Origin of the sequence: Citrobacter sp. Cpo030, from assembly GCF_030333005.1 — a bacterium.
GTDB classification, from domain to species: domain Bacteria; phylum Pseudomonadota; class Gammaproteobacteria; order Enterobacterales; family Enterobacteriaceae; genus Citrobacter; species Citrobacter portucalensis.
Map to the genome: position 1 here is coordinate 1 of NZ_JAOWGT010000043.1, position 115,343 is coordinate 115,343.

The following is a 115,343-nucleotide window of genomic DNA, read 5'->3' on the forward strand; positions in this document are numbered from 1 at the left end:
GGAATCTATGGTCACTCCCGTTTTTGCAACACCGATTTTGACGACAAGTTGGCTTGCTTGAATCTATCCGGCGTCTGAATGGGATTTTATTCCCGCGCCTCGATGAGTTCCGCGCCTGATGAACCTCCAGAAAATATACGGCTTCAATGAGCCTTTCCGTTTTACAGGTTCCTCAACAGGCCGGTGGGCCGTTAGTATCATCAATATCAGTATTCGCAAAACCAGATGAATGATTGTTTAAACTGGTGTATTTCTGCCTTTATGCTTCGTAAGTTTGCTGTCGCGCCGTCAGTGCCCAGGCTATTCTGGCCAGCTTGTTTGCCAGAGCACAGGTGACGACAAAGTTGCTTTTCCGACACAACAACTCCCTGACCCAGTCGGCCAACTTGCCAGACTGGTGTTCCAGTTTTTGTATGAATACCCTGGCACACTGAACCAACAAAGTTCGGATCTTTTTGTTGCCCCGCTTGCTAATCCCTAACAATGTCGTCCGACCTCCCGTGCTGTACTGTCGGGGTACCAGCCCTGTTGCCGCCGCAAAGTCACGGCTGCTGGCGTACTGCTTCCCGTCGCCAATCTCAGTTGAAATAGTACTGGCAGTCAGCGTTCCAACGCAGGGAATACTCAGCAAGCGCTGTCCAACCTCATCTTCGTCCAACTTTCGTTTCAACTGAGATTCCAGATCTTTAATCTGCTCAACAAGATAGTGATAATGCTGTTGTAATTTCAGCAGTAACTGGCTGAGATAAAGAGGCAAACTACTGTCCTCAAGAAGGGTACTCAGTCGACTAATAACGGCAGCACCTCGCGGAACGCTGATACCAAATTCCAGCAGAAAAGCATGCATCTGATTAGTTGTTTTCACCTTATCCTGAACCAGGGATTCACGGACACGATGCAGAGCTCGCATTGCCTGCTGAGATTCGGTTCTGGGCTGCACGAAACGCATAGATGGACGTGATGCTGCTTCACAGATAGCTTCAGCATCAACGAAGTCATTTTTGTTGCTTTTAACGAATGGGCGGACAAATTGCGGTGATATCAGCTTTGGAAAATGCCCTAACTCTGCCAGCTTGCGTGCCATAAAGTGAGAACCGCCACAGGCTTCCATCGCGATGGTTGTTGCCGGGCATGTCGCCAGAAATTCGATTAGCTTTGGTCGGGTGAATTTTTTACGGTAAACGGCCTTCCCACGATGATCCTGACAATGAATATGGAAAGAGTTCTTACCCAGATCGATACCAATAAGCGCAATGTTTTCCATGATGGTTCTCCGAATGAAAGCCTGTCCTCAGCATAGTACCGGGAAGGAGGGAGTGACCATCTCATTAAATATCCGGTAACGCAGCTCGCATCTGATAATCCCCGCGCTGCTCAGCAGGCTATTTTAATGAACCAGCCTCCGCTTAATTATCGACTGATCCTTAAGCGGCAACAGTTAGTGCAGCGGATGTTTGATACCGCCATCAGTTTTCGTCTTGCGCAACTGAAGGATGCATGGCGGGCGCTATACAGTGCGGAAGCGCGCCTGAAGCGCCCGCTACCCGAAATCAGAGCCTTACTGACCAGCGTTCCGATAGATGCCAAAAGTAGTGAAGATGAAGCCTGGCTTGCGCAGTTTGATAATAAAAGCGTTGCCGAACAGCAGATGATGGAGTGGCAGCTCTGGTTTCTTAAAAATCAGCGTCAGGCGATATCAAAACTGGAAGAATTAAAATGAAAGGTGGATCGATACTGCAACGCCTTCGCCAACTCAGCATCAGCAGCAGCCTGCGGGGAGCCTTTCTAACGGGCGCATTACTGACGTTGAGCGTCAGCTGCGTCAGTTTGTACTCCTGGCATGAGCAGAGCTCGCAGATACGCTATTCGCTTGATGATTACTTCCCGCGCGTGCATTCCGCTTTCTTGATTGAAGGAAATCTTAACCTGGTTGTGGACCAGCTAAATGAATTCCTGCTGGCTCCCAATACGACGGTAAGACTGCAACTGCGCAATCAGATAATCTCGCATCTGGATAAAATCGAAGTGCTGAGCAGGGGGTTGCAATCAGCAGAGCAGCAGCAACTGGCGGTGATTTTGCAGGACAGCCGGGCGCTGATGGCGGAACTGGACCGGGTGCTCTACAACATGTTCCTTGTACGCGAAAAAGTGAGCGAACTTTCCGCGCGCATTGATTGGCTACATGATGATTTTACTACTGAGCTGAATTCACTGGTGCAGGATTTTACCTGGCAGCAGGGGACGTTGCTGGATCAAATCGAGGCCAAAAATGGTGATGCGGCGCTGTATCTCAAACGTGCCCGAGAGGTGCAAAACGAGCAGCAGCAGGTCTACACCCTGGCAAGAATTGAAAACCAGATCGTTGATGATTTACGCGACAGGCTCAATGAACTGAAATCGGGTAGCGACGATGGCATGCTGGTGGAGAATCACATCCGCTACCTGGAAAATCTGAAGAAAACGGCGGATGAAAATATTCGTACCCTCGATGACTGGCCCAGCACTATCACACTGCGACAAACTATCGATGAGCTGCTGGAAATCGGGATGATGAAAAATAAAATGCCCGATACGATGCGCGATTATGTCGCAGCGCAAAAAGCGCTGGTTGATGCCAGCCATGCCAGAGAGGCCACGCTTGGGCGCTTTCGAACACTGCTGGAAGCGCAACTGGGGAGTAGCCATCAGCAAATGCAGACGTTTAACCAGCGGCTGGAACAAATTGTTCGCGTCAGCGGTGGGCTTATCCTGCTGGCGACGTTGCTGGCGCTACTTCTCGCCTGGGGGCTTAACCACTACTTCATTCGCTCGCGTCTGGTGAAGCGTTTTACTGCGCTCAACCAGGCCGTGGTGCAAATTGGTCTTGGCAGAACGGATGCCTCTATCCCGGTGTATGGACGCGATGAACTGGGGCGTATCGCAGGCTTGCTGCGCCATACTCTGGGGCAATTGAGCGCGCAAAAAAATCAGCTGGAACAGGAAGTGACCGAGCGCAAGGAGATTGAATCCGATCTTCGCGCAACGCAGGATGAGCTGATCCAGACGGCAAAACTGGCTGTGGTCGGCCAGACTATGACCACGCTGGCGCACGAGATTAATCAACCGCTGAATGCGCTGTCGATGTACCTGTTTACGGCGGGGAGGGCAATCGAACAGGGGCAACCCGCTCAGGCCAGAAGCACATTAACCAAAGCGGAGGGGCTGATTACTCGCATCGATGCCATTATCCGTTCACTGCGTCAGTTTGCGCGCCGGGCCGAGCCTGGCACGCCTCTGCATCCGGTCGATCTACGACAAACGTTCAACGCTGCCTGGGAACTGTTGGCCATGCGACACAAGCCACAGCAGGGTACGCTGACGCTCCCAGACCGGGGCGTGTGGGTGGTTGGTGATGAAGTGCGTATTCAGCAGGTGCTGGTAAACGTCCTGGCAAATGCGCTGGATGCCTGTCCGGTTGCGGCGAAAATAGAGGTTCACTGGCAGACCGAAGGCAGCCGGTTGTGCGTATTTATCAGCGATAACGGCCCCGGCTGGCCTGGGGCATTATTACCATCACTGTTAAAACCGTTTACCACCAGTAAGGATGTTGGCCTCGGTATTGGCTTATCGATTTGTGTATCGTTAATGATGCAAATGAGCGGCGAACTGCGCCTGGCGTCGACCCCGGGGCGCAATGCCTGCGTCGTTCTGCAATTTAATCTGACGGATGTAAACGATGTTGAGTGATGAATATTCTGTTCTGCTTATTGATGATGATGCCGATGTTCTTGACGCTTACACCTTGTTGCTTGAACAGGAGGGATATCATGTATTCGCATGCAGTAACCCTTTTGATGCCCGAAATTGGCTGCAGGCCGACTGGCCAGGGATTGTCCTGAGCGACGTGTGTATGCCTGGCTGTAATGGAATTGACCTGATGACGTTGTTTCATCAGGATGACAATCAGCTTCCGATCCTGTTGATCACCGGACATGGCGATGTTCCGATGGCGGTGGAGGCAGTAAAGAAAGGTGCGTGGGATTTTCTGCAAAAACCGGTTGATCCTGGCAAACTGCTGGTGTTGGTAGAGGACGCGTTGCGGCAGAGAAAATCTGTGATTGCACGTCGTCACTATTGCCAGCAAAAGCTCCAGGTTGAACTGGTCGGCCACAGTGACTGGGTTAATCAGTACCGCCAGCGCTTACGGCAACTGGCTGAAACGGATATTGCCGTCTGGTTTTATGGCGAGCCGGGAACCGGACGTATGACCGGTGCCCGTTATTTGCATCAGCTTGGGCGCAGCGCTGAAGGACCGTTTATTCGTGGGGAGTTGACGTTAGAGAATGCGGGGCAACTCAATGACCTTATTGCCCAGGCGCAAGGGGGAACGCTGGTCCTGAGCCATATTGAGTGCCTGACGCGCGAACAGCAGCACCAGCTGGTGCATTTGCAAAGTCAGGAGCGGCGTCCGTTTCGCTTAATTGGCATTGGCGCCACTTCGTTGGTGGAACTGGCGGCAACCAACCAGATTGTGGCTGAACTATATTACTGTTTCGCGATGACGCAAATTGGTTGCCAGCCGTTGTCTCAGCGCCCGGATGATATTGAGCCGCTGTTTCGTCATTATCTGCACAAAGCCTGTCTGCGTCTGAACCATCCGGTGCCTGAAGTTGAAGTGGATTTACTGAAAGGCATGCGGCGTCGCGTGTGGTTAAGCAATGTCCGGGAACTGGCCAATGCCGCCGAGCTTTTTGCTGTTGGGCTACTGCCACTGGCTGAAACCGCGAATCCGCAACTGCATTTGCCCGAACCGACACCGCTCGATCGTCGGGTCGACGAGTACGAGCGACAGATCATTACCGAAGCGCTCAATATTCATCAGGGACGCATTAATGAAGTGGCGGAGTATTTACAAATTCCGCGTAAGAAACTGTATTTGCGCATGAGAAAATACGGACTGAGCAAGGAACACTATAAGTTTTAGCAGATGGCATGTGGGGAAGAAGAGCGGGTGACGGTATTTCGGTGGTGGCACTAGCGTTCACCGAAATACGCGACGAAACTCTGGGTGATTATCGGGGTGTTTTTCTTACCACATCAAATCGTCAGGAATGACAAAATCAGCATACGGATCGTCTTCGTCCTTCGCTTCCTGGCTCAGTTCGCAATTTAGAACAATATAGCTTGCATCGCGCTGGGCAATCTTGTCGGCGACAACAGCCGGGATAATGGCGTATTCGCTCTCGCTGCTGCTTTCAGCCGTCAGGCGGGCAATGGCCAGACGGCCCTTGATCAACTGAGACTGGGTTACCTTATCAACATAAACTTTTTTGATCAGGTTATTGTCAGTAAAGTTGTAACCAATATCGCCACGGGAAATGGTGATTTTGTTCATTTCAATCAGTTGCTTGATCTGCGCTTTGTATTCTTTAGACAATGCGGCCTGCTTCTGCTGTTCGCTGAGCTGCTTATCACGCTCGACCTGTGCTTTTTTATTTTCTTCAACCGCTTCTCTGGCTTCACGAGCCTGAACGCGCGATTTTTTCGCCGTTCTCTGCACTTTCGCCATTTTTTTGCTGCTGACCAGACCTGCTTTAAGCATCTGTTCTTGTAGGGTAAGTTTTGTCATTGTCGCTTCTAATCCAAAAAATCGTTGCAAGGATTATAACCTTAACGTTCGGCGGGACGCCAGAATGACGGCCGCGCCATGGCTGTTATCTCGGGCTGCTGTCACTGTCCTGTATCTCTCTCCCTTTCTGAATCAGTTGATGATTACCTGATTCTTTAATAAAAAATAATATGCCAAATAAGTTAATGAAATGGAGTATAGATTCGCATGTGTTAATTATTTAGAGTTTTATTCTAATTGAAGTAATTAAATAGAGTTATACTGGCAAAAATTTAATCTAAAAAACAAACAGTTGCCCATTGTTCAAATTTAAAGAGCCGCTTCTTTACGCCGATAACCATAGTGAAAATATGGATAATGGAGGGAAGTGGCATGTGGTGGGTTTATCGAATGCCGATGAAAATGAAGTTAATAATTGCGCTACAACCATTATTACTGGCGTTATGTTGGTTTGCTGGTTCAGGAATATTAACGCGCATTGAGACAGAACGGCAGATGGAGAATATTGCCCAACTGACAGCGCTCGCACACAGTGCCGGAAATGTAGTGCATGAATTGCAAAAAGAACGCGGTATGAGTGTCGGGTTTCTGGGGGCTGCAGGGAAGACGTTCAAAGATGAGTTAAATGCACAGCGGGCTTTGACCGATCGCGAGATCGAGGTATTTGTGCGGTCACTGTCCGATACTGCATTACCGGAAGGGGATGTCGCCACCTCTGTCGCCACGTTTAAGAAAAACATTCTTTCTCTCTCCACTATACGGGAGAACGTCACGCAATTAGGGCTTCCGGCTTCAGATGTTGTTAAGTTTTATACCAACGTCATTGCTGATGTGCTGAATTTTGTGGGTAGATTGGGGCAGTTGACGGATTCTGGCGAGATGGCAAACGCATTCGCCGCCTACTACAACCTGCTGAATTTAAAAGAACAGGCGGGTATTGAACGAGCTCTGCTGTCAAATATCTTTTCCTCCGGCCATTTCGCCGACGGACAGTTACATCAGCTCAGTGATGTCGTCAGTAAACAGAACGTTTGGTTGGCAGAATCGTTACGCCTGAGTTCACCGGAACAGGCAGCCATGTTGAAAAGCCGCTTACAGTCAGCAGAAGCGTCAAAAGCCCTCGCATTTCGTGAAACCGCGTTTAGCCATGCCGCCAACGGTGGATTTGGTGTCGATCCTACTACCTGGTTTAAAGTACAAACCCAGCGTATTGAAGTGATGCGGCAGATAGAAAATGTGACGGCGAATCGTCTGTTGGTGAATGCAGAAAAACTCGCGCAGGATGCACGAAAAAACTGGCAAATATATATGGCTGTTAGCCTGTTAGCGCTCCTGGCATCATTGACGTTCGCTGGGGCCATCGCAATTAATATGCACCGTCAGTTTAGTGACACGCTACGCAAGATTGCGGGTATGAATGGCGATCTGACTCAACGTCTGGCGACCCCGGGCAAAGATGAGCTTTCCTCACTTAATCGTGCCTATAACACGATGCTGGAAAGTATTCAGCATATCGTACAGGAGATTAAGCAAGGCTCCGTGGTTTTGTCCGATGCCAGTAGCAGTATTACGGCGGGAAATCAGGATCTGGCTCAACGTACAGATGAACAGGCTGCATCAATAGTAGAAGCTGTGGCCAGTATGGAGCAGCTATCAACTGCGATTACGCAAACGGCGGATAATGCCCGCGAAGCGGAGCATCTGACAATCAGGCTGGAAAAAGAGGTCCGACAGGCCAGTAACGTTGCCAGTGCGGCAAATCAGAGCATGGGGGATATTCGCGCTTCCAGTGAAAAAATCTCGAATATTGTGACCTCGATTGACGATATTTCGTTTCAGACTAACTTACTGGCGCTGAATGCGGCAGTGGAAGCTGCTCGGGCAGGAGAGATGGGCAGGGGGTTTGCTGTCGTAGCCAGTGAAGTGAGAAATCTTTCGCAGCGTTGCGCCAAAGAGGCTAACCAAATCCGTGAGTTGGTCGCGCAGAATATGGTCAAAATTAGTGAAGGTGTTGAGCGGGTTACGGCATCTGCTACCGCGCTGGAAGCCGCAGCGGATAATACCACCAGTATGAAGCAATATATTGCGGATATCGCTCGTGTGGCGACGGAGCAGTCACAAGGGGTAACCCAGATAAACCTGGCATTGCGACCGATGGAGCAGGTTACACAGCAAAATGCGGCGTTGGTATCTCAGGCGGCGAGCGACAGCCAGAGGCTGGACAATCTGTCGGCAACCATGAAGGATCTGGTTAACCGTTTTGTTGTCTGACGTGGCGCCGTTTAACCGACCCGGAAAACATACCGGGTCGGTTAGTTATCGTATCCTCATGGTGAGGATACGAAGGAGCATTGGTCAGGTACTTTCAGTGGGTTAGAAAAAGATTTCTGACACAGGGATGTCGTCGCTGGTAAAGTGAGCAACCAATACCAAGATGTGGCCAGAAGGGAATTCAGTGTGACCGAACATATTGATTATCAGGCTGAAAAGTACAGCTTTACTGAGGCGACTGAGAGTTCTCGTCTTACTGGCCAATGGGCTGATGTTATTGCTGAATGTCGGGTATTGAAGGCAGGACCAGAAGAACGTCTGCGTATTGCTTTATTGAATGTGGACTACGTGACCAGTTTTGAGTTGCCTTTCCGCCTGTTATTACTCCGTACCCCGCAACTGATTGCCAGCGTGCGTGAAGAGCTGCAGCTTAGTCAGAAAAACGTCATCTTTAACGGCAAACGCTTTGGTTGTGTTTACAGTCTGAAAGCGAGTCTCGGTGGAATACCGGATGAATTTCAGTACCGCCTGTCACATCGCATCCGGCGCATTAGTCCTGCAGGTTCAGGCGAAGCGCCATATCAGCAGATTGCTAAAACAGTAAAAGCGCCACGCGAACGTCTGAAGCTGGCACTGGAATCGGGCCTTGATGTCACTGCGCTGGACGGGCTTTTCTGGTTTGGCAGCCAGCGTATTGCCGCTGATGTGTTGAGGCTGAGAAAAACAGGGATGCGGATAGCGACAAAGCAGACAATGGTGTCCGACAATCTTACTGCAACAGTGAGGAATGTGCCGTTTTACCGCCTGGCCCAGGGATGAACTGACTGGTAAATGAAAGGATTATAACGGGGAGCACAAGAATTCATGGTGTCCCCTGCAGGAATCGAACCTGCAACTAGCCCTTAGGAGGGGCTCGTTATATCCATTTAACTAAGGGGACGAAGCGGCACGAGTATAGCGTTTTTTACTCACAACGGTAAGTCTCAGGCCGCCCGACTGCTCAAACAGTCACCATTCAGGCCTGTTTTTTCTGGTTTTTCTGCTTTTGCTCATCACGCTTTGCTTGCAACCTGGCTTCTTCCTTGCGTTTGTTGCTCATATCATTGCGGATCTGCGCATGGCTCATCAGCGCGAAAATAAACGTTCCGCCACAGATATTCCCGGCGAGCGTTGGTAGCGCAAAGGGCCAGAAAAAATCACTCCAGTGCAGCGTGCCATTAAAGACCAAATAGAGAATTTCCACCGAGCCGACGACGATATGCGTGGTATCACCTAACGCAATCAGCCAGGTCATCAGAATAATGACCACAATTTTTGCCGCCCCGGCAGCCGGAAACATCCACACCATGGTGGCAATTAACCAGCCGGAAATGATGGCGTTGGAAAACATCTCTGTTGGCGTATTTTTCATCACATCCATACCAATTTTGACAAAAGCATCGCGGGTCTCTTCATCAAAAATCGGCATATGTTCAAACGCCCATGCGGCAACCCCGGTGCCAATAATATTACCCAGCAGAACCACGCTCCACAGGCGCATCAACAGGCCAAAATTGCCGAGGGTAGGGTTTTGCATCACCGGCAGTACAGCGGTGACGGTATTTTCGGTAAAGAGTTGCTGGCGGGCCATAATGACAATAATAAAGCCGAAGGTATAACCGAGGTTCTCGAGTAAAAATCCCCCTGGCACGCCTTCCAGTTGTACGTGAAAAATCCCTTTAGCCAGCAATGAGGCGCCCATCGACAGTCCTGCTGCGATGGCTGACCACAGTAGCGCCATCGCGTCACGCTCCATCTCTTTCTCCCCATCCTGGCGAATATGTTCATGGATTGCCATGGCGCGGGAGGGGAGTCTGTCCTCATCAAGCTCTATCTTTGTCCCTGTTAGCTTTTCATCGCTTTCCACCTCGAGTTCGTCGCTGTGTCGATCGATCTTATCTTTCTTGATGTCATTCATAGCCGAATCCTGAATAAGCACGTATTGCTAAAGCGTAGCGGCTTTTGTCCGAAAACCAGCGGGAGAAAGTCTGAGATAGCAAAAATAGTAACGTTTGTTTTTATCGGGTTAGTTAGAATAGAACCGCCGCGGAGTGCGCATTACCAGGCTATGATCAAATCAGTAAGACAGGGTATATAGACATCATTTGACGTGCTGTTACAATCGCTCACATCTAAACAGGCGGATACGTCATCGTTCCGTCATGGATGGCAATCAGCGATAGCCATAAAACACAGGGAGACACTTATGAAGCTTCGCCTGTCGGCGCTTGCGCTGGGAACCACACTTTTGGTGGGGTGTGCGAGCTCCGGTACTGAACAGCAGGGGCGTTCGGATCCATTTGAAGGGTTCAACCGCACCATGTACAACTTCAACTTTAATGTTTTAGATCCATACGTTGTTAGACCCGTAGCTGTTGCCTGGCGAGATTATGTTCCGCAGCCAGCGCGTAATGGTTTAAGCAACTTTACGGGGAACCTTGAAGAGCCGGCCGTCATGGTCAACTATTTCCTGCAAGGCGATCCTTATCAGGGGATGGTGCACTTTACCCGTTTCTTCCTGAATACCCTGTTAGGTATGGGCGGCTTTATCGATGTGGCAGGTATGGCTAATCCGAAGTTGCAGCGCGTTGAACCACACCGCTTTGGCAGTACGTTAGGCCACTATGATGTTGGTTACGGACCGTATATGCAGCTTCCATTCTACGGTAGTTTCACGCTGCGTGATGACGGCGGCGATATGGTCGATACCCTGTATCCGGTACTGTCCTGGCTGACCTGGCCGTTGTCGATAGGCAAATGGACGGTTGAAGGGATTGAAACTCGCGCGCAATTGCTCGACTCTGATGGTCTGCTGCGTCAGTCTTCTGATCCTTACATCATGGTGCGTGAAGCTTACTTCCAGCGTCATGACTTTATTGCGAACGGCGGGAAACTCAAACCAGAAGAAAACCCGAACGCGAAAGATATTCAGGATGATTTAAAAGAGATCGATTCTGAGTAAGGAATTGGGCAAATAAAAAGGTGAGCTAAAAAGCTCACCTTTTTTACGTCTGAAGAAAATCAGAATGCGTAGTTGAAGTTTGTACCAAACAGCCAGGCTTTACCTTCAGAGTCGAAAGTATAGTTGCCTTCTTGCACTGTTACTTTTTGTCCGTGCATGTAAGACACACCGACGTCGATAGAGGCATCGTCATTGAACGCATAAGTTGTACCTGCACTCAACCACAGGCGATCCTGATCCGGAATCGAGATGGAACGCTTACTTGCTGGAACCGGGCTATCGTCATAAGCAATACCGGTACGGAACGTCCAGCTTTTATCCATATAGTAAGTCGTACCCAATGCAATGCGGTAAGAATCTTTGAAGCCTTCTTCTTTATAGAACAGTGTCTGTCCATTGGAACCTGTGGCTTTCAGCTCCTGGAACTGACTCCAGCTGGTATAGGCCATGCTGTAGTGGATAGCCCACTGTGGTGCAATACGGTTATAACCTGACAATTCCCACATTTCAGGAAGGTTAAGTGTCAGAGAACCCGGGACGGTGGCATTGGTCGTTCCCCATGGGAATGTAGTGCCAGCGCCAGGTATAGCGTTCGCTTGGGTACGGATGCCACTCTTATAATCGCCATCAAAATCAATTTTAACTTCAGAACGGTACGTTAAACCATAACGGTTATTTTTATCCAGTTCGTACAGAATCCCGGCGTTCCAACCGTAGCCCCATTCGTCCCCTTTCAGGCTGGCAATTTTGTTGCTGACCTTCGGTAATGCAGCCGTCTGCTCGCCAGAATAACGTTCAATTTTTGCATCAGCATAAACGGCGTTAAAACCGAGACCGAAGCTCCAGCTATCATTCAGACGGTAGGCGCCGCTCAGGTTAAGGTTGACTGTTTTAAGGTCGGTCTTACCGCCGTATTCACCGACGATGTAGCTGTCGTTAAATTCGGTAGCCAGGCCATAGTTTGAGGTAACGGAAGCACCCCAACCAAACTGTTCGTTGATAGGCATCACGAAGTGAGCATTGGGAACCCACGCCGTAGGCGCGATGTTGTCCGCATCAGTGCTGCGTCCGGTGTATGGCGATTTACCGGAAATATTAACGTCTGGATCGATATACACCGCACCTGCTGAGAAAGTAGGGCGATCAAACATCATAATCAGTGCCGGGTTACGACTGGCGTTACCTGCATCATCTGCAATTGCGCCTTCACCCGAATATGCCCGGCCAAGGCCAGAGGAAGAAAATTCGTTTAACTGAAAGCCTGCAGACCAGGCCTGTGTGGAGATAATTGCCACTGCGACTGCGAGAGCAGACTTTGTAAACAGGGTTTTCTGGCTCATGACCATAACCTCATAGATTTATTTTTATACAAACAATGTTACATGCCGTAACAGGAGCGCGAAGTGTAGGGTCTGAGGTACGACTTAGAAATCAGACCAGTGGCGTGAGTATAGGTCGGACCAGCTGGAGTGTTGCAAGTATGTTTATAAATATTTTCAAATTTGATCAGAGAAACGCGATCCAGCTGGCAAAATTGCGGGGGGGCGCACTCACCTGTTTGGGCGATTTTTGTTTTAGATCATTTTTAAGTGTGATTTCGGTCACTTATCGCATTTCATACAATTAACGACTGGAGAGGCGAATAATGGGAGCGTAAAATATCCCTATCGTTTATCTGGCACCTCAGGTGCGAATACAGAGGAAATCTACAATGAGTAAATGCAGTGCTGATGAAACCCCGGTTTGCTGCTGTATGGATGTTGGCACCATCATGGACAACTCCGATTGCACCGCGTCCTACAGCCGTGTGTTCGCGAACCGCGCAGAGGCAGAAGAAACGCTGGCCGCTCTGACTGAAAAGGCGCGTGGCGTGGAATCTGAGCCTTGCCAAATCACCTCGACCTTTACTGAAGAGTCAGAAGGTGTGCGTCTGGATATCGACTTTGTTTTTGCCTGTGAAGCTGAAACGCTGATCTTCCAGCTGGGCCTGCGTTAATCCCCCTCTGCAAAAGCCCTTGCTATCTGATAGCAAGGGCTTTTTCGTAACTGTCAGTGATTATTCACTGTGTCTTAGCTCCCACTTTCTTTTCTCTCCGCTTGGCTAAATGTAAAAAATTGGTTAAGACTATGATCAGGTCAGACCACTTATTTTATTTTTTTACAGGGGAGTGTTATGAGTCAGGCTTTACCGCTGGTTACCCGCCTGGGCGACCGTATTGCCATTGTAAGTGGATTGCGTACGCCATTTGCTCGTCAGGCTACCGCGTTTCATGGCATTCCCGCCGTTGATTTAGGAAAAATGGTCGTCGGTGAGCTGCTGGCGCGCAGCGAAATACCTGCTGATGTGATTGAGCAACTGGTTTTTGGTCAGGTGGTGCAAATGCCTGAAGCGCCAAATATTGCTCGTGAAATCGTGCTGGGAACCGGCATGAATGTGCATACGGATGCCTATAGCGTAAGCCGAGCCTGCGCGACCAGTTTTCAGGCAGTGGCGAATGTCGCGGAAAGCCTGATGGCGGGGTCTATTCGTGCGGGAATTGCGGGTGGTGCGGACTCCTCATCAGTCTTGCCTATTGGCGTCAGTAAAAAGCTGGCGCGGGTGCTGGTGGATGTCAATAAGGCCCGGACAACCGGTCAACGCCTTAAACTCTTTTCCCGACTGCGTTTACGTGACCTGATGCCTGTGCCGCCAGCCGTCGCCGAGTATTCCACTGGTTTGCGTATGGGGGATACGGCTGAGCAAATGGCCAAAACCTATGGTATTACCCGAGAACAGCAGGATGCTCTGGCGCACCGCTCTCATCAGCGTGCCGCTCAGGCGTGGGCTGAAGGAAAGCTGGTAGATGAGGTAATGACTACCTACGCGCCACCGTTTAAAGATCCTTTTTCAGAAGATAACAATATTCGCGGTAACTCTACGCTGGCCGATTACGCCAAACTACGTCCGGCGTTTGACCGCAAGCACGGCACTGTCACCGCAGCAAACAGTACCCCGCTAACGGACGGCGCAGCCGCCGTGATCATGATGACGGAGTCGCGTGCGAAAGAGTTGGGGCTGGTGCCGCTGGGATACCTGCGTAGTTTTGCTTTTACCGCCATCGATGTCTGGCAGGACATGCTGCTGGGACCAGCGTGGTCAACGCCGCTAGCCCTGGAGAGAGCCGGTCTGACCATGGCAGATTTAACCCTGATCGACATGCATGAAGCTTTTGCCGCACAAACGCTGGCGAATCTTCAGTTGTTGGGTAGCGAACGTTTTGCCCGCGACGTGCTGGGCAGAGCACATGCCACTGGCGAAGTTGATGACAGTAAATTTAACGTGCTGGGTGGATCGATTGCCTATGGACACCCTTTCGCCGCTACCGGTGCGCGCATGATCACCCAAACCCTACATGAGTTACGACGTCGTGGCGGTGGTTTTGGTTTAGTGACCGCCTGTGCAGCTGGTGGTTTGGGTGCAGCCATGGTTCTGGAGGCGGAATAATGGAAATGGCATCGGCTTTTACACTAAACGTACGTCTGGATAACGTTGCTGTTGTCACCATTGATGTGCCCGGAGAGAAAATGAACACCCTGAAAGCGGAGTTTGCTTCTCAGGTACGGGCCATTCTGAAACAAATCCGCGATAACAAAGCATTGCGCGGCGTGGTGTTTATTTCGGCTAAACCCGATAACTTCATTGCCGGGGCGGATATCAACATGATTGGTAGTTGTCGTAGCGCGCAGGAAGCCGAAACGCTGGCCCGTCAGGGGCAGCAGATGATGGCGGAAATTAATGCCTTGCCGATCCCGGTTATCGCCGCGATTCATGGCGCATGCCTCGGCGGTGGCCTGGAGATGGCACTGGCGTGCCACAACCGTATTTGTACCGATGATGTTAAAACCGTTCTGGGTTTACCGGAAGTACAACTTGGCTTGTTGCCCGGCTCCGGTGGTACGCAGCGGCTGCCGCGCCTGATTGGCGTCAGTACCGCACTGGATATGATCCTCACCGGAAAACAATTACGCGCAAAACAGGCGCTGAAAGTTGGTTTAGTGGATGAAGTTGTACCGCATTCCATTTTGCTGGAAGCGGCCGTAGAACTGGCTAAAAAGGACAGTTCTGCGCATCGAACACTGCCCGTGAGAGAGCGAGTGTTGGCGGGGCCGCTGGGGCGGGCGCTGTTGTTCCGCATGGCCAGTAAAAAGACGGTGCAAAAAACGCAAGGTAACTACCCTGCAACAGAACGTATCCTTGAGGTCATCGAAACCGGGCTAGCGCAAGGCAGCAGTAGCGGTTATGACGCTGAGGCCAGTGCGTTTGGTGAGCTGGCGATGACATCCCAGTCTCAGGCGTTACGGCACATCTTTTTTGCCAACACCGATGTGAAAAAAGATCCCGGAAGTGATGCGAAACCTGGCCCGCTAAACAGCGTAGGTATTTTGGGCGGCGGTCTGATGGGCGGTGGTATTGCCTACGTGACGGCCTGTAAAGGCGGCTTGCCTGTGCGCATCAAAGATATAAACGCTAAGGGAATCAACCACGCGCTGAAGTACAGCTGGGATCAGCTTGAAACGAAGGTTCGCCGCCGTCATATCAAAGCCAGCGAACGCGATAAACAACTGGCGCTGATTTCGGGAACGATCGACTACCGTGGCTTTGCGCATCGCGATCTAATTATTGAAGCCGTGTTTGAAGATCTGTCGCTAAAACAAAGGATGGTGGCAGAAGTTGAGCAAAATTGCGCACCTCATACCATTTTTGCTTCTAACACCTCATCTTTGCCCATTAGCGATATTGCTGCGAACGCTGCAAGGCCCGAACAAGTGATTGGTTTACACTTTTTTAGTCCGGTGGAAAAAATGCCGTTGGTCGAAGTGATCCCGCATGCCACGACCTCTGAGCAGACAATTGCAACTACCGTTAAGTTAGCGAAAAAACAGGGTAAAACGCCGATAGTGGTCAGAGATAAGGCCGGCTTTTACGTTAACCGCATTTTAGCGCCTTATATTAACGAAGCGATTCGTATGTTGACCGAAGGCGAGCGGGTCGAAACCATAGACGCCGCGCTGGTTAAGTTTGGTTTTCCAGTTGGGCCAATCCAACTTTTGGATGAGGTTGGAATTGATACGGGCACTAAAATTATACCAGTGCTTGAGGCTGCATATGGAGAACGTTTTAGCGCGCCTGCAAATGTTGTTGCTTCAATTTTGAATGACGATCGCAAAGGTAGAAAAAATGGTCGGGGTTTCTATCTTTATGGTGCGAAAGGGCGTAAAAGCAAAAAACAGGTCGACCCTGCAATTTATACGCTTATTGGCGTCCAGGGTCAGGGCCGACTTTCCGCCGCGCAGGTAGCAGAGCGGTGCGTTATGTTAATGCTCAATGAAGCAGCCCGTTGTTTCGACGAGAAGATAGTCCGCAGCGCACGTGATGGCGACATCGGCGCTGTATTTGGTATTGGTTTTCCGCCATTCCTCGGCGGCCCGTTCCGGTATATGGATTCTCTCGGCGCGGGTGAAGTGGTTGCGGTTCTGCAACGGCTGACCACGCAGTACGGCTCGCGGTTTACACCGTGTGAGCAGTTATTGCAGATGGCGGAACGCAGTGAAAGATTCTGGAATATTGGGGAAACTGACCTGAATTCATGAGGTCAAAGGTAGGATGAATCCGCACTGAATGTATGGGTCGCGCTCAAAATGTAAACAGAGATTGACTATACTTACGCCGTTGAGGTAAAAAACAGCGTTTCATTCGGTGAATGGATAAGGCACAATGCCGGCCACCATATCGTTACCACAGCCAATAGGGGCTGTGAATAAAGGTAGTGGTGATTCTGGTTAACAAAAGCGGTGCAATATGCAAGTTTTTATCATGCGTCACGGCGACGCGGCCCTCGATGCCGCCAGTGATTCGGTTCGTCCCTTAACCTCCTGTGGTTGTGACGAATCTCGCCTGATGGCGAACTGGCTGAAAGGTCAAAAAGTGGATATCGAACGTGTTCTGGTGAGCCCGTTCCTACGAGCCGAACAAACGCTGGATGTGGTGGGGGAGTGTATGAACCTGCCAACCGGTGTGGATGTTTTGCCGGAGCTGACTCCCTGCGGCGATGTCGGTCTGGTCAGTGCCTATTTACAGGCTCTGGCCAATGAAGGTATCGCCACCGCACTGGTTATCTCTCACTTGCCTTTAGTGGGGTATCTGGTGTCTGAGCTTTGCCCAGGTGAAACACCGCCGATGTTTACCACATCAGCGATTGCCAGCGTCACGCTTGATGAGAGCGGGAAGGGGACTTTTAACTGGCAGATGAGCCCGTGTAACCTGAAAATGGCAAAAGCGATTTAAAAAGGTTGGTATCGGATAAGGCGCAGCCGTCATCCGAAAATGCAAAGAGCCGCAAACGCGGCTCTTTCTGTTTTTCTGCATCACGGAAGTTCGGGCGGTAGCCACTCTTCCACCTCAATCAATACCAGCAGCGCGGCGTCGCCACCGTACTCTTTCGGTGCCTGATGAAAAGCCATCACGTGCGGATGCTGGGCCAGCCAGAGCGGCGTTTGCTGTTTCAGAATATGTTTTCCGTGGCCATGCATCACGCAGGCGCAAAACACATGCTCACGACGACAGGCGGCAATCAGCGCGCCTAACTCTTGTTTGGCCTGCTGCTGGGTCAGCCCATGCAGATCGAGAAACAGCTCCGGAGAATAATCGCCACGGCGCATTTTCTTCAGTTCGAAATGGCTGACGTCGGCACGCAGGTATCTTACCGGGCCGTCCGTATTCAGCAGCGGCTGAAACTCATCCGAGAAATAGTGGCTGGCATCAGCCTGCTCCTGTAGCAGTCTTTTAACCGGAACCTCGGCCATTTTTTTACGTGGAGGTCGGTGAACAATGGTGTCCTGTTTAATTTTACGCGTGCCGGTCATCAGCTGGCGAAACAGCGTCTGATCCTCCTCGCTGAGCGATGTTTTCTTTTTCATTCGAGAGTCTCAACTTTTATTTTCCGTTAGTTTAACCCGACTCGGCGGGCATCCGATCGCTTAAAACGCAATTTTCGCGTTCAGGCCCCGTGTGAATGCTGATTTATCGCCGTCTTCGTGGCAAACTAGCCGCCGAAATTAATACGAGCATGCCCTGGAGGAATACGTGGATAAAATTTTCGTCGATGAAGCAGTGAGTGAACTGCATACCATTCAGGACATGTTGCGTTGGGCGGTCAGCCGTTTTAGCGCGGCGAACATCTGGTATGGCCATGGCACGGATAACCCATGGGACGAGGCCGTACAACTGGTGCTGCCGTCACTTTATTTGCCGTTGGATATTCCAGAAGATATGCGTACCGCGCGTCTGACCTCCAGCGAGCGTCATCGTATTGTTGAACGCGTGATTCGCCGCGTCAACGAGCGCATTCCGGTTGCTTATCTGACCAACAAAGCCTGGTTCTGCGGGCATGAATTTTATGTTGATGAACGCGTGCTGGTTCCACGTTCACCGATTGGCGAGCTTATCAATAACCGCTTTGCGGGCCTTATTAATGAGCAACCGCAGCATATCCTCGATATGTGTACCGGCAGCGGCTGTATTGCCATTGCCTGCGCCTATGCCTTCCCGGAAGCCGAAGTCGATGCGGTGGATATTTCCACTGACGCGCTGGCGGTGACTGAACACAATATTGAAGAACACGGTCTGATCCATCACGTCACGCCGATCCGTTCCGATCTGTTCCGCGATCTGCTGAAAGTCCAGTATGACTTGATTGTGACCAACCCGCCGTATGTCGATGCGGAAGATATGTCCGATCTGCCAAACGAATATCGTCACGAACCTGAGCTGGGTCTGGCGTCCGGCAGCGATGGGCTGAAACTTACCCGCCGCATTCTGGGGAACGCCCCAGACTACCTGTCAGATAACGGTATTCTGATTTGTGAAGTCGGAAACAGCATGGTACATCTGATAGAGCAATATCCGGATGTACCGTTCACCTGGCTGGAGTTCGACAACGGCGGTGACGGCGTATTCATGCTGACCAAAGAGCAGTTAGTTGCTGCTCGCGAGCACTTCAGCATTTATAAAGACTAATTACACGCGCACATACACAACACTCATAACGGAGCCGTGATGGCAGGAAACACAATTGGGCAACTCTTTCGCGTAACCACTTTCGGCGAATCACACGGGCTGGCGCTCGGTTGTATTGTCGATGGTGTTCCGCCGGGCATTTCTCTGACAGAAGCTGACCTGCAGCACGATCTCGACAGACGCCGTCCGGGCACATCGCGCTACACTACGCAGCGTCGTGAGCCGGATCAGGTGAAAATCCTCTCCGGGGTGTTCGAGGGCGTTACCACTGGCACCAGCATTGGCCTGCTGATCGAAAATACCGATCAGCGTTCACAGGATTACGGCGCGATTAAGGACGTTTTTCGTCCGGGACACGCCGACTATACCTATGAGCAAAAATATGGCCTGCGCGACTACCGTGGCGGCGGACGTTCATCCGCACGTGAAACAGCGATGCGTGTGGCGGCCGGAGCGATTGCCAAAAAATATCTGGCGGAAAAATTCGGCGTTGAGATCCGCGGCTGCCTGACGCAGATGGGTGATATTCCGCTGGAGATTAAAGACTGGTCCCAGGTGGAACTTAACCCATTCTTTTGCCCGGACCCGGATAAACTTGAAGCGCTGGACGAACTGATGCGCGGGCTGAAGAAAGAAGGTGACTCCATCGGAGCTAAGGTGACCGTTGTTGCACGCGGTGTACCTGCGGGTCTCGGCGAACCTGTATTCGACCGCCTGGATGCCGACATCGCCCATGCGCTGATGAGCATTAACGCCGTTAAGGGCGTTGAGATTGGCGATGGATTTGACGTTGTTGCGCTGCGCGGCAGTCAGAACCGTGACGAAATCACCAAAGAAGGTTTCCAGAGTAACCATGCGGGCGGCATTCTGGGCGGGATCAGCAGCGGGCAACAAATCATTGCTCATATGGCGCTGAAACCGACGTCCAGTATTACCGTTCCTGGGCGCACTATTAACCGCTTTGGAGAAGAAGTCGAAATGATCACTAAAGGTCGCCACGATCCGTGCGTAGGGATCCGCGCCGTACCGATCGCCGAGGCGATGCTGGCGATCGTATTGATGGATCACCTGCTGCGTCAGCGGGCGCAAAATGCGGACGTGAAGACCGATATTCCACGCTGGTAAGAGATGAAAAAAACGGCACTTGCGGCGCTGGCTCTGTTTGCCAGTACCGCCTGTCTGGCGGCGACGCCCTGGCAGAAAATTACCCATCCGGTTGCGGGCAGCGCGCAGTCTATCGGCGCGTTTTCCAATGGCTGTATTGTTGGCGCAGATACTCTGCCTGTCCAGTCAAAACACTATCAGGTGATGCGCACCGATCAGCGTCGTTACTTTGGCCATCCGGATCTGGTGAGGTTTATCCAGCGTCTGAGTAATCAGGCCAATAGTCAGGGGCTGGGCACGGTGTTAATCGGCGATATGGGTATGCCGGCCGGTGGGCGATTCAATGGCGGTCACGCCAGCCACCAGACGGGACTGGATGTGGATATTTTCCTGCAACTGCCGAAAACGCGCTGGACCCAGTCGCAACTGCTGCGGCCGCAGGCGTTAGATCTGGTCTCACAGGATGGCAAACGTGTTGTGCCGTCACTGTGGAAACCGGAGATTTTCAGCCTGATCAGGCTGGCTGCAAAAGATAATGAAGTAACGCGTATTTTCGTGAATCCGGCGATTAAGCAACAACTTTGTCTGGATGCAGGGACCGACAGGGACTGGTTGCGTAAAGTGCGGCCGTGGTTCCAGCATCGTGCGCATATGCACGTGCGGTTACGTTGCCCTGCCGACAGCCTTGAGTGTGAAGATCAACCGTTACCGCCACCGGGTGACGGCTGTGGCGCAGAGCTGCAAAGCTGGTTCGAACCTCCAAAACCTGGAACCACCAAGCCTGAGAAGAAGACACCGCCGCCGTTGCCGCCTTCCTGCCAGGCGCTACTGGACGAGCATGTACTCTAATGGATCATTTTGCATCTCTGTTTATGGTGTCGCCACTGCTGTTAGGTGTGCTTTTTTTTGTGGCGATGCTGGCAGGTTTTATTGATTCTCTGGCCGGAGGCGGTGGTCTACTCACCATCCCGGCATTGATGGCGGCCGGGATGCCACCTGCGCAAGCGCTGGCGACCAATAAGCTGCAAGCCTGCGGGGGATCTATCTCTTCCTCCCTCTATTTTATTCGTCGGGGTGTGGTTAATCTGGCGGATCAGAAGCTCAATATCTTCATGACCTTTATCGGCTCAATGAGCGGCGCGCTGTTGGTTCAACACGTGCAGTCAGATGTTCTGCGCCAGATCCTGCCAGTATTGGTTATCTGTATTGGCCTTTACTTTCTGTTGATGCCTAAAATCGGGGAAGAGGACCGACAGCGCCGACTGCACGGTTTGCCTTTCGCGCTGGTGGCCGGGGGATGCGTCGGCTTTTACGATGGTTTTTTTGGTCCGGCGGCGGGGTCGTTCTACGCGCTGGCTTTTGTCATGCTGTGCGGATACAACCTGGCGAAATCGACGGCCCACGCCAAAGTATTAAATGCCACCTCGAATATCGGCGGTTTGTTGCTGTTTGCTCTCGGCGGCAAAGTGATTTGGGCGACAGGTTTTGTGATGCTCATTGGCCAGTTTATTGGCGCACGGATGGGCTCTCGACTGGTACTCAGCAAAGGACAAAAACTCATTCGGCCAATGATCGTTATTGTCTCCGCCGTGATGAGCGCCAAGCTACTTTATGATAATCATGGACAGGAGATTCTCCACTGGCTGGGGATGAACTAATGAATAATACGCATCACTACGAACAGTTAATTGAGATTTTTAACGGCTGCTTTGCCGATGAATTTAATACCCGTCTGATTAAAGGCGACGACGAACCGATCTATCTTCCAGCGGATGCGGAATTACCGTATCACCGTATCGTTTTTGCGCATGGTTATTACGCCAGTGCGTTACACGAAATTTCACACTGGTGCATCGCCGGTAAAGCCCGTCGTGAACTGGTCGATTTCGGTTACTGGTACTGCCCGGACGGACGCGACGCGAAGACACAATGCCAGTTTGAAGATGTGGAAGTGAAGCCGCAGGCGTTTGACTGGTTGTTTTGCATGGCGGCGGGCTACCCGTTTAACGTCAGTTGCGACAATCTGGAGGGGGACTTTGAACCGGATCGCGTGGTATTCCAGCGCCGTGTTCATGCTCAGGTGATGGAGTACCTGGAAAAAGGGATCCCTGAACGTCCGGCGCGTTTCATTAACGCGTTACAGAATTATTATCACACGCCTGAACTTACGGCGGAACAATTCCCGTGGCCCGAAGCGCTCAACTGAAGCCGCTGCCACGTTTACAATGAGGAAATAAGATGATCGCGGAGTTTGAATCACGCATTCTGGCATTAATCGACGATATGGTAGAGCACGCCAGCGATGATGAGTTGTTTGCCAGTGGCTATTTGCGTGGGCACCTGACGCTGGCTGTGGCTGAGCTGGATGCTGGCGAGGACCATTCCGCTGAGGCATTGTACGCCAATGTGACCAGCAGCCTGGAAAAAGCCATCAGCGCAGGCGAACTCTCGCCGCGTGACCAGGCGTTAGTGAAAGAGATGTGGGACACACTGTTCCAGAAGGCAACGCAATAATAATTGCAGTGGATTGTGCCGGATGGCGACGCGAAGGCGTCTTATCCGGCCTACGCGGACGGGAGTTGTAGGCCGGATAAGCGTAGCGCCATCAGGCAATGGCGAGATGGTATCTTATTTCACCGCTTTACCCTTCAATAACTTCCTTACCCACAGACGATTCGGATTCAGCACTGCCAGCGTGTTGGCATCCATTGGTATGGGTTCATTGCTCATTTGCGATGCAAGAATTTCTGCACACAGCGGGGCAGTACACAGCCCGCGCGAGCCCAGCGCACCTAACATAAATAAATCGGAATACACCGGGGCGTTTACGGCGTGCACTTTGTCTTCGGCAAGAGTGGCATACTGGCTGAGCGTGGCGTCATAATCCGCGACGTTGCCGACCATCGGCATGTGATCGCGCGTGGCGCAGCGCACTCCACAACGGGCGTCATTGCCACTAACGTCTACTTCTTTTGCCCACGCGGCATTCGGGAAACAATCTATTAAGCGCTGACGGTTTTGCTGCTGATCGTCCGCGCGATACAGCGTTTCTTCACTTCCGCGATGATAGCTGGCGCCAATGCAGTGCTGCTGGTTTTGCGGGTTGTGTGGCGTGAGGTAGCCGTCATAGCACAGCACCTGACGCAGCGCTGAAAGCGAAGGCGTGGTAGGAATGTGACTCACCTGACCGCCTACGGAGTACACCGGAAGCGACTGCGTTTGCTCAACGCCGTTAATGCGATGCCCGTTAGCCATAACTACAGCAGCGTGAGTGGCGGTGTCGCCACTGGCAAACGTCAATTGCCAGTGTTCTGTCTGCCGAGACAGCGAGGCCAGCGTATGTTGATACCGGGTGCGTAATCCCAGCGTTGCGGCGTAGTCGAATACGGCGGCGGTTAACTGTGCCGGACACAGCCATCCTCCGGCAGGGTACTGAATGCCGCCGCATCCGGTTTCTACGCCGGTCGTTTGTAAAACCTGCTCTGCGTTAACGCTGATGGCGAGCGCATCAGGCAATTCAAGGGACAGCATTTGGTCGATTTTTTGCTGGCTTTTTTCATCCCACGCCAGTTGTGTCACACCGCACCAGTCATGCGCGAACTCAACGGGGAGGGCGTCATACAGTCGACGAGCGAAGGTAAACGCGGTGGGGAAAAAGAGATTAATGGCCGCGTCATGCTTGCTGAGTAGCGGATAAAGCGCGCCCTGGCGATTGCCGGATGCACCCCCGGCTGGGTTATCGTCGGCGCAATAGAGAGTGACCTGCCAACCGCGACGCAGTAACGCCAACGACAGCAATGCGCTGGCAATCCCCCCGCCAATAATGGCGGCTTCGCGTTTATCTGTTCCGGTACGTGCAAACCACGGCGCCGAGGAGGGGAGCGTCAGCGTCTGTTCCATTACGCCACAGAGCATTTCGCGTTTGCGACCAAAGCCTTTGCATTTTTGCATCGTAAATCCGGCTTCCTGCAATCCCCGACGCACAAAGCCCGCTGAGGTGAAGGTTGCCAGCGTACCGCCGGGACGAGCCAGACGGGCCATTGCGTTAAACAGCGTTGGCGTCCACATATCCGGATTTTTTGCAGGCGCGAAACCGTCCAGAAACCAGGCATCCACTTTTTGATTCAGGGAGTCATCGAGCTTACTGGTCAGTTCGTTAATATCGCCAAACCACAGATCCAGCGTGATACGTCCTTCATCAAGGAGCAGGCGATGGCATCCCGCCAGCGGCAGCGGCCATTGCTCTTGCAGCGCCGTGGCCCACGGGGCAAGTTCTTGCCAGTGCTGATGGGCTAAGGTTAAATCTTCGCGCGTCAGTGGATATTTTTCAAAGCTGATGAAATGTAATCTTTCCAGGGTAGCTTCGGGATGGGTATCGCGAAAATCGGTAAATGCCTGCCAGAGTGTCAGGAAGTTAAGTCCGGTGCCAAACCCGCTTTCTGCCACCACGAAGAGGGGACGTGAATGCACAGGGAATCGCTGGGCGAGATGATTCCCACCGAGAAAGACGTAACGTGTCTCTTCCATCCCGTTATCATTGGAAAAATAGACATCGTCAAAATCTCGGGAAACAGGTGTACCCTCAGCGTTGAATTCAAGGTTTGCAGGTTGTATAGCGTATTGTTTCACGTAAGTTACTCGTCTGGCAGGCTGTGCCCCGATCTTAGCGATGAGTGCCTGGCTGCGCAAATTTCCACACTAAATGGCTGATCGGACTTGTTCGGCGTACAAGTGTACGCTATTGTGCCACTCGAAACTTTAAAATAGTGCGACTTACAGAGGTATTGAATGAAACGTGCAGTGATTACTGGCTTGGGCATCGTTTCCAGCATCGGTAATAACCAGCAGGAAGTCCTGGCATCTCTGCGTGAAGGACGTTCAGGGATCACTTTCTCTCAGGAGCTGAAGGACTCCGGCATGCGTAGCCACGTTTGGGGCAACGTAAAACTGGATACCACTGGCCTCATTGACCGCAAAGTAGTGCGCTTTATGAGCGACGCATCCATCTATGCATTCCTTTCTATGGAACAGGCAGTGGCTGATGCCGGCCTTGCAGCAGAAGATTACCAGAACAACCCGCGCGTTGGCCTGATTGCAGGTTCCGGCGGCGGCTCCCCGCGTTTTCAGGTGTTCGGTGCTGACGCAATGCGTAGCCCGCGTGGTCTGAAAGCGGTTGGCCCGTATGTGGTCACCAAAGCGATGGCGTCCGGCGTTTCTGCCTGCCTCGCAACGCCGTTCAAAATCCACGGCGTAAACTACTCCATCAGCTCTGCCTGTGCGACATCTGCGCACTGTATCGGTAACGCGGTAGAACAAATTCAGCTGGGCAAACAGGATATCGTTTTTGCTGGCGGCGGCGAAGAGCTGTGCTGGGAAATGGCGTGTGAATTCGACGCAATGGGCGCGCTGTCTACTAAATACAACGACGATCCATCCAAAGCTTCCCGTACCTATGACGCACACCGTGACGGTTTCGTTATCGCTGGTGGTGGCGGTATGGTCGTGGTCGAAGAGCTGGAGCATGCGCTGGCACGTGGCGCGCATATCTACGCGGAAATCGTCGGTTACGGCGCAACGTCCGATGGCGCAGACATGGTTGCTCCGTCTGGCGAAGGCGCAGTACGTTGCATGCAGATGGCGATGCACGGCGTAGACACCCCGATCGACTACCTGAACTCTCACGGTACCTCTACTCCGGTAGGCGACGTGAAAGAGCTGGGTGCAATCCGTGAAGTGTTTGGTGATAACAGCCCGGCCATCTCTGCGACTAAAGCCATGACCGGTCACTCTCTGGGTGCGGCTGGCGTGCAGGAAGCTATCTACTCTCTGCTGATGCTGGAACACGGCTTTATCGCGCCGAGCATCAACATTGAAGAGCTGGATGAGCAGGCGGCAGGTCTGAACATCGTGACCAAACCGACCGAGCAGGCGCTGACTACTGTAATGTCCAACAGCTTCGGCTTTGGCGGCACCAACGCAACGCTGGTTATGCGTAAGCTGAAAGCATAAGACAGTGTGCCGGATCTTATATCCGGCTCATGCTGTACAGTAAAGGGAGCCGTCAGGCTCCCTTTTTTATATCGTTGACAATCGATCGGGTTTACAGGCAGACTCCAGCTTCAACATTATCCTCTTGATAATGCGTAAGCGTTTAACGTTATCCAACGCACCTTAATCCTGATAGTCAGGTAGAGGGGGCGTGGACATTCCTCGCCTTACTCTGCATTTTGGAGTAACGCATGACAGCTGTAACCCAACAAGAAAAAACACCTTCGGCGAACTTTTCGCTGTTTCGTATCGCTTTTGCGGTTTTCCTGACCTATATGACGGTCGGCCTACCTTTGCCCGTGATTCCTCTGTTTGTGCATCAGGAACTGGGCTATGGCAATACCATGGTCGGTATCGCCGTAGGCGTACAGTTTCTGGCAACGGTATTAACGCGCGGCTACGCCGGGCGCTTAGCCGATCAATATGGTGCTAAACGCTCGGCGCTACAGGGGATGTTTGCCTGTGGGCTGGCGGGCGCGGCGTGGCTTTTAGCCGCGCTATTGCCAGTTTCTGTCCCTGTAAAATTTGCGTTGTTAATCGTCGGGCGTTTGATCCTCGGTTTTGGCGAAAGCCAACTGCTCACTGGAACGTTGACCTGGGGGTTGGGGTTGGTCGGCCCAACACGCTCCGGTAAGGTGATGTCGTGGAACGGAATGGCGATTTACGGCGCGCTGGCCGCCGGTGCACCGTTGGGCCTGTTGATCCACAGCCACTTTGGCTTTGCAGCGCTGGCCGGGACGACGATGGTATTACCGCTGCTGGCATGGGCATTCAACGGCACTGTACGCAAAGTGCCTGCGCATGCAGGAGAACGTCCTTCGTTATGGAGCGTGGTAGGGCTTATCTGGAAACCGGGCCTGGGCCTGGCGCTGCAGGGCGTTGGCTTTGCGGTGATCGGTACGTTTATTTCACTCTATTTTGTCAGCAACGGCTGGACGATGGCGGGGTTCACCCTGACTGCGTTTGGTGGGGCGTTTGTGCTGATGCGCATTCTGTTTGGCTGGATGCCGGACCGGTTCGGCGGCGTGAAGGTTGCCGTTGTCTCTTTGCTGGTGGAAACTGCGGGGCTGATTCTGCTGTGGCAGGCCCCATCAGCCTGGATTGCGCTGCTCGGAGCGGCATTAACCGGGGCCGGGTGTTCGCTTATCTTCCCGGCCTTGGGTGTCGAGGTAGTGAAGCGAGTGCCCGCGCAGGTTCGTGGGACGGCGCTGGGCGGTTACGCCGCGTTTCAGGATATCTCCTACGGCATAAGCGGTCCGGTCGCCGGGGTGCTGGCCACCGCGTACGGTTATCCCTCAGTGTTCCTTGCCGGGGCGATATCTGCCGTGGTGGGGATTATTGTAACGTTGCTTACGCTGCGTAAAGGTTAGGCGACCAGCCAGAAAATGGTTAACGCAATTATCAACGCAACAAACAGCAGTCCCGGTCGTGCCGACAGAGATTTAACCGTTTCAATCATCGGCGCGAACGGGCTGTAAATGGGCTGCAGATGGCGCGGATTGCTGAGCTCGCGTTCTCGTTCCACGCGCCGCAGGAAAATTTGATTGAGCAAGTCCTGCACCTGCACCGTGGTCAGAATCGATTGTGGTTGGATCTGATACGTCTGCTGTGCGTACTCTTTTATTGCTGTCAGCTCATTCGGCTCTAATGGCAGCTTCAGCGCCGCCTGGAGCGTTTGTAGCGTCGGGGCGCTTTGCAAGCTGAGCGTCTGGCGCGCCTGCAGCCAGGTGACCAGGTGCGTAAACTGTTTGGCAGGGATCAGCTCACCGCTTTTTACGCCAGACAACTCCAGCATCGACTGCCAGATCATCTTCCCGGATTCTCCCGTGGCCGCCGCCAGTTTGGTAACTAACTGGTTCAGCGTATTGTGCTCTGCGGGGAGCAATGGACGATCGGTGGCCGGGCGCTGCTGTGGCTGCGGTATCGACAGCTGCCCCTGTTGCAGTAGCGTGAGCACGTTCTTTAACTGCTCAGGCGTGAGCTGGCTGAGCGCCGTTTGCCCATACTGCTGACGGATAAAATCACTCACTGCCTGGCGATTATTTCCCTGGCTCAGTAATTCAGTGAGCTGCGAAAGCACCTGACGATTAACATGATTTTGCTGAGCAACCCCCAGCCGTTGGTTAAGGTTTTGCTCAGCGGCTGGAAAGTGACGTGACTGCAGCGGCGTATCACTTTTGACGCCCAGATCGTGCTTCATTCCGGCCCACACTTCAGCACTTTGCTGCTGGGTGAGTGAAATCAAACGGGTAATTAGCCGTTCCAGCACAGTACGTTGTTGTGTGGATAACGGTTGTTCACCCGCAGCGGAAGGGGCATTTTGGCCTTCGCCGGGAGGGCGTGCGGGCGTACCTGAAATGGGCTGCATCATCTCTGTTCCTTAAATCTGTGCTGACCAGGTCTCGCAGTATGCCTGGCGGCGAGATTATGGCACACTTGCCCGGTTAACTCTCGTTCTCAAACAGGTGCGAAAGACGTGAAAATCCTCGTTGATGAAAATATGCCCTATGCCCGCGAACTGTTCAGTCGTTTGGGGGAGGTCAAAGCGGTTCCCGGCCGTCCGATTCCCGTTGCTGAACTGGATGATGCGGATGCTTTAATGGTGCGCTCGGTGACGAAAGTAAATGAATCACTGCTTGGCGGAAAATCGGTTAAATTTGTCGGCACGGCAACCGCTGGCACAGACCATGTGGATGACGCCTGGCTTGCGCAGTCGGGGATCGGTTTTTCCGCCGCACCCGGCTGTAACGCGATAGCGGTCGTAGAATATGTTTTTTCAGCGTTGCTGATGCTGGCGGAGCGCGACGGGTTTGCGTTACGCGATCGCACCGTGGGCATTGTGGGTGTAGGCAACGTGGGCGGGCGTTTGCAGGCGCGTCTGGAAGCGCTGGGGATCCGCACGCTGCTGTGCGATCCACCGCGAGCCGATCGCGGTGATGAAGGCAATTTCTGCTCGCTGGATGAACTGGTAGAGCAAGCCGATGTGCTGACTTTCCATACGCCGCTGTTTAAAGACGGGCCGTACAAAACGTTGCACATGGCGGATGACGCGCTGATTAGCCGGCTGAAACCGGGCACTATTCTGATCAACGCCTGCCGTGGGCCGGTCATCGACAATACGGCATTGCTGAACCGATTGAATGCCGGTCAGTCGCTGAGCGTTGTGCTGGATGTCTGGGAAGGAGAGCCGGATCTCAATGTGGCGTTGCTGGAGAAAGCTGATATCGGTACGGCGCACATTGCCGGGTATACCCTCGAAGGAAAAGCGCGTGGTACCACGCAGGTCTTTGAGGCCTATAGTAAGTTTATTGGTCACGAGCAGCACGTTGCGCTCAGTACCCTGTTACCCGCACCGGAATTTGGTCGTATTACCCTGCATGGCCCGTTAGATCAGCCAACGCTGAAAAGGCTCGTGCATTTAGTGTATGATGTGCGCCGCGATGATGCGCCGTTGCGTAAAGTCGCTGGAATTCCGGGTGAGTTTGATAAACTGCGTAAAAATTACCTTGAGCGTCGTGAATGGTCGTCTTTATATGTGATGTGTGACGACGCAACGGCTGCTGCCTTATTGTGTAAGCTGGGTTTTAACGCTGTTCATCATCCGGCACATTAATGTCTTCTTAATGCTCCCTGTCGAATAATGCGACAGGGACGCTTACGTATTTCTTGGAGTAAATCACCATGTCTGAAGGCTGGAATATTGCCATTCTGGGCGCAACGGGCGCCGTAGGCGAAGCCCTGCTCGATACGCTGGCTGAACGCCAGTTCCCGGTCGGTGAAATTTATGCGCTGGCGCGTAATGAAAGCGCCGGTGAACATCTGCGTTTTAACGGTAAATCGGTCATAGTGCAGGACGTTGCAGACTTTGACTGGACGCAGGCACAGTTGGCATTTTTTGTTGCGGGCGCTGAAGCCACCGCCGCCTGGGTAGACGAAGCCACTAATGCAGGTTGCCTGGTGATCGACAGCAGCGGTCTGTTCGCGCTTGAGCCAGACGTTCCGCTGGTGGTTCCGGACGTTAACCCGTTCGTGCTGGCGGATTACCGTAACCGCAATGTGATTGCGGTGCCTAACAGCCTGACCAGCCAACTGCTGTCTGCGCTGAAACCGTTGATTGATGACGGTGGGCTTTCGCGTATTACGGTGACCAATATTATCTCAGCTTCCGCTCATGGCAAAAAAGCGGTGGATGCGCTGGCAGGACAGAGTGCGAAACTGCTTAATGGCATCCCGATTGACGAAGATGATTTCTTTGGCCGTCAGTTGGCATTCAACATGCTGCCGATGCTGCCCGATCGTGAAGGTAGCGTGCGTGAAGAACGTCGTATCGTTGATGAAGTGCGCAAAATTATGCAGGATGACGGCCTGCTCATCTCTGCCAGCATCGTGCAGTCCCCGGTATTTTATGGCCACGCGCAGATGGTGAATTTTGAGGCCCTGCGTCCGTTGGCGGCGGAAGAAGCGCGCGATGCGTTTTCACGCGGTGAAGACGTGGTGTTGTCGGAAGAGACCGATTTCCCGACCCAGGTTGGCGATGCATCGGGCACGCCGCACCTTTCTATTGGCTGCGTGCATAATGATTACGGTATGCCAGAGCAAGTTCAGTTCTGGTCTGTGGCGGACAACGTTCGCTTTGGCGGCGCGTTAATGGCGGTGAAAATTGCGGAAAAACTGGTGCAGGAGTACCTGTACTAATGTCTGACCAGCAACAGCCGTCAACCCATAAAATTGCGCTGGGCATTGAGTATGACGGCAGCAAATATTATGGCTGGCAGCGCCAGAACGAAGTGCGTAGCGTTCAGGAAAAACTGGAAAAAGCGCTCTCTCAGGTGGCGAATGAGCGCATCAATGTTTTTTGTGCAGGACGCACGGATGCGGGCGTTCATGGCACTGGGCAGGTCGTGCATTTTGAAACCACTGCCCAGCGTAAAGATGCGGCCTGGACACTGGGGGTAAATGCGAATTTACCTGGTGACATCGCCGTGCGCTGGGTTAAAGCTGTACCCGATGATTTTCATGCTCGATTTAGCGCCACGGCTCGCCGTTATCGCTACATCATCTACAATCATCGGTTGCGCCCTGCGGTTTTGGGTAAAGGGGTAACCCATTACTATGAACCGCTGGACGCTGAGCGAATGCATCGTGCGGCCCAGTGTCTGATTGGCGAAAATGATTTTACCTCGTTTCGAGCGGTGCAGTGTCAGTCGCGCACGCCGTGGCGAAACGTGATGCACATTAACGTCGAACGTTTCGGTGCATATGTGGTGGTGGATATTAAAGCGAATGCCTTTGTACATCATATGGTCAGGAATATTGTCGGTAGCCTGATGGAAGTTGGCGCCAACAACCAGCCGGAGAGCTGGATAGCAGAACTGTTAGCGGCAAAGGACAGAACGCTGGCAGCGGCAACGGCGAAAGCGGAAGGACTGTATCTGGTTGCGGTAGATTACCCAGACCGGTTCGACCTGCCAAAACCGCCTATGGGCCCGCTATTTCTGGCGGACTAATTTGAGTCGTATAAAGGCAAAACTATGGACCTGATTTACTTTCTTATCGATTTTATCCTGCACATTGATGTGCACCTGGCGGAGCTGGTTGCGGAATACGGTATCTGGGTATATGCCATTCTGTTTCTGATCCTGTTCTGTGAAACCGGGCTGGTGGTGACACCCTTCCTGCCTGGGGACTCGCTGCTGTTTGTTGCGGGGGCGCTTTCTGCGCTGCCAACCAACGATCTCAATGTTCATCTGATGGTGGCACTGATGATTGTGGCGGCGATTGTGGGCGATGCGGTGAACTACACGATTGGCCGATTGTTCGGGGAAAAACTTTTCAGTAACCCGAACTCCAAAATTTTCCGCCGCAGCTACCTGGATAAAACCCATGCGTTCTACGAGCGTCATGGCGGTAAGACGATTATCCTGGCGCGTTTCGTGCCTATCGTGCGTACATTTGCGCCGTTTGTTGCCGGTATGGGACATATGTCCTACCGTCACTTTGCGATGTATAACGTCGTCGGTGCACTGCTGTGGGTATTGTTGTTCACCTACGCAGGCTACCTGTTCGGCGATCTGCCGATCGTCCAGGAAAACCTGAAATTATTGATTGTGGCGATTATCGTCCTTTCCGTATTGCCGGGGGTGATTGAAGTAATTCGCCATAAGCGTGCTGCGTCACGGGCTGCAAAATAGAAAGTAACTCAGCGGTTCGACCACTTTTTTATCCAAAGTTTCGGGCTGTTATGTTTTAATGTGCAACATTCATGGTCTGTTAGGGGCAAAAATGGCATTATGCGCCCCTTATAACAAAGCTGACTAGGGTTCAGGCAGAAAGGTCACCAATGAGCTGGATTGAACGAATTAAAAGCAACATTACTCCCACCCGCAAGGCAAGCATTCCTGAAGGGGTGTGGACCAAGTGTGATAGCTGCGGTCAGGTTTTATACCGTGCTGAGCTGGAACGTAATCTTGAGGTCTGTCCGAAGTGTGACCATCATATGCGCATGTCGGCGCGCAATCGCCTGCATAGCCTGTTAGATGAAGGTTCTCTTGTGGAACTGGGTAGCGAGCTTGAGCCGAAAGACGTGCTGAAGTTTCGTGACTCCAAAAAATACAAAGACAGACTGGCTTCTGCGCAGAAAGAAACTGGCGAGAAAGATGCGCTGGTGGTGATGAAAGGCACACTTCACGGTATGCCGGTCGTTGCTGCGGCATTCGAGTTCGCGTTTATGGGCGGCTCCATGGGCTCTGTGGTCGGCGCGCGTTTTGTCCGTGCCGTTGAGCAGGCGCTGGAAGACAACTGTCCGCTGATCTGTTTCTCTGCTTCTGGCGGGGCGCGTATGCAGGAAGCGTTGATGTCTTTGATGCAGATGGCGAAAACCTCTGCTGCGCTGGCGAAAATGCAGGAACGCGGTTTACCGTATATTTCTGTACTGACCGACCCAACAATGGGTGGTGTTTCCGCAAGCTTCGCGATGCTGGGCGATCTCAACATTGCAGAACCGAAAGCATTGATCGGCTTCGCTGGTCCGCGTGTTATCGAGCAAACCGTACGTGAGAAACTGCCGCCGGGATTCCAGCGCAGCGAGTTCCTGATTGAAAAAGGCGCTATCGATATGATCGTTCGCCGTCCGGAAATGCGTCTGAAACTGGCAAGCATCCTGGCGAAGCTGATGAATCTTCCTGCGCCGAATCCGGATGAGCCGCGTGAAGGCGAAGTGGTACCTCCGGTTCCCGATCAGGAACCAGAGGCCTGATAGTTTACGCTATGGGTTTCGGGTTGCAGGCAGGCGAGAAGAGCGTTGATCCCGATGAGCTTACACCGGTAAGTGATTCGGGAGAGCGAGTACAGCCAACGCATCTGCAACGTGGAAAACAACGTGTAAAAAAGGGCAGGCCGGTTGGCGCTGCCCTTTTGCTTTTCTCAACGTAAAGAATCTACAGGCATCATGGACAATAAACGTATCCCTCAAGCCGCGTCGCCCCTGGCGTCGTGGCTTTCTTATCTGGAAAACCTGCACAGTAAAACCATCGATCTGGGCCTTGAACGCGTCAGTCAGGTGGCGCGTAAACTGGGTGTGTTGAAACCTGCGCCATTTGTTTTTACGGTGGCAGGAACCAATGGGAAAGGCACAACCTGTCGTACGCTGGAATCTGTGCTGACTGCGGCAGGCTATAAAGTTGGGGTGTACAGTTCGCCTCATCTGGTGCGCTACACGGAACGCGTACGCGTGCAGGGGCGTGAACTGCCGGAATCAGCCCATACCGCCTCGTTTGCTGAGATTGAAGACGCACGGGGTGACATTTCCCTGACCTACTTTGAATACGGTACGTTATCGGCACTCTGGCTGTTTAAACAGGCCCAGCTGGATGTCGTTATTCTGGAAGTGGGGTTAGGCGGCCGCCTTGACGCCACCAATATCGTCGATGCCGATGTCGCAGTAGTCACCAGTATTGCGCTTGACCATACTGACTGGCTGGGCCCGGATCGCGAAAGTATTGGTCGTGAGAAGGCGGGAATTTTCCGCGCAGAGAAACCGGCCATCGTCGGCGAACCGGAAATGCCTTACACCATCGCCGATGTCGCGCAAGAGAGCGGGGCGATTTTGCAGCGCTGCGGTGTGGACTGGCGCTATACGGTCACGGAGAATGACTGGTCGTTTACGGACGCTCATGGAACGTTGACGCACCTGCCGTTGCCGCAGGTGCCACAACCTAACGCAGCAACCGCGCTGGCCGCACTGCGCGCAAGCGGCCTTAACGTCAGCGAGCAGGCCATTCGTGACGGTATCGAACAAGCGATTTTACCGGGACGCTTCCAGATTGTGAGCGAGTCGCCGCGAGTGATTTTTGATGTTGCCCATAACCCGCATGCGGCGGAGTATCTGACCGGACGTCTGAAAAAGTTAGTGAAAAGCGGGCGTGTACTTGCGGTTATCGGTATGCTACATGATAAAGATATTGCCGGTACGTTGGCCTGGCTGAAAAGCGTGGTTGACGACTGGTACTGTGCGCCCCTGGAAGGGCCGCGTGGTGCAACGGCAGAACAGCTGCTGGAGCACCTGGGCAAAGGCAACGCCTATGACAGCGTGGCGCAGGCATGGACTGCGGCACTGGCTGAGGCGAAGCCAGAAGATACCGTGTTGGTGTGTGGATCGTTTCACACTGTCGCACATGTCATGGAAGTAATAGACGTGGGGAGAAGCGGTGGCGAGTAAGTTTCAGAATCGATTAGTCGGCACAATTGTGCTGGTCGCGCTCGGGGTAATTGTGCTTCCCGGGCTGCTTGACGGCCAGAAAAAGCATTATCAGGATGAATTTGCAGCGATCCCACTGGTGCCTAAACCCGGCGATCGCGATGAACCAGACATGATGCCTGCAGCAACGCAGGCGCTGCCGACTCAGCCGCCGGAAGGGGCGGCAGAAGAGGTGCGTGCGGGTGATGCTGCCGCGCCATCGTTGGATCCATCACGTTTGACGACGGCAAACAGCGCGGAGTTAGATCCTGTTCCTGCGCCTGTGGAACCACCGAAACCTAAACCGAAGCCGCAGCCTGTTGCCGTCGCCCCGACGCCAACGCCGGCACCGACTCCAGCGCCGAAACCGGCCGCTGAGGAAGCGCCAGCGCCAACCGGCAAAGCGTACGTTGTACAACTCGGTGCATTGAAAAACGCGGATAAGGTCAATGAGATCGTGGGTAAACTTCGTGGCGCGGGCTTCCGGGTATATACTTCCCCGTCAACGCCGGTGCAGGGTAAAATAACCCGCATTCTCGTAGGGCCTGACGCCTCCAAAGATAAGCTGAAGAACTCGCTGGGCGAGCTGCAGAAGATCTCTGGTTTGAGCGGGGTGGTGATGGGGTATACCCCTAACTAAGGGATTGCGTTACGTTGCTCTGATGTAGGCCGGACAAGGTGTTTACACCGCCATCCGGCAGTGCCCGAAGAGGCATAAAATCGTATGGCGTTGAAGATTTTTTCAGCGCCATTTTTATTTACGCGTGGAAAGGAAATCCCTACGCAAACGTTTTCTTTTTCTGTTAGAATGCGCCCCGAACAGGACGACAGGGCGTAAAATCGTGGGACACATATGGTCTGGATTGATTACGCCATTATCGCGGTGATTGGTTTTTCCTGTCTGGTTAGCCTGATCCGTGGCTTTGTTCGTGAAGCATTATCGTTGGTGACTTGGGGTTGTGCTTTCTTTGTCGCCAGCCATTACTACACTTACCTGTCTGTCTGGTTTACGGGCTTTGAAGACGAACTGGTTCGAAATGGGATTGCTATCGCGATACTGTTCATCGCGACACTTATCGTCGGCGCTATCGTTAACTTTGTGATAGGCCAACTGGTAGAGAAAACAGGACTGTCGGGTACCGACAGAGTGTTGGGGATTTGCTTCGGTGCTTTGCGTGGAGCGTTGATCGTCGCCGCCATACTGTTCTTTCTCGATACCTTTACCGGTCTGTCGAAAAGTGAAGACTGGGGTAAGTCACAGCTGATCCCGCAGTTCAGTTTCATCATCAGATGGTTCTTTGACTATCTGCAAAGCTCGTCAAGTTTCTTGCCCAAAGTATAAACTTTGGGTCGTTGCTGAACGAGGAAAAGACGTATGTGCGGTATTGTCGGTATCGCCGGTGTTATGCCGGTAAACCAGTCGATTTATGACGCGTTAACGGTGCTCCAGCATCGTGGTCAGGATGCTGCGGGCATCATCACCATTGATGCCAACAACTGCTTCCGCTTGCGTAAAGCAAACGGAATGGTGAGCGATATTTTTGAAGCGCGCCATATGCAGCGTTTGCAGGGCAATATGGGCATCGGTCATGTGCGTTACCCAACGGCTGGCAGCTCCAGCGCCTCCGAAGCTCAACCTTTTTACGTCAACTCACCGTATGGCATTACGCTTGCCCACAATGGCAACCTGACCAACGCGCATGAGTTGCGTAAAAAGCTGTTTGAAGAAAAGCGCCGCCACATCAATACCACTTCAGATTCTGAAATTCTGCTGAATATTTTCGCCAGCGAGCTGGATAACTTCCGCCATTACCCGCTGGAAGCCGACAATATTTTTGCTGCCATTGCGGCAACCAACCGCCAGATTCGCGGCGCCTATGCCTGCGTGGCGATGATTATCGGTCACGGCATGGTTGCCTTCCGCGACCCTAACGGTATCCGTCCGCTGGTGATGGGCAAACGCGATATTGGCGATGGCCGTACCGAGTACATGGTGGCGTCTGAGAGCGTAGCGCTGGATACGCTGGGCTTTGAATTCCTGCGCGACGTAGCACCTGGCGAAGCGGTGTACATCACCGAAAAAGGCCAGCTGTTTACTCGTCAGTGTGCTGATAACCCGGTGAGCAATCCGTGTCTGTTTGAATACGTTTACTTCGCTCGCCCTGACTCCTTTATCGACAAGATTTCCGTCTACAGCGCCCGTGTGAATATGGGGACTAAGCTTGGCGAAAAAATTGCCCGTGAGTGGGAAGATCTGGACATCGATGTAGTAATCCCAATCCCGGAAACCTCCTGTGATATCGCGCTGGAAATTGCCCGTATTCTCAGTAAGCCGTACCGCCAGGGGTTTGTGAAAAACCGCTATGTGGGCCGTACCTTTATCATGCCGGGCCAGCAGTTGCGTCGTAAATCTGTGCGCCGTAAGCTGAACGCTAACCGTGCGGAATTCCGTGATAAAAACGTGCTGCTGGTGGATGACTCCATCGTGCGCGGCACCACTTCAGAACAGATTATCGAGATGGCGCGTGAAGCTGGCGCGAAGAAGGTGTATCTGGCCTCTGCCGCCCCGGAAATTCGCTTCCCGAACGTTTATGGCATCGATATGCCTACGGCGACGGAGCTGATCGCTCATGGTCGTGAAGTAGACGAGATTCGCCAGATAATCGGCGCAGATGGTCTGATTTTCCAGGATTTGAACGATCTTATTGAAGCTGTCCGTGCTGAGAACCCGGATATTCAGCAGTTTGAATGTTCAGTGTTTAACGGCGTGTACGTTACTAAAGACGTCGACCAGCAATATCTCGATTTCCTCGACTCCCTGCGTAATGACGATGCCAAAGCGGTGTTGCGTCAGAACGAAGCGGAAAACCTTGAGATGCACAACGAAGGTTAATGTTTGCTCGCAAGCAAGGACGCAACCTGCGCCCTTGCTTGCAACTCACCGTAATTTCCTGCAAAGTCGGCCCTGAGCAAGTAAGGGCGATTACACATGAAACGACTCATCATTGGTATTTCTGGTGCAAGCGGGGCAATTTACGGCGTGCGCCTGTTGCAGGTATTGCGTGACGTCACTGATGTGGAAACCCACCTGGTGATGAGTGCCGCTGCCCGGCAGACGCTGGCGCTGGAAACGGACCTCTCTGTGCGCGACGTGCAGGCGCTGGCAAATGTGAATCACGATACCCGTGATATCGCCGCCAGTATCTCCTCCGGCTCTTTTCAGACCGCCGGAATGGTTATCCTGCCTTGTTCAATCAAAACGCTTTCTGGCATCGTCCACAGTTACACCGATGGGTTGCTTACCCGTGCGGCAGATGTGGTGTTGAAAGAACGTCGTCCGCTGGTACTGTGTGTACGCGAAACGCCGCTGCATCTGGGTCATCTGCGATTGATGACGCAGGCGGCAGAAATTGGGGCGGTGATTATGCCACCTGTCCCGGCGTTCTATCATCGTCCACAAACCCTCGATGATGTGATTAATCAAACGGTTAATCGCGTGCTTGACCAGTTTGATATTACCCTTCCGCAAGACCTGTTCACCCGCTGGCAAGGGGCGTAAGCCGTTCCATCAGCGTGCAAAGAATCATCCGTTGCCCTGTTTCAGGGCAATTTTGTAACCGCGATCATATCCTCAACATTTAATTCGTTAAAACTCAACGAAACGCTGCGGTTCAACCGCCAGACCTGCTATCTTCAAAATCAGGACATTATTGCAACGTTTTATTAACATATTTAACGTCGAATATCCTCATCGACGCGAAAATGGCATAAGACCTGCATGAAAAAGTCTGCAAACACACAACACAACGTAAAACATAATAAAATTACGCCACTTGAGGGTTATGTATGAAGAAGACGGTTCTTGCTTTGTCTTTGCTGGTAGGACTCTCCGCCACCGCGGCCAGCCACGCAGCACTTCCGCAGACGGTTCGTATTGGTACAGATACAACGTACGCTCCTTTTTCCTCTAAAGATGCCAAAGGCGACTTTGTCGGTTTTGATATCGATCTGGGAAATGAGATGTGTAAGCGCATGCAGATCAAATGCACCTGGGTTGCCAGCGACTTTGATGCGCTGATCCCATCGCTGAAAGCGAAAAAAATTGATGCCATCATCTCCTCGCTTTCTATCACCGAAAAGCGTCAGCAAGAGATTGCGTTCTCAGACAAACTTTACGCTGCAGACTCACGTCTGATCGCCGCGAAAGGTTCCCCAATTCAGCCGACTCTGGATTCCCTCAAGGGTAAACACGTTGGCGTCCTGCAAGGCTCTACTCAGGAAGCCTATGCCAATGACAACTGGCGCAGCAAAGGCGTGGACGTGGTGGCCTATGCGAACCAGGACCTCATCTATTCTGACCTGACGGCAGGCCGTCTGGACGCGGCATTACAAGATGAAGTTGCGGCCAGCGAAGGCTTCCTGAAGCAGCCTGCTGGTAAGGATTACGCTTTTGCCGGTCCGTCGGTGAAAGATAAAAAATACTTTGGTGATGGAACCGGGATTGGCTTGCGCAAAGATGATGCAGAGCTGAAAGCCGCTTTCGACAAAGCGCTGGGCGAACTGCGTAAAGACGGCACCTACGACAAAATGGCGAGCAAATATTTTAATTTTAATGTCTACGGCGATTAATACAGCGGCGTGGGGAATTGACTGCACCATTGCGGGTAACCATTTCGGTGCATAATAAATTCAGTGCACTGTTTTGGTGCTTTTATCGCTGACTTAATAGGCATGAGTGCATACTTAAGCGCTTTTCATGCAAATAAATACCGCCGACAGGGTAGAATGCTTTGCCTTGTCGGCCTGATTAATGGCACGATAACTGCACCTGGTCCTGTAAAGATCCCCTATAAAAGACAGTCTGTTGAGGATAGTTATGAAAAAACTGGTGTTGTCTCTTTCTTTGGTTCTGGCTTTCTCCAGTGCTACCGCAGCATTTGCAGCCATTCCGCAAAAAATTCGTATCGGTACCGATCCTACTTATGCGCCGTTCGAATCGAAGAATGCGCAGGGTGAATTAGTCGGTTTTGATATCGATCTGGCTAAAGAGCTGTGCAAACGTATCAATACGCAATGTACCTTCGTGGAAAACCCTCTGGACGCGCTGATCCCTTCGCTAAAAGCGAAGAAAATTGATGCCATCATGTCCTCGCTTTCCATTACTGAAAAACGTCAGCAGGAAATCGCATTTACCGACAAGCTTTATGCAGCCGATTCGCGTCTGGTTGTCGCTAAAGATTCTGCTATTCAGCCGACCATTGAGTCGCTGAAAGGTAAACGTGTTGGTGTGCTGCAGGGCACTACCCAGGAAACGTTCGGCAACGAACACTGGGCGCCAAAAGGTATTGAGATTGTCTCTTATCAGGGGCAGGACAATATCTATTCTGACCTGACTGCCGGGCGTATTGACGCCGCGTTCCAGGATGAAGTCGCGGCTAGCGAAGGCTTCCTGAAACAGCCAGTCGGTAAAGATTACAAATTCGGCGGCCCGTCTGTGAAAGACGAGAAGTTGTTCGGCGTGGGTACCGGTATGGGGCTGCGCAAAGACGATAACGAGCTGCGCGAAGCGCTGAACAAAGCCTTTGCCGAAATGCGAGCTGACGGTACTTACGAGAAGCTGGCGAAAAAGTACTTCGATTTTGATGTTTACGGCGGTTAATCACCGCAGGTGCTGATAAAGCCCGTAGATTTTTGACGCGTTGAATTTATGCCTGATGGCGCTGCGCTTATCCGGCCTGCAGTGATTTTGTAGGCCGGATAAGGCAAAACCGCCATCCGGCATTTAACGGTTAGTCTGAAATCAAAAGAGGCTTACTACTCCACCACACACGACAGGACAGGCAGCATGTTGTATGGCTTTTCAGGTGTTATTTTACAGGGCGCAATTGTTACGCTGGAGCTGGCACTCAGCTCGGTGGTACTGGCGGTTCTGATAGGTCTTGTCGGCGCAGCAGCAAAGCTGTCGCAAAGCCGGGCAATGGGGCTTATTTTCGAAGGGTACACAACGCTAATCCGCGGCGTGCCCGATCTGGTCTTAATGCTGCTCATCTTCTACGGATTACAAATCGCGCTGAATACCGTTACCGATGCCATCGGTATCGGCCAGATTGATATCGATCCGATGGTCGCGGGTATCATTACGCTCGGGTTTATCTACGGTGCCTATTTTACCGAAACATTCCGCGGTGCATTTATGGCTGTACCAAAAGGCCATATTGAAGCCGCGACGGCGTTTGGCTTTACCAGCTCACAAATATTTCGTCGCATTATGTTCCCGGCGATGATGCGCTATGCCTTACCGGGAATTGGCAACAACTGGCAGGTTATTCTTAAGGCTACGGCGCTGGTGTCGCTGCTTGGCCTGGAAGACGTGGTGAAAGCGACCCAGCTTGCCGGGAAGAGTACCTGGGAGCCGTTCTATTTTGCCGTCGTGTGCGGGGTCATCTATCTGGTGTTTACCACTGTTTCTAATGGTGTGCTGCTGTACCTTGAGCGCCGCTATTCCGTGGGTGTGAAGAGGGCTGACCTGTGATCGAGATTATTCAGGAGTACTGGAAGTCCCTGCTGTGGACCGACGGATATCGCTACACCGGCGTTGCTATCACACTGTGGCTTTTGATTTCATCAGTAGTGATGGGCGGAATACTGGCGCTGTTTTTGGCGATTGGCCGCGTTTCCAGTAATAAATTTATCCAGTTTCCCATCTGGCTGTTCACCTATATTTTTCGTGGGACGCCGCTGTACGTTCAGCTACTGGTGTTTTATTCCGGGATGTATACGCTGGAGATAGTTAAAGGCACGGACTTCCTCAACGCGTTTTTCCGCAGCGGGCTGAATTGCACCGTGCTGGCGCTGACGCTGAATACCTGCGCCTATACCACGGAGATTTTCGCCGGGGCTATCCGTTCCGTGCCTCACGGTGAGATTGAGGCTGCGCGCGCATATGGGTTCTCGTCGTTTAAACTGTATCGTTGCATTATTTTGCCTTCCGCGCTGCGTATTGCGCTGCCGGCTTACAGCAATGAAGTCATTTTAATGCTGCACTCCACGGCGCTGGCATTTACTGCAACGGTGCCTGATTTGTTGAAAATCGCTCGCGATATCAACTCGGCAACGTATCAGCCGTTTACCGCATTCGGTATTGCCGCTGTGCTGTATTTGATTATTTCGTATGTCCTGATCAGTCTGTTCCGTAAAGCGGAAAAACGCTGGTTGCAGCATGTATCCTCTAAATGATTCGAGTAACACGATGTCTGAAAATAAATTAAACGTTATCGATTTACATAAGCACTACGGCGAACATGAAGTGCTAAAAGGGGTATCGCTGCAGGCCAACGCGGGTGATGTTATCAGCATTATTGGCTCGTCAGGTTCCGGTAAAAGTACCTTCCTGCGCTGCATTAACTTTCTCGAGAAACCGAGTGCCGGGTCGATTGTCGTCAGTGGTCAGAACATTGGTCTGGTGCGCGACAAAGACGGCCAGTTGAAGGTTGCGGACAAAAATCAGCTGCGCCTGCTGCGTACGCGTCTGACGATGGTTTTTCAGCACTTTAATCTGTGGAGCCACATGACGGTGCTGGAAAACGTCATGGAAGCGCCGATTCAGGTGTTGGGGCTGAGCAAGCAGGAAGCTCGCGACCGTGCGGTGAAGTATCTGGCTAAAGTGGGCATTGATGAGCGCGCACAGGGCAAATATCCGGTGCACCTGTCCGGTGGTCAGCAGCAGCGTGTTTCCATTGCCCGTGCGCTGGCGATGGAACCGGAAGTGTTATTGTTTGATGAACCTACGTCGGCGCTTGATCCTGAGTTGGTGGGGGAAGTGCTGCGCATTATGCAACAGCTGGCTGAAGAGGGGAAAACCATGGTGGTGGTGACCCACGAAATGGGGTTTGCCCGTCATGTTTCCACGCACGTGATTTTCCTGCATCAGGGGAAAATTGAGGAAGAAGGCGACCCGGAACAGGTATTCGGTAATCCGCAAAGCCCACGCTTGCAGCAGTTCCTTAAAGGTTCACTGAAGTAAGCCAACAGCCCGGAGACGTTACGCTTTCCGGGCCTACAATTTTAGCGCATCTGACTCCAGACGATACACCCAGTCGTCGTAGGCGATGCCGTCAATCTCATACGCCTTTTCCAGTACCTGCGTACGTACAAAGCCTGTCTTTTCCAGAATACGGATTGAACCTTTATTATCCGCCAGCGCGTATGCGTTTATCGCCGTCACACCTGCATGCTCGAAGGCATACTGGCACACCGCGCGGACGGCTTCGCTGGCAATACCTTTCCCCTGAGCCTGTGGCATGATGGCGTAGCCGAGGTCGGCTTCATGCGGGTAAAGATGGCTGATTTGCAGACCAATATCGCCGAGTGGCGTTGGGCTGTAATGCTCGCGGATGACGAAAGTGTGCTGTGCGGCCAGACGTCTGGCGAATAACAGCCGGGTATCTTTCGCCGGGGCGATGTTGCCCATATAGCGCATGACTTCAGGACATTCACGGAGTTTCTGGAAAAATGACCAGTCAGAAAATTGAAACAAAGAGAGGGTAAGTCGGGGAGTCGATATTATCGCCATAACGTCGCCATTGCGGAAATCTGGTCTATAACCTTACCACCACAACGGCGACTGTGAATAGCGCTTAGGGGTTATCGGATGACATCCGCCAGCGCTTCCTCTAAATCGTACCAGCGAAACGTAAAACCGGAAGCTTCCAGGCGTTTGGGTAATGCGCGTTGTCCGCCAAGGACCAGTACTGACGATTCCCCCATCAGCAGTCGCATAGCGGTGGCGGGAACGCGCAGAATGGCAGGGCGGTTCAGAGCGTGACCCAGCGCGTGGGCAAACTGCTCATTGTGCACCGGGTATGGCGAAACCATATTGAAGGGACCGCGTAGATCGTTATTCAACAGCCAGATAATTCCGTTGACCATATCATCAACATGGATCCAGGCCATATACTGGCGTCCGTTACCGATCGGGCCGCCTAAGCCAAGACGAAACGGCGGGACCATTTTTGCCAGAATGCCGCCTGCTGAGGCCAGTACCACGCCGGTACGCAGCATACATACGCGGGTTTTGTCGCTTTGCGCAGTGCTGGCAATTTGCTCCCAGCGGGCGCACAGCTTGTGGGTAAATTCGTTATGCGGTGGCTCTTCTTCCGTAACCACAACTTCGCCCAAATCGCCGTAGTAACCGGTAGCGGAACCGGAGATTAACACTGAGGGCGGCGTCTCGCTGGCATTGATTAAATCGACCAGTTTCTGCGTAATGCCCCAACGGCTCTGGCACAGGCGCTCCTTTTGCTGTGCGCTCCAGCGCTTATCTGCAATAGGTTCTCCGGCAAGGTTAATCACGGCATCAATGTCATTGAGATGTTGCCGCTCTTCCAGTCCTTTCCATAACGCGACCCGAGAGTCGAGAATCTGACGCGCTTTATCAGGGGTACGTGTCACTACAATTATCTGATGCCCCAGTTCCAGCAGGCAGGGGATCAGATGACGTCCAATCAGGCCAGTACCGCCGGTAATCAGAATCTGCATGTCGCCTCCCGGGTTACGTTTTAGCGCTGCCAGCTCAGCGTCATTGATACTGAGTCGGCATAACGCAATGCGTGAAGTTTATCTATCTCCACTTCAGCATAAGTGACCCAGTGATGTTCGCGTGCGATATCGAGCACATCTTGAGTTAATTTTTCTAACAATGAGAAGCGGTTACCCTCCACGTGGGCAATGATGCTTTTGGTGATAGTGCGATAATTCAGCGCGTCGTTGATATCTTCGCTGGTACGGGCTTTGTCTGCCGGATAGTGAATGGCAATGTTGATGACGATATCCTGGCGATTAAGGATCTCCTCTTCTTTGATGCCGATAAAGGTGCGTAGACGAAGGTTTTTTATACGAATAATGGCGTCAGGTTGTGACATTGCAGGTTTCCTCCATGTATGAACCTCTGCATGATACACGAGAACCGAATTGCGTCACCGCTTCTCACTCTGTGCTTGCTGCATGGCGCGTTCCGTGGCGGGACGCGTACGGATGCGTTCGTGCCAGTTATTGACTGCCGGATAGTTGTCGAGATCGATGCGCTGACGCTGATGGGCGTGGATCCACGGCCAGCAGGCAATGTCAGCAATGCTGTAGTGATCGCCTCCCAGCCAGGGTGACGTTTCCAGACGTTTATTCATCACGTTGTACAGGCGCTGGGTTTCAACCTGGTATCTTTCAATAGCGTAAGGGATCGTTTGTGGAGCGTAATGACTGAAATGATGATTCTGCCCCAGCATAGGACCCAGACCGCTGACCTGCCAGAACAACCACTGGAGCGTGGTGTGGCGTTCGCGTAATTCACCGCTGAGCAGCTTACCGCTCTTCTCCGCCAGATAGAGTAAAATTTCTCCGGACTCAAACAGGCTGATGGGCCTTCCGCCGTCCACCGGGGCATGATCGATAATGGCCGGGATTTTATTGTTCGGCGAGATCTGCAGAAAATCGGGGCGAAACTGGCTACCTTTGCTGATATCGACATGAATCAGACGGTATTGCAGCTGCGCCTCTTCAAGAAACAACGTGATTTTGTGACCGTTTGGCGATGGCGTGTAATAGAGATCGATCATTTTCAGCATCCGTTTTGTCATGAACCGGGTCATAACAAGTATAGAGCCTGTTGGCGTGCGTGAGTTTTCATCAAGTGACAGCGAGAGAAAGACTCTATATTTTGAAGGCAAGCCAATACACTTCAGAGGACATTATGAGCAAACCTGCAATTACGCTGTGGTCAGATGCCAATTTTTTCTCCCCTTACGTGCTGTCTGTTTATGTCGCTCTGCAAGAGAAAGGGCTGCCTTTTACGCTGAAAACTGTTGACCTCAGCAGTGGCGAACATTTGCAACCGTCATGGCAGGGTTACGCCTTAACGCGCCGCGTACCGGTTCTGGAGATCGATGGTTTTGAACTGAGCGAATCATCAGCGATTACGGAATTCCTGGAAGAGAGCTTTGCGCCGCCACAGTGGGAGCGTATCTATCCGCACGATGTGCAAAAACGCGCGCGGGCGCGCCAGGTTCAGGCGTGGATCCGCAGCGATTTAATGCCTATCCGTGAAGAACGCTCAACGGATGTGGTTTTTGCTGGCGTAAAGAAAGCTCCGTTGAGTGAAGCGGGAAAAGCCAGTGCGGAAAAACTGTTCGCTACTGCGAGCAGTTTACTGAGCCACGGTAAGCAGAATTTATTTGGCGAATGGTGTATCGCTGACTGTGATTTAGCGCTAATGCTTAATCGCCTGGTCCTGAATGGCGATGAGGTTCCAGAAGCGCTTGCGGAATACGCCACCTTCCAGTGGCAGCGCGCCTCAGTACAGCGTTTTATCGCGCTTTCAGCGAAGCGTTCCTGCTGAAAAACGGGCCGTAATCCAGTATCATTACAAGGTACTTTTCAGCGAGGAGTGAGTGATGAAACTGATGTTCGCATCGGACATTCATGGTTCGTTGCCAGCCACGGAACGCGTGCTCGAACGGTTTGCTGCAAGCGCCGCGCAATGGCTGGTGATATTGGGTGATGTTTTAAACCACGGGCCGCGTAATGCGCTTCCAGAAGGCTATGCACCTGCGCAGGTTGCTGAGCGGCTGAATGAGCAGGCATCACGAATTATTGCGGTGCGTGGTAATTGCGACAGCGAAGTGGATCAGATGCTCCTGCATTTTCCGATGACTGCGCCGTGGCAGCAAATTCTGACAGAAAATCAGCGACTCTTTTTGACGCACGGACATCTTTTTGGCCCGCAAAATATGCCGGCGCTCAATGCGGGCGATGTTCTGGTTTATGGGCATACTCATCTGCCGGTTGCTGAGCGGCGCGAGGATATCTATCATTTCAATCCCGGTTCGGTAAGCATCCCGAAAGGGGGCTTTGCGGCAAGTTACGGGATTCTGGATGATAATGTTCTCAGCGTAATGGCACTCAATGATCAAAGTGTTATTGCACAGGTCGAGATTAATCCGTAATTTACCCCACAAACATAAACGCGCCGTAAGAGCGCCAGAAAAAAGAAGGTTTCCTGATGGTGGAACAGCGTCGTTTGGCAAGTACTGAATGGGTGGATATTGTGAATGAAGACAACGAAGTCATTGCACAGTCCAGCCGGGAACAAATGCGGGCGCAACGCTTACGCCATCGTGCAACGTATATCGTTGTGCATGATGGTATGGGCAAAATTCTGGTTCAACGTCGCACTGAGACAAAAGATTTTTTGCCCGGCATGCTGGATGCCACCGCAGGCGGTGTGGTTCAGGCTGACGAGCAGATGCTGGAATCAGCGCGTCGTGAAGCAGAAGAGGAACTGGGGATTGCGGGCGTGCCGTTTGCCGAGCATGGTCAGTTTTACTTTGAAGACCAGAACTGTCGCGTATGGGGTGGGTTGTTTAGCTGCGTTTCCCACGGACCGTTTGCGCTTCAGGAAGATGAGGTCAGTGAAGTTTGCTGGTTGACGCCGGAAGAAATTACCGCGCGCTGCGACGAATTTACACCGGACTCCCTGAAAGCCCTGGCGCTGTGGATGACCCGCAACGCCAAGAATGAAGGGGCGAAAGCCGAAAAGCAGGAAGAAGCTGAGTAAACTCTGTTCATCCGGCCTACTGCGTCGAGAAATCGAGTAGGCCGGACGCACACTTTTTAATGGTAACCCATCATCTGCGCGCCAATCACCACCACGCTGGACATAATAAACAGCAGTCCCAACAGCGTAGCACCTACCTTCAGCCAGTTACGAAAATCCACCCGACAAACGCCTAACGTAGCCATCAGAGATGCTGACGTCGGATAGATAATATGACTGAATCCGTCGCCAAACTGGAAGGCCAGGACCGTGACCTGACGGTTTACGCCAACCAGATCGCCCAGCGGTGCCAGTAGCGGCATGGTTAACGCAGCCTGACCAGAGCCGGAAGTGACGAAGAAATTAAATACTGCCTGGAACAATAGCATAAACCACGCCGCGATGGCGTTATCCAGCCCGCTGATGCCATTGGCAATGCTGTGCAGCAGAGTGTTTAACACGCTGGCTTCACCCGCCTCTCCATTACCGACCAGCAGTAAAATGCCTTTGGCAAAACCAACCAGCAGGGCAGGGGCAATCATCATTCGTGCACCCTCAGTGAATGAGGAGGCCATGATGTTGACCGTCATGCCGTTTAGCCGAAACACGACGCCGATAATGCCAATCACCAGACCCATCGTGAAGAACTGACTGGCGATCTCAGGAATAAACCACGCGTTGACGATAACGCCCCAGACAACCCAAATCATCACCGCGGTCAGCACCAGTAGCACTAACCAGTCGCCCAGCGTGAAGCGTCGTTCCACGACCTCGTCCTGCTGCTCGCGAAAGAAGCGGTCGGATTCATGTACCCGGGACAAAAGCGGATTCTTTTTGATACGCGCCGCATAGGCCAGCGTGAAGGTCAGCCCGATTAGTGTAGCGATCACCCAGACCGCGATGCGTAGCCCGGAACCAGAGAGCACCGGTACTCCCGCAATACCTTGCGCGACCACCACGCAAAATGGGTTCATCCATGAGCTGGCGAAACCAATCTGAGTCGCGATATAGGTAACCAGAACGGTGGTGATACTGTCGTAACCTAGCCGTACCATCAAAGGCGCGATGATAATGGCAAAGGCAACAGCCTCTTCCCCCATGCCAAACACCGCGCCGCCTAAGGAGAAGAGAATAAACAGCACTGGGATAAACAGGACCTCGTTGCCCCGCGTATGGCGAATGAGCGCCAGGATGCCGTTATCAATGGTGCCGGTACGCATAACGATGCCGAATGCACCGCCAATGACCAGCATAAACATAATGATGCCGACAGCAGTGCCGAATTTCGAGCCGGAGGTTAATCCTTCAAACGGGAAATTCATCAGGCCTGGGCGTTCATCTCCGGTGGTGAATAACTGCACCCGGTGATACTGCTCTTCACCTGCGTCGTTGGTCAGAATACGAAAGGAATGGGGGTCAACCACCTTACGGGTTTTGGTTTGTCCATCAACCTGATACTGAACTTCCTGGCTATCGAACATCCCGACGGGAACAACCCATGTTGCCAGACTGGTTAAAATGGCGACGAAAAAAATAATCACCAGCGTGTCGGGCATCGCCCATTTTTTAGCTGGCTGTGATTCTGTTACTGCTGACATGAAAGACTATCCCTGTTGCAACGCAAAAGAGAGTAAGTATGCGAACAGAAGAATGGTTATTCATTGATGCAGCGCATTCAGGCAAATATTTCAGATTATGCCAAAGGGGAAACAGACATAAAAAAACCGGAAATATCAGCTATTTCCGGTTTGATAAGCAGATGTGTTGCCGGATAAGAGATCCGGCACACTCGGCAGATTACTGCTGCTGCTGGGAAGACTGGATCGCGGTCAGTGCGATGGTGTAGACGATATCGTCTACCAGCGCGCCACGAGACAGGTCGTTCACCGGCTTGCGCATACCCTGCAGCATCGGCCCGATGGAGATCAGGTCGGCAGAACGCTGAACCGCTTTGTAGGTGGTGTTACCGGTGTTCAGATCCGGGAAGATGAACACGGTAGCGCGACCTGCCACCGGAGAGTTCGGCGCTTTGGATTTTGCTACGTCAGCCATAACGGCGGCGTCGTACTGCAGCGGACCGTCGATCATCAGGTCAGGACGTTTTTCCTGCGCCAGACGGGTTGCTTCGCGAACTTTCTCTACGTCGCTACCTGCACCAGAAGTACCGGTGGAGTAAGAGAGCATCGCTACGCGCGGTTCGATACCGAAGGCAATTGCGGAATCAGCGGATTGAATCGCGATTTCTGCCAGCTGCTCTGCGGTCGGATCCGGGTTGATCGCGCAGTCGCCGTAAACGTAAACCTGATCCGGCAGCAGCATGAAGAACACGGAAGACACCAGGGAGCTACCCGGCGCAGTTTTGATCAGCTGCAGCGGCGGACGGATGGTGTTCGCGGTGGTGTGTACTGCACCAGAAACCAGGCCGTCAACGTCGTCTTGCTCCAGCATCAGGGTACCGAGAACCACGTTGTCTTCCAGCTGTTCGCGGGCAACGGTTTCGGTCATACCTTTGTTTTTACGCAGTTCGACCAGGCGAGCAACGTAGCTTTCGCGAACCACATCTGGATCAACGATTTCTACGCCAGCGCCCAGTTCAACGCCCTGAGAGGCTGCAACGCGGGTGATCTCATCCGGGTTACCCAGCAGTACGCAGGTTGCGATACCACGTTCAGCACAGATGGCTGCTGCTTTAACGGTACGCGGTTCGTCGCCTTCCGGCAGAACAACGCGTTTGCCCGCTTTGCGCGCCAGCTCGGTCAACTGGTAACGGAACGCTGGCGGAGACAGACGACGGCTGCGCTCAGAGGTCGCAGTCAGGGATTCAATCCAGTCAGCGTTGATGTAGTTAGCAACGTATTCCTGGACTTTCTCAATGCGCTCGTGATCGTCAACCGGAACTTCCAGGTTGAAGCTCTGCAGGCTCAGAGAGGTCTGCCAGGTGTTGGTGTTTACCATGAATACCGGCAGGCCGGTTTCAAATGCACGTTCGCACAGTTTAGTGATGCGCGCGTCCATTTCGTAGCCGCCAGTCAGCAGCAGGGCACCGATTTCCACGCCGTTCATGGCCGCCAGGCATGCTGCAACCAGCACGTCAGGACGATCTGCGGAAGTTACCAGCAGGGAGCCTGCGCGGAAGTGTTCCAGCATGTGCGGAATGCTGCGTGCGCAGAACGTCACAGACTTCACGCGACGGGTGTTGATATCGCCTTCGTTAACGATGGTGGCGTTCAGGTGACGCGCCATATCGATTGCACGAGTAGCGATCAGATCGAAGCTCCATGGCACCGCGCCCAGAACCGGCAGCGGGCTGGATTCTTGCAGTTTAGCCGGATCAACTTTGATCACTTTCGCTTTGGAAGAGTCGTCGAAAATCTCGGACAGATCCGGGCGAGTACGGCCCTGCTCATCAACCGGTGCGTTCAGTTTGTTAACGATTACGCCGGTGATGTTGGTGTTTTTCGCGCCGCCGAAGCTGCTGCGAGTCAGTTCAATACGCTCGTTCAGCTGTTCTGGGGTGTCGGTACCCTGAGACATAACGAAGACGATTTCCGCGTTCAGCGTTTTCGCGATTTCGTAGTTCAGGGACTGCGCGAACTGATGTTTACGGGTTGGGACCAGGCCTTCAACCAGTACAACTTCAGCGTCTTTGGTGTTCGCGTGGTAGTTCGCGATGATCTCTTCCATCAGCACATCTTTCTGATTGCTGGACAGCAGAGATTCAACGTGGCTCATCTTCAGCGGCTCAGCGGCTGGCAGAGAAGAGTTAGCGCGGACGATGCTGGTAGTCTGGTCTGGCGCATCGCCACCGGCACGCGGTTGAGCAATCGGCTTAAAGACGCTCAGACGAACGCCTTTGCGTTCCATTGCGCGGATCACGCCAAGGCTGACGCTGGTCAGGCCGACGCTGGTTCCGGTAGGGATCAGCATAATAATACGGGACACGGTTTATCCTCTTTCGTTACCGCCAATTTAGACGGGTTACAAAACAGCACCGCCAGCTAGGCTGGCGGTGTGAAATCAGGCAGTCAGGCGGCTCGCGTCTTGCGCGATAACCAGTTCTTCGTTGGTTGGGATAACCAGCGCAGGACGGGTACCTTCTTTGTTGATGAAACCAGATTTGCCGAAACGTGCGGCCAGGTTACGTTCGTGGTCAACTTCAAAGCCCAGAACGCCCAGTTTGCCCAGAGACAGTTCACGAACCATCGCTGCGTTTTCACCGATACCACCGGTGAAGACAACTGCATCCAGACGACCATCCATCAGCGCAGTGTAAGAACCGATGTATTTCGCCAGACGGTGGCAGTAAACGTCCATTGCACGTTTAGCGTCTTCTTTAGTAGCGTAGTTATCTTCAACATAACGGCAGTCGCTGGTGACTTCGGTCAGACCCAGCAGGCCGGACTCTTTGGTCAGCATTTTGTTGATCTGGTCAACGCTCATGCCCAGGGTATCGTGCAGGTGGAAGATGATCGCCGGGTCGATGTCACCGGAACGTGTACCCATCACCAGACCTTCCAGTGGGGTCAGACCCATGGAGGTATCAACACATTTACCGTTACGGATAGCAGATACAGAACCGCCGTTGCCCAGGTGGCAAGTGATGATGTTCAGCTCTTCAACCGGTTTGTTCAGTACTTTTGCCGCTTCCTGAGTGACGAAGAAGTGGCTGGTACCGTGTGCGCCGTAACGACGAACGCCGTGTTCTTTGTAGAGGCTGTACGGCAGAGCATAGAGGTAAGACTCTTCCGGCATAGTCTGATGGAACGCGGTGTCGAATACAGCCACGTTTTTGTCTATCAGATTAGGGAAGGATTTCAGCGCTTCTGCGATACCGATCAGGTGAGCCGGGTTATGCAGCGGTGCGAAAGAGGCAGAATCTTTGATGCCCTGAATAACGGAATCATCGATAACCACAGAGCTGGTGTACTTCTCACCGCCGTGTACGATACGGTGACCAATAGCGGTCAATTGCGCAGACAATTCTGGTTTTTGTGCCAGAATAGTGTTAACGATAAAGTTCAGCGCTTCACTGTGAGCGGCGCCTGCACCTAAAGCCGCTTCTTGTTTACCGCCGTCCATTTTCCACTTGATTCGTGCTTCTGGGAGATGGAAACATTCGGCTAAACCAGAGAGGTATTCTTCACCGTTTACTGCATCGATGATGGCAAATTTCAGTGAGGAGCTACCGCAGTTCAGAACCAGTACTAACTTACTCGACATGGAAGTACCTATTTATGATACGTGGCTAAAAAAACGTCAGGGAGTCATAGAGCGTAGCGCATGATGACACCGACGTTTATGATTAACATCATGCGCCATAGTCTTTTTGGGCACGATGGAATAAATACCTTTGAGTCTATGTCATTTTGCGTATTTTTCAGGCAATGGCATAATGTATGCCAATTTGACGACTCAATGATTTTGGACTACAGGCCTTACAGGCCGGCACAGGATACCTGAATGTGGGTATCAAAGACAAAATGTTTTGAACGATGTCCCTTGTAGTTGTTGTTTTGCACAAATTTTTTAATTTTTATATGTGAAGTTGAGGTAACCGCCATGTCGACACCGGATAATCGCTCCGTCAATTTTTTTAGCTTGTTTCGCCGGGGGCAGCACTATGCAAAGACGTGGCCAATGGAAAAGCGCCTTGCGCCCGTGTTTGTTGAGAACCGCGTGATCCGCATGACGCGTTACGCGATCCGTTTTATGCCGCCTATCGCCGTCTTCACCTTATGTTGGCAAATTGCGTTAGGGGGGCAGTTGGGCCCGGCCGTGGCGACTGCGCTGTTTGCGCTTAGCCTGCCGATGCAGGGGATGTGGTGGCTGGGAAAACGTTCTGTAACGCCGCTGCCGCCTTCAATTCTCAATTGGTTCTACGAAGTTCGGGGTAAATTGCAAGAAGCCGGTCAGGCGCTCTCTCCGGTAGAAGGAAAGCCGGATTATCAGGCGCTGGCTGACACGCTTAAGCGCGCCTTCAAACAACTGGATAAAACTTTCCTTGATGATTTGTAATTGACCCCTGATTACGCATATAAAAGAAGGCACATGATGCCTTCTTTTTTTTCATCGCAGTAGTAGTGATACAGGAGTCCCAAATGGAAATGACCAACGCTCAACGTCTGATTTTGTCGAATCAGTACAAAATGATGACTATGCTCGATCCAACTAACGCCGAGCGTTATCGTCGTTTGCAGACGATTATTGAACGCGGTTACGGCTTGCAGATGCGTGAGCTGGATCGTGAGTTTGGTGAGCTGACGGAAGAAACCTGTCGTACGATTATCGATATTATGGAGATGTATCACGCATTACATGTGTCCTGGACTAATCTTAAGGATGCACAGGCTATTGATGAGCGTCGCGTGACCTTCCTCGGTTTTGACGCTGCAACGGAAGCCCGTTTCCTCGGGTATGTTCGTTTTATGGTCAATGTGGAAGGTCGTTACACCCACTTTGATGCGGGTACGCATGGCTTCAACGCCCAGACCCCAATGTGGGAAAAATATCAGCGTATGCTGAATGTTTGGCACTCTTGCCCGCGTCAGTATCACCTGAGCGCGAATGAAATTAACCAAATCATTAATGCCTGAGGGGGCGAGCGTGCAGTGCAAAGGTTTTCTGTTTGATCTGGATGGAACGCTGGTCGATTCCTTACCCGCAGTAGAGCGTGCGTGGTGCAACTGGGCCGATCGCTTCGGCCTCGATCACGCCGAGGTGCTCGGCTTTATTCATGGCAAGCAGGCCATTACCTCCCTGCGACACTTTATGGTGGGCAAATCTGAGGCAGAGATCGCCGCGGAGTTTACCCGTCTTGAGCAGATCGAAGCGACGGAAACCTCCGGGATCACCGCGCTGCCGGGGGCTGTTGATTTACTCAACCATCTCAATAAAGCGGGTATTCCATGGGCGATTGTGACCTCCGGCTCCATGCCGGTCGCACGGGCGCGCCATCGTGTTGCTGGGCTTCCTGCTCCAGAAGTGTTTGTCACCGCCGAGCGGGTAAAAAGAGGGAAACCAGAGCCCGACGCGTATCTGTTAGGCGCTCAGCTTCTGGGTCTGGCGCCGCAGGAATGTGCAGTGGTGGAAGATGCCCCCGCCGGGGTGCTCTCAGGACTGGCGGCTGGGTGCCATGTCATCGCGGTTAACGCGCCAGCGGATACGCCGCGTCTGGACGAAGTTGATTTTTCGCTGACCAGTCTGGAACATATTTCTGTGACCAAACAACCCAACGGAAATGTGGTCGTTATAAGAAATACCTGATCATGATTTAGCCCCAGATTGTTGGGGCTTTTTTATGGCAGAATCAGTCCATCCCTCTCATTTAACAAGGATATGTTGTGAACGGTGAATTGATATGGGTTCTCTCATTGCTGGCGATTGCCGTCGTCTTGTTTGCAACTGGCAGAGTGCGTATGGACGCGGTCGCTTTGCTGGTCATTATTGCCTTTGTTCTGAGCGGAACATTGAGCATCACAGAGGCTTTTTCCGGGTTCAGCGATCCTAACGTTATTTTGATAGCGGCTTTATTCATTATCGGCGACGGCCTGGTGCGTACCGGCGTGGCGACGGTGATGGGTGCCTGGCTGGTGAAGGTCGCCGGCAGCAGTGAAGTCAAAATGCTGGTGTTGCTGATGATAACCGTAGCCGGACTCGGTGCCTTCATGAGTTCGACCGGTGTGGTCGCCATCTTTATTCCGGTTGTCTTAAGCGTTTCCATGCGCATGCAAATCTCCCCCTCACGCCTGATGATGCCATTGAGCTTTGCCGGATTGATAAGCGGCATGATGACGCTGGTGGCAACGCCGCCGAACCTGGTCGTCAACAGTGAATTGTTACGTGAAGGACTTAACGGTTTTAGCTTTTTTAGCGTAACCCCACTGGGGCTGGTGGTGTTGGTACTCGGCATAATTTATATGCTGGTGATGCGTTTTATGCTGAAAGGCGAAGACTCCGGGCAGCCGGGAGACGGCTGGAAGCGCCGGACCTTTCGCGACCTGATTAAAGAATATCGCCTGACAGGACGTGCTCGTCGCCTGGCGATTCGCCCGGGTTCTCCCATGATTGGCCAACGTCTGGATGACCTGAAATTGCGTGAGCGCTACGGGGCAAACGTGATTGGTGTTGAACGCTGGCGGCGTTTTCGCCGCGTGATTGTTGATGTTAACGGGGTTTCTGAGTTCCGTGCCCGTGACGTATTGCTGATCGATATGTCAGCGGCCGACGTTGACCTGCGTGAATTTTGCAGCGAGCAACTGTTGGAGCCAATGGTGCTGCGTGGCGAATACTTCTCTGAGCAGGCGCTTGATGTGGGTATGGCCGAGATTTCATTGATCCCTGAATCGGAATTGATCGGCAAAACGGTACGGGAAATCGCCTTTCGCACACGTTATGGTCTGAATGTCGTCGGACTGAAGCGTGATGGTGCGGCGCTGGACGGGGCGGTCGTCAATGAGCCGCTGCTGATGGGCGATATTATTCTGGTGGTGGGTAACTGGAAACTCATCACTTTGTTGGGGCAAAAAGGGCGCGATTTCGTGGTGCTGAATATGCCCGTGGAAGTTAGTGAAGCCTCCCCGGCGCACAGCCAGGCGCCGCATGCGATTTTCTGTCTGGTGCTGATGGTCGCGTTAATGCTCACCGATGAAATTCCTAATACGGTTGCCGCGATTATCGCCTGTTTGCTGATGGGAAAATTCCGTTGCATTGATGCCGAAAGCGCCTATAAAGCCATTCACTGGCCAAGTATTATTTTGATTGTCGGAATGATGCCCTTTGCGCTGGCATTACAGAAAACGGGCGGTGTTGATCTGGTGGTTAAAGGGTTAATGGACGTTGGTGGAGGGTACGGCCCGTATATGATGCTGGGCTGCCTGTTCGTGCTGTGCGCGACCATTGGGTTATTTATCTCTAACACTGCGACGGCGGTACTGATGGCGCCGATTGCGCTGGCGGCAGCAAAGTCTATGGGCGTTTCGCCGTATCCTTTTGCGATGGTGATTGCGATGGCGGCTTCCGCAGCCTTTATGACGCCAGTTTCTTCACCGGTAAACACACTGGTGCTCGGGCCGGGTAACTACAGCTTTAGCGATTTCGTAAAAATTGGCGTGCCGTTTACCATCATTGTGATGGTGGTGTGCGTGGTGATGATCCCGATGCTGTTTCCGTTTTGATTTTTATGTGCCGGATGGCGGCTAACGCCTTATCCGGCCTACAAAGGTAACGTTGTCGCAAACTTACAATGGAGAATCCTGACTGATTTCATCTAATGAGAGGTGAAAACTCGGGACGAACACGTCCATAAAGTAGTCCATCTCTTCGCTTCGTCGTGACTCCAGCGTTTTTTCCAGACGTGTTTTCGCCAGCAGAAATTCGTTGTTACCGGCGGAGAGTTCTTCCAGGCACTTCAGATACGCGCACAGGGCATCGGCCTGTTTAACAATCGACCTCTCTTCTTCGCTTAAGGCATGTTCATCAATGAGTGGCGCAAAAATATCGCGCAGCTCATCAGGAACCATATCGACCAGTTTTTGTTGGGCAATTTTCTCTATCGCTTTATATTCCTGAGCAATCTGCGAGTTAAAATATTTCACTGGGGTAGGGAGATCGCCGGTTAACACCTCTGACGCATCGTGATACATCGCCAGCAGGGCAATACGCTCAGCATTAACCTGACCACCAAATTTACGGTTTTTAATTGCGGCCAGCGCATGGGCAACCATGGCAACCTGCAGACTGTGTTCGGACACGTTTTCGGTGCGCACGTTGCGCATCAGCGGCCAGCGGTTAATGAGTTTCAGACGGGAGAGGTGGGCAAAAAAGTGGCTCTGCTTCATAACGACCCTTACTCAGTGACTTCAGTAACGGTATTTTGCGCAGAGAGTGCTACCGGATGCAAACCCGGCAGCACTTTGCGTGGTTACAGCTGGCGATACCCTGACAGGAAACGCTCAAATTTACTCAGCGACATTTCGATATCGTCAATACGCGGTAGCGTGACGATGCGGAAATGATCCGGCCACGGCCAGTTGAATGCCGTCCCCTGGACCAGCAGTACTTTTTCCTGCAACAGGAAGTCGAGTACCATCTTCTGGTCGTCATGAATATTGAAGCGTTTAGCATCAATTTTCGGGAACATATACAGCGCACCGCGCGGTTTTACGCAAGAGACGCCGGGGATGTCATTAAGCAGTTCCCAGGCGCGGTTACGTTGCTCATACAGACGTCCGCCAGGCATGATGAATTCGCTGATGCTCTGATATCCACCCAGTGCGGTTTGAATGGCATGTTGTGCCGGAACGTTGGCACACAGGCGCATAGAAGCCAGCATCTCAAGGCCTTCGATATACCCTTTGGCATGTTTCTTCGGTCCGTTCAGTACCATCCAGCCTTGGCGGAAACCGGCAACACGATAGGTTTTTGACAGGCCGTTAAAGGTAATAGTCAGCAGGTCAGGGGCCATTGCCGCAATCGAGTGGTGCTCGGCGTCATCGTAAAGAATTTTGTCGTAAATCTCGTCCGCAAAGATGATGAGGTTGTTTTGGCGGGCAATCTCAACAATCTCCATCAGCAGCTCTTTAGAATACACCGCGCCAGTAGGGTTGTTTGGGTTGATGATGACGATCCCACGGGTACGCGGCGTAATTTTGGCGCGGATATCATCCAGGTCCGGGAACCAGTCTGACGATTCGTCACACAGGTAGTGCACGGCATTACCACCAGAGAGCGAAACCGCCGCCGTCCACAGTGGATAATCAGGTGCAGGAACCAGCATTTCGTCCCCACTGTTTAGCAATGCCTGCATGGCCTGCACAATCAATTCAGATACGCCGTTACCGATATAGATATCTTCCACGGTTACGTCGCGCATCCCACGGGCCTGGTAATGCTGCATGATTGCTTTGCGGGCTGAATAAAGGCCTTTGGAATCGCAATATCCTTGCGCAGTTGGCAAATTGCGGATCACATCCACCAAAATTTCATCTGGCGCTTCAAACCCGAAAGGCGCAGGGTTGCCGATGTTCAGTTTCAGAACTTTGTTGCCTTCTTCTTCCAGGCGCTTTGCTTCCTTCAGAACCGGGCCGCGAATGTCATAACAGACGTTTTCTAATTTGCTGGATTTTTCAATGGGGGACATGAACGTTGACCTTTTTAGCTGTGAATGCCACTCCCTGCCGTGGAAGTCAGCCCAGCACAATGTACTCCCACGACGGTGAGTTTTGAAGGGTCTTTAGTAGAAGATTTTGGAAAGCAGGAGGATTATAATTCACTGTTAATAACTAAATAATATGATTTTTGTAGAGTAATAATCTGGGTTATTGTGTTTTTTGTGGTTTATATTTTGCTTTGTTAGTGTGGGTATGGTGATTTGTCTGGCCTAAAAAAGTTAGGCCTGTAAAGAAAAAGGTAGCCGAGATCTCAGCTGAATGGCGTATTTCGAAAATACTGAGGTTTTGCCTGCGAAATCTGTTATCGGTCTGATCCCTGCGTGATGCGGTGTGAATCCATTGTTAAGCATAATTAATGAATTGAGAGATTCTTAATTAATTATTATTTATTATTTAAACGACATCAAATTGAGTGGGCCAATAATACGAAAACCGTTGCACTGACATAACACCAATTTGCCCGGAATTATTCGCGATAACACTTATAAATATAGTGGTTTTAGGTTAAGATAACTCCTATGAAATGGTGTGTAGTACGAATTTTACGATAATTCAAATGTTTGTTGGTTGTTCCTAACATCCTGAAAAGTTAGTTTTTAATGTGTAAATTATTGTTCATTAACTATTTTTTAAATTTACAAAATTTACATGTTTCCCATTAGTCAGAATCATCCAGCAGCTAAAAATACGGCTCTTTCTCGTTGCTATATTCCGATGAATATCACGGGTATTAAAATAGCTCAGAAAGAGAATTGTTTCGTTTGTTAAACCAAATACATCCTTATTTTCACTTGGTTACACTAAGCGAAACTGAAGGGAGGCACATTACAAATGGAGTTGTTTGATTCTGAATGCACAGCATTAACCCGGTATGACCCGCGAGTAAGTGAAAAACTATGATAAATGCAAATCGTCCGATAATTAACCTCGACCTCGATCTGCTGAGAACCTTTGTTGCTGTTGCCGACCTGAATACCTTTGCGGCTGCGGCAGCTGCGGTATGTCGAACTCAGTCTGCGGTAAGTCAGCAAATGCAGCGTCTTGAACAACTTGTGGGGAAAGAGTTGTTCGCGCGCCATGGACGCAACAAACTGCTGACCGAACATGGTATCCAGCTGTTGGGTTACGCCAGGAAAATACTGCGATTTAATGATGAGGCATGCTCATCATTGATGTTTAACAATCTTCAGGGGGTGTTAACTATCGGTGCTTCTGATGAATCCGCGGACACCATACTCCCATTTCTGCTGAACCGCATTAGTTCGGTTTATCCGAAACTTGCGCTTGATGTAAGAGTGAAACGCAATGCCTATATGGTGGAGATGCTTAAATCGCAAGAAGTAGATTTAGTGGTCACCACGAATCGCCCTGGCGATTTTGAATGCCTGAATTTGCGGACTTCACCGACGCGCTGGTATTGCGCAGCCGAATATATCCTGCAAAAAGGTGAGCCGGTGCCTTTAGTTCTGCTGGACGATCCCAGCCCGTTTCGCGATATCGTGCTGGCGACGTTAAATGCCGCACAGATCCCGTGGCGTCTGGCCTATGTCGCTTCAACATTGCCTGCGGTCCGCGCGGCGGTAAAAGCAGGGCTTGGCGTTACTGCGCGTCCTGTAGAAATGATGAGCCCGGATTTACGCGTACTGGGTGCGGCGGACGGATTGCCACCTCTGCCTGATACCGAGTATCTGTTGTGCAGCGATCCGGCCACGCAAAATGAATTAGCTCAGGTTATCTTTAAGTCGATGCAGACCTATCAAAATCCTTGGCAATACAATCAGTTTACCCCTGAAGGGGGAGATGATTCGCTGATTGTTGAAGGCGACTTTGAGTAAAGCGTCACAAAAAAACGTTTTAAAATGTAAGTGTAAAAAAGGGCCACTGATGATGAAAAAACATCCAGCGGCTCTTTTTTTATGCAAATATTACTGCTTTCTGTTCATTCATATACTAAAACTTAACAAAATCAGCAGGTAAAAAAACAGCCCGACAATCGGGTGAAAAATAATCAGCTGAGTTGCTAAATGTTTCCATGTTAAAAAACTAGAGAAATTGTTGCTGTTTTTTATGGTGAATTAACAAAAGCGTGTCACAGATCAAGAAAATACTCCCATTTAGGGGGAGGCATCTGGGTGAATTCCTGTCAAAATAGACGTGTATTATCTTTTTTACTTCACTACGGACACGATTCAACAACATTAAAAATGACCGATGATGCAATCGAAATGGGTCTAAAGAGCACTTTATGTTAATGAAGTTGGAACAGTGTAAAATAATGTGAGGAAACTTTTGTTAAAGTTGACAAAAGGTTATAGAAAGGAGTAAAAAACCCCATCAATTAGCTGTATAAAATGATTTTTCACAGTGATTGTAAGGTTTTTTTTATTCCTCCCCATGAATCGATGTGGCGTTCATCTGCCGAAAAGAGCAGAGAATTTGGCGCTACTTTTGATGAGTAAGCAATGAGTATGTCAACATCCACTGAAATCATCGCTCATCACTGGGCATTCGCTATCTTTCTTATCGTTGCCATTGGCCTGTGCTGCCTGATGCTCGTCGGCGGCTGGTTTTTAGGGGGTCGCGCACGCGCGAGATCTAAAAACGTGCCGTTTGAATCAGGTATCGACTCGGTCGGCACCGCCCGCCTGCGCCTGTCTGCCAAGTTTTATCTGGTAGCCATGTTCTTCGTTATCTTCGACGTTGAAGCGCTGTATCTGTTCGCATGGTCAACTTCTATCCGTGAAAGCGGTTGGATTGGCTTTGTGGAAGCTGCAATTTTTATTTTTGTGTTACTGGCAGGTCTGGTTTATCTGGTGCGTATTGGCGCGCTGGACTGGACGCCCGCGCGTTCACGCCGCGAGCGTATGAACCCGGAAACGAACAGTATCGCTAATCGTCAACGCTAACCGCGAGGCATCATTAAGATGGATTATACGCTCACCCGCATAGATCCTAACGGTGAGAACGACCGTTACCCCCTGCAAAAACAGGAGATCGTAACCGACCCCCTGGAACAAGAAGTTAACAAAAACGTGTTCATGGGCAAACTGCATGACATGGTTAACTGGGGCCGTAAAAACTCAATTTGGCCATATAACTTTGGCCTTTCCTGCTGCTACGTTGAGATGGTGACCTCGTTTACCGCCGTGCACGATGTGGCTCGTTTTGGTGCGGAAGTACTGCGTGCATCGCCGCGTCAGGCTGACCTGATGGTCGTAGCCGGGACCTGCTTTACCAAAATGGCGCCGGTTATTCAGCGCCTCTACGATCAGATGCTGGAACCGAAATGGGTTATTTCCATGGGCGCATGCGCCAACTCCGGCGGTATGTACGACATCTATTCTGTGGTGCAGGGCGTTGATAAATTTATTCCGGTCGATGTGTACATCCCGGGATGTCCGCCGCGCCCAGAAGCGTATATGCAGGCTCTGATGCTGCTGCAAGATTCCATTGGCAAAGAACGCCGTCCGCTCTCCTGGGTGGTTGGCGATCAGGGCGTTTATCGCGCCAATATGCAGTCAGAACGCGAGCGTAAACGCGGCGAACGTATTGCTGTAACGAATCTTCGTACACCAGACGAGATTTAATTTGCGCCTGTCGGCAGCAGCACTTCCTTCGCTTATCACTACATAAATAGCGCGAAGCACTGCCGACCACCACGGACCATTTGCAATGGTGAACAATATGACCGACTTAACCGCGCAAGACGCTGTATGGCAAACACGGGATCACCTTGATGACCCGGTCATTGGCGAACTGCGCAACCGTTTTGGGCCGGATGCCTTTACCGTTCAGGCGACTCGCACCGGGGTACCCGTTGTTTGGGTCAAGCGTGAACAATTACTGGAAGTTGGCGATTTCTTAAAGAGACTGCCGAAACCTTACGTCATGCTGTTTGACTTACACGGCATGGACGAACGTCTGCGTACGCACCGCGAAGGGTTACCTGCCGCGGATTTTTCCGTTTTCTATCACCTGATTTCCATTGAACGCAATCGCGATATCATGCTCAAGGTGGCTTTGTCTGAAAACGATCTGCGCGTACCGACTTTCACCAAACTGTTCCCGAACGCCAACTGGTACGAGCGTGAAACCTGGGAAATGTTTGGCATCGATATCGAAGGTCACCCGCACCTGACGCGTCTGCTGATGCCGCATACCTGGGAAGGTCACCCGCTGCGTAAAGACTACCCGGCGCGTGCGACCGAATTTGATCCGTTTGAACTGACTAAAGCCAAACAGGATCTGGAAATGGAAGCGCTGACATTCAAACCTGAAGATTGGGGTATGAAGCGTAGTACCGAAAACGAGGACTTCATGTTCCTCAACCTCGGTCCTAACCACCCGTCTTCTCACGGTGCTTTCCGTATTGTGCTGCAGCTTGATGGCGAAGAAATCGTCGACTGCGTACCTGACATCGGCTACCACCACCGTGGCGCTGAAAAGATGGGTGAACGTCAGTCCTGGCACAGCTACATTCCGTACACCGACCGTATTGAGTACCTCGGCGGCTGCGTAAACGAAATGCCTTACGTACTGGCCGTTGAGAAGCTGGCTGGTATCACCACGCCGGATCGCGTCAACGTGATTCGCGTGATGTTGTCCGAACTGTTCCGTATCAACAGCCACCTGCTGTACATCTCCACGTTCATTCAGGACGTCGGCGCGATGACCCCGGTATTCTTCGCCTTTACCGACCGTCAGAAAATCTATGACGTGGTGGAAGCGATCACCGGTTTCCGTATGCACCCGGCCTGGTTCCGTATCGGCGGTGTGGCACACGATCTGCCGCGCGGTTGGGACAAGCTGCTGCGTGACTTCCTCGACTGGATGCCAAAACGTCTGGATTCTTACGAGAAAGCCGCACTGCGTAACACCATTCTGAAAGGCCGTTCGCAGGGCGTTGCCGCTTACGGTAAGAAAGAAGCGCTGGACTGGGGTTGTACCGGTGCTGCGCTGCGCGCGACCGGTATTGATTTCGACGTGCGTAAAGCGCGTCCGTACTCTGGCTACGAAAACTTTGACTTTGAAGTCCCGGTTGGCGGCGGTGTGTCCGACTGCTATACCCGCGTGATGCTGAAAGTTGAAGAGCTGCGCCAGAGTCTGCGCATCCTTGAGCAGTGCCTCAATAACATGCCGGAAGGCCCGTTCAAAGCGGATCACCCGCTGACGACGCCGCCGCCGAAAGAGCGCACGCTGCAACATATCGAAACCCTTATCACCCACTTCCTGCAGGTTTCGTGGGGCCCGGTTATGCCGGCGAACGAGTCCTTCCAGATGGTGGAAGCGACCAAGGGTATCAACAGTTACTACCTGACCAGCGATGGTAGCACCATGAGTTACCGTACCCGTATCCGTACCCCGAGCTATGCGCATCTGCAGCAGATCCCGGTAGCGGTACGTGGCAGCCTGGTGTCCGACTTAATCGTCCATCTGGGTAGTATCGATTTTGTTATGTCAGATGTGGACCGCTAATTATGCACGAGAATCAACAACCACAAACCGAGGCTTTTGAGCTGAGTGCGGCTGAGCGTGAAGCGATTGAGCACGAAAAGCACCACTACGAAGACCCGCGTGCGGCGTCCATTGAAGCGCTGAAAATCGTTCAGAAACAGCGTGGCTGGGTGCCGGATGGGGCGATCTACGCGATCGCTGATGTGCTGGGTATTCCGGCAAGCGATGTAGAAGGTGTTGCCACGTTCTACAGCCAGATCTTCCGCCAGCCGGTAGGTCGCCACGTGATCCGCTATTGCGACAGCGTGGTGTGCCATATCAACGGCTACCAGGGGATTCAGGCCGCGCTTGAGAAAAAACTCAACATCAAGCCGGGGCAGACGACCTTTGATGGTCGCTTTACGCTGCTGCCGACCTGTTGCCTGGGGAACTGCGATAAAGGGCCAAATATGATGATCGATGAGGATACTCACGCTCACCTGACCCCGGAAGGCATTCCCGAACTACTGGAGCGGTATAAATGAAAGACATTATCCGTACTCCCGAAACCCATCCGCTGACCTGGCGTCTGCGTGATGACAAACAGCCGGTCTGGCTGGACGAATACCGTAGCAAGAACGGCTACGAAGGTGCGCGTAAGGCCCTGACCGGGCTGTCACCGGACGAAATCGTTAATCAGGTAAAAGACGCTGGCCTGAAAGGGCGCGGCGGCGCGGGCTTTTCCACCGGTCTGAAGTGGAGCCTGATGCCGAAAGACGAATCCATGAACATCCGTTACCTGCTGTGTAACGCCGATGAAATGGAGCCGGGCACCTATAAAGACCGTCTGCTGATGGAACAGCTGCCGCACCTGCTGGTGGAAGGCATGCTGATTTCCGCGTTTGCGCTGAAAGCGTACCGTGGTTACATCTTCCTGCGCGGTGAATATATCGAAGCAGCCGTGCATCTGCGTCGCGCGATCGCCGAAGCGACCGAAGCCGGTCTGCTTGGCAAAAACATCATGGGCACCGGTTTCGACTTCGAACTGTTTGTCCACACCGGGGCAGGGCGTTACATCTGCGGTGAAGAAACCGCGCTGATCAACTCCCTCGAAGGTCGCCGTGCTAACCCACGTTCCAAGCCGCCGTTCCCGGCAAGCTCTGGCGCATGGGGCAAACCGACCTGCGTAAACAACGTCGAAACCCTGTGTAACGTACCGGCTATCCTCGCGAACGGCGTGGAGTGGTACCAGAACATTTCGAAGAGCAAAGACGCGGGCACCAAGCTGATGGGCTTCTCTGGTCGCGTGAAGAATCCTGGCCTGTGGGAACTGCCTTTCGGCACTACCGCGCGTGAGATCCTCGAAGATTACGCGGGCGGCATGCGTGATGGCCTGAAGTTCAAAGCCTGGCAGCCAGGCGGCGCGGGGACTGACTTCCTGACTGAAGCACATCTCGATCTGCCGATGGAATTCGAAAGCATTGGTAAAGCAGGTAGCCGTCTGGGCACCGCGCTGGCAATGGCCGTCGATCACGAGATTGGCATGGTTCCTCTGGTGCGTAACCTCGAAGAGTTCTTTGCCCGCGAGTCCTGCGGCTGGTGTACGCCGTGCCGTGACGGTCTGCCGTGGAGTGTGAAAATTCTGCGCGCGCTGGAGCGTGGCGAAGGCCAGCCTGGGGATATCGAGACACTTGAGCAACTGTGTCGTTTCCTCGGCCCGGGTAAAACCTTCTGTGCACACGCACCGGGTGCAGTGGAACCGCTGCAGAGCGCCATTAAATATTTCCGCGAAGAATTCGAAGCTGGCATCAAGCAGACCTTCAGCAATACTCATACGATTGGTGGTATTCAGCCGAACCTGCTGAAAGAGCGCTGGTAAACGTTTTACGCGAAAGCATTCAAGATGCGTCAAGGCGGCAACCGAGAGAACCCCTGAGCTTACTAAAGTAAGTGACTGGGGTGAATGAGGGAAGCCAACGCCGAGGCAGCTTGAAGGATAAAGCGGAAAAGAAATTCGATTAACGCTTGGTCACTGACCGAGCCAACTGGAAGCATGCTGACTATGGCTACGATTCATGTAGACGGCAAAGAATATGAGGTCAACGGAGCGGACAACCTGCTGGAAGCTTGTCTGTCTCTCGGCCTTGATATTCCGTACTTTTGCTGGCACCCGGCGCTGGGAAGCGTCGGTGCTTGCCGCCAGTGTGCGGTGAAGCAATATCAAAACGCGGAAGACACGCGTGGTCGCCTGGTGATGTCTTGTATGACACCGGCCACCGAAGGCACCTTTATTTCTATTGATGACGAAGAAGCGAAGCAGTTCCGCGAAAGCGTCGTGGAGTGGTTGATGACTAACCACCCGCACGACTGTCCGGTCTGTGAAGAGGGCGGTAACTGCCACCTGCAGGATATGACCGTCATGACTGGTCACAGCTTCCGTCGCTACCGCTTCACGAAGCGTACTCACCGTAATCAGGACCTGGGGCCGTTCATCTCTCACGAAATGAACCGCTGCATCGCCTGCTATCGCTGCGTACGTTACTACAAAGATTACGCCGATGGCGCGGATCTGGGCGTCTATGGCGCACATGACAACGTCTACTTCGGTCGTCCGGAAGACGGTACGCTTGAAAGCGAATTCTCCGGTAACCTGGTCGAAATTTGCCCGACCGGCGTCTTCACCGATAAAACGCACTCCGAGCGTTATAACCGTAAATGGGACATGCAGTTTGCGCCGAGCATCTGCCAGCAGTGTTCCATCGGCTGTAACACCAGCCCGGGCGAGCGCTACGGTGAACTGCGTCGTATCGAAAACCGTTATAACGGTACCGTTAACCACTATTTCCTCTGCGACCGTGGTCGTTTTGGCTATGGTTACGTGAACCTGAAAGACCGTCCGCGTCAGCCGGTACAGCGTCGTGGCGATGACCTGATCACGCTGAACGCCGAGCAGGCGATGCAGGGCGCGGCAGATATTCTGCGTCAGTCGAAGAAAGTGATTGGTATCGGCTCCCCGCGTGCCAGCGTTGAAAGTAACTTCGCGCTGCGTGAACTGGTCGGTGCGGATAACTTCTATACCGGTATTGCCCAGGGCGAGCAGGAACGTTTGCAACTGGCGCTGAGCGTACTGCGTGACGGCGGGATTCATACTCCGGCACTGCGCGAAATCGAATCTTATGATGCGGTTCTGGTGCTGGGCGAAGATGTCACCCAGACCGGCGCACGCGTTGCGCTGGCAGTGCGTCAGGCGGTGAAAGGTAAAGCGCGTGAAATGGCGGCGGCACAGAAAGTGGCTGACTGGCAGATCGCAGCAATCCTTAACATCGGCCAGCGTGCTAAGCATCCGCTGTTCGTGACCAACGTCGATAACACCCGTCTGGATGACATCGCCGCATGGACCTACCGTGCACCGGTTGAAGATCAGGCGCGCTTAGGTTTCGCTATCGCTCATGCGCTGGATAACAACGCACCGGCGGTTGACGGTATCGACCGTGACCTGCAGAACAAAGTTGACGTTATCGTTCAGGCACTGGCCGGGGCGAAGAAACCACTGATTATTTCCGGCACCAACGCCGGTAGCGCCGAAGTGATTCAGGCGGCTGCCAACGTAGCGAAGGCGCTGAAAGGCCGTGGCGCAGACGTCGGCATCACCATGATTGCTCGCTCTGTTAACAGCATGGGCCTGGGTATGATTGGCGGTGGTTCCCTTGACGATGCGCTGACCGAGCTGGAAACAGGTCGTGCTGACGCCGTTGTGGTACTGGAAAATGACCTGCATCGCCATGCTTCAGCAACGCGTGTGAACGCTGCGCTGGCGAAAGCACCGCTGGTACTGGTCATTGACCATCAGCGTACGGCAATTATGGAAAACGCTCATCTGGTGCTTTCCGCCGCAAGCTTCGCCGAAAGCGATGGTACGGTGATTAACAACGAAGGTCGCGCTCAGCGTTTCTTCCAGGTTTATGATCCGTCCTACTACGACAGCAAAACCATCATGCTGGAAAGCTGGCGCTGGCTGCATTCGCTGCACAGCACCGTGCAGAGCCGTGAAGTGGACTGGACGCAGCTCGACCACGTTATCGACGCGGTCGTTGAGAAGCTGCCGCAGTTGGCGGGTATCAAAGATGCCGCGCCGGACGCAACCTTCCGTATCCGTGGACAGAAACTGGCTCGTGAACCGCACCGCTACAGTGGTCGTACCGCAATGCGCGCCAACATCAGCGTACACGAACCGCGCCAGCCGCAGGACAAAGACACGATGTTCGCCTTCTCTATGGAAGGGAACAACCAACCGTCTGCGCCGCGTTCACAAATTCCGTTTGCCTGGGCTCCAGGCTGGAACTCCCCACAGGCGTGGAACAAGTTCCAGGATGAAGTGGGCGGTAAACTGCGTCATGGCGATCCGGGCGTGCGCCTGATCGAAGCTTCTGCGGATGGTATGGATTACTTCACTACCGTTCCGGCAAGTTTCCAGGCTCAGGATGGTCAGTGGCGTATCGCGCCGTACTACCATCTGTTTGGTAGTGACGAAATGTCCCAGCGTGCGCCGGTCTTCCAGACCCGTATGCCGCAGCCGTACATCAAACTCAACCCGGCTGATGCCGCGAAGTTGGGTGTTAATGCCGGTACGCGCGTTTCTTTCAGCTACGATGGCAACACGGTTACATTGCCGGTTGAAATAGCCGAAGGATTAACGGCAGGGCAGGTTGGTTTGCCGATGGGTATGCCTGGCATCGCGCCGGTTTTGGCTGGTGCGCGTCTTGAGGATCTGCAGGAGGCACAACAATGAGTTGGATTACACCCGATCTGATTGAGATCCTGCTGAGCATTCTCAAAGCGGTCGTGATCCTGCTGGTGGTGGTCACCTGCGGGGCATTCATGAGCTTTGGCGAACGTCGTCTGCTGGGTCTGTTCCAGAACCGTTACGGACCGAACCGTGTTGGCTGGGGCGGTTCGCTCCAGCTGGTTGCGGACATGATCAAGATGTTCTTTAAAGAAGACTGGATCCCGAAATTCTCGGATCGCGTCATCTTTACCCTGGCACCGATGATCGCCTTCACCTCGCTGCTGCTGGCTTTCGCCATCGTGCCGGTGAGTCCGAACTGGGTGGTTGCCGACCTGAATATCGGGATCCTGTTCTTCCTGATGATGGCGGGCCTCGCGGTATACGCGGTGCTGTTCGCCGGCTGGTCCAGTAACAACAAATACTCCCTGCTCGGTGCGATGCGTGCGTCTGCGCAGACGCTGAGCTACGAAGTGTTCCTCGGACTTTCCCTGATGGGCGTGGTGGCGCAGGCCGGTTCATTTAACATGACCGACATCGTTAACAACCAGGCTGATATCTGGAACGTTATTCCGCAGTTCTTTGGTTTTGTCACCTTTGCCATCGCGGGCGTGGCGGTGTGTCACCGTCACCCGTTTGACCAGCCAGAAGCCGAGCAGGAACTGGCCGACGGTTACCACATTGAATATTCCGGTATGAAATTCGGTCTGTTCTTCGTGGGTGAGTACATCGGTATTGTCACCATTTCTGCACTAATGGTTACCCTGTTCTTCGGTGGCTGGCATGGCCCGTTCTTACCGCCATTCGTCTGGTTCGCGCTGAAAACCGCGTTCTTCATGATGATGTTCATTTTGATTCGTGCGTCGTTACCGCGTCCTCGTTATGACCAGGTAATGTCCTTCGGCTGGAAAGTCTGTCTGCCGCTGACGCTCGTCAACTTGCTGGTAACGGCGGCTGTCATTCTCTGGCAGGCGCAATAAGGGACACAAAGACCATGACCTTAAAAGAATTGTTCGTAGGTTTCGGCACCCAGGTACGCAGTATCTGGATGATCGGCCTGCATGCGTTCGCGAAACGCGAAACGCAGATGTATCCGGAAGAGCCGGTCTATCTACCGCCCCGTTTTCGTGGTCGTATCGTTCTGACTCGTGATCCAGACGGTGAAGAGCGCTGCGTTGCCTGTAACCTGTGTGCGGTAGCGTGTCCGGTAGGCTGTATCTCTCTGCAAAAAGCAGAGACCAAAGACGGTCGCTGGTATCCGGAGTTTTTCCGCATTAACTTCTCACGCTGCATTTTCTGCGGTCTGTGCGAAGAAGCCTGTCCGACAACGGCTATTCAGCTGACTCCAGATTTCGAGCTGGGTGAGTACAAGCGCCAGGACCTGGTTTACGAGAAAGAGGATCTGCTGATCTCCGGTCCGGGCAAATACCCGGAATATAACTTCTACCGGATGGCAGGTATGGCAATCGACGGCAAAGATAAGGGCGAAGCAGAGAACGAAGCTAAGCCTATCGACGTCAAGAGCCTGTTACCGTAAGGAGAGGGGCAATGGAGTTCGCTTTTTATATCTGTGGCCTGATAGCCATTCTCGCAACCTTGCGGGTGATCACCCACACCAATCCGGTACACGCGTTGCTGTACCTGATTATTTCGCTGCTGGCGATTTCTGGGGTGTTCTTCTCGTTAGGCGCTTACTTTGCCGGTGCGCTGGAAATTATCGTCTACGCGGGTGCCATCATGGTGCTGTTCGTATTCGTGGTGATGATGCTCAACCTTGGTGGTTCTGAAATTGAACAGGAACGTCAGTGGCTGAAGCCGCAGGTGTGGATTGGTCCGGCGATTCTGTCGGCCATCATGCTGGTGGTTATTGTTTACGCCATTCTGGGCGTTAACGATCAGGGCATCGACGGTACGCCAATTAGCGCGAAAGCGGTCGGTATTTCCCTGTTCGGACCGTATGTACTGGCGGTTGAACTGGCTTCGATGCTGCTGCTGGCGGGTCTGGTTGTTGCCTTCCACGTGGGGCGCGAAGAGCGTTCTGGTGAAGTGCTGAGCAATCGCACCGATGACCGCGCGAAAAGAAAAACGGAGGAGCACGCATGATCCCCTTACAACATGGACTGATCCTCGCTGCGATCTTATTCGTGCTGGGCTTAACCGGTCTGGTTATCCGCCGCAATCTGCTGTTTATGCTGATCGGGCTGGAAATCATGATTAACGCCTCCGCGCTGGCCTTTGTGGTCGCCGGAAGCTACTGGGGCCAGACCGATGGTCAGGTGATGTATATTCTCGCCATCAGCCTTGCGGCTGCCGAAGCGAGCATTGGGCTTGCGCTGTTGCTGCAACTTCATCGCCGTCGCCAGAACCTGAACATCGATTCAGTAAGTGAGATGCGTGGATGAACATGCTTGCCTTAACCATTATTCTGCCATTTATTGGCTTTGTATTACTGGCGTTTTCTCGTGGTCGTTGGTCAGAAAATCTGTCCGCTACCGTGGGTGTCGGTTCGATCGGCCTGGCCGCGCTGGTGACTGCGTTTGTTGGCGTTGATTTCTTTGCCAATGGTCAGCAGGCTTACAGCCAGCCGCTGTGGACGTGGATGTCAGTCGGTGACTTCAACATCGGTTTTAACCTGGTGCTGGACGGCCTGTCGCTGACCATGCTCTCCGTGGTGACCGGCGTTGGTTTCCTGATCCACATGTTCGCTTCCTGGTATATGCGCGGAGAAGAGGGCTATTCTCGTTTCTTCGCCTACACCAACCTGTTTATCGCCAGCATGGTGGTTCTGGTACTGGCGGATAACCTGCTGCTGATGTACCTCGGCTGGGAAGGCGTGGGCCTGTGCTCCTATCTGCTGATTGGTTTCTACTACACCGATCCGAAGAATGGCGCTGCGGCAATGAAAGCCTTCGTGGTAACCCGCGTTGGTGACGTATTCCTGGCGTTCGCGCTGTTCATCCTCTACAACGAGCTGGGCACGCTGAACTTCCGCGAAATGGTGGAACTGGCGCCTGCGCACTTTGCAGACGGTAACAACATGCTGATGTGGGCAACCCTGATGCTGCTGGGCGGTGCGGTCGGTAAATCTGCACAGCTGCCGTTGCAGACCTGGCTTGCTGATGCGATGGCCGGCCCGACGCCTGTCTCCGCGTTGATCCACGCCGCGACGATGGTTACCGCTGGTGTCTACCTGATAGCTCGTACGCACGGCCTGTTCCTGATGACGCCTGAAATCCTGCACCTGGTGGGGATTATCGGTGCTATCACTCTGGTGCTGGCGGGTTTTGCTGCGCTGGTACAGACCGACATCAAACGCGTTCTTGCGTACTCCACCATGAGCCAGATTGGTTATATGTTCCTGGCTCTCGGCGTACAGGCGTGGGATGCGGCGATTTTCCACCTGATGACGCACGCCTTCTTTAAAGCGCTGCTGTTCCTGGCATCCGGCTCGGTTATCCTGGCTTGCCACCACGAACAGAACATCTTCAAGATGGGCGGTCTGCGTAAGTCAATTCCGCTGGTGTATCTCTGCTTCCTGATCGGTGGCGCGGCGCTGTCAGCTCTGCCGCTGATTACCGCTGGCTTCTTCAGTAAGGATGAGATTCTGGCCGGTGCAATGGCGAATGGTCATATTAATCTGATGGTTGCAGGTCTGGTTGGTGCGTTCATGACCTCTCTGTATACCTTCCGTATGATTTTCATCGTGTTCCACGGTAAAGAACAAATTCACGCTCACGCAGGGAAGGGGATTACCCATCATCTGCCGCTGATTGTGCTGATGATCCTGTCCACCTTCGTTGGCGCGCTGATTGTGCCGCCGCTGCAGGGTGTACTGCCTGCGACGACCGAGCTTGAGCATGGTCGCGTCATGACGCTGGAAATTACCTCCGGTATCGTAGCGATTGCGGGCATCCTGATCGCAGCATGGCTGTGGCTGGGTAAACGCACGCTGGTGACATCGATTGCGAACAGTGCGCCGGGCCGCCTGCTGGGTACCTGGTGGTATAACGCCTGGGGCTTCGACTGGCTGTACGACAACGTGTTCGTCAAGCCATTCCTGGGTGTTGCCTGGTTGCTGAAACGCGATCCGCTCAACTCAATGATGAACATTCCGGCGATCCTTTCCCGCTTTGCAGGTAAAGGCCTGCTGTTGAGCGAGAACGGTTATCTGCGCTGGTATGTCGCATCAATGAGCATCGGCGCCGTCGTTGTGCTGGCACTGTTGATGGTACTGCGTTGAGTTTGAGGATTGTGGCGTTGATGTCGGATGGCGCTGGCGCTTATCCGACCTACGGGAATCTGTAGGCCCGGTAAGCGTTCGCGCCACCGGGCAAAAAAAGCCGCAATCCGAAGTGAATTTTCTGTTTTGAGAATTCGTTGAAAATCAGGTCCTGATGGGACTTTAACAAGGAATAAAGATCGCCATGTTACTACCCTGGCTAATATTAATTCCCTTTATCGGTGGCTTCCTGTGCTGGCAGACCGAACGCTTTGGCGTGAAGGTGCCGCGCTGGATCGCGCTGATTACCATGGGATTGACGCTGGCGCTTGGCCTGCAACTGTGGTTGCAGGGCGGCTATTCACTGACGCAATCCGCTGGCATTCCGCAGTGGCAGTCTGAATTTGTTCTGCCGTGGATCCCACGTTTTGGCATCTCTATTCATCTGGCTATCGACGGTCTGTCGCTGCTGATGGTAGTGCTGACCGGTCTGCTCGGTGTTCTGGCGGTACTTTGCTCCTGGAATGAAATCGAAAAATACCAGGGCTTTTTCCATCTGAACCTGATGTGGATCTTAGGCGGCGTGATCGGCGTGTTCCTTGCCATCGACATGTTCCTGTTCTTCTTCTTCTGGGAAATGATGCTGGTGCCGATGTACTTCCTGATCGCGTTGTGGGGGCATAAAGCCTCTGACGGTAAAACGCGTATCACGGCGGCGACCAAGTTCTTCATTTATACCCAGGCGAGTGGTCTGGTGATGTTGATTGCCATCCTGGCGCTGGTGTTTGTGCACTATAAAGCGACCGGTGTGTGGACCTTCAACTATGAAGAGCTGCTGAATACCCCGATGTCCCACGGTGTGGAATATCTGCTGATGCTGGGCTTCTTCATCGCCTTCGCGGTGAAAATGCCGGTGGTTCCGCTGCACGGCTGGTTGCCGGATGCGCACTCCCAGGCGCCGACGGCAGGTTCCGTTGACCTGGCGGGGATCTTGCTGAAAACCGCGGCTTACGGTCTGCTGCGCTTCTCTCTGCCGCTGTTCCCGAACGCGTCGGCGGAGTTTGCACCTATCGCAATGTGGCTGGGCGTTATCGGTATCTTCTATGGCGCGTGGATGGCCTTTAATCAGTACGATATCAAACGTCTGATCGCTTACACCTCCGTATCGCACATGGGCTTCGTACTGATTGCTATCTACACCGGCAGCCAGCTGGCGTACCAGGGTGCTGTTATCCAGATGATTGCGCACGGTCTGTCCGCAGCCGGTCTGTTCATTCTGTGTGGTCAGCTGTACGAACGTCTGCACACGCGTGATATGCGTATGATGGGCGGCCTGTGGGGCAAAATGAAATGGTTGCCTGCGCTGTCGATGTTCTTCGCAGTGTGTACGCTGGGTATGCCGGGTACAGGTAACTTCGTTGGCGAATTTATGATTCTGTTCGGCAGCTACCAGGTGGTTCCGGTCATTACCGTGATCTCGACTTTTGGTCTGGTGTTTGCCTCTGTTTACTCGCTGGCGATGCTGCATCGCGCTTACTTCGGTAAAGCGAAGAGCCAGATTGCCAGTGTTGAACTGCCAGGGATGTCGCTGCGTGAGCTGTTTATCATCCTGTTGCTGGTCGTGCTTCTGGTACTGCTTGGCTTCTATCCGCAGCCGATTCTGGATACCTCGCATTCTGCGATGAGCAACATCCAGCAGTGGTTTGTTAATTCCGTTACTACTACAAGGCCGTAAATCGCCATGACAATAACTCCACAACACCTGATTGCGCTGCTACCGCTGCTGATCGTCGGCTTGACGGTGGTGGTTGTGATGCTCTCCATTGCGTGGCGACGCAATCACTTCCTCAATGCCACGCTGTCGGTCATTGGGCTTAACGCCGCGCTGGTTTCGCTCTGGTTTGTTGGCCAGGCGGGCGCCATGGACGTCACCCCGCTGATGCGGGTTGACGGTTTCGCCATGCTCTACACCGGGCTGGTGCTACTGGCGAGTCTTGCCACCTGTACCTTCGCTTACCCGTGGCTGGAAGGCTACGATGACAACCGGGAAGAGTTCTACCTGTTGGTGCTGATTGCCGCACTTGGCGGTATTCTGCTGGCTAACGCTAACCATCTGGCGGCGCTGTTCCTTGGTATTGAGCTGATCTCTCTGCCGCTGTTTGGTCTGGTTGGCTATGCGTTCCGTCAGAAACGTTCGCTGGAAGCCAGTATCAAATACACCATTCTGTCTGCCGCAGCGTCTTCCTTCCTGCTGTTCGGTATGGCGCTGGTGTACGCGCAGTCTGGAAATCTGTCGTTTGTTGCACTCGGTAAGAGCCTCGGCGACGGCATGCTGCACGAACCGCTGCTGCTGGCTGGCTTCGGTCTGATGATTGTTGGCCTCGGCTTTAAGCTCTCGCTGGTTCCGTTCCACCTGTGGACCCCAGACGTATACCAGGGTGCTCCTGCTCCGGTTTCCACCTTCCTGGCGACGGCGAGCAAAATCGCTATCTTCGGCGTGGTGATGCGTCTGTTCCTGTACGCCCCGGTAGGGGATAGCGAAGCGGTACGTATCGTACTGGGCGTAATTGCCTTTGCTTCCATCATCTTCGGTAACCTGATGGCGCTGAGCCAGACCAATATTAAACGTCTGCTCGGTTACTCTTCTATCTCTCACCTCGGTTACCTGCTGGTGGCGCTGATTGCTCTGCAGAGCGGCGAGATGTCGATGGAAGCGGTTGGCGTTTACCTGGCCGGTTACCTGTTCAGCAGCCTCGGCGCGTTCGGTGTGGTCAGCCTGATGTCCAGCCCGTACCGCGGCCCGGATGCGGACTCTCTGTTCTCCTACCGTGGTCTGTTCTGGCATCGTCCGATCCTCGCGGCAGTGATGACGGTGATGATGCTGTCTCTGGCAGGTATCCCGATGACGCTGGGCTTTATAGGTAAGTTCTACGTACTGGCCGTCGGTGTGCAGGCTAACCTGTGGTGGCTGGTTGCCGCTGTGGTGGTCGGTTCCGCGATTGGTTTGTACTACTACCTGCGCGTTGCCGTGAGCCTGTACCTGAGCGCACCGCAACAGCTGAACCGTGATGCGCCGTCTAACTGGCAGTACAGCGCGGGCGGTATCGTAGTGCTGATTTCTGCCCTGCTGGTTCTGGTGCTGGGTATTTACCCACAACCGCTGATCAGCATTGTGCAGTTAGCGACTCCGCTGATGTAAACGAAATGCAGAAACGAAAAAACCCGCCTTGGCGGGTTTTTTTATGTGTGAAATACGGTCAGTTTAATAGCTGACGGCTCACCAGCGGACCGCTGATGCCTTTCGCTGTGCGATCCATCACTTCCTGGATCACTGAAGAAAGCTCATTGACTTCGAATTTGGCCACGTAGCCATCCGCTTTTACTCGGCGAACGTGATCTTCGTTCGCGCTACCGGAAAGCGAAGAGTGGATAACGACCGGGATTTTCTTCAGACGTTCGTCGGTTTTTATCTTACGGGTAAGCGTAAAACCGTCCATCTCCGGCATTTCGAGATCGGTGAGCACCAGGGCGATCTTCTCACTGATTGGCTTGCCCTCCGCCTGCGCTTCTGCGGAAAGCTGCTGTATTTTTTCCCACGCATCCTGACCTGTTACATGCATCAGATGCGGGATCTCCATGGCGTTAAGCCCTTTTTCCAGCATGGCGCGGGCCACTTTGGAATCATCAGCCACAATCGCCACCGCACCCGGCGTGATGTTGAATTTATTGGTTTTAAGATCGGTTGCGCGCAGGTCGTGGTTCGCTGGTACGATGTCGTACAGGATCTGCTCAACGTCGAGCACCAACGCCAGGTTGTTGGTCTCTTTGTTGTCGTCCAGGCAAGCGATACTGGTGATATAGCGACCATTAACGGCTTTCTCGGCGGTATGCACCTGTTGCCAGTCCAGGCGCATAATGTTTTCCACTGACTCCACAGCAAACGCCTGGACGCTGCGGGCATATTCTGTGATCAACAGGATGTTGAGTCCGGTCTCTGGCTTACAGCCCGCAACGGCGGGCAGGTCAATCACCGGGATCACCTGATCGCGAATATTAACCATACCCAGTAACGGGGCCTTCATACCCGCCGGACGCGTAAAGGTCGGCATCGGCACGATTTCACGTAGCTTGAATACGTTGATGCCAAACAGCTCTGATTTCTGCTCCTCAACAGATTTGCCGAGGCGAAACAGCAGCAGTTCAAAACGGTTAGACAGGGTTAGGTTTGTCCTGTCATCAATATCTTTCTGGAAATTGTTCATCCTGTCCTCAGTGTGAAAGCCAGCCTTTCCACTGTTATCGGCACTGAGGCGGAAAAATAGAGCGTTAAACGCTGAAAATGGCGAAATCGTGAGCCAGTGCCGTGTCTGGAAATATTGTTTTGCACTCTGCGAGTAAGCGCTGGCAGCCTTTTTCATCGTAGCGTGAGCTAACGTGGGTCATTATCAGACGTCCCACTCCGGCATCCAGCGCCAGCTGTGCGGCTTGTCGGGTTGAGCTGTGCCCGCGACTGTTTGCTTTTTCCTCCATTGACGCCTCCAGCGTGGTTTCGTGTACCATGACATCTACACCTCGAGCCAGTTCAATGGCGGACGCGCAGGGTCCTGTGTCACCGAAAATAGCGACTGATTTTCCCCTGGTGGGCGGGGAAAGAAAATCGGCACCGTTAATCGCTCGACCATCCTCCAGCACGATGGTTTTTCCGGCTTTCAAATCCTGAAACCACGGGCCCGCTTTAACGTCTGCCGCCTTCAGGGCATTGGCGTCAAGCGCACCCGGTTTATCGTGCTCTTGAATGCGAAAACCGTAGCATTCCAGCGGATGCGCCAGCGGGTACGCCGTTACTTTTCGCAGGCCGTCATCCACAATCTCACCCGCGGTAATTTCCACAATATCCAGCGGATAATCGGTCCAGGAGCCGCTCAGACGCAATGCGGTTTCGGTAAACTCTCGCAACCCTTTTGGCCCGTAGAGCGTCAGAGGCTGGACATTGCCGGCCATTGAGCGACTGCACAGTAGCCCCGGTAAACCAAACAGGTGATCGCCGTGCAGATGGCTGATAAAAATACGATCGAGTTTTCCTGGATTGAAAGGCGTGGTGAGCATCTGATGCTGCGTCCCTTCGCCGCAATCAAAAAGCCACAGCCCCGCCTGAGTCGGGTGTTGCAGATTCAGTAAAATTGCCGTTACATTGCGTGAGCGCGTGGGGACTCCCGCAGACGTGCCTAAAAATAGTAATTCCATCTTTGCGTTACACTTTTCGCCATCAATAAGGCAGGGTGTTCAGGTTATCACAACATAGGGGCAGACAATGATTCACTGGCAAGATCTCCACCATGCAAAGCTGAGTACCCAACAACTGTACGCACTACTTCAGCTACGATGCGCGGTGTTTGTAGTTGAGCAACAGTGTCCGTACCAGGATGTGGATGGCGATGACCTGGCCGGAGAGAATCGGCATATTCTGGGCTGGCATAACGATGAGCTGGTGGCGTATGCGAGGATTCTGAAAAGCGATGACGAGCTGGAGCCGGTAGTGATTGGTCGGGTGATTGTAAGCGAAGCGCTGCGTGGTGAAAAACTGGGGCAACAGCTAATGGCCCAGACGCTGGCATCCTGCGTGCAACACTGGCCACACAAGGCGTTGTATCTGGGCGCGCAGGCGCATCTGCAATCGTTCTATGCGCGCTTTGGCTTTGTTCCGGTGACGGATATCTATGACGAAGATGGTATTCCACACGTCGGAATGGCGCGGGAAGCACATCAGGCGTAAACAGGCGCAATCAGTCCAGGTTGTCTATAGTTAGCGGGTACGTCAATAGAAAGGGAGAATATAATGTCTTTTCATTCTTATGAATCACGTATCGATGATGATCTGGAATTATTAAGCGAAACGCTGGAAGAGGTGCTGCGTTCTTCTGGCGACCCAGCAGATCAAAAATACCTTGAGTTAAAAGCGCGGGCAGAGCGGGCGTTAGAAGAGGTGAGAAATCGCGTCAGCCATGCTTCTGATAGCTACTATTACCGTGCGAAAAAAGCCGTTTGTCGGGCGGATGACTATGTGCACGAAAAACCCTGGCGCGGAATCGGCGTTGGCGCCACAGTCGGTTTAGTGATGGGATTATTGTTAGCGCGGCGATAAATTCCGTTCTGTCATCGCATTTGTACGTACTCCCTAACTGGGGGTACTGCTTTTTCTGCTCAGTACCCCGTATAATGAGAGGTTTTTAACAGGGAGAGGTCCGCGTGCATTCAATCACTACTGCGCTGGAAAGTCTGATGCGTCATTTATCGCAAGAGATGCCAGCAGCACCTGGAATTCGTATTTACGATATACCTTTCCCACTGAATGATGCGTTTGACGCTTTAGGATGGCTGGCCAGTCAACCCGTCTGGCCCCAGTTTTACTGGCAGCAGCGTAACGGCGATGAAGAAGCCGCCGTATTAGGGGCCGTCGCCGCATTTTCCTCGCTGGAATCAGCCCAGCAATTTTTACATCAGCATGATAATCATCCCGACCTGCGCATCTGGGGCCTGAATGCCTTTGAGCCTCAGCGTGGCAATTTACTGCTGCCGCGGCTGGAGTGGCGACGTTGTGCCGGAGTGGCGAGCTTACGCTTACATCTCTATAGCGACGTGTCGCTACGTGAAGACGCTGCACAAGCGATCGCCTTCATCTCATCGCTTGCTCCCGTAAAACCGCTCCCTGCATTGCGTTTGAATTTGACGGGAGAACAGCACTGGCCGGAGAAAGCTGGCTGGATAGACCTGATAAAACTCGCTACTCAAACGATCGCAGGAGAAGACCTCGATAAGGTCGTGCTGGCGCGGGCGACCGATTTACAGTTTTCTCAGTCGGTTAATGCCGCTGCCGTGATGGCTTCCAGCCGTCGCTTAAATCTGAACTGCTACCATTTCTTTATGGCATTCTCCGCCGACACCGCTTTTCTTGGCTCTTCTCCTGAACGTCTGTATCGACGACGTGATACGGCGCTGCGCACCGAGGCGCTGGCCGGAACTGTGGCCAATCACCCTGAGGATCATCGGGCCTGGCAATTGGGCGACTGGCTAATGAAAGATGACAAAAACCAGCGCGAGAATATGCTGGTGGTCGAAGATATTTGCCAGCGGCTACAAGGCTGTACGCAAACTCTCGATGTGCTGCCACCGCAGGTGCTCAGGCTGCGTAAAGTGCAGCACCTGCGCCGTTGCATCTGGACGGAACTGAATCAGGCCGACGATACGCTTTGCCTGATGCAGCTCCAGCCCACGGCGGCCGTTGCCGGTATTCCGCGTGAGCTGGCGCGTGAGTTCATCCAACAAAATGAACCCTTTGAACGAGAGTGGTATGCCGGTTCAGCGGGTTATCTTTCTTTGCGCCAAAGCGAGTTTTGTGTGTCATTGCGTTCGGCGAAAATTAGCGCAAACGTGGTACGCCTGTATGCCGGGGCAGGGATTGTACGTGGCTCAGATCCTGAGCAGGAATGGCAAGAAATAGACAATAAAGCGGCAGGGTTACGTACTTTATTACAGATGGAAGGATAGTGATTTCGTGTATATTTCCGATTCATATCAAAAATCCATTTATTCGATTCTCTATACTGTGTCGCAATATTGATACCGGACAATCTCATGTCAGTAAGCGCATTTAACCGACGCTGGGCGGCGGTCATTCTGGAAGCTCTCACTCGCCACGGCGTCAGGCATGTCTGCATTGCCCCTGGCTCTCGTTCTACACCGTTGACGCTGGCGGCAGCGGAAAACCCCGCATTCATCCACCACACCCATTTTGACGAGCGCGGTCTTGGGCATCTGGCTTTAGGTCTGGCAAAAGTCAGCCGGCAGCCTGTCGCCGTGATTGTGACGTCCGGTACCGCGGTGGCGAATTTATATCCCGCGTTGATTGAAGCGGGCCTGACCGGTGAAAAACTGATTTTACTTACGGCAGACCGACCGCCAGAGCTTATCGACTGTGGCGCGAACCAGGCGATTCGTCAGGCCGGAATGTTTGCCTCGCATCCATCGCAAACGCTCTCTTTACCGCGTCCGACTCAGGACATTCCGGCAAGCTGGCTGGTGTCCACTATTGATAATGCGTTAGCTGCCCTGCATAGCGGGGCGGTTCATATCAATTGCCCGTTTGCGGAACCGCTGTATGGCGATATGGACGAAACGGGGATTGCCTGGCAGCAGCGCCTCGGCGACTGGTGGCAGGACGATAAACCCTGGCTGCGAGAAGCGCGTCGGCTGGAAAGCGACAAACAGCGCGACTGGTTTTTCTGGCGACAAAAACGCGGCGTAGTCATTGCCGGTCGCATGAGCGCGGAAGAAGGTAAGAAGGTTGCGCAGTGGGCGCAGACATTAGGCTGGCCGCTGATTGGCGATGTTCTGTCGCAAACCGGACAACCGCTGCCGTGCGCCGACCTGTGGCTGGGAAATGCGAAAGCTGTAGCTGAATTGCAGCAGGCGCAGATTGTGGTGCAGCTTGGTAGCAGCCTGACCGGAAAACGTCTGCTGCAATGGCAGGCCAGCTGCGATCCGCAGGAATACTGGATTGTCGATAATATCGAAGGCCGCCTCGATCCGGCCCATCATCGCGGCCGCAGGTTGGTAGCGAAAGTTGGCGACTGGCTGGAGCTACATCCGGCGGAGAAACGTCAGCCCTGGTGTATTGAGATCCCTCGTCTGGCGCAACAGGCCTGGCAGGCGGTAGAAGCCCGTCGCGAGGCGTTTGGTGAAGCGCAACTAGCCCACCGTATCCGCGACTACTTGCCGGAGCAGGGCCAGCTGTTCGTGGGTAACAGTCTGGTGGTGCGCCTGATTGATGCGCTGTCGCAGCTTCCGGCTGGTTACCCGGTCTATAGCAACCGTGGCGCGAGCGGTATTGACGGCCTGCTGTCAACGGCAGCTGGTGTACAGCGTGCCAGCGCGAAATCGACGCTGGCGATTGTTGGCGATTTATCTGCATTGTATGACCTGAATGCGCTGGCATTATTGCGCCAGGTATCCGCGCCGTTTGTCCTGATAGTGGTCAATAATAACGGCGGGCAGATTTTTTCCCTGCTGCCGACGCCAGCCAGCGAACGCGAACGGTTCTATCTGATGCCGCAGAACGTACATTTCGAGCATGCTGCCGCCATGTTTAACCTTAAATACCAGCGCCCGGAAAACTGGGAGCAGCTGGAGAGCGCGTTGACTAACGCGTGGCGTACACCTGCGGCCACGGTGATTGAGCTGGTGGTGAACGAAACTGACGGGGCGCAAACCTTGCAGCAACTGCTGGCGCAGGTAAGTCACCTATGATCCTGCATGCGCAGGCGAAAGAGGGGCAGACGGGGTTTCCCTGGCTGGTTTTCCTGCACGGTTTCTCTGGTGATTGCCAGGAATGGCAGACGGTCGGCGAAGCGTTTCAGGATTATTCGCGGCTATACATCGACCTGCCGGGACACGGTGGCTCCGCTGACATCAGCGTGAGCGGATTCGATGACGTAAAAGTTTTGCTGCGTAATACCTTACTTAGTTACAACATACTTAACTACTGGTTGATGGGATACTCTCTTGGCGGCAGAGTCGCGATGATGGCGGCCTGTCAGGAGATGCCAGGGCTGTGTGGTCTGGTGGTTGAAGGTGGACATCCCGGTTTGCAAAGCGAAGAGGCGCGCGAGCAACGCCGTCTCTCGGATGGCCGCTGGGCCGCGCGTTTTCGCGCAGAGCCGCTACGTGAGGTGTTTCATGACTGGTATCAACAGCCCGTATTTTCCTCGCTGAACGCGGCACAAAGAGAGGCGCTGGTCGCTCTGCGTAGCCAGAATAATGGACAAACGCTGGCGGCAATGCTGGAGGCCACCTCGCTTGCCGTACAACCTGATTTACGTGCGCAACTCACGACGCGCACATTTCCGTTTTATTATTTATGTGGTGAACGTGACGATAAATTCCGCGCTCTGGCGGCGGAAATATCAGTACCAAACCATGTGATTCGTAATGCCGGACACAACGCGCATCGGGACAACCCCGCGGGCGTGGTGGACTGTCTGGCTCAGATTCTGCGTCGCTGACTATAGGACATTTTATGATCTATCCTGATGAAACAATGCTTTACGCACCGGTAGAATGGCACGATTGCTCTGAAGGCTATACCGACATTCTTTACGAGAAATCCACCGACGGTATCGCAAAAATCACCATTAATCGTCCGCAGGTACGCAATGCCTTCCGTCCGGTCACCGTGAAAGAGATGATCCAGGCGCTGGCGGATGCTCGCTATGATGACAACATCGGCGTAATTATTCTGACCGGTGCTGGCGACAAAGCGTTCTGCGCAGGCGGCGATCAGAAAGTGCGTGGTGACTACGGCGGATATCAGGATGACTCCGGTGTGCATCACCTGAACGTACTGGACTTCCAGCGCCAGATTCGTACCTGTCCGAAACCGGTAGTAGCGATGGTTGCAGGTTTCTCCATTGGCGGTGGCCATGTGCTGCACATGATGTGTGACCTGACCATTGCGGCTGAAAACGCTATTTTCGGTCAGACCGGCCCGAAAGTCGGTTCCTTTGACGGCGGTTGGGGCGCTTCCTACATGGCGCGCATCGTCGGTCAGAAAAAAGCGCGTGAAATTTGGTTCCTTTGCCGTCAGTACGATGCGAAACAGGCGCTGGATATGGGTCTGGTCAACACCGTGGTTCCGCTGGCGGATCTGGAAAAAGAGACCGTACGCTGGTGCCGTGAAATGCTGCAAAACAGCCCAATGGCGCTGCGCTGCCTGAAAGCCGCACTGAACGCCGACTGTGATGGTCAGGCTGGTCTGCAGGAGCTGGCAGGTAACGCCACTATGCTGTTCTACATGACGGAAGAAGGTCAGGAAGGCCGTAACGCCTTTAACCAAAAACGTCAGCCTGATTTCAGCAAATTCAAACGGAATCCGTAATGCGTAGCGCGCAGGTATACCGCTGGCAGATCCCCATGGACGCGGGGGTGATTCTGCGCGACAGGCGGTTAAAAACGCGTGACGGGTTGTACGTATGTCTTCGTGACGGTGAGCGCGAAGGGTGGGGAGAGATCTCCCCGCTGCCGGGCTTCAGTCAGGAAAGCTGGGAAGAGGCGCAAACCGAGCTGCTGGCCTGGGTGAAAGGCTGGCTGCAAGGGGATGACTCCTTACCGCAACTGCCTTCGGTCGCCTTTGGCGTAAGCTGTGCGCTGGCCGAACTGACTGGCGTATTGCCACAGGACGCGGACTATCGTGCTGCGCCGCTGTGCACGGGCGATCCTGACGATCTGGTGCTACAACTGGCGGACATGCCGGGCGAAAAAGTGGCGAAGATCAAGGTCGGTCTGTATGAAGCGGTCCGCGACGGCATGGTAGCCAATCTGCTGCTTGAGGCGATCCCGGAGCTGCATTTGCGACTTGACGCCAACCGGGCCTGGACGCCGTTGAAAGCTCAGCAGTTCGCGAAATACGTTAATCCGGAGTATCGCGGACGCATTGCCTTCCTCGAAGAACCGTGCAAAACCCGCGACGACTCCCGTGCCTTCGCGCGTGAAACCGGCATTGCCATCGCCTGGGATGAAAGCCTGCGTGAAGCGGATTTCACCTTCGAAGCCGAAGAAGGCGTCAAGGCCGTTGTTATCAAACCTACGCTGACCGGCAGTCTCGATAAAGTCCGTGAACAGGTGGCTGCGGCACATGCGCTTGGTCTTACTGCCGTTATCAGTTCGTCAATCGAGTCGAGTCTGGGCTTAACCCAGCTGGCGCGAATTGCCGCATGGTTAACGCCGCAGACCATTCCGGGTCTGGATACCCTGAGCCTGATGCAGTGCCAGCAGGTTCGCACCTGGCCGGGTAGCACGTTGCCGTGTATCGACGTTGATGCGCTGGAACGTCTGCTATGACCCAGCAGGAAAGGTCCGATAGCGTGAGCTTATCGGGCTTGGTACAACCGGGTGACTGGCCGTGGCGTCACTGGCGACAGGTTCGTGCGAAGGTGCCAGCCTTACGCCTCAACGATGAGGTATTAAGCTGGAGCGCTCTCTGCACACGTGTAGATCAGCTGGCCTGCGGTTTTGCCGCTCAGGGCGTGGAAGATGGCGATGGTGTTCTGCTTCGCGCGTGGAATCATCCGCGCGCTTTGCTGGCCTGGCTCGCGCTGCTGCAATGTGGGGCGCGGGTTTTACCTGTGAACCCACAGTTGCCTCAGCCGCTGCTTGATGCGCTGATCCCGGACTTAACGCTACGTTTTGCGCTGGATCTGGAGGCCGCTATCGCACTTCCGGAACTCAGCCCGTTGCAGATGCAGCCATTGCCAGGCGATCACGCCGCAGCGTGGTTGCCTGAACGTTTGAGCACGATGACGTTAACTTCAGGTTCTACCGGATTGCCAAAAGCGGCTGTTCATACCTGTCAGGCGCATCTGGCAAGCGCGCAGGGCGTCCTGTCATTAATGCCGTTTGGTGCTGAGGATGACTGGCTGCTCTCGCTGCCGCTGTTTCATGTTTCCGGCCAGGGTATTTTGTGGCGCTGGTTGTTCGCCGGAGCGCGAATGACCGTGCGCGACAAGCAGCCGCTGGAGCAAATGCTGGCTGGATGTACCCACGCTTCACTGGTGCCCACGCAGCTGTGGCGCTTGCTGGTCAACAACATGCCAGTCACGCTCAAAGCGGTACTGCTGGGCGGCGCTGCAATTCCTGTTGAATTGACGGAGCAAGCGCGCGAGCAAGGGATTCGTTGCTGGTGCGGTTACGGATTAACGGAGTTTGCTTCTACGGTCTGTGCGAAAGAGGCGGATGGTCTGGCAGATGTGGGTTCCCCTCTGGCAGGCAGAGAAGTCAGAATCGTTGATGATGAAGTCTGGCTACGGGCTGCCAGCATGGCGCAAGGTTACTGGCGTAACGGACAGCTTATTCCTTTAGTGAACGCGGAAGGCTGGTTTGCAACCCGCGATCGCGGCATGCTAAAGGACGGCAAGTTAACGATTGTCGGTCGTATGGATAATCTGTTTTTTAGCGGCGGGGAAGGTATACAGCCGGAAGAAGTGGAACGCGTGATTGCAGCGCATCCGCATGTTCTACAAGCCTTTATTGTGCCGATAGAAGACAAAGAGTTTGGCCATCGCCCGGTGGCGGTCATTGAGTATGACGCTAATGCTGGAGAAACTAATCTCGCAGTGTGGGTAAAAGATAAGCTGGCCCGCTTTCAGCAGCCGGTATGTTGGCTAACATTGCCGCCCGAGCTCAAAGCTGGAGGAATTAAAATTTCGCGCCGTGCGTTATTGGATTGGGTAAGTACTTCATCATTAACATTAAGAAAACATTAACAGTATTTCTCGTTTTTGTCATTCCGCAGCTATTGTCTTTTTGTTTACCTGCTAAAGTGTAACTTATTGTGAAATTTATTAACAAAAGGTGCGCTATGGAATGGCATGTGAAGAAGTCTTGCTGTCACAAAAAAGCAGGGAAGCTCTATATCGTACTTTGCGATAGCGGTGGTTCGCTAAAGATGCTTGCTGAGGCGCAATCTTCCGAGCGGGTTAAGCCCGGCGATCTCCTTTCACCGCTGAAGGATGCACAGTATTGTATTAACCGCGATAAATCCCGGGTCATTAAGGTAATTGATGCCAGACAGTACATCTGTGATGAATGGGAACGTCTGTTACGACAGTCTGAAGATAAGTAATCTCAGGGTTGGTGTTTGCGTGAAGGCAGAAAAATCGTCATTAGCCCTGCCATGATGCACAGTACCCCTGCCAGCGCTTTCACTGAAAATGTTCCCTGCCAGCCGGGCAGGATCATTGAGGCAACCCACACCAGCACATAGCTCAGGCTGAGTAGGGCATAGGCTTTGCTCAGCGCGAGTTGGTGTAGGGCTTTATGCCAGCAAATCACTGACAGTAAATACCCTGTCAATCCGGCATATAAAGCAAACGCTCCGATACTGACAGAGAATACGGCAGAGATGAACGCCAGCGGCTGCAGTATTGGCGGCAGATTATCCATCGCAAAGCCGAGGCTCAACTGGGCGATAGAGATGATCATCACGCTACATAATCCCCAAAATACGCCCATTACACTGCACTCCCAAGAATAAATATGCCGGTAATGATCAGCCCAACGCCCAGCCAGTGGCGGGTTGTTACGGGTTCGCGCCAGATTTTCCATGCGGCGAGAGTAACCCAGACAAAGTTAAGGCTCAGCATGGGATAGGCAATACCGACAGGAATGTTTTGTAAAACCGCCAGCCATAGCAGCATGGCCAGGCCGAGGCTTGCCAGAGCAAGCCCAATCCATTGCGTAATGTAGCGTTTTCGCGCACGAACAGACACCGGTCGGGTCGCCTGCTTCTGGCATAGCTGGCCGCAGACGCTGAGCAGGCTGGCGAGGACTAAGGCTATCCAGATCATTTGGGCCGATACTGAATCAGGACCAGACGCCCCTGATTATCAATGTAGTCAGCGGGAGGGATGGCAAGTTGATTAATATCTTCATTCTTATCAATCGAGAGCACGAGCGTAATGTTTCCTTGCTGTCGATGTTGCGCTAACCAGTCGGAAAAGCCTTCCCGGCTGACAAAGCGACCCTGGGCATCCGGGTAGTTGAGGCCATATTTTAACTCGCCCGTTTGTCCGTACATCATGATGTCGTCGCGCTTCAGGCTCCAGGCCAGTCCCGCAGCGACGCCAACGCTGTCGGTGAGAATATAACGGCTCGGCTCCAGCGATTCTTTGGTCATCTCGACAAAAAACTGCGGCTGTTTAGATTCCATCACCCGGTCAGGAATGGAGAAGCCAAATAACAGCGCCAGCCCTAATGGGCATAGTGCTGCGAATTTCCAGTTCTTCTCGCGGTTATTTAGCGTATACCAGCCAAAAAGCGTCCAGATGATAAAGATGCCCCATGCACAAAAAACCTTATACGTTTCGATATGCGACCAGACCGGTGTCTTCAATGGACCCAGTGTGGAAACAATAAACGTGGCGATAATACCGATCACACCGAACAAAACGTTGATCCAACCATTCACGCGTAGCGCGGTCGAACCTTTTTCCGCAGCCTGCAGGCCGAAGCGCGCCGTTAATATCGCCAGCGGCGCGAAGCAGGAAAGAATATAGGTTGGCAGTTTTCCTTTCGCGATGCTGAAAAACAGGATTGGCATGATAATCCAGCTTAAGAGGTACAGCGCGCTGCGCGGAACATCCCGCTCACGCCAGCCCGTACGCAGCGCGCCGGGGAGCAGCCCGAGCCACGGTAATGCACCTGCCACCAATACCGGAATGTAGTACCAGACAGGGGCCTTATGCTGGGCATCATCCTGCGCAAAGCGCTGAATATGTTCAACCCAGAAGAAGTAATGCCAGAAATCCGGCTCGCGTTGCGCAATCGCTATACCCCACGGTAGTACGATCGCGATGCAGCCGATCACCGCCAGCAGACCGTAGAGAATGAGGTCTTTCCAACGCTTTTGTGCAAAAACCCATGGTAATACGCTAAGCACAGGGACGGCGAGTGCCAGAAAACCTTTGGTCATTACACCCATACCGCAGGTCAGCCCAAGCAGCAAAAAAGCGATGATTTTGCGTGTTCTGGTGGTGGCCTGCATGCCTTCCCAAAAACAGCACATGCCCGCCATCAGCCAAAGCGCAATGATGGGATCAAGTACCGCGTAGGTGCCGATGCTGTAAACCGAAAAAAACGTTAAAAAGATAGCGGAGGAGAGTACGGCGGTACGCTTATCCTGCCACAGACGCATGGCAAGCCAGGCTACCAGTAGCGCCGTCATCAAAGTGGCAAAAATAGCCCCCGCTCTGACGCCAAAATTATTGGCGCCAAACAACCATTGTCCGATGCTGTTCAACCAGTATCCGGCAATCGGTTTTTCAAAATAACGCAGCCCTAAAAAGTGTGGAACGATCCAGTCACCAGAGTTGAGCATTTCCCGGCTGATTTCAGCATAGCGCGTTTCATCAGGCTGCCAGAGCATACGGCTGTTGATAGGTAAAATAAAATACAGTGCGATTAAAGCGATAAATGCCAGAGTGTAGCGGGCAGCAGATTTCATTGTGTCACACTCAACGGTTGTTGGCAGCCGAGCCATCCCTCTCTGCCGGGTATTTTTCCACGTACGATCTGTCCTAACGGCAGTGTACTGATGTCGTCAGGTAACAGCTCGCCAAGCGGGCAGAATGTCATCCCCATGTCCGCGGCGCGAGTAAGCAGCTCGTCAAAATTCTGATGAAAGGCGATGCCTTCAACTTCCGCATGAATGGTGTACACCGGTGTTCCTCTGCTCATCTGGATGTGGGAGAGGATATAAGAGTTGAAGTCCACCGCCTGGACCTCCTGACCAACCACCTCATCCCATGTTGGTAGGGTGACGGGAATTTGTGGCGTCCCCGTTTTCCCGGATTCCAGCACCGGACGAAATAACGACGTTCCCCGACAGTCACTGTTATAGCGCAGATGGAATGCTTCTTTGGCATGGACGACACGGTTGTCGGCACGCCATCCGGCAACGGCAGAGCAGGAGACTGGCTGACCGATGATGGCTTCAAGTGCGGTGATGCCTTGCGAAATATCATCAATCAGATGTTTGTCATTCCAGTTTCCGCTTCGTGCCTGCCAGGCGTGATGATCCCAGGCATGCAAACCGGTTTCATGAATCTGGGCGGTTTGTGCAATGATTGCCGCGTTGGCCTGGCCAATCTCTTTTCCCGGCCATGCGGTTCCCGCCAATAAAATATCCCATCCGTAGAGCGATGCTGCGTTTGAACGCAGCATTTTCCACAGAAATTGCGGCTTCACAAGACGCCAGAGATGGCGCCCCATGTTGTCAGGCCCAACGCTAAAGAAAAAACTTGCCCGAACGTTATGTCGGTTTAATGTCTCCAGCAGGCGGGGCACGCCTTCGCGCGTTCCCCTGAATGTATCGACATCAATACGCAAGCCTACTTTGGTCATGATGTGTGTTCCGTGATATCCACACTGCGTAAGAAGAAGTCCAGCGTCTCTTCTACCGTTTCCTGCATCTCAATGGTCGGTTCCCAGTTCAGGCAGCGTTTTGCATTGCGAATGTTAGGCTTACGATGCTCAACGTCTTGATAACCTTTACCGTAGTAGCTGCTGCTTTCGACGTCACGGAAACCGGCAAACGGCGGGAAGTGGTTACGCAACGGATGTTTTTCAAAGCAGGAAAGCAGCATTTCTGCCAGTTCCTGAATACTTGCTTCGTTCTGCGGATTACCGATGTTGATAATCTCACCGTCACAGCGGCCGCCTTCGTTTTCAATGATGCGGTACAGAGCTTCGATACCATCGCGAATGTCGGTAAAGCAGCGTTTTTGCTTACCGCCTTCAATCAGCTTAATCGGTGAACCTTCCACGAGGTTGAGGATCAGCTGTGTAATGGCGCGTGAGCTGCCGATACGCGCGGCGTTAAGGCTGTCCAGACGCGGTCCCATCCAGTTAAACGGGCGGAACAGGGTGAAGCGCAATCCCTCTTTTTCGCCGTACGCCCAGATAACACGGTCCAGTAACTGCTTGGATACGGAGTAGATCCAGCGTGGTTTATTGACCGGACCGACGATCAGATTCGAACTGTCTTCATCAAAGACTTTGTCGGTACACATGCCGTAGACTTCGGAGGTTGACGGGAAAATGATGCGCTTGCGGTATTTCACGCAGTAACGAATGATTTTCAGGTTTTCTTCAAAATCGAGCTCAAATACGCGCAGCGGGTTGCGGGTATATTCGATAGGCGTTGCGATCGCCACCAGCGGCAGCACAACGTCGCATTTTTTCACATGATATTCAATCCATTCGGAGTGAATGCTGATATCACCTTCGACGAAATGGAATCGCGGATGTTGCAGGAAACGCCCAATGGCGTCGCTGCCAATATCGAGTCCATACACTTCGTAATTATCTTCTTGTAGCAGGCGCTCGGTCAGATGGTTACCAATGAAGCCGTTAACGCCGAGGATCAGTACGCGAGTACGGCGTTTGCTGGTGGTCACTGACTGGCTGTTCAGGCGAGAACCTGGCACCAGACCCAGAACTTGCGCCAGTTGTGAACCCTGCATTGCAATACCATCGCCAGCTTGTCCGGTAATAATCTCCAGTGCACCATCGACACAGGCGATCAGTAAAGGAGACACGGAGATGACGGTGCCCGGCTGGGCCGCAATGTCGTTTGTGCAAACGCGCGATGACCAGACGGTGAACTTTTGTGTGCCAACATAGCTAAATGCGCCCGGCCACGGATCGCTGACGGCGCGGACCTGGTTATGTAACTCCGCGGCAGCTTTGTACCAGTCGAGGAAGCTATCTTCCGGCGTACGGCGACCAAAACAGGTAGCATCTGCTTCCTGTTGGGGGAGTTCTGCATAATCTCCTGTTTTAATCGCGGGCAGCGCCTCTTCCAGCAGGTGACGCGCTGCCTGGCACAGCTTATGGTGCAGCGTTAACGCCACATCATCTGGTGAAATAGCAACGCGCTGCTGGGCAACAATGGCACCGGCATCCGCGCGTTTGACCATGCGGTGAAGCGTGACGCCGGTTTCGGTTTCGCCATTGACCAATACCCAGTTCAGCGGGGCGCGACCACGGTATTTCGGCAGCAGCGAGCCGTGCAGATTAAATGCGCCCTTAGGGGCAAGACTGAGGATCTCATCACTCAGTAAATGGCGATAGTAGAATGAGAAGATAACATCCGGCGCCAGTTGGCTAATGCGCTCAACCCACAGGGGATGATTAACCTCGTCTGGGGCGTAAACCGGAATACCGGCGCTGGCCGCGAGGCGGGAAACAGATCCAAAAAACGCTTTTTCACCCGGATTGTCTGTGTGCGTAAAAATGGTAGCGATTTCATAACCTGCATCCAACAAGGCCTGGACACCCTGACATCCCATATCGTGATAGGCAAATACGACGGCTTTCATGCGCGGTTTTCCTCGGTTGACTGCGTGGTTTGTGGGCGAATAACGTGTTGAACAAAATAGCGGGGGCGGGCGCGGACATCGTTATAGATGCGACCGATATATTCGCCGAGTAAACCCATGCCAATAAACTGTGCGCCGATAAAGGTAAACAGGACGGCAAACAGCATGAATACCCCTTCCGCTGCCCACTGTGGGCCGAGCGTCAGGCGCAGAACAACAAGCAGGACTGATAAGGTAAAGCCCGTGGCGGCGATCACGCTGCCCAACAGGCTTAGCATGCGAAGCGGTGTTGTGGTAAGGCAAGTTACCAGGTCATACATCAGGTTGATCAGACGCATGAAGCTGTATTTGGAGTCACCAAATTCACGCTCTGCATGATGTACCGGGATCTCCGTGGCGCGACGGGCAAAAATGTTGGCCAGAATAGGGATAAAGGTGCTGCGCTCCTGGCAATGCAGCATGGCATCGACGATGTGACGGCGATAGGCGCGTAGCATGCAGCCGTAATCACCCATTGCTTTGCCGGTGGTGCGCTGTATCAGATGGTTGATCATTCGTGAGGCGGTCTTACGAAATACGCTGTCCTGACGGTTCTGGCGTACCGTGCCTACCACATCGAAGCCTTCATCTGCGGTGGCGACCAACCGTGGGATCTCCTCCGGCGGGTTTTGCAAATCGGCATCCAGCGTGATGATCAAGTCTCCGGTGACATGGCTGAAACCGGCCATAATCGCCGAGTGCTGTCCGTAATTACGATTCAGTAAAATAGAGACAATATGGCTGTTCGGTGCCTGAGAGGCGTCCATCATCAACTGAGCGGAACGGTCGCTGCTGCCGTCGTCGATGAGCAGAATTTCATAGTCTTTGCCCAATTTCTCGCAGGTGGCGCTGGTGCGTCTGATTAACTCTGGCAGGCTTTCCTGTTCATTAAAAACGGGAATGACCACCGAGACTTTTTTGATTGGTGCAGCTTCAAACATGGTTATTGTCCTGCGATCTCGCGAAGCGCCGTAATGACCCGCTGGGTATCCGCTTCAGTCATGTCTGGGAATAACGGCAGCGAGCAGATGCGCGCGCTGTTCCATTCAGTATTTGGGAGCGAAAGGGTAGTGAAGCGTTCGCGATAATATTTTTGCGTATGGGCCGCACGAAAATGCAGACCGGTGCCGATATCTTTGGTCTTCAGCGCTTCCATCAGGACATCTCTGCTCAGCCCGCAGCGCGTTTCGTCAACTCGAATGATGAATAAGTGCCAGGCATGAACGTGCGACCATTGGGGCAGGCCCAGCGGTTGAAATGGCGTATCAGCCAGCGCTTGTTGATAGTGCTGGGCAATTTGCGCCCGGCGTGAGTTCAGTTGCTCCAGCTTATTCAGCTGTACCAGCGCAATAGCGGCATTGATATCCGTCAGGTTGTATTTGTATCCAGGTGCAAGCACTTCGGCTTGTGGTGCCCGGCCGTAGGTTTGTCGATCAAAAGCATCAACGCCCAGACCGTGAAACTTCAGGCTGCGAAGCCGCTGAGCGAGCTGGCTGTCGTCGGTAACGATCAGTCCACCTTCCGCACAGGTGATATTTTTAATAGCGTGAAACGAGAAGATTGCCGTACCGCGAGCACCGACATGACGGCCCTTATACAATGTCCCTACGGCATGGGCTGCATCTTCTATTACCGGGATGCCATAACACTCGCCAATGGCATAAATCGCGTCGAGGTCGGCGGGAGCGCCAGCGTAATGTACCGGAACAATGGCTTTGGTTCGTGGGGTGATAGCGGCTTCAATTTGCTCAGGTGTGACCATAAGCGTATCGCGGTCGACATCGATCATGACGGGCGTTGCCCCCAGCAGGACAATCATGTTGAGGGTAGAAACCCACGTCATCGACGGCGTTATGACCTCGTCGCCTGCGCTTACGCCCAATGCCATCAGCGTGATGTGCATACCCGCCGTGGCGGAGCAGATGGCGACGGCGTGTTGATTTCCTGTGAGCTGACAGAAGGCTTCTTCCAGCTGTTGATTTTTCGGGCCGGTGGTTATCCACCCAGAGTCCAGAACTGCCTTCACTGCGGCAAGTTCTTCAGCACCCATTGCCGGGCGAGAGAAAGGCAAAAAGTCAGACATCATTATTCCTTCAAGCCATTTAACGCCACCAAAGCTTTATTTTTAGTGATAAACAGGGGCGTCGTTAATTATTTCATCAGGCTATAAAGGTTAATGACTGAAGGTTAATTTATCCTTAAGAGTTTAAGGTTTGGGATAGACGGATAAATAGAGGTGATTTTTATTTATCTTGATGAAATTAAATTATTTTTTCTGTTTTTGCGGCATTGCTGTTTGCTATAAGTTTATGAGTACAATGCCGCTATTCGGAATGTTAATTATATGCCGTTATTAAAATGATAACCTACAGTAACCCTTTCAAGGTTAACGTTTTACGCGTGGCGATATTTAAATCGTAGGCACCGAGATCTTCCGGTTTAACCCAGGCGAATGCCTGGAACTCTTCGTTAATCTTCACTTCACGATTCGCCGCCACACAATCGAAGATGAGATAAATCATGTAAATCTCTTCCTGACTGCCATCAGCATAGGTTTTAGTGCGAATATCATCACTGAAGGTCCAGGGGGTAATTTCTGATAACACCAGTTGTTCGCCCAGCTCTTCCCTCACTTCACGGCGCAGAGCTTCTTCAATACGTTCACCCGGTTCAACACCGCCACCGGAAAGCGCCCACTGACCGGGAAACACACCGCGGTCATCAGCCATTTTGCAGAGTAAATAGCAGCCATCGTTTTGAATTAATGGGCAAACAATCGTTCTTTGGCGCATCATTCGAGTCCTTGTGGGGGAGGTATAGAAAAATTCCATCATGTGCTCATCTTACCTTTTGCTGGCGGCAGAAAAAATGTTTCATTGGCAATTAAGAGCGCTTTGGCAGGGAAATCAGGATGTTTGTTGAAAATGACGTTCTGGGACGTTCATCTGTGTAATTGGCACAAGAATTTAACCTTTAACAAATCTTGTGAGTAGTATTTAGTTACAATATGTCATTGCATCGCTTTTTTAGCTCATTGATTCCTCGTCATCTGACAGTACAATTCATCGGTTTTGGGGCTATGTTTTGATTCTTGCTGGAAAGGATAGAAAATGAAAAAAAGTTTAATGTTGGGTTTTGCCGGAATGCTGTTTGTTTCCGCGTCGGCGAACGCGATTAGCATCAGCGGCCAGGCTGGTGAAGACTACACCAACCTGGGATTCGGTATGGGCACTGAGACCACCGGTCTGGCTGTCAGCGGTAACTGGATGCATAACGATGACGACGGTGATGTTGCCGGGCTGGGTTTAGGTCTGAATATCCCACTGGGGCCGCTGATGGCGACCGTTGGTGGTAAAGGTATTTATACCAATCCAAATGATGGCGATGAAGGCTATGCTGCCGCTGTCGGTGGTGGTTTACAATGGCCGATTGGCGATAGCTTCCGTCTGTTTGGTGAGTATTATTACTCTCCTGATTCACTTTCCAGCGGTATCGACAGCTATGAAGAAGCGAATGCCGGTGCGCGTCTGACCATTATGCGTCCGCTGAGCATCGAAGCCGGTTATCGTTACCTAAACCTGGCAGGCAAAGATGGCAACCGTGATAACGCGATTGCTGATGGCCCGTACGTTGGGGTTAACGCCAGCTTCTAACATTTCTGGCGCGGCGTTCAGTCGCGCCTTCCCCCCTCCATGCGTTATAGTGTTTTCATCATAAAAGCAGGAGAACACGATGTTAAACGTGGAGATGCTATCCACCGGGGATGAAGTGTTGCACGGACAAATCGTCGACACTAATGCCGCCTGGCTGGCCGATTTTTTCTTTAATCAGGGTTTACCGCTAACACGCCGCAACACGGTAGGTGACAATCTTAACGATTTGGTTGCCGTTTTGCGTGAGCGTAGCGAGCACGCCGATGTACTGATCGTTAATGGCGGTCTGGGACCTACCAGCGATGATTTGAGCGCGCTGGCAGCGGCAACGGCAAAAGGCGAAGGGTTGGTGCTGCATGAAGCATGGCTGGCCGAGATGGAGCGATATTTCCGCGATCGTGGCCGCGTGATGGCGCCAAGCAACCGCAAACAGGCTGAACTTCCGGCCAGCGCTGAGTTTATCAATAATCCGGTGGGTACCGCGTGTGGGTTCGCCCTGAAGCTTAACCGCTGCCTGATGTTCTTTACACCAGGTGTACCGTCAGAATTCAAAGTCATGGTGGAGCATGAGATCCTGCCTCGTTTGCGTGAGCGTTTCTCTTTGGCTCAGCCCCCGTTATGCCTGCGATTAACCACCTTTGGCCGTTCTGAAAGCGACCTGGCGCAGAGTCTGGATCCGCTCCCGTTGCCTCCGGGAGTAACAATGGGTTATCGCTCCTCAATGCCAATTATTGAGCTGAAGCTGACCGGTCCGGATTCCCAACGGGAAGCGATGCTGGCGCTGTGGCCAGAAGTTAAGCGGGTTGCCGGGCAGAATATGATTTTTGAAGGTACGGAAGGCTTACCCGCGCAAATCGCCCGCACGTTGCAAGAACGGCAATTCAGCCTGACGCTGAGCGAACAATTCACCGGTGGTCTGGTGGCATTGCAGCTTTCTCGTGCGAATGCGCCACTGTTGGCGAGTGAAGTGGTTCCGCCTCAGGAAGAAACGCTGGCGCAAACGGCGCATTGGATAACCGAACGATGCAGCAAACATTATGCTGGATTGGCACTCGCGATATCGGCTTTCGAAAACGAACATATTAACTTTGCGCTGGCCACGCCTGATGGGACACACGCCTTGCGCGTAAGGCTGAATGCAAATCGCTACAGCCTGGCGATTCGTCAGGAAGTGTGCGCGATGATGGCGCTAAATATGCTGCGCCGCTGGCTTAACAATCAGGATATCGCTAGCGAACACGGCTGGATCGAAGTGGTTGAGTCGTTGACGATTTAATTATTGATTGGGAAGGCTAAATGCCTTCCCAATCTGGCTCATGCGGTGGTATCGCCAGGCAATAGCCCGGTAATTAACTGAACTAAATCACGATCAATACCTTGTTCCAGCATTATGTGAGCGATACGTAAGGCTTCTTCTTGCGTACCTTTTTGCACCCCTTGTTCTAACCCTTGCTGTATCCCTTCTTGCAGTCCATTTTGGTGGCCTTCTTGCCTGAGTCTCTCTGCAATTGTCATCAGCTTCTCCTTGTGATGGGGGGATCGTTCGGCAACTTCGCGGATAAACTCGCTGACGCGAGAAACGTCGCCGTACCGTAGCAGGTAATTAAATAGCGTTTGTAGCTGGCTGTCATTAGCAGTGCTTGTAACTAATAGCGAGACCAGTCGATCCACTAACCCCATTAAGTCACGATCGCGGATATGTTTTTGCATCAACTCAAGCAGCGCAACCCTGCGATGCTGCGCGATTTCATCGTCAGGTATTACGGTAATGTCGACCAGCGGAAAAGCCTCTGAATACAGTTGTCGTGCCAGTTGCGGATTATCAAATTCATCCAGCCAGTTGAGCGACCAGGGATAGGGACTTTGTTGACCGTGATAAAACAGCATGGGGATCACCAGCGGCAGCGTTTTATTCCCGGCATCAAGATGATGCTGCATCGCCGCGGTGGCATAACGCATCAGGCGAAATGCCATATGCGGTACCGCGGTACTCTGATGTTCAATAACACAATAAATATAGCCCAGGCCTTCGCGGGTTTTTAGTGACCACACTACGTCGGAGTAGTATGCGCGGAGATCCTGTTCGATAAAACTGGTGGACTCCAGCTTCAGCGTTTGTAAATCACATATCTCACGTAATGCGATGGGAAGGTGTATATCCAGAAAATCCCGAGCCATCTCAGGGTAAGACATTATCTTTTTAAAAACGGCATCATGCGGTGTAGATGTAGTGGATTTAGCCATGGTAGTCCGTCACCAGAAAGAGAAGATGGCGTGACGGTATCTACTTTTAATATGCACTGCATGTGGGAAATGGGTTCTTTGCGTGGATGAATTAGAGATAAATACGCCCGACTGCAACGTATTCAATTAAGCGGAACGGGCTACGCAAAAATGCCCGGTAGCAAATGCTACCGGGCAACAGAGTTAACCCAACGCTTTGGCAAGCAGGGTGATAGGATGTTCGCAGCGCTTGCTTGTTGACATCTCAATCTGCCATTTACAGGTTTCGCAGTCGGTGACGACGATATCAGCGCCGCTTTCTTCAATCTGGCGGAATAACGGTGCGCCGATAGACTGTGAAGTCGGATAGTTTTCCTTTTTAAAGCCGTAAGTCCCGGCAATCCCGCAACACTGAGAATCCAGCACCGTCAGCTCCAGCCCTGGAATTTGTCGCAGTAGCTCCAGCGTATAGAGCGTCCAGCCCATTTTCTCCATGTGACATGGCGTGTGATAGACCACCTTCAGCGGCAGCGTTTTCAGCGGCAGCGTTTTACCTTCATCCAGCTTGCGCCATAGCCAGCGGGTTGCCAGTTCAATGTGTTCACGCAGGCCTGAGTTGTCGACATCCAGCACTTCCGGATATTCATCACGTAGCGCAAAGGTACAGGTTGATGAGGTGGCAATCACCGGAATGCCTTTGCCATCAATTGCCTCTCTGAGTGAGGCCACGTTGCTTACTGCCTGCTTACGCGCTTTATCGGTAAAACCGTTGGCAATCAGCGGCACGCCGCAGCATTTCTCTTTACTCAGTAGTTGCACGCCGGTTCCCATCGCATTCAAAACCTTGATCAGGTCTTTGCCGAGCTGGGGATGGTTGTAATTCACAAAACAGCCGTGGAAAAAGGCGACCTGATCCTGATACTGCGCCTGCTGTGCGGCAACGCTACGATACCAGCGGCGGAAGGTGCCAAAGGAGTACTTCGGCAGCGTACGGCGATGATCGATTTTTAACGCGTAATCCAGCAATTGACGCACCGGTTTTAATGAGGTGGCGGTATTCACTATTGGGGCGAAGGGGGTGGATACGCTACCCATTAAATCGGTATGGCTTAAGACAAAGTTACGCAACGATGGGCGCGTTGTGTCGTATTTGGCACGCGCGCGCTGGATGATATCGCCGATTTTCACGTCTGACGGACAGGCCACTTCGCAGCGTTTACAGTTGATGCAGTATTTCAGCGCGTCGTCATATAGCGCGCCATCTTTCAGGCGCAGACGTTCACCGTCCGGGCCGGCCTGCTTAGGGCCCGGGTAGCTCGGATTGACGCGGCTTACCGGGCAGGCGGTGGTGCACACCGTACATTTGATACAACTTTCAAAACGTGTGTCGCTCATTGCTGTCCTCCTGCACGTTTCGCAATATGATGCGCGGCATGTAAGGCGCTAACTGCGCACACGCCGCCTCCGCAACCCTGGGCGATAGGGTCGAATCCGCCGAGGACGGAACCGATGGCATACATGTTCTCTATCGTTTTTCCCGCCAGTGATGGACGCAATGCGGTATCGGTTGTTACGCCAAACTGTTGCCACGGTTGTGGATCGAAAACATCACGCTGATACCACTCGGCGCGGGTAGCTGTTTGCTGTACATCCAGTCCCAGGATTGGTTCGTGGATTGCCTCACGCGTGGCGACCAGCCCGCTGCTGAAGAAGCTGCCGCTGGCGAGCACGGCGAAACGTGGCCGCAAGGGGATATCGGCATGATTTCGGGTCCAGATTTCGCTGACCACGCCATCCTGACAGGTGATTTTTTTCACTTCATCACCCGGCATCCACACACCGCCCTGGCGCACAAACTGGCGCTGTAATTTGTTGTGCAAACGCATGCCCAGCACCGAAGGTGGTAGGGTCGGTAACAGTGTCAGCGAGCAGGGGAGGCGCTCGTTAAGCCACTGCCAGAGCCGCTCATCGGCCAGACCAAAGCATGCCGGCATGATTATCATGTCGCAGGTTTTTGCCATTGGCAGCAATGCGTCATAGAGCAGCGACCATTTATCTTCGTTATCCAGCAGGCGCGCAATATTAACGGCGCGAAACTCGGTTGGGTTATCACGCAGGACATCCAGCTCCGGCAGCTCGATTTCTGCCGTCTCGACGCTGAGATTGCGTTGGCGTAATGACGCTGCGGCGAGATGCGCCTGAAAATCCAGTAACCCGCTAATCCCTACAACGCAGATACGCTGCGCGGACAGCGGCCAGACCGGCACTTCCGGGGAACTTAACCAGGTTGAGCGCAGGGTGCCCAGCGGGGTAACACGTTGATGCGCCTGATGCACTTTGCCCTGCAAATGCGTTCCGCATTCATCCAGTAAATTTTGCGCCTGCTGGGCCAGTTCCAGAACGTTCTGCGTTCCGATGGTGCTATACGGATGTGTGGGTGCCTGAGTGCGCAGCGCATTCAAACCCGCTTCTATATCCGTCACCGGTTGACCATCGGGTAAGCTGCTGAGCAAATCCAGTGAGCCGGAGGAAAAATGCAGGGCGCTTTGGCCGCGGGTAACAATCGTGCAGCGCAGTCCGCTTTTTTGCAGTTGCAGGCCACATAGCAGTCCGGCGAGGCCGCCGCCGATAATGACGGTATCAAATTTCATCCTGGTGCTCCTTTTCCAGACCACACAACCCTTGATAAACCCAGCGCGTGAATTCGCTTTCGCGCAGTGCATCTCCCCAGGCGATAGGCTGCACGCCTTTCCAGCGTTCATTGAGGAAGTCGGAAAGCTGGGTAATGGACTGCGCTGCGGTAGTGACATTAAAACGTTGCAGTAAACCTGCGGCGCGGCAGGCACACAATTCGCCCTGGCAGGTCCCCATTCCAACACGGGTACGGCGACGCAAATCGAGCAGGCTGTTGACGGTTAAATTCTCGACGGCGTATTGCACTTCGCCTGCGGTGACTGCTTCGCATTCGCAGACCAGACTGCGGTGCTGACGGCCTTCGCTAAGCCACGCAGGGGTGCGATCGCCGTGACGGTAGACCGCCGAGCCGCGCAGTGGCGCGGGCAATGAGATCACGCGTTTAAGCGTATGCTCGGTAGTTTCCTGTGAGCCAGGCAGCGCGGTGTCTGCCGTTGTGCAAGGCTGGGTATTGCCCAGCTTACGACAAACGGCATCGGTGGCCCATTCCGCCATCAGGCGGTAGGTCATCAGTTTGCCGCCGGTAATGGTGATAAATCCGTCCAGTCCGTCACGTTCCGCGTGATCGAACAGTACAATCCCACGGCTGACGTTACGACCGCTTGGGTCGTCGTCGCTAGCCACCAGCGGGCGTACGCCAGAGTAGGCGCGTAAAATGCGTGTTTTCGCCATAATCGGCGCCAGCTTCTCGCCTTCACGCAGCAGAATATCGACCTCTTCTGCGGTGACGCGGTTGCTGTCGATATCGTCGTAATCAATGTGCTGTGAGGTGGTACCGATCAGTGAAATGGTATCGCCAGGCACCAGAATATCGGCGTCAGATGGCTTACGGCAGCGGTTAATGACATGCTGGTTAATGCGATGATCCATAATCAGCAACGAACCTTTGGCCGGGAACATACGGATGCTCAGATCGGCATATTCCGCAATGCGTTGACCCCAGATCCCAGCGGCGTTGACGACAACCGGTGCATGCAGGGACTGCATTTCGCCTGTCAGATGATTGCGCACGTTAACGCCGCAAACCGTTGCGCCTTCGCGGATCAGTCCCGTCACTTCATGCGCCGTTAAGATAACCGCGCCATGCTCACGCGCATCCAGCATGTTAGCTGCTGTTAAGCGGAAAGGATCGACCGTGCCGTCTGGTACTTTTACTGCACCAATCAGCTGTGGATTCACAGAAGGTTCGATAATACGTGCCTGCTGAGGATCAATCGCTTCTGCGCGAATCCCTGCCTCTTCACAGGCGCGAATAAAGGTGGACTGGAAGGACAGCTCATCCTCCGGCAGGGTGATAAACAGACCGTCCGTTGGCTCAACGCAATGGCGGGCGATACGTTTCAGAATTTGGTTTTCGCTGATGCACTCACGGGCAGATTCAGCGTCGGTGACGGCGTAGCGTGCACCGCTGTGCAGCAGGCCGTGGTTGCGCCCGGTCGCACCTGTGGCGATATCGTGGCGTTCCACTAAGATGACGCGCAACCCGCGCAGCGCACAGTCACGTGCGATCCCTGCACCTGTTGCTCCTCCACCAATGATAATCACGTCACTTGTTTGCGAGTCGCGAGTTTTCATTGTTTTTCCTCACAGTTCGTTTTTTATCATTTAGCCACATAAAAAACATGGATTGTTTGATTTCGCGCATAATCGCTCATTATTCGAAAATGAAACGTGATTTCGTGCGCCTTTATGAACATTTGTCATAAATCTGTAACAATATGTGCTGCGTTTCACATTTTTGTTATGTATCTTTCCTTAACATCGCGGCCACACTGGGAGCGGTAGGGTAGTAATGACGAACTGCAGTGTTTACTTCGAATGAAAGGCGGCCACGGAGGCTACACTATGTTGAGCATTTTTAAACCAGCGTCACACACGGCGCGTTTACCTGCAGCGGAGATCGACCCGACATATCGTCGATTACGTTGGCAGATTTTTCTGGGGATTTTCTTTGGTTATGCCGCGTACTATCTGGTACGTAAGAACTTTGCCCTTGCGATGCCGTATCTGGTTGAGCAAGGTTTCTCGCGTGGCGATCTGGGTTTTGCGTTGTCCGGTATCTCCATTGCTTACGGATTTTCGAAATTCATCATGGGGTCCATTTCGGATCGCTCGAATCCGCGCGTTTTCCTGCCAGCCGGTCTGATTCTGGCCGCCGCAGTGATGCTGTTCATGGGCTTTGTGCCGTGGGCGACATCGAGTATTGCTATTATGTTTGTGCTGCTGTTCCTCTGCGGATGGTTCCAGGGGATGGGCTGGCCTCCGTGTGGCCGTACTATGGTGCACTGGTGGTCGCAGAAAGAGCGTGGAGGAATTGTTTCCGTCTGGAACTGTGCGCACAACGTGGGTGGCGGTCTGCCTCCGCTGTTGTTCCTGCTGGGTATGGCCTGGTTCAATGACTGGAAAGCGGCGCTGTATATGCCTGCTTTCGGTGCGATCGTCGTCGCGCTGATTGCTTTTGCCCTGATGCGTGATACGCCGCAGTCCTGTGGTCTGCCGCCTATCGAAGAGTATAAGAACGACTATCCGGACGATTACACCGAGAAAGCGGAAGAAGAGCTGACTGCGAAGCAGATCTTCATGCAGTACGTACTGCCGAACAAACTTCTGTGGTACATCGCTATCGCTAACGTGTTTGTTTATCTGCTGCGTTACGGCATCCTGGACTGGTCACCGACCTACCTGAAAGAAGTGAAGCATTTCGCACTGGACAAATCATCCTGGGCCTACTTCCTGTATGAGTATGCGGGTATTCCGGGCACGCTGCTGTGCGGCTGGATGTCGGATAAAGTCTTCCGTGGTAACCGTGGCGCGACCGGCGTGTTCTTTATGACGCTGGTAACTATTGCAACCATCGTTTACTGGATGAACCCGGCAGGCAACCCGAACGTGGATATGGCTTGTATGATCATCATCGGCTTCCTGATCTACGGCCCGGTAATGTTGATTGGTCTGCACGCGCTGGAACTGGCACCGAAAAAAGCGGCGGGAACGGCGGCTGGCTTTACCGGTCTGTTCGGTTATCTCGGTGGTTCTGTGGCCGCGAGCGCCATTGTTGGCTACACCGTTGACTTCTTCGGTTGGGACGGCGGCTTTATGGTGATGATTGGCGGTAGCGTGCTGGCGGTTATTCTGCTGGTAGTCGTCATGATTGGCGAAAAACGCCATCACGAAGAGATGGAACTGAAGCGTAACGGGGGCTAATAGATGAAAACCACATTGAAAAGTCTCAGCGTGGCGCTGATGCTCGCAGGTATGGTGGTCAGCAGTGCAGCGGTTGCCGCAGATAAAATCGTGATTGCGCATCGTGGCGCCAGCGGTTATCTGCCGGAGCATACGCTGCCAGCAAAAGCGATGGCCTATGCCCAGGGTGCGGATTATCTGGAGCAGGATTTGGTTATGACCAAGGATGACCATCTGGTCGTCCTGCATGACCACTATCTTGACCGCGTCACCGATGTTGCCGAGCGTTTTCCGGATCGTGCGCGTAAAGATGGGCGTTACTACGCCATCGACTTTACGCTGGATGAAATTAAATCGCTGAAATTTACCGAAGGCTTCGATATCGAAAATGGCAAAAAGGTCCAGACCTACCCAGGGCGCTTCCCGATGGGTAAATCTGATTTCCGCGTGCACACGTTCGAAGAAGAGATTGAGTTTGTTCAGGGATTAAATCATTCCACCGGTAAAAACATCGGTATTTACCCGGAAATGAAAGCACCGTGGTTCCATCACCAGGAAGGGAAGGACATTGCGGCTAAAACACTGGAAGTACTGAAAAAGTACGGATATACCGACAAGAACGACAAGGTCTATCTACAGTGTTTTGATGTTGCAGAGTTGAAGCGCATTAAAAATGAACTGGAACCGAAGATGGGGATGGATCTCAATCTGGTACAGTTGATTGCGTACACTGACTGGAATGAAACCCAGGAGAAAAAGCCGGACGGCAGTTGGGTGAATTACAACTACGACTGGATGTTTAAACCGGGTGCCATGAAGCAGGTTGCGCAGTATGCGGACGGCATTGGGCCGGACTACCACATGCTGATTGATGAGAAGTCGAAGAAGGGCAATATCTCGTTAACTGGCATGGTGCAGGACGCACATCAGAGTAAGATGGTGGTGCATCCTTATACCGTTCGCGCCGATCAACTGCCGGATTACACCACTGACGTAAACCAGCTGTATGACATTCTTTATAACAAGGCGGGCGTTGACGGGCTGTTCACCGACTTCCCCGACAAAGCAGTGAAATTCTTGAATAAAGAGTGATGGTGTAAGGCCTGTGATGCACCTCCGGTCACAGGCCTTAATGGATGAACGTTTTAACTGCTAGATAAGGCCGTCTGCTGTCAACGTTTCCATACATGCCTGCAGGAGAAATAAAGGGCTGCCGTCCACCGGCGGCTCTTTTGCCAGTAAGGATATCTGTCGATAGAACGTTGGTTCCAGCGCGACTGAGCGTACTTTCCCACCAACCGCCTTCAGCGTTAATTCCGGTAATAATGCTATACCCAGCCCCTGACGAATAAAGCTCATCGCGGTATCCGGATGGTTAAACTCGTATTTAATGACCGGTTCAATCCCCTTCTCTTTAAATAGCGCCATGATGCTTAATTCATAGCGACCTTTGCTGATAATGAGCGGTTCTCCAACCAGTTGTTCCACTGAAATCGTGCTATTGGCCGCCAGCGGATGGCTTTCAGGAACTACAACGGTAAATTTGTCGCGATACACCGGTACGCAGTACATGCCATTTACCGGGAAATGCACAAATCCCGCATCGATATCCCCACTGCGCAGGGAATCAACTATTGCCGTGCTGTTTTCTTCATAAGGGATAATTTTGATATGCGGGTGGTGCTGTTCGAAGTGGTGGATGATGCCGGGCAAAATGCAGGCACAGGCGCTGGGAAAGCAGCCGATACGCAGGGTTCTGGCCGGGTTTTGTCGCTCCTGCTCGGCAATCTCTTTCACCGCGTTGGTTTCAGACACGATCGTCCGCAGGTGTGAAACGATCCGACTCCCGGCCGGACTAAGTTGAATGTCTTTGCGGCGTTCGCGGATAAGAATATCAACCCCTAGCTCTTCCTCTAGCGCTGAAATTGCCTGGCTAACGGCGGATTGGGTCATGTACAGCCGCTTGCTGGCTTCGGTGAATCCACCGTACTCAAGTACGGCAAGCAGGGCGTGGATCTGGGTTAGTGTCATTAGTTTCTTCTAATCAACAATATTAAAACAATTAATTTCTCTAATATAATGGACCTGTTTATACTTGCGGTCTACCGTAAAATCACACTTCGACGCACCTGTCCGTAGTTCAGTTGAGCTGAGCGTTGCCTGCGTGCGCCGTCTGGACAGGTTGTCGAATATGAAAGAAAAACTGTGGACGAAAGATTTTTGGGCAATAACGATAATCAGCTTTATTATATTTTTTATTTTTTATGTCCTGCTCACGCTGTTACCGATCTATATTTCGGATCGCCTGCATGCCACTCCAGATAAGGCCGGATTATTAGTCACCTTCTTTTTGGGGGCCGCAATTGTTGTGCGCCCGTTTGCGGGACAATGGGTAGGAAAATATTCGAATAAAACAATTCTGGTGCTCTCTTCTCTGGCCTTTTTGGTGGTCACTGCGCTGTATCCTGTTTGCCACTCAATTGAATCACTGCTGTTGATTCGGGTGCTTCATGGTGTAACGTTTGGCGTTATTACCACGGTAAAAGGAACGATTTCCGCGCGGTTGATACCGGCCTCCCGACGTGGAGAGGGCATCAGTTTTTTCTCGTTAGCCATGGGACTGGCAATGGTTGTGGGGCCGTGGGTAGGGCTGAACATGGCACGCTGGGAAGCTTTTACCACAGCATTCTGGCTGTGTAGCGCGGTTGCCGTACTGGGTATTATCCTGTCATTGATTGTCGCCGTACCGCCGGTTATCCGTCATGCTGACGGCTCAAAACCGAAGCTGGGATTTGCGGCAATGTTTGATCGCGCCGCACTGCCTTTCGCGATGGTGACGTTTTTCATGACCTTTTCCTACGCGGGCGTTTCCGCTTTTCTCGCACTGTATGCGCGCGAGCTCGATCTGATGGCCGCCGCCAGTAATTTCCTGTTGTGTTACGCCATTTGCCTGATGATCTGTCGAACCTTTACCGGCAATGTTTGTGATAAAAAAGGGCCGAAATACGTGGTCTATCCATGTTTGCTCGCTTTCACAGTCGGGCTGGTGGCGCTTGGCTATACTAACGGTAGCATTATGATGATTATTTCCGGTGGATTAATTGGCATCGGTTATGGTTCGGTCACACCCGTATTTCAGACACAAATTATTAGTTCGGTGGAACCCCATAAAATTGGTATCGCTAATTCGCTGTTTTTCAATGCGATGGATGCAGGAATGGCAATCGGCGCGTTTATCATGGGGATGATGGTCGAGGGTGTGGGATATCGGGCGATTTATCTGGTCGGGGCTTTGCTGGTGGTGCTGGCCGGGGCGCTGTATATCATACAGATGAAAAAACGCGGAAACGTGGTACTGGTCTCCGCGCATGAAGTTCACTAAACACTACAGCTCTATTTCAATATCGCCTTTTGCCCGGCAACAGCACGGCAATATTTCACCGGGCTGAATGAAGGCCAGCGGTTCTGCAATCCAGTCAACCTGTCCCGCCACCAGGCGGGTACGGCAGGAGCCGCAGTAGCCTTCACGACACTGATATTCGACTTCAACATCGTGCGACTCGAGCGCGGCAAGCAGGGAAGGGTGTTCATCCTGGCACAGTAACTGCGTGCCAGAGATGCGCAGAGTCACGCGGCCCATCAGAGCTGGAAGTTACTCAGATCGTCAGTATCGACTTCGGCATCGATCTGACCGACCAGATAAGAGCTGACTTCCACTTCCTGCGGCGCAACCTGGACGTTGTCAGACACCAGCCAGGTATTGATCCAAGGGATCGGGTTAGAGCGTGTCTGGAACGGCAGATCGAGCCCAACAGCCTGCATACGGATGTTGGTGATGTACTCAACGTACTGGCACAGAATGTCTTTGTTCAGGCCAATCATTGAGCCATCACGGAACAGATAGTCCGCCCACTCTTTTTCCTGCAGCGCGGCCTGTACGAACAGGTCGTAGCACTCTTGCTTGCACTCTTCGGCAATTTCCGCCATTTCCGGATCGTCCACGCCGCTGCGCAGAAGGTTCAGCATATGCTGAGTACCGGTCAGGTGCAGGGCTTCGTCGCGGGCGATCAGACGGATAATTTTCGCGTTGCCTTCCATCAGTTCACGTTCGGCGAAGGCGAAAGAGCAGGCGAAGCTGACATAAAAGCGGATCGCTTCCAGCGCGTTCACGCTCATCAGGCACAGATACAGCTTCTTCTTCAGCTCACGCAGGTTTACGACAACCGTTTTACCATTAACGGTATGCGTACCTTCACCGAGCAAATGCCAGTAGCTGGTCATCTCGATCAATTCGTCGTAGTAGCTGGAGATGCCTTCTGCGCGTTTCTGGATTTGCTCGTTGGTGACGATATCGTCAAACACCACCGCCGGATCGTTAACAATATTACGGATGATGTGGGTGTAAGAGCGGGAGTGGATCGTTTCAGAAAACGCCCACGTTTCCACCCAGGTTTCCAGTTCAGGGATCGAGATTAACGGCAGCAGCGCGACGTTAGGACTACGTCCCTGAATGGAGTCCAGCAGCGTCTGATACTTCAGGTTGCTGATGAAGATATGTTTTTCATGTTCCGGCAATGCCTGGAAGTCGATACGATCGCGAGAAACATCGACTTCTTCCGGACGCCAGAAGAAAGAGAGCTGCTTTTCGATCAGTTTTTCAAAGATGTCATATTTTTGCTGATCGTAGCGGGCGACGTTCACCGGCTGGCCGAAGAACATCGGTTCCAGAAGCTGATCATTTTTCGTCTGTGAAAAAGTGGTGTATGCCATTGATGTGAATCCTGTCTGGAATGTACTGCCGGATGCGCTTTGCTTATCCGGCCTACAATACCGCGAATTAATTTGTAGGCCGGGTAAGCGCTACGCCACCCGGCAAAAGATTAAATCTTACATGCGCCGCTTTCGCAGCCATCGTCCTGAATGGACGGTACCAGATCGTCCTGAGAGTCTTCCGCACCGTCACGGGTGTTCTGATAATACAGCGTTTTAACACCAAATTTGTAGGCGGTGAGCAGGTCTTTCAGCAACTGCTGCATCGGTACTTTTCCGGACGGGAAGCGCGACGGATCGTAGTTGGTGTTGGCGGAAATCGACTGATCGATAAATTTCTGCATGATGCCTACCAGCTGCAGATAGCCGTCGTTGTTTGGCATTTCCCACAGCAGTTCGTATGCGTCGTGCAGGTGTTCGTAGTCCGGCACGACCTGACGCAGAATCCCATCTTTCGATGCTTTGATGCTCACATAGCCGCGTGGCGGTTCAATGCCGTTGGTGGCGTTGGAGATCTGCGAAGAGGTCTCGGACGGCATCAGGGCTGACAGCGTGGAGTTACGCAGACCGTGAGTTTTAATTGATTCGCGCAGGCTTTCCCAGTCGTAATGCAGGGACTCGCTGACGATAGCATCCAGATCTTTTTTGTAGGTATCAATCGGCAGAATGCCTTTCGCATAGGTGGTTTCGTTAAACCACGGGCATGCGCCTTGCTCTTTTGCCAGCTCGTTAGAAGCCTTCAGCAGGTAATATTGAATCGCTTCAAAGGTTTTGTGAGTCAGGTTATTGGCGCTGCCGTCAGAGTAGCGTTTTCCATTTTTCGCCAGCCAGTAAGCGTAGTTGATCACGCCAATACCCAGCGTACGACGACCCATCGCACCGCGTTTGGCGGCCGGAATCGGATAATCCTGGTAATCGAGCAGCGCATCCAGCGCACGTACCGCCAGTACAGCCAGCTCTTCCAGTTCGTCCAGACTTTCGATAGCGCCCAGGTTAAATGCGGACAGCGTACACAGCGCAATTTCGCCGTTTTCATCGTTAACGTCGGTCAGCGGTTTGGTCGGCAGGGCGATTTCCAGGCACAGGTTGGACTGGCGTACCGGCGCGACAACCGGATCAAACGGGCTATGGGTGTTGCAGTGGTCAACGTTCTGAATGTAGATACGACCGGTCGAGGCACGTTCCTGCATCATCAGTGAGAACAGCTCAACTGCTTTTACGCGCTGTTTGCGGATGCTGTCGTCGTTTTCATATTGGGTGTACAGACGCTCGAACTCATCCTGATCGGCGAAGAACGCGTCATACAGACCCGGGACGTCGGACGGGCTAAACAGGGTGATGTCGCCGCCTTTCAGCAGACGGGTGTACATCAGCTTGTTGATTTGTACGCCATAGTCCATGTGACGAACGCGGTTGCCTTCGACGCCACGGTTGTTTTTCAGGACCAGCAGGCTTTCAACTTCCAGGTGCCACATTGGGTAGAACAGCGTGGCTGCACCACCGCGTACGCCCCCCTGAGAGCAGGATTTCACCGCAGTCTGGAAATGCTTGTAGAACGGAATACAGCCGGTGTGGAACGCTTCACCGCCGCGAATCGGGCTACCCAGCGCACGGATGCGACCAGCGTTAATGCCGATACCGGCACGCTGAGAAACGTATTTCACAATTGCGCTGGAGGTTGCGTTGATGGAGTCCAGGCTGTCGCCGCACTCGATCAGTACGCAGGAGCTGAACTGACGCGTTGGGGTACGCACGCCGGACATAATTGGCGTCGGCAGCGAGATTTTGAACGTAGAAACGGCGTCGTAGAAACGTTTTACATATTGCAGACGTGTTTCACGCGGATAGTTAGAGAACAGGCAAGCCGCTACCAGAATGTAGAGGAACTGTGCGCTTTCATAGATCTCACCGGTAACACGGTTTTGCACCAGATATTTACCTTCCAACTGCTTCACCGCCGCGTAGGAGAAGGTCATATCACGGTCGTGTACGATGAACGAGTCCATCTGCTTGAACTCTTCTTCCGTGTAGTCTTCCAGCAGATGATTGTCGTATTTGCCCATTTCAACCATTTTCACGACATGGTCGAACAGCTTTGGCGGTTCAAACTCACCGTAGGCTTTTTTACGCAGGTGGAAAATCGCCAGACGGGCAGCCAGATACTGATAATCCGGCGCTTCGCGGGAGATCAGGTCGGCGGCTGCTTTGATGATTGTTTCATGGATGTCGGAGGTCTTGATTCCGTCATAAAACTGAATGTGGGAGCGCAGCTCGACCTGAGAAATCGATACGTTATTCAGTCCTTCTGCCGCCCAATCCAGAACTCGGTGGATTTTGTCGAGATTGATGCGCTCTGTACTACCATCACGCTTTGTCACCAGCAGACTCTGATTCATGTGGTTTTTTACCTGTCCGTGAAAGAAAAAATATCCCCCATATTATCCACAGAGTCATGTTGTGACTAAGTCTGTGGATAAATACTATATGTAGGGGTTGTTTGATAAAATAGACGCTATATGGTGAGTATTCTAGTAGGGATTCTTTTCAGCACAAGAGTTGATTTTGAGGTTAAATTGAGGTTGCAAAAGGGTGATAATCGCTAAGTGCGCGTCTTATAAGGCCTGGCGAGGATGTCAATAATTGAGAAAAAAAATAGAAAATTTGATCGAATGCTGATTTCTTCATCTAAGGCAAGGAAAGTTCTTATGATCTGGCACAGGATTTGTAGGCCTGATAAGCGAAACGTCATCAGGCATGGTTCCAGTAAGCAGGCCGGATGGCGGCGTTGCACGCTTTATCCGGCCTACAGGAGCGGTTAATCAACCTTGGCGGTGGTATGTACCATATAGTTCACATCAACGCCCGGGCCAAGTTTGAAGGTGTTGGTGATGGGGTTGTAATGCAGGCCGGTCATATGACGCTCTTTCAGCACGGTCTGGTCTACCCACTCTAATAATTCAGCAGGCTTAATAAACTTTTTCACATCGTGCGTGCCTTTCGGCACCATGCGCAGAATATATTCCGCTCCGACCACCGCCATCAGCCAGGATTTACCGTTGCGGTTAAGCGTGGAGAAAAATACTTCGCCACCCGGTTTGACCAGCCTGGCGCAAGCTCTGACCACTGACTGTGGGTCTGGCACGTGCTCCAGCATTTCCATACAGGTGACAACGTCATACTGATGTGCATGCTTTTCCGCATGCTCTTCGACGGTTTCTTGTACGTACTCTACCTGGATACCGCTTTCCAGCGCATGCAGTTTCGCTACCTGCAGCGGTTCAAAACCCATGTCCAGTCCGGTGACGGTGGCGCCTTCGCGCGCCATACTCTCCGCCAGAATACCGCCGCCGCATCCGACGTCGAGTACCTTTTTACCAAACAGGCCGCCTGAGCGCTCAGTAATATAGCCCAGACGCAGTGGGTTAATGCGGTGCAGCGGCTTAAATTCACCCTCAAGATCCCACCAGCGTGACGCGACTGCTTCAAACTTGGCAATTTCTTCATGGTCAACGTTGTGAGCTACCGGAGGTTTTTCGGCATTCATTGGGGCTTCTACTCCTAAATTTGCGATGCAAATGAGTATATCAGCCTGACGGGATGAATAAAGCCTCTGTCAGGGGGAATCCATTTACCTGAATCTGCACGGATGTGTTATAATTTGCGACCTTTGAATCCGGGATACAGTAGAGGGATAGCGGTTAGATGAGCGACCTTGCGAGAGAAATTACACCGGTCAACATTGAGGAAGAGCTGAAGAGCTCCTATCTGGATTATGCGATGTCGGTCATTGTTGGCCGTGCGCTGCCGGACGTCCGAGATGGCCTGAAACCGGTTCACCGTCGCGTACTTTACGCCATGAACGTATTGGGCAACGACTGGAATAAAGCCTATAAAAAATCTGCCCGTGTCGTTGGTGACGTAATCGGTAAATACCACCCTCATGGTGATACCGCCGTTTACGACACCATTGTTCGTATGGCGCAGCCATTCTCCTTGCGCTACATGCTGGTAGATGGTCAGGGTAACTTTGGTTCTGTCGATGGCGACTCCGCAGCGGCGATGCGTTATACGGAAATCCGTATGTCGAAAATCGCCCATGAGCTGATGGCTGACCTGGAAAAAGAAACGGTTGATTTCGTCGACAACTATGACGGCACCGAACAAATTCCTGAAGTCATGCCGACCAAAATTCCTAACCTGCTGGTGAACGGTTCGTCCGGTATCGCGGTAGGTATGGCGACCAACATTCCGCCGCACAACCTGACCGAAGTGATCAACGGCTGTCTGGCATATATTGACGATGAAGACATCAGCATTGAAGGGCTGATGGAACATATTCCGGGTCCGGACTTCCCGACTGCCGCGATCATCAACGGTCGTCGTGGTATCGAAGAAGCCTACCGTACCGGTCGTGGCAAAGTGTACATTCGCGCACGCGCGGAAGTCGAAGCGGATGCCAAAACGGGTCGTGAAACCATCATCGTTCACGAAATTCCGTATCAGGTAAACAAAGCGCGCCTGATTGAGAAAATCGCCGAGCTGGTAAAAGACAAACGCGTTGAAGGCATCAGCGCGCTGCGTGACGAGTCTGACAAAGACGGTATGCGCATCGTGATTGAAGTGAAACGCGATGCGGTCGGGGAAGTGGTTCTGAACAACCTCTATTCCCAGACCCAACTGCAGGTTTCCTTCGGTATCAACATGGTTGCATTGCACCATGGCCAGCCGAAGATCATGAACCTGAAAGATATTATTGCCGCGTTCGTACGTCACCGCCGTGAAGTCGTTACCCGTCGTACTATCTTTGAACTGCGTAAAGCCCGCGACCGTGCGCACATCCTTGAAGCGCTGGCGATTGCGCTGGCGAACATCGATCCGATCATCGAACTGATCCGCCGCGCGCCGACCCCGGCTGAAGCGAAAGCTGCGCTGGTTGCGCGTTCGTGGGAACTGGGCAACGTTTCCGCCATGCTGGAGCGTGCCGGTGATGACGCCGCACGTCCTGAATGGCTGGAGCCGGAATTTGGCGTGCGTGACGGTCAGTACTACCTGACTGAACAGCAGGCCCAGGCGATTCTGGATCTGCGTTTGCAGAAACTGACTGGCCTTGAGCACGAAAAACTGCTCGACGAATACAAAGAGCTGCTGGAACAGATCGCTGAACTGCTGCACATTCTGGGCAGCGCCGATCGTCTGATGGAAGTTATCCGTGAAGAGATGGAGCTGATTCGTGAACAATTCGGTGACGCTCGTCGTACTGAAATCACCGCGAACAGCGCTGACATCAACATCGAAGATCTGATTAGCCAGGAAGATGTTGTCGTAACCTTGTCTCATCAGGGCTACGTGAAATATCAGCCGTTAACCGATTACGAAGCGCAGCGTCGTGGCGGTAAAGGTAAATCAGCAGCACGCATTAAAGAAGAAGACTTTATTGACCGCCTGCTGGTGGCCAACACCCATGACACGATCCTCTGCTTCTCCAGCCGTGGTCGTTTGTACTGGATGAAGGTCTATCAGTTGCCGGAAGCAAGCCGTGGCGCGCGTGGACGTCCAATCGTCAACCTGCTGCCGCTGGAAGCTAACGAACGTATTACCGCAATTCTGCCAGTACGTGAGTACGAAGAGGGCGTGAACGTCTTCATGGCAACCGCCAGCGGCACCGTGAAGAAAACGGCGCTGACCGAATTCAGCCGTCCGCGTTCTGCCGGTATTATTGCGGTTAACCTGAACGAAGGCGACGAACTGATTGGTGTAGATCTGACATCTGGCAGTGACGAAGTCATGTTGTTCTCTGCGGCAGGTAAAGTAGTGCGCTTTAAAGAAGATGCTGTCCGTGCAATGGGTCGTACCGCGACCGGTGTACGCGGTATCAAGCTGGCGGAAAAAGATAGCGTGGTATCGCTGATCGTTCCGCGCGGTGAAGGTGCGATCCTGACCGTTACTCAGAACGGTTACGGTAAACGTACGGCGGCGGAAGAGTATCCGACCAAGTCTCGTGCGACCCAGGGCGTTATCTCCATCAAGGTTACCGAGCGCAACGGTTCCGTTGTTGGCGCAGTGCAGGTTGAAGATACCGACCAGATCATGATGATCACCGACGCAGGTACGCTGGTACGTACTCGCGTGTCGGAAATCAGCGTGGTAGGGCGTAATACCCAGGGTGTGATCCTTATCCGTACTGCGGAAGACGAAAACGTCGTGGGTCTGCAACGCGTTGCTGAACCGGTTGATGATGAAGAGCTCGACTCCATCGACGGAAGCGCAGCTGAAGGTGACGAGGATATCGCACCTGAAGCGGAAAGCGATGACGATGCAGCAGCGGATGACGCTGACGAGTAATTAAGACGCTATAAAAAGGGCCGGAGAAATCCGGCCCTTTTTTTAATGGCATTGCGACAAAAGACATTTACCGCTACCTTAACCACACTCTATTAATGCCCTGAGGCGGAGCTTCGCCCCTTTGAAATACCTTGCTTCCGTTCATTCAACCCTAAAAGTCTCACGCTACCTGTTTAGAGCGTTGGCGCTCGTTATCTGGTGTCTGATTGCGTTTGCTTCCGTGTTCTACATTGTGAATGCGCTGCACCAGCGAGAGTCTGAGATCCATCAGGAGCTTAATCTCAGCTCCGATCAGGCCCAGCGCTACATTCAGCGCACATCTGATGTCATTAAAGAGCTGAAATATATTGCCGAGAATCGCTTAACGGCGGAAAACGGTGTGATGTCGCTGCGGGCGCGAGATGATAAAACCGTCGTGCCTAATTTTGAGCCGCTGTTTGCCGACTCCGACTGTTCTGTTATGGGCAACGCCTGGCGAGGTTCTCTGGAATCACTGGCA

At 52.8% G+C, this 115,343-nt stretch carries 104 protein-coding genes, 1 tRNA gene and 1 pseudogene (1 of these 106 running past the window's edge); 70 read left to right on the top strand and 36 right to left on the bottom strand.

What is annotated here, in order from left to right:
* Positions 1-259: 259 nt before the first annotated feature.
* Positions 260-1,264 carry an IS110-like element IS5075 family transposase gene (locus OGY37_RS02485; RefSeq protein WP_000427614.1) on the bottom strand — a complete coding sequence of 335 codons (1,005 nt, stop codon included), beginning with the start codon at positions 1,262-1,264 and terminating at the stop codon, positions 260-262.
* A 66-nt stretch (positions 1,265-1,330) separates the two neighbouring features.
* Between OGY37_RS02485 and pgtC the strand changes: the two are divergent.
* The 3 genes and pseudogenes from pgtC to pgtA all read left to right on the top strand — a co-directional run.
* Positions 1,331-1,720: pseudogene (pgtC, locus tag OGY37_RS02490) on the top strand (phosphoglycerate transport regulator PgtC); the annotation flags it as partial.
* An 11-nt stretch (positions 1,721-1,731) separates the two neighbouring features.
* Entirely contained in the window at positions 1,732-3,726 is a 1,995-nt protein-coding gene (gene pgtB / locus OGY37_RS02495; RefSeq protein ID WP_198579389.1) for a two-component system sensor histidine kinase PgtB, read from the top strand.
* Positions 3,716-4,963 (top strand): two-component system response regulator PgtA, encoded by a 1,248-nt coding sequence (pgtA, locus tag OGY37_RS02500; protein WP_286619999.1) that lies wholly within the window; start codon positions 3,716-3,718, stop codon positions 4,961-4,963. Before pgtB ends, pgtA begins: the two co-directional genes overlap by 11 nt.
* A gap of 105 nt (positions 4,964-5,068) precedes the next feature.
* Here pgtA and OGY37_RS02505 read toward each other — a convergent pair whose 3' ends face one another.
* Positions 5,069-5,608 (bottom strand): DUF2058 domain-containing protein, encoded by a 540-nt coding sequence (locus OGY37_RS02505; RefSeq protein WP_020996692.1) that lies wholly within the window; start codon positions 5,606-5,608, stop codon positions 5,069-5,071.
* A gap of 372 nt (positions 5,609-5,980) precedes the next feature.
* On the opposite strand from OGY37_RS02505, the gene OGY37_RS02510 reads away from it, so the two are divergent.
* A complete protein-coding gene (locus OGY37_RS02510) occupies positions 5,981-7,879 on the top strand; it encodes a methyl-accepting chemotaxis protein (RefSeq protein WP_149281775.1) in 1,899 nt (632 codons plus the stop codon).
* Between the two features lie 186 nt (positions 7,880-8,065).
* Positions 8,066-8,698, top strand: coding sequence for an ECs1377 family protein (locus tag OGY37_RS02515; RefSeq protein WP_286620002.1), 633 nt, complete (start codon positions 8,066-8,068; stop codon positions 8,696-8,698).
* A gap of 46 nt (positions 8,699-8,744) precedes the next feature.
* On the opposite strand, the gene OGY37_RS02520 is transcribed toward OGY37_RS02515, so the two are convergent.
* Both OGY37_RS02520 and OGY37_RS02525 read right to left on the bottom strand, forming a co-directional pair.
* Positions 8,745-8,819 (bottom strand) — tRNA-Arg (locus tag OGY37_RS02520).
* A 75-nt stretch (positions 8,820-8,894) separates the two neighbouring features.
* Positions 8,895-9,836 carry a formate/nitrite transporter family protein gene (locus OGY37_RS02525; RefSeq protein WP_125112645.1) on the bottom strand — a complete coding sequence of 314 codons (942 nt, stop codon included), beginning with the start codon at positions 9,834-9,836 and terminating at the stop codon, positions 8,895-8,897.
* 288 nt (positions 9,837-10,124) lie between these two features.
* Between OGY37_RS02525 and mlaA the strand changes: the two genes are divergently transcribed.
* Positions 10,125-10,880: a phospholipid-binding lipoprotein MlaA gene (mlaA, locus tag OGY37_RS02530; RefSeq protein WP_003028190.1), complete on the top strand. Its 756-nt coding sequence runs from the start codon at positions 10,125-10,127 to the stop codon at positions 10,878-10,880.
* Between the two features lie 59 nt (positions 10,881-10,939).
* On the opposite strand, the gene fadL is transcribed toward mlaA, so the two are convergent.
* Positions 10,940-12,220: a long-chain fatty acid transporter FadL gene (gene fadL, locus OGY37_RS02535; RefSeq protein ID WP_003028188.1), complete on the bottom strand. Its 1,281-nt coding sequence runs from the start codon at positions 12,218-12,220 to the stop codon at positions 10,940-10,942.
* 371 nt (positions 12,221-12,591) lie between these two features.
* Here fadL and OGY37_RS02540 point away from each other — a divergent pair, with 371 nt between their 5' ends.
* The 4 genes from OGY37_RS02540 (at position 12,592) to sixA (ending at position 17,205) form a co-directional block, all read left to right on the top strand.
* Complete coding sequence (locus tag OGY37_RS02540; protein ID WP_003834838.1) at positions 12,592-12,876, top strand: YfcZ/YiiS family protein; 285 nt, start codon at positions 12,592-12,594, stop codon at positions 12,874-12,876.
* Between the two features lie 177 nt (positions 12,877-13,053).
* Entirely contained in the window at positions 13,054-14,364 is a 1,311-nt protein-coding gene (gene fadI, locus OGY37_RS02545; RefSeq protein WP_286620004.1) for an acetyl-CoA C-acyltransferase FadI, read from the top strand.
* Positions 14,364-16,511: a fatty acid oxidation complex subunit alpha FadJ gene (gene fadJ, locus OGY37_RS02550; protein ID WP_003834835.1), complete on the top strand. Its 2,148-nt coding sequence runs from the start codon at positions 14,364-14,366 to the stop codon at positions 16,509-16,511. The genes fadI and fadJ overlap by 1 nt, the downstream gene beginning before the upstream one ends.
* Positions 16,512-16,719: 208 nt before the next feature.
* Positions 16,720-17,205 (top strand): phosphohistidine phosphatase SixA, encoded by a 486-nt coding sequence (gene sixA, locus OGY37_RS02555; RefSeq protein ID WP_003028179.1) that lies wholly within the window; start codon positions 16,720-16,722, stop codon positions 17,203-17,205.
* Between the two features lie 80 nt (positions 17,206-17,285).
* Here the strand turns inward: sixA and smrB are convergent, their stop codons facing one another.
* Positions 17,286-17,837 carry an endonuclease SmrB gene (smrB, locus tag OGY37_RS02560; RefSeq protein WP_103014171.1) on the bottom strand — a complete coding sequence of 184 codons (552 nt, stop codon included), beginning with the start codon at positions 17,835-17,837 and terminating at the stop codon, positions 17,286-17,288.
* A gap of 166 nt (positions 17,838-18,003) precedes the next feature.
* Between smrB and prmB the strand changes: the two genes are divergently transcribed.
* From prmB to OGY37_RS02590, 6 genes are read left to right on the top strand one after another with little or no spacing between them, the layout of a single operon-like run.
* The gene (prmB, locus tag OGY37_RS02565) at positions 18,004-18,936 is read left to right on the top strand and encodes a 50S ribosomal protein L3 N(5)-glutamine methyltransferase (protein WP_003028173.1); all 933 of its coding nucleotides are present in this window, start codon (positions 18,004-18,006) and stop codon (positions 18,934-18,936) included.
* A 39-nt stretch (positions 18,937-18,975) separates the two neighbouring features.
* Positions 18,976-20,061 carry a chorismate synthase gene (gene aroC, locus OGY37_RS02570; protein ID WP_003834825.1) on the top strand — a complete coding sequence of 362 codons (1,086 nt, stop codon included), beginning with the start codon at positions 18,976-18,978 and terminating at the stop codon, positions 20,059-20,061.
* A gap of 3 nt (positions 20,062-20,064) precedes the next feature.
* Positions 20,065-20,889 (top strand): penicillin-insensitive murein endopeptidase, encoded by an 825-nt coding sequence (gene mepA / locus OGY37_RS02575; RefSeq protein ID WP_063940571.1) that lies wholly within the window; start codon positions 20,065-20,067, stop codon positions 20,887-20,889.
* Positions 20,889-21,698 (top strand): sulfite exporter TauE/SafE family protein, encoded by an 810-nt coding sequence (locus OGY37_RS02580; protein WP_003834821.1) that lies wholly within the window; start codon positions 20,889-20,891, stop codon positions 21,696-21,698. Before mepA ends, OGY37_RS02580 begins: the two co-directional genes overlap by 1 nt.
* Positions 21,698-22,246, top strand: coding sequence for an elongation factor P hydroxylase (locus OGY37_RS02585; protein WP_003834819.1), 549 nt, complete (start codon positions 21,698-21,700; stop codon positions 22,244-22,246). Before OGY37_RS02580 ends, OGY37_RS02585 begins: the two co-directional genes overlap by 1 nt.
* A 32-nt stretch (positions 22,247-22,278) precedes the next feature.
* Entirely contained in the window at positions 22,279-22,554 is a 276-nt protein-coding gene (locus OGY37_RS02590) for a YfcL family protein (RefSeq protein ID WP_003028163.1), read from the top strand.
* Between the two features lie 114 nt (positions 22,555-22,668).
* Here OGY37_RS02590 and mnmC read toward each other — a convergent pair whose 3' ends face one another.
* Complete coding sequence (gene mnmC / locus OGY37_RS02595; protein ID WP_286620006.1) at positions 22,669-24,669, bottom strand: bifunctional tRNA (5-methylaminomethyl-2-thiouridine)(34)-methyltransferase MnmC2/FAD-dependent 5-carboxymethylaminomethyl-2-thiouridine(34) oxidoreductase MnmC1; 2,001 nt, start codon at positions 24,667-24,669, stop codon at positions 22,669-22,671.
* A 159-nt stretch (positions 24,670-24,828) separates the two neighbouring features.
* On the opposite strand from mnmC, the gene fabB reads away from it, so the two are divergent.
* The gene (gene fabB / locus OGY37_RS02600) at positions 24,829-26,049 is read left to right on the top strand and encodes a beta-ketoacyl-ACP synthase I (RefSeq protein ID WP_046670107.1); all 1,221 of its coding nucleotides are present in this window, start codon (positions 24,829-24,831) and stop codon (positions 26,047-26,049) included.
* Positions 26,050-26,279: 230 nt separating this feature from the next.
* A complete protein-coding gene (locus tag OGY37_RS02605) occupies positions 26,280-27,458 on the top strand; it encodes an MFS transporter (protein WP_003834805.1) in 1,179 nt (392 codons plus the stop codon).
* Here the strand turns inward: OGY37_RS02605 and flk are convergent.
* Complete coding sequence (gene flk, locus OGY37_RS02610; RefSeq protein WP_286620239.1) at positions 27,455-28,456, bottom strand: flagella biosynthesis regulator Flk; 1,002 nt, start codon at positions 28,454-28,456, stop codon at positions 27,455-27,457. The two genes, OGY37_RS02605 and flk, sit on opposite strands and share 4 nt — an antisense overlap.
* A 108-nt stretch (positions 28,457-28,564) precedes the next feature.
* Between flk and pdxB the strand changes: the two genes are divergently transcribed.
* The 15 genes from pdxB to hisP all read left to right on the top strand — a co-directional run bounded on the left by pdxB (position 28,565) and on the right by hisP (position 42,845).
* A complete protein-coding gene (gene pdxB / locus OGY37_RS02615) occupies positions 28,565-29,701 on the top strand; it encodes a 4-phosphoerythronate dehydrogenase PdxB (protein ID WP_275398670.1) in 1,137 nt (378 codons plus the stop codon).
* Between the two features lie 68 nt (positions 29,702-29,769).
* Positions 29,770-30,783 (top strand): aspartate-semialdehyde dehydrogenase, encoded by a 1,014-nt coding sequence (locus tag OGY37_RS02620; RefSeq protein WP_148361701.1) that lies wholly within the window; start codon positions 29,770-29,772, stop codon positions 30,781-30,783.
* The gene (gene truA, locus OGY37_RS02625) at positions 30,783-31,595 is read left to right on the top strand and encodes a tRNA pseudouridine(38-40) synthase TruA (protein WP_003028142.1); all 813 of its coding nucleotides are present in this window, start codon (positions 30,783-30,785) and stop codon (positions 31,593-31,595) included. Before OGY37_RS02620 ends, truA begins: the two co-directional genes overlap by 1 nt.
* A 24-nt stretch (positions 31,596-31,619) precedes the next feature.
* Positions 31,620-32,279, top strand: coding sequence for a DedA family protein (locus OGY37_RS02630; protein ID WP_003028140.1), 660 nt, complete (start codon positions 31,620-31,622; stop codon positions 32,277-32,279).
* 149 nt (positions 32,280-32,428) lie between these two features.
* On the top strand, positions 32,429-33,343 hold the full coding sequence (gene accD, locus OGY37_RS02635; RefSeq protein WP_003834797.1) for an acetyl-CoA carboxylase, carboxyltransferase subunit beta: 915 nt from the start codon (positions 32,429-32,431) through the stop codon (positions 33,341-33,343).
* A gap of 192 nt (positions 33,344-33,535) precedes the next feature.
* The gene (gene folC, locus OGY37_RS02640) at positions 33,536-34,804 is read left to right on the top strand and encodes a bifunctional tetrahydrofolate synthase/dihydrofolate synthase (protein ID WP_198579369.1); all 1,269 of its coding nucleotides are present in this window, start codon (positions 33,536-33,538) and stop codon (positions 34,802-34,804) included.
* A complete protein-coding gene (gene dedD, locus OGY37_RS02645) occupies positions 34,794-35,462 on the top strand; it encodes a cell division protein DedD (RefSeq protein ID WP_003834793.1) in 669 nt (222 codons plus the stop codon). Before folC ends, dedD begins: the two co-directional genes overlap by 11 nt.
* Positions 35,463-35,675: 213 nt before the next feature.
* Entirely contained in the window at positions 35,676-36,164 is a 489-nt protein-coding gene (cvpA, locus tag OGY37_RS02650) for a colicin V production protein (RefSeq protein WP_003028129.1), read from the top strand.
* Positions 36,165-36,197: 33 nt separating this feature from the next.
* A complete protein-coding gene (gene purF, locus OGY37_RS02655; RefSeq protein ID WP_149384757.1) occupies positions 36,198-37,715 on the top strand; it encodes an amidophosphoribosyltransferase in 1,518 nt (505 codons plus the stop codon).
* Between the two features lie 96 nt (positions 37,716-37,811).
* Entirely contained in the window at positions 37,812-38,381 is a 570-nt protein-coding gene (locus OGY37_RS02660; RefSeq protein ID WP_003028125.1) for a UbiX family flavin prenyltransferase, read from the top strand.
* Between the two features lie 287 nt (positions 38,382-38,668).
* A complete protein-coding gene (argT, locus tag OGY37_RS02665) occupies positions 38,669-39,451 on the top strand; it encodes a lysine/arginine/ornithine ABC transporter substrate-binding protein ArgT (protein ID WP_149384758.1) in 783 nt (260 codons plus the stop codon).
* A 247-nt stretch (positions 39,452-39,698) separates the two neighbouring features.
* Positions 39,699-40,481, top strand: a complete 783-nt coding sequence (gene hisJ / locus OGY37_RS02670) for a histidine ABC transporter substrate-binding protein HisJ (RefSeq protein ID WP_003028120.1) — start codon at positions 39,699-39,701, stop codon at positions 40,479-40,481.
* Positions 40,482-40,667: 186 nt separating this feature from the next.
* Positions 40,668-41,354, top strand: coding sequence for a histidine ABC transporter permease HisQ (locus tag OGY37_RS02675; protein ID WP_126317640.1), 687 nt, complete (start codon positions 40,668-40,670; stop codon positions 41,352-41,354).
* A complete protein-coding gene (gene hisM, locus OGY37_RS02680; RefSeq protein WP_003028116.1) occupies positions 41,351-42,058 on the top strand; it encodes a histidine ABC transporter permease HisM in 708 nt (235 codons plus the stop codon). Before OGY37_RS02675 ends, hisM begins: the two co-directional genes overlap by 4 nt.
* A gap of 13 nt (positions 42,059-42,071) precedes the next feature.
* On the top strand, positions 42,072-42,845 hold the full coding sequence (hisP, locus tag OGY37_RS02685) for a histidine ABC transporter ATP-binding protein HisP (RefSeq protein ID WP_003028114.1): 774 nt from the start codon (positions 42,072-42,074) through the stop codon (positions 42,843-42,845).
* A gap of 33 nt (positions 42,846-42,878) precedes the next feature.
* Here hisP and OGY37_RS02690 read toward each other — a convergent pair whose 3' ends face one another.
* From OGY37_RS02690 to yfcG, 4 genes are all read right to left on the bottom strand, one after another.
* The gene (locus tag OGY37_RS02690) at positions 42,879-43,394 is read right to left on the bottom strand and encodes a GNAT family N-acetyltransferase (RefSeq protein ID WP_198579368.1); all 516 of its coding nucleotides are present in this window, start codon (positions 43,392-43,394) and stop codon (positions 42,879-42,881) included.
* Between the two features lie 71 nt (positions 43,395-43,465).
* Positions 43,466-44,359, bottom strand: coding sequence for a TIGR01777 family oxidoreductase (locus OGY37_RS02695; protein WP_191236130.1), 894 nt, complete (start codon positions 44,357-44,359; stop codon positions 43,466-43,468).
* A gap of 20 nt (positions 44,360-44,379) precedes the next feature.
* Positions 44,380-44,742 (bottom strand): dihydroneopterin triphosphate 2'-epimerase, encoded by a 363-nt coding sequence (gene folX / locus OGY37_RS02700; RefSeq protein WP_003028107.1) that lies wholly within the window; start codon positions 44,740-44,742, stop codon positions 44,380-44,382.
* A gap of 54 nt (positions 44,743-44,796) precedes the next feature.
* Complete coding sequence (yfcG, locus tag OGY37_RS02705; protein WP_003834779.1) at positions 44,797-45,432, bottom strand: GSH-dependent disulfide bond oxidoreductase; 636 nt, start codon at positions 45,430-45,432, stop codon at positions 44,797-44,799.
* A gap of 134 nt (positions 45,433-45,566) precedes the next feature.
* Here yfcG and yfcF point away from each other — a divergent pair, with 134 nt between their 5' ends.
* The 3 genes from yfcF to yfcD are packed head-to-tail and all read left to right on the top strand — an operon-like array spanning position 45,567 to position 47,429.
* Positions 45,567-46,211 carry a glutathione transferase gene (gene yfcF / locus OGY37_RS02710; RefSeq protein WP_286620012.1) on the top strand — a complete coding sequence of 215 codons (645 nt, stop codon included), beginning with the start codon at positions 45,567-45,569 and terminating at the stop codon, positions 46,209-46,211.
* A gap of 55 nt (positions 46,212-46,266) precedes the next feature.
* The gene (gene yfcE, locus OGY37_RS02715) at positions 46,267-46,818 is read left to right on the top strand and encodes a phosphodiesterase (protein ID WP_286620014.1); all 552 of its coding nucleotides are present in this window, start codon (positions 46,267-46,269) and stop codon (positions 46,816-46,818) included.
* Positions 46,819-46,874: 56 nt separating this feature from the next.
* On the top strand, positions 46,875-47,429 hold the full coding sequence (gene yfcD / locus OGY37_RS02720) for an NUDIX hydrolase YfcD (RefSeq protein WP_003834775.1): 555 nt from the start codon (positions 46,875-46,877) through the stop codon (positions 47,427-47,429).
* 56 nt (positions 47,430-47,485) lie between these two features.
* On the opposite strand, the gene yfcC is transcribed toward yfcD, so the two are convergent.
* The 3 genes from yfcC to ackA form a co-directional block, all read right to left on the bottom strand.
* The gene (yfcC, locus tag OGY37_RS02725; protein ID WP_003834773.1) at positions 47,486-49,006 is read right to left on the bottom strand and encodes a putative basic amino acid antiporter YfcC; all 1,521 of its coding nucleotides are present in this window, start codon (positions 49,004-49,006) and stop codon (positions 47,486-47,488) included.
* A 199-nt stretch (positions 49,007-49,205) separates the two neighbouring features.
* Positions 49,206-51,350: a phosphate acetyltransferase gene (gene pta, locus OGY37_RS02730; RefSeq protein WP_008785351.1), complete on the bottom strand. Its 2,145-nt coding sequence runs from the start codon at positions 51,348-51,350 to the stop codon at positions 49,206-49,208.
* 75 nt (positions 51,351-51,425) lie between these two features.
* The gene (gene ackA / locus OGY37_RS02735; RefSeq protein ID WP_286620016.1) at positions 51,426-52,628 is read right to left on the bottom strand and encodes an acetate kinase; all 1,203 of its coding nucleotides are present in this window, start codon (positions 52,626-52,628) and stop codon (positions 51,426-51,428) included.
* A gap of 339 nt (positions 52,629-52,967) precedes the next feature.
* Between ackA and yfbV the strand changes: the two genes are divergently transcribed.
* The 4 genes from yfbV to OGY37_RS02755 all read left to right on the top strand — a co-directional run bounded on the left by yfbV (position 52,968) and on the right by OGY37_RS02755 (position 56,581).
* Positions 52,968-53,423 carry a terminus macrodomain insulation protein YfbV gene (yfbV, locus tag OGY37_RS02740; protein ID WP_003028087.1) on the top strand — a complete coding sequence of 152 codons (456 nt, stop codon included), beginning with the start codon at positions 52,968-52,970 and terminating at the stop codon, positions 53,421-53,423.
* Between the two features lie 83 nt (positions 53,424-53,506).
* Positions 53,507-54,001, top strand: coding sequence for a YfbU family protein (locus OGY37_RS02745; RefSeq protein WP_003028086.1), 495 nt, complete (start codon positions 53,507-53,509; stop codon positions 53,999-54,001).
* Complete coding sequence (locus OGY37_RS02750; RefSeq protein ID WP_286620241.1) at positions 53,994-54,671, top strand: sugar phosphatase; 678 nt, start codon at positions 53,994-53,996, stop codon at positions 54,669-54,671. The genes OGY37_RS02745 and OGY37_RS02750 overlap by 8 nt, the downstream gene beginning before the upstream one ends.
* 77 nt (positions 54,672-54,748) lie before the next feature.
* Positions 54,749-56,581, top strand: coding sequence for an SLC13 family permease (locus OGY37_RS02755; RefSeq protein ID WP_126317642.1), 1,833 nt, complete (start codon positions 54,749-54,751; stop codon positions 56,579-56,581).
* A gap of 63 nt (positions 56,582-56,644) precedes the next feature.
* Here the strand turns inward: OGY37_RS02755 and yfbR are convergent, their stop codons facing one another.
* Together yfbR and alaA are read right to left on the bottom strand one after the other, a co-directional pair.
* A complete protein-coding gene (yfbR, locus tag OGY37_RS02760) occupies positions 56,645-57,244 on the bottom strand; it encodes a 5'-deoxynucleotidase (RefSeq protein WP_003028083.1) in 600 nt (199 codons plus the stop codon).
* A gap of 83 nt (positions 57,245-57,327) precedes the next feature.
* Positions 57,328-58,545, bottom strand: a complete 1,218-nt coding sequence (gene alaA, locus OGY37_RS02765; RefSeq protein ID WP_003028082.1) for an alanine transaminase AlaA — start codon at positions 58,543-58,545, stop codon at positions 57,328-57,330.
* A 927-nt stretch (positions 58,546-59,472) separates the two neighbouring features.
* Between alaA and lrhA the strand changes: the two genes are divergently transcribed.
* The 14 genes from lrhA (at position 59,473) to nuoN (ending at position 76,210) form a co-directional block, all read left to right on the top strand.
* Complete coding sequence (lrhA, locus tag OGY37_RS02770; protein ID WP_286620018.1) at positions 59,473-60,411, top strand: transcriptional regulator LrhA; 939 nt, start codon at positions 59,473-59,475, stop codon at positions 60,409-60,411.
* A 627-nt stretch (positions 60,412-61,038) separates the two neighbouring features.
* Entirely contained in the window at positions 61,039-61,482 is a 444-nt protein-coding gene (gene nuoA / locus OGY37_RS02775; protein ID WP_003028077.1) for an NADH-quinone oxidoreductase subunit NuoA, read from the top strand.
* Between the two features lie 18 nt (positions 61,483-61,500).
* Positions 61,501-62,163 carry an NADH-quinone oxidoreductase subunit NuoB gene (nuoB, locus tag OGY37_RS02780; RefSeq protein WP_003028075.1) on the top strand — a complete coding sequence of 221 codons (663 nt, stop codon included), beginning with the start codon at positions 61,501-61,503 and terminating at the stop codon, positions 62,161-62,163.
* Positions 62,164-62,248: 85 nt separating this feature from the next.
* Positions 62,249-64,051: an NADH-quinone oxidoreductase subunit C/D gene (nuoC, locus tag OGY37_RS02785; protein WP_003834757.1), complete on the top strand. Its 1,803-nt coding sequence runs from the start codon at positions 62,249-62,251 to the stop codon at positions 64,049-64,051.
* A gap of 2 nt (positions 64,052-64,053) precedes the next feature.
* Entirely contained in the window at positions 64,054-64,554 is a 501-nt protein-coding gene (gene nuoE, locus OGY37_RS02790) for an NADH-quinone oxidoreductase subunit NuoE (RefSeq protein WP_003028069.1), read from the top strand.
* The gene (gene nuoF, locus OGY37_RS02795) at positions 64,551-65,888 is read left to right on the top strand and encodes an NADH-quinone oxidoreductase subunit NuoF (RefSeq protein ID WP_286620019.1); all 1,338 of its coding nucleotides are present in this window, start codon (positions 64,551-64,553) and stop codon (positions 65,886-65,888) included. Before nuoE ends, nuoF begins: the two co-directional genes overlap by 4 nt.
* 183 nt (positions 65,889-66,071) lie before the next feature.
* Positions 66,072-68,798, top strand: a complete 2,727-nt coding sequence (gene nuoG, locus OGY37_RS02800) for an NADH-quinone oxidoreductase subunit NuoG (protein WP_286620021.1) — start codon at positions 66,072-66,074, stop codon at positions 68,796-68,798.
* Positions 68,795-69,772 carry an NADH-quinone oxidoreductase subunit NuoH gene (gene nuoH / locus OGY37_RS02805; RefSeq protein WP_003028063.1) on the top strand — a complete coding sequence of 326 codons (978 nt, stop codon included), beginning with the start codon at positions 68,795-68,797 and terminating at the stop codon, positions 69,770-69,772. The genes nuoG and nuoH overlap by 4 nt, the downstream gene beginning before the upstream one ends.
* A gap of 14 nt (positions 69,773-69,786) precedes the next feature.
* Complete coding sequence (gene nuoI / locus OGY37_RS02810; protein WP_003028062.1) at positions 69,787-70,329, top strand: NADH-quinone oxidoreductase subunit NuoI; 543 nt, start codon at positions 69,787-69,789, stop codon at positions 70,327-70,329.
* A gap of 11 nt (positions 70,330-70,340) precedes the next feature.
* Complete coding sequence (gene nuoJ, locus OGY37_RS02815; protein ID WP_003028059.1) at positions 70,341-70,895, top strand: NADH-quinone oxidoreductase subunit J; 555 nt, start codon at positions 70,341-70,343, stop codon at positions 70,893-70,895.
* Positions 70,892-71,194 (top strand): NADH-quinone oxidoreductase subunit NuoK, encoded by a 303-nt coding sequence (gene nuoK / locus OGY37_RS02820; RefSeq protein WP_000612644.1) that lies wholly within the window; start codon positions 70,892-70,894, stop codon positions 71,192-71,194. Before nuoJ ends, nuoK begins: the two co-directional genes overlap by 4 nt.
* Positions 71,191-73,032, top strand: coding sequence for an NADH-quinone oxidoreductase subunit L (nuoL, locus tag OGY37_RS02825; protein ID WP_286620023.1), 1,842 nt, complete (start codon positions 71,191-71,193; stop codon positions 73,030-73,032). The genes nuoK and nuoL overlap by 4 nt, the downstream gene beginning before the upstream one ends.
* 184 nt (positions 73,033-73,216) lie before the next feature.
* Positions 73,217-74,746, top strand: coding sequence for an NADH-quinone oxidoreductase subunit M (nuoM, locus tag OGY37_RS02830; RefSeq protein ID WP_003027692.1), 1,530 nt, complete (start codon positions 73,217-73,219; stop codon positions 74,744-74,746).
* Positions 74,747-74,752: 6 nt separating this feature from the next.
* Positions 74,753-76,210 (top strand): NADH-quinone oxidoreductase subunit NuoN, encoded by a 1,458-nt coding sequence (nuoN, locus tag OGY37_RS02835; protein ID WP_003027689.1) that lies wholly within the window; start codon positions 74,753-74,755, stop codon positions 76,208-76,210.
* Positions 76,211-76,268: 58 nt separating this feature from the next.
* On the opposite strand, the gene OGY37_RS02840 is transcribed toward nuoN, so the two are convergent.
* Together OGY37_RS02840 and rbn are read right to left on the bottom strand one after the other, a co-directional pair.
* Positions 76,269-77,273 carry a chemotaxis protein gene (locus tag OGY37_RS02840; protein WP_003834740.1) on the bottom strand — a complete coding sequence of 335 codons (1,005 nt, stop codon included), beginning with the start codon at positions 77,271-77,273 and terminating at the stop codon, positions 76,269-76,271.
* 64 nt (positions 77,274-77,337) lie between these two features.
* Positions 77,338-78,255, bottom strand: a complete 918-nt coding sequence (rbn, locus tag OGY37_RS02845) for a ribonuclease BN (protein WP_126317645.1) — start codon at positions 78,253-78,255, stop codon at positions 77,338-77,340.
* Positions 78,256-78,322: 67 nt separating this feature from the next.
* Here rbn and OGY37_RS02850 point away from each other — a divergent pair, with 67 nt between their 5' ends.
* The 9 genes from OGY37_RS02850 to pmrD all read left to right on the top strand — a co-directional run bounded on the left by OGY37_RS02850 (position 78,323) and on the right by pmrD (position 86,683).
* A complete protein-coding gene (locus tag OGY37_RS02850) occupies positions 78,323-78,784 on the top strand; it encodes a GNAT family N-acetyltransferase (protein WP_003834735.1) in 462 nt (153 codons plus the stop codon).
* Between the two features lie 63 nt (positions 78,785-78,847).
* Positions 78,848-79,153 (top strand): stress response protein ElaB, encoded by a 306-nt coding sequence (gene elaB, locus OGY37_RS02855; RefSeq protein ID WP_003027683.1) that lies wholly within the window; start codon positions 78,848-78,850, stop codon positions 79,151-79,153.
* Positions 79,154-79,257: 104 nt separating this feature from the next.
* Positions 79,258-80,556 (top strand): isochorismate synthase MenF, encoded by a 1,299-nt coding sequence (menF, locus tag OGY37_RS02860; protein WP_057066387.1) that lies wholly within the window; start codon positions 79,258-79,260, stop codon positions 80,554-80,556.
* Positions 80,557-80,643: 87 nt separating this feature from the next.
* Positions 80,644-82,314 (top strand): 2-succinyl-5-enolpyruvyl-6-hydroxy-3-cyclohexene-1-carboxylic-acid synthase, encoded by a 1,671-nt coding sequence (gene menD / locus OGY37_RS02865; protein ID WP_008785340.1) that lies wholly within the window; start codon positions 80,644-80,646, stop codon positions 82,312-82,314.
* Entirely contained in the window at positions 82,311-83,069 is a 759-nt protein-coding gene (gene menH / locus OGY37_RS02870; RefSeq protein ID WP_126317648.1) for a 2-succinyl-6-hydroxy-2,4-cyclohexadiene-1-carboxylate synthase, read from the top strand. The genes menD and menH overlap by 4 nt, the downstream gene beginning before the upstream one ends.
* Positions 83,070-83,083: 14 nt before the next feature.
* Positions 83,084-83,941 (top strand): 1,4-dihydroxy-2-naphthoyl-CoA synthase, encoded by an 858-nt coding sequence (gene menB, locus OGY37_RS02875; protein ID WP_003027671.1) that lies wholly within the window; start codon positions 83,084-83,086, stop codon positions 83,939-83,941.
* Positions 83,941-84,903, top strand: a complete 963-nt coding sequence (gene menC / locus OGY37_RS02880) for an o-succinylbenzoate synthase (protein WP_125112629.1) — start codon at positions 83,941-83,943, stop codon at positions 84,901-84,903. The genes menB and menC overlap by 1 nt, the downstream gene beginning before the upstream one ends.
* A complete protein-coding gene (menE, locus tag OGY37_RS02885; protein ID WP_286620026.1) occupies positions 84,900-86,324 on the top strand; it encodes an o-succinylbenzoate--CoA ligase in 1,425 nt (474 codons plus the stop codon). The genes menC and menE overlap by 4 nt, the downstream gene beginning before the upstream one ends.
* Before the next feature lie 95 nt (positions 86,325-86,419).
* Positions 86,420-86,683: a signal transduction protein PmrD gene (gene pmrD, locus OGY37_RS02890; RefSeq protein WP_003834715.1), complete on the top strand. Its 264-nt coding sequence runs from the start codon at positions 86,420-86,422 to the stop codon at positions 86,681-86,683.
* A 2-nt stretch (positions 86,684-86,685) separates the two neighbouring features.
* Here the strand turns inward: pmrD and arnF are convergent, their stop codons facing one another.
* The 8 genes from arnF to nudI form a co-directional block, all read right to left on the bottom strand.
* A complete protein-coding gene (gene arnF / locus OGY37_RS02895; protein ID WP_286620027.1) occupies positions 86,686-87,072 on the bottom strand; it encodes a 4-amino-4-deoxy-L-arabinose-phosphoundecaprenol flippase subunit ArnF in 387 nt (128 codons plus the stop codon).
* On the bottom strand, positions 87,072-87,407 hold the full coding sequence (gene arnE / locus OGY37_RS02900) for a 4-amino-4-deoxy-L-arabinose-phosphoundecaprenol flippase subunit ArnE (RefSeq protein WP_003834709.1): 336 nt from the start codon (positions 87,405-87,407) through the stop codon (positions 87,072-87,074). The genes arnF and arnE overlap by 1 nt, the downstream gene beginning before the upstream one ends.
* On the bottom strand, positions 87,404-89,062 hold the full coding sequence (gene arnT / locus OGY37_RS02905; RefSeq protein ID WP_286620030.1) for a lipid IV(A) 4-amino-4-deoxy-L-arabinosyltransferase: 1,659 nt from the start codon (positions 89,060-89,062) through the stop codon (positions 87,404-87,406). The genes arnE and arnT overlap by 4 nt, the downstream gene beginning before the upstream one ends.
* On the bottom strand, positions 89,059-89,961 hold the full coding sequence (gene arnD, locus OGY37_RS02910; protein WP_286620032.1) for a 4-deoxy-4-formamido-L-arabinose-phosphoundecaprenol deformylase: 903 nt from the start codon (positions 89,959-89,961) through the stop codon (positions 89,059-89,061). The genes arnT and arnD overlap by 4 nt, the downstream gene beginning before the upstream one ends.
* Positions 89,958-91,940, bottom strand: a complete 1,983-nt coding sequence (gene arnA, locus OGY37_RS02915) for a bifunctional UDP-4-amino-4-deoxy-L-arabinose formyltransferase/UDP-glucuronic acid oxidase ArnA (RefSeq protein ID WP_149384764.1) — start codon at positions 91,938-91,940, stop codon at positions 89,958-89,960. The genes arnD and arnA overlap by 4 nt, the downstream gene beginning before the upstream one ends.
* Positions 91,937-92,920 (bottom strand): undecaprenyl-phosphate 4-deoxy-4-formamido-L-arabinose transferase, encoded by a 984-nt coding sequence (gene arnC, locus OGY37_RS02920; protein ID WP_003834699.1) that lies wholly within the window; start codon positions 92,918-92,920, stop codon positions 91,937-91,939. Before arnC ends, arnA begins: the two co-directional genes overlap by 4 nt.
* A gap of 2 nt (positions 92,921-92,922) precedes the next feature.
* Entirely contained in the window at positions 92,923-94,062 is a 1,140-nt protein-coding gene (gene arnB, locus OGY37_RS02925; RefSeq protein WP_286620034.1) for a UDP-4-amino-4-deoxy-L-arabinose aminotransferase, read from the bottom strand.
* A 283-nt stretch (positions 94,063-94,345) separates the two neighbouring features.
* Positions 94,346-94,771 carry a nucleoside triphosphatase NudI gene (nudI, locus tag OGY37_RS02930; RefSeq protein ID WP_125112762.1) on the bottom strand — a complete coding sequence of 142 codons (426 nt, stop codon included), beginning with the start codon at positions 94,769-94,771 and terminating at the stop codon, positions 94,346-94,348.
* A gap of 318 nt (positions 94,772-95,089) precedes the next feature.
* On the opposite strand from nudI, the gene OGY37_RS02935 reads away from it, so the two are divergent.
* Together OGY37_RS02935 and OGY37_RS02940 are read left to right on the top strand one after the other, a co-directional pair.
* Entirely contained in the window at positions 95,090-95,632 is a 543-nt protein-coding gene (locus OGY37_RS02935) for a YfaZ family protein (RefSeq protein WP_286615076.1), read from the top strand.
* 79 nt (positions 95,633-95,711) lie between these two features.
* Positions 95,712-96,908 carry a nicotinamide mononucleotide deamidase-related protein YfaY gene (locus OGY37_RS02940; RefSeq protein WP_286620036.1) on the top strand — a complete coding sequence of 399 codons (1,197 nt, stop codon included), beginning with the start codon at positions 95,712-95,714 and terminating at the stop codon, positions 96,906-96,908.
* Positions 96,909-96,946: 38 nt separating this feature from the next.
* Here OGY37_RS02940 and OGY37_RS02945 read toward each other — a convergent pair whose 3' ends face one another.
* From OGY37_RS02945 to glpA, 4 genes are all read right to left on the bottom strand, one after another.
* Positions 96,947-97,876, bottom strand: coding sequence for an Rpn family recombination-promoting nuclease/putative transposase (locus OGY37_RS02945; protein ID WP_286547768.1), 930 nt, complete (start codon positions 97,874-97,876; stop codon positions 96,947-96,949).
* Between the two features lie 183 nt (positions 97,877-98,059).
* Positions 98,060-99,250 (bottom strand): anaerobic glycerol-3-phosphate dehydrogenase subunit GlpC, encoded by a 1,191-nt coding sequence (glpC, locus tag OGY37_RS02950; RefSeq protein ID WP_003834686.1) that lies wholly within the window; start codon positions 99,248-99,250, stop codon positions 98,060-98,062.
* Positions 99,247-100,506 (bottom strand): glycerol-3-phosphate dehydrogenase subunit GlpB, encoded by a 1,260-nt coding sequence (gene glpB / locus OGY37_RS02955; protein ID WP_003834683.1) that lies wholly within the window; start codon positions 100,504-100,506, stop codon positions 99,247-99,249. Before glpB ends, glpC begins: the two co-directional genes overlap by 4 nt.
* Positions 100,496-102,124 carry an anaerobic glycerol-3-phosphate dehydrogenase subunit A gene (gene glpA, locus OGY37_RS02960; protein WP_148361714.1) on the bottom strand — a complete coding sequence of 543 codons (1,629 nt, stop codon included), beginning with the start codon at positions 102,122-102,124 and terminating at the stop codon, positions 100,496-100,498. Before glpA ends, glpB begins: the two co-directional genes overlap by 11 nt.
* 270 nt (positions 102,125-102,394) lie before the next feature.
* On the opposite strand from glpA, the gene glpT reads away from it, so the two are divergent.
* On the top strand, positions 102,395-103,753 hold the full coding sequence (glpT, locus tag OGY37_RS02965) for a glycerol-3-phosphate transporter (protein ID WP_003834677.1): 1,359 nt from the start codon (positions 102,395-102,397) through the stop codon (positions 103,751-103,753).
* A gap of 3 nt (positions 103,754-103,756) precedes the next feature.
* Positions 103,757-104,824, top strand: a complete 1,068-nt coding sequence (gene glpQ / locus OGY37_RS02970) for a glycerophosphodiester phosphodiesterase (RefSeq protein WP_003834675.1) — start codon at positions 103,757-103,759, stop codon at positions 104,822-104,824.
* 60 nt (positions 104,825-104,884) lie between these two features.
* Here the strand turns inward: glpQ and OGY37_RS02975 are convergent, their stop codons facing one another.
* A complete protein-coding gene (locus OGY37_RS02975; protein WP_008785317.1) occupies positions 104,885-105,763 on the bottom strand; it encodes a LysR family transcriptional regulator in 879 nt (292 codons plus the stop codon).
* Between the two features lie 160 nt (positions 105,764-105,923).
* Here OGY37_RS02975 and OGY37_RS02980 point away from each other — a divergent pair, with 160 nt between their 5' ends.
* Positions 105,924-107,114 (top strand): MFS transporter, encoded by a 1,191-nt coding sequence (locus OGY37_RS02980; RefSeq protein ID WP_286620038.1) that lies wholly within the window; start codon positions 105,924-105,926, stop codon positions 107,112-107,114.
* 3 nt (positions 107,115-107,117) lie between these two features.
* Here OGY37_RS02980 and yfaE read toward each other — a convergent pair whose 3' ends face one another.
* The 4 genes from yfaE to ubiG form a co-directional block, all read right to left on the bottom strand.
* Positions 107,118-107,372, bottom strand: a complete 255-nt coding sequence (gene yfaE / locus OGY37_RS02985; protein WP_003027609.1) for a ferredoxin-like diferric-tyrosyl radical cofactor maintenance protein YfaE — start codon at positions 107,370-107,372, stop codon at positions 107,118-107,120.
* Positions 107,372-108,502: a class Ia ribonucleoside-diphosphate reductase subunit beta gene (nrdB, locus tag OGY37_RS02990; RefSeq protein ID WP_003834668.1), complete on the bottom strand. Its 1,131-nt coding sequence runs from the start codon at positions 108,500-108,502 to the stop codon at positions 107,372-107,374. The genes yfaE and nrdB overlap by 1 nt, the downstream gene beginning before the upstream one ends.
* Before the next feature lie 110 nt (positions 108,503-108,612).
* The gene (gene nrdA, locus OGY37_RS02995) at positions 108,613-110,898 is read right to left on the bottom strand and encodes a class 1a ribonucleoside-diphosphate reductase subunit alpha (protein ID WP_048215880.1); all 2,286 of its coding nucleotides are present in this window, start codon (positions 110,896-110,898) and stop codon (positions 108,613-108,615) included.
* Between the two features lie 419 nt (positions 110,899-111,317).
* Positions 111,318-112,046, bottom strand: coding sequence for a bifunctional 2-polyprenyl-6-hydroxyphenol methylase/3-demethylubiquinol 3-O-methyltransferase UbiG (gene ubiG, locus OGY37_RS03000; RefSeq protein WP_008785314.1), 729 nt, complete (start codon positions 112,044-112,046; stop codon positions 111,318-111,320).
* A gap of 158 nt (positions 112,047-112,204) precedes the next feature.
* Here ubiG and gyrA point away from each other — a divergent pair, with 158 nt between their 5' ends.
* Positions 112,205-114,844, top strand: a complete 2,640-nt coding sequence (gene gyrA, locus OGY37_RS03005) for a DNA topoisomerase (ATP-hydrolyzing) subunit A (protein WP_286620040.1) — start codon at positions 112,205-112,207, stop codon at positions 114,842-114,844.
* Between the two features lie 121 nt (positions 114,845-114,965).
* Positions 114,966-115,343, top strand: the 5' end (the start) of a protein-coding gene (gene rcsC, locus OGY37_RS03010; RefSeq protein ID WP_008785313.1) for a two-component system sensor histidine kinase RcsC. 2,469 nt of this gene lie beyond the right edge of the window; only the first 378 of its 2,847 coding nucleotides appear in the window; the start codon lies at positions 114,966-114,968; the stop codon falls past the right edge of the window.

Excerpts from the sequence above, each read along its gene's own strand:
- OGY37_RS02485 (WP_000427614.1), bottom strand. The coding sequence starts at position 1,264 with ATGGAAAACATTGCGCTTATTGGTATCGATCTGGGTAAGAACTCTTTC.
- pgtA (WP_286619999.1), top strand. The coding sequence starts at position 3,716 with ATGTTGAGTGATGAATATTCTGTTCTGCTTATTGATGATGATGCCGAT.
- OGY37_RS02505 (WP_020996692.1), bottom strand. The coding sequence starts at position 5,608 with ATGACAAAACTTACCCTACAAGAACAGATGCTTAAAGCAGGTCTGGTC.
- OGY37_RS02510 (WP_149281775.1), top strand. The coding sequence starts at position 5,981 with ATGTGGTGGGTTTATCGAATGCCGATGAAAATGAAGTTAATAATTGCG.
- OGY37_RS02525 (WP_125112645.1), bottom strand. The coding sequence starts at position 9,836 with ATGAATGACATCAAGAAAGATAAGATCGATCGACACAGCGACGAACTC.
- mlaA (WP_003028190.1), top strand. The coding sequence starts at position 10,125 with ATGAAGCTTCGCCTGTCGGCGCTTGCGCTGGGAACCACACTTTTGGTG.
- fadL (WP_003028188.1), bottom strand. The coding sequence starts at position 12,220 with ATGAGCCAGAAAACCCTGTTTACAAAGTCTGCTCTCGCAGTCGCAGTG.
- OGY37_RS02540 (WP_003834838.1), top strand. The coding sequence starts at position 12,592 with ATGAGTAAATGCAGTGCTGATGAAACCCCGGTTTGCTGCTGTATGGAT.
- fadI (WP_286620004.1), top strand. The coding sequence starts at position 13,054 with ATGAGTCAGGCTTTACCGCTGGTTACCCGCCTGGGCGACCGTATTGCC.
- fadJ (WP_003834835.1), top strand. The coding sequence starts at position 14,364 with ATGGAAATGGCATCGGCTTTTACACTAAACGTACGTCTGGATAACGTT.
- sixA (WP_003028179.1), top strand. The coding sequence starts at position 16,720 with ATGCAAGTTTTTATCATGCGTCACGGCGACGCGGCCCTCGATGCCGCC.
- smrB (WP_103014171.1), bottom strand. The coding sequence starts at position 17,837 with ATGAAAAAGAAAACATCGCTCAGCGAGGAGGATCAGACGCTGTTTCGC.
- aroC (WP_003834825.1), top strand. The coding sequence starts at position 18,976 with ATGGCAGGAAACACAATTGGGCAACTCTTTCGCGTAACCACTTTCGGC.
- mepA (WP_063940571.1), top strand. The coding sequence starts at position 20,065 with ATGAAAAAAACGGCACTTGCGGCGCTGGCTCTGTTTGCCAGTACCGCC.
- OGY37_RS02580 (WP_003834821.1), top strand. The coding sequence starts at position 20,889 with ATGGATCATTTTGCATCTCTGTTTATGGTGTCGCCACTGCTGTTAGGT.
- OGY37_RS02585 (WP_003834819.1), top strand. The coding sequence starts at position 21,698 with ATGAATAATACGCATCACTACGAACAGTTAATTGAGATTTTTAACGGC.
- OGY37_RS02590 (WP_003028163.1), top strand. The coding sequence starts at position 22,279 with ATGATCGCGGAGTTTGAATCACGCATTCTGGCATTAATCGACGATATG.
- fabB (WP_046670107.1), top strand. The coding sequence starts at position 24,829 with ATGAAACGTGCAGTGATTACTGGCTTGGGCATCGTTTCCAGCATCGGT.
- OGY37_RS02605 (WP_003834805.1), top strand. The coding sequence starts at position 26,280 with ATGACAGCTGTAACCCAACAAGAAAAAACACCTTCGGCGAACTTTTCG.
- flk (WP_286620239.1), bottom strand. The coding sequence starts at position 28,456 with ATGCAGCCCATTTCAGGTACGCCCGCACGCCCTCCCGGCGAAGGCCAA.
- OGY37_RS02620 (WP_148361701.1), top strand. The coding sequence starts at position 29,770 with ATGTCTGAAGGCTGGAATATTGCCATTCTGGGCGCAACGGGCGCCGTA.
- truA (WP_003028142.1), top strand. The coding sequence starts at position 30,783 with ATGTCTGACCAGCAACAGCCGTCAACCCATAAAATTGCGCTGGGCATT.
- OGY37_RS02630 (WP_003028140.1), top strand. The coding sequence starts at position 31,620 with ATGGACCTGATTTACTTTCTTATCGATTTTATCCTGCACATTGATGTG.
- accD (WP_003834797.1), top strand. The coding sequence starts at position 32,429 with ATGAGCTGGATTGAACGAATTAAAAGCAACATTACTCCCACCCGCAAG.
- folC (WP_198579369.1), top strand. The coding sequence starts at position 33,536 with ATGGACAATAAACGTATCCCTCAAGCCGCGTCGCCCCTGGCGTCGTGG.
- cvpA (WP_003028129.1), top strand. The coding sequence starts at position 35,676 with ATGGTCTGGATTGATTACGCCATTATCGCGGTGATTGGTTTTTCCTGT.
- purF (WP_149384757.1), top strand. The coding sequence starts at position 36,198 with ATGTGCGGTATTGTCGGTATCGCCGGTGTTATGCCGGTAAACCAGTCG.
- OGY37_RS02660 (WP_003028125.1), top strand. The coding sequence starts at position 37,812 with ATGAAACGACTCATCATTGGTATTTCTGGTGCAAGCGGGGCAATTTAC.
- argT (WP_149384758.1), top strand. The coding sequence starts at position 38,669 with ATGAAGAAGACGGTTCTTGCTTTGTCTTTGCTGGTAGGACTCTCCGCC.
- hisJ (WP_003028120.1), top strand. The coding sequence starts at position 39,699 with ATGAAAAAACTGGTGTTGTCTCTTTCTTTGGTTCTGGCTTTCTCCAGT.
- OGY37_RS02675 (WP_126317640.1), top strand. The coding sequence starts at position 40,668 with ATGTTGTATGGCTTTTCAGGTGTTATTTTACAGGGCGCAATTGTTACG.
- hisP (WP_003028114.1), top strand. The coding sequence starts at position 42,072 with ATGTCTGAAAATAAATTAAACGTTATCGATTTACATAAGCACTACGGC.
- OGY37_RS02690 (WP_198579368.1), bottom strand. The coding sequence starts at position 43,394 with ATGGCGATAATATCGACTCCCCGACTTACCCTCTCTTTGTTTCAATTT.
- OGY37_RS02695 (WP_191236130.1), bottom strand. The coding sequence starts at position 44,359 with ATGCAGATTCTGATTACCGGCGGTACTGGCCTGATTGGACGTCATCTG.
- folX (WP_003028107.1), bottom strand. The coding sequence starts at position 44,742 with ATGTCACAACCTGACGCCATTATTCGTATAAAAAACCTTCGTCTACGC.
- yfcG (WP_003834779.1), bottom strand. The coding sequence starts at position 45,432 with ATGATCGATCTCTATTACACGCCATCGCCAAACGGTCACAAAATCACG.
- yfcF (WP_286620012.1), top strand. The coding sequence starts at position 45,567 with ATGAGCAAACCTGCAATTACGCTGTGGTCAGATGCCAATTTTTTCTCC.
- yfcE (WP_286620014.1), top strand. The coding sequence starts at position 46,267 with ATGAAACTGATGTTCGCATCGGACATTCATGGTTCGTTGCCAGCCACG.
- yfcD (WP_003834775.1), top strand. The coding sequence starts at position 46,875 with ATGGTGGAACAGCGTCGTTTGGCAAGTACTGAATGGGTGGATATTGTG.
- yfcC (WP_003834773.1), bottom strand. The coding sequence starts at position 49,006 with ATGTCAGCAGTAACAGAATCACAGCCAGCTAAAAAATGGGCGATGCCC.
- ackA (WP_286620016.1), bottom strand. The coding sequence starts at position 52,628 with ATGTCGAGTAAGTTAGTACTGGTTCTGAACTGCGGTAGCTCCTCACTG.
- yfbV (WP_003028087.1), top strand. The coding sequence starts at position 52,968 with ATGTCGACACCGGATAATCGCTCCGTCAATTTTTTTAGCTTGTTTCGC.
- OGY37_RS02745 (WP_003028086.1), top strand. The coding sequence starts at position 53,507 with ATGGAAATGACCAACGCTCAACGTCTGATTTTGTCGAATCAGTACAAA.
- OGY37_RS02750 (WP_286620241.1), top strand. The coding sequence starts at position 53,994 with ATGCCTGAGGGGGCGAGCGTGCAGTGCAAAGGTTTTCTGTTTGATCTG.
- yfbR (WP_003028083.1), bottom strand. The coding sequence starts at position 57,244 with ATGAAGCAGAGCCACTTTTTTGCCCACCTCTCCCGTCTGAAACTCATT.
- alaA (WP_003028082.1), bottom strand. The coding sequence starts at position 58,545 with ATGTCCCCCATTGAAAAATCCAGCAAATTAGAAAACGTCTGTTATGAC.
- lrhA (WP_286620018.1), top strand. The coding sequence starts at position 59,473 with ATGATAAATGCAAATCGTCCGATAATTAACCTCGACCTCGATCTGCTG.
- nuoA (WP_003028077.1), top strand. The coding sequence starts at position 61,039 with ATGAGTATGTCAACATCCACTGAAATCATCGCTCATCACTGGGCATTC.
- nuoB (WP_003028075.1), top strand. The coding sequence starts at position 61,501 with ATGGATTATACGCTCACCCGCATAGATCCTAACGGTGAGAACGACCGT.
- nuoC (WP_003834757.1), top strand. The coding sequence starts at position 62,249 with ATGGTGAACAATATGACCGACTTAACCGCGCAAGACGCTGTATGGCAA.
- nuoE (WP_003028069.1), top strand. The coding sequence starts at position 64,054 with ATGCACGAGAATCAACAACCACAAACCGAGGCTTTTGAGCTGAGTGCG.
- nuoF (WP_286620019.1), top strand. The coding sequence starts at position 64,551 with ATGAAAGACATTATCCGTACTCCCGAAACCCATCCGCTGACCTGGCGT.
- nuoG (WP_286620021.1), top strand. The coding sequence starts at position 66,072 with ATGGCTACGATTCATGTAGACGGCAAAGAATATGAGGTCAACGGAGCG.
- nuoH (WP_003028063.1), top strand. The coding sequence starts at position 68,795 with ATGAGTTGGATTACACCCGATCTGATTGAGATCCTGCTGAGCATTCTC.
- nuoI (WP_003028062.1), top strand. The coding sequence starts at position 69,787 with ATGACCTTAAAAGAATTGTTCGTAGGTTTCGGCACCCAGGTACGCAGT.
- nuoJ (WP_003028059.1), top strand. The coding sequence starts at position 70,341 with ATGGAGTTCGCTTTTTATATCTGTGGCCTGATAGCCATTCTCGCAACC.
- nuoK (WP_000612644.1), top strand. The coding sequence starts at position 70,892 with ATGATCCCCTTACAACATGGACTGATCCTCGCTGCGATCTTATTCGTG.
- nuoL (WP_286620023.1), top strand. The coding sequence starts at position 71,191 with ATGAACATGCTTGCCTTAACCATTATTCTGCCATTTATTGGCTTTGTA.
- nuoM (WP_003027692.1), top strand. The coding sequence starts at position 73,217 with ATGTTACTACCCTGGCTAATATTAATTCCCTTTATCGGTGGCTTCCTG.
- nuoN (WP_003027689.1), top strand. The coding sequence starts at position 74,753 with ATGACAATAACTCCACAACACCTGATTGCGCTGCTACCGCTGCTGATC.
- OGY37_RS02840 (WP_003834740.1), bottom strand. The coding sequence starts at position 77,273 with ATGAACAATTTCCAGAAAGATATTGATGACAGGACAAACCTAACCCTG.
- rbn (WP_126317645.1), bottom strand. The coding sequence starts at position 78,255 with ATGGAATTACTATTTTTAGGCACGTCTGCGGGAGTCCCCACGCGCTCA.
- OGY37_RS02850 (WP_003834735.1), top strand. The coding sequence starts at position 78,323 with ATGATTCACTGGCAAGATCTCCACCATGCAAAGCTGAGTACCCAACAA.
- elaB (WP_003027683.1), top strand. The coding sequence starts at position 78,848 with ATGTCTTTTCATTCTTATGAATCACGTATCGATGATGATCTGGAATTA.
- menD (WP_008785340.1), top strand. The coding sequence starts at position 80,644 with ATGTCAGTAAGCGCATTTAACCGACGCTGGGCGGCGGTCATTCTGGAA.
- menH (WP_126317648.1), top strand. The coding sequence starts at position 82,311 with ATGATCCTGCATGCGCAGGCGAAAGAGGGGCAGACGGGGTTTCCCTGG.
- menB (WP_003027671.1), top strand. The coding sequence starts at position 83,084 with ATGATCTATCCTGATGAAACAATGCTTTACGCACCGGTAGAATGGCAC.
- menC (WP_125112629.1), top strand. The coding sequence starts at position 83,941 with ATGCGTAGCGCGCAGGTATACCGCTGGCAGATCCCCATGGACGCGGGG.
- menE (WP_286620026.1), top strand. The coding sequence starts at position 84,900 with ATGACCCAGCAGGAAAGGTCCGATAGCGTGAGCTTATCGGGCTTGGTA.
- pmrD (WP_003834715.1), top strand. The coding sequence starts at position 86,420 with ATGGAATGGCATGTGAAGAAGTCTTGCTGTCACAAAAAAGCAGGGAAG.
- arnF (WP_286620027.1), bottom strand. The coding sequence starts at position 87,072 with ATGGGCGTATTTTGGGGATTATGTAGCGTGATGATCATCTCTATCGCC.
- arnE (WP_003834709.1), bottom strand. The coding sequence starts at position 87,407 with ATGATCTGGATAGCCTTAGTCCTCGCCAGCCTGCTCAGCGTCTGCGGC.
- arnT (WP_286620030.1), bottom strand. The coding sequence starts at position 89,062 with ATGAAATCTGCTGCCCGCTACACTCTGGCATTTATCGCTTTAATCGCA.
- arnD (WP_286620032.1), bottom strand. The coding sequence starts at position 89,961 with ATGACCAAAGTAGGCTTGCGTATTGATGTCGATACATTCAGGGGAACG.
- arnA (WP_149384764.1), bottom strand. The coding sequence starts at position 91,940 with ATGAAAGCCGTCGTATTTGCCTATCACGATATGGGATGTCAGGGTGTC.
- arnC (WP_003834699.1), bottom strand. The coding sequence starts at position 92,920 with ATGTTTGAAGCTGCACCAATCAAAAAAGTCTCGGTGGTCATTCCCGTT.
- arnB (WP_286620034.1), bottom strand. The coding sequence starts at position 94,062 with ATGTCTGACTTTTTGCCTTTCTCTCGCCCGGCAATGGGTGCTGAAGAA.
- nudI (WP_125112762.1), bottom strand. The coding sequence starts at position 94,771 with ATGCGCCAAAGAACGATTGTTTGCCCATTAATTCAAAACGATGGCTGC.
- OGY37_RS02935 (WP_286615076.1), top strand. The coding sequence starts at position 95,090 with ATGAAAAAAAGTTTAATGTTGGGTTTTGCCGGAATGCTGTTTGTTTCC.
- OGY37_RS02940 (WP_286620036.1), top strand. The coding sequence starts at position 95,712 with ATGTTAAACGTGGAGATGCTATCCACCGGGGATGAAGTGTTGCACGGA.
- OGY37_RS02945 (WP_286547768.1), bottom strand. The coding sequence starts at position 97,876 with ATGGCTAAATCCACTACATCTACACCGCATGATGCCGTTTTTAAAAAG.
- glpC (WP_003834686.1), bottom strand. The coding sequence starts at position 99,250 with ATGAGCGACACACGTTTTGAAAGTTGTATCAAATGTACGGTGTGCACC.
- glpB (WP_003834683.1), bottom strand. The coding sequence starts at position 100,506 with ATGAAATTTGATACCGTCATTATCGGCGGCGGCCTCGCCGGACTGCTA.
- glpA (WP_148361714.1), bottom strand. The coding sequence starts at position 102,124 with ATGAAAACTCGCGACTCGCAAACAAGTGACGTGATTATCATTGGTGGA.
- glpT (WP_003834677.1), top strand. The coding sequence starts at position 102,395 with ATGTTGAGCATTTTTAAACCAGCGTCACACACGGCGCGTTTACCTGCA.
- glpQ (WP_003834675.1), top strand. The coding sequence starts at position 103,757 with ATGAAAACCACATTGAAAAGTCTCAGCGTGGCGCTGATGCTCGCAGGT.
- OGY37_RS02975 (WP_008785317.1), bottom strand. The coding sequence starts at position 105,763 with ATGACACTAACCCAGATCCACGCCCTGCTTGCCGTACTTGAGTACGGT.
- OGY37_RS02980 (WP_286620038.1), top strand. The coding sequence starts at position 105,924 with ATGAAAGAAAAACTGTGGACGAAAGATTTTTGGGCAATAACGATAATC.
- yfaE (WP_003027609.1), bottom strand. The coding sequence starts at position 107,372 with ATGGGCCGCGTGACTCTGCGCATCTCTGGCACGCAGTTACTGTGCCAG.
- nrdB (WP_003834668.1), bottom strand. The coding sequence starts at position 108,502 with ATGGCATACACCACTTTTTCACAGACGAAAAATGATCAGCTTCTGGAA.
- nrdA (WP_048215880.1), bottom strand. The coding sequence starts at position 110,898 with ATGAATCAGAGTCTGCTGGTGACAAAGCGTGATGGTAGTACAGAGCGC.
- ubiG (WP_008785314.1), bottom strand. The coding sequence starts at position 112,046 with ATGAATGCCGAAAAACCTCCGGTAGCTCACAACGTTGACCATGAAGAA.
- gyrA (WP_286620040.1), top strand. The coding sequence starts at position 112,205 with ATGAGCGACCTTGCGAGAGAAATTACACCGGTCAACATTGAGGAAGAG.